Origin of the sequence: Arthrobacter subterraneus (genome assembly GCF_900099735.1) — a bacterium.
GTDB classification, from domain to species: Bacteria; Actinomycetota; Actinomycetes; order Actinomycetales; family Micrococcaceae; genus Arthrobacter_D; species Arthrobacter_D subterraneus.
The window spans coordinates 285,998-400,941 of sequence record NZ_FNDT01000001.1 but is presented as its reverse complement, the minus strand read 5'-3'; the positions used below and the strand labels follow the sequence as shown (position 1 = coordinate 400,941).

The following is a 114,944-nucleotide window of genomic DNA, read 5'->3' as shown; positions in this document are numbered from 1 at the left end:
GCTCGGCGAACTGGTGGGCGGCGGGTTCGCCGAGTGGATTGGGGAGGGCTGGACCGCGCTCTGGGGAGGCATTGTGTGCATGCTGCTGGTGCTCCTGCTTGCCCGCCTCCAGCCGCGCTTCGGCCAGTACGATTCCCGTACCCCGGAGCCCTGATCCCGGTATTTTGACCCGGCTACCTGCCGAGCAGCCGGTCGTTCAGGCCCTGTGCCCGGCGGTAGTAGTCAGCCAGCTGCAGTTCCGCCGCTGCCTCCGGATCAAGAACGACGACGGCGTGCTGATGCAGCTGCAGCACGGAGGCAGGGCAGAACGCGCTCACCGGTCCCTCCACCATCGCGCGGACGGCGGCTGCCTTGTTGGCGCCCAGCGCGACGAGCACGGCCTGCCCCGCGTCGCGGATGGTTCCGAGCCCCTGGGTCAGACACAGCTGCGGAACCTCGCCGCCGGGAAAGAACCGCGCGTTGTCGGACCGGGTGATCCCGGCCAGGGTCTTGACCCTGGTCCGGGAGTTAAGCGACGACGTCGGCTCTTCGTTTCCCACGGCATGGTGCGCTCGGTGCTCCACCTGGCGTCCTTCAACGAGGATATGCGCGCGGCCGGATTTGTGCCGAGCACCCGGGTCATCGCGGCCGAGCTGGGGGAACCGCCGGAGTCTGCCGTGCGCCACCTGCAGTTGCCTGCGGAGGAGCAGGCCTACCGGCTGCAGCGGCTGCGTCTGGCCAATGGTGCGCCCGTCAGCGTTGACGAGTCCTGGCTGCCGCCCGCAGTGCTGCCCGGGATCCTTGACGAGGACCTGACGGGTTCGCTGTACCGGGTCCTGTCGGCGTCCGGGCATCCGGTCCGCAAGGTGGAGCAGACGGTGCAGGCTTCAGCGGCGTCCGTTGAAACGGCCCGGCTGCTCGACGTCGCCCCCGGCGCCCCGGTACTGCTGTTCCACCGCCGGTCATTCACCGGGCCGGAGGAAGCGAGCCGCCCGATCGAATACTCAATTTCGGCCTACCGGGCAGACCGCTACCAGATCTCGATGACCCTCGCCCAATAGGACCCCCGCGAACCGTTGCGCCGGCCCCGGACCGAGACATACTGGGACCATGGACAAGCTCACCAGCACACAGATTCTCGAAGCAGGGCTCGACGACTGGCGCCAGCTGGCCCAGGGCATCCACGCCCGCTTCCGCACCGGCAGCTTCACCAAGGGGCTGCGGTTCCTGACGGCCGTCACGGAAGCCGCGGAAGCGGCCAACCACCACCCGGACGTCACCCTCACCTACCCGCACGTGGACCTGTTGCTCATCAGCCACGACGTCGGAGCGCTGACTTCCCGGGACGTGGACCTCGCCCGGACCATCAGTTCAATCGCCGCCGAGCACGGCTTGAAGCCGCAGCCCGGGGCGCTCGCCGAGGTGGACCTTGCGCTCGACACCGCGGCACCGGCCGCCGCAGGCCCGTTTTGGGCCGCGCTGCTCACCGGGGACGCCAGCAATGTCCGCGGGGAGGACGTCGTCGATCCTTCCGGCCGCGTGCCGCTCCTCTGGTTCCAGGAGACCGACAGCCATGAAACCCCGCGGCAGAGGTTCCACCTCGATGTGTGGGTGCCGCATGACGTGGCGGGGGAGCGCATTGCCGCTGCCGTGGCTGCCGGGGGCGTCGTCGTCGACGATTCGCAGGCGCCGTCCTTCACCGTCCTGGCCGACGGCGAGGGCAACCGGGCGTGTGTGTGCACGGCCTTGGAGCGCTAGTTTCCCGGAACAGTCCAGGCCGCAGCGCCGTTGTACCGGTAGGTAAGTCAACAAGGAGAACAGGTGCACAACCACTTCAACGGGGCCAAGACGGCCTTGCTTTTCGGGTCCCTCATGGGGATCTTCCTCATCTTCGGCGCGGTCATCGCCTCGGCCACGCGCAGCTCGGCGTTCCTGTGGATTTTCGCGCTGATCGGCGTCGGCTCCATCGCCTACAGCTACTGGAACAGCGACAAGCTCGCCATCCGAAGCATGAAGGCGGTTCCGGTGACGGAACAGCAGGCTCCGGCGATGTACCGGATCGTGCGGGAGCTGAGCACCAAGGCCGGCAAGCCGATGCCCCGCCTGTACGTCTCGCCCACGATGGCGCCGAACGCCTTCGCCACCGGCCGCAACCCCGAGAACGCCGCCGTGTGCTGTACGCAGGGCATTCTGCAGATCCTGAACGAGCGGGAGCTGCGGGGCGTGTTGGGGCACGAGCTGATGCACGTCTACAACCGTGACATCCTGACCGGTTCGGTGGCGGCCGCCGTCGCCGGCGTCATCACGTCGGTGGCGCAGATGTTCGCCTTCACCGGCATGATGGGCGGGAACCGGAACTCGGGCGGGAACCCGATCGCGGCGCTGCTCCTGGCGTTCCTCGCCCCGCTGGCCGCCGGACTCATCCAGATGGCAATCGGCCGGACCCGCGAATACGACGCTGACGAGGACGGCGCCCGCCTCACCGGCGACCCGCTGGCGCTCGCCTCCGCCCTGCGGAAGCTCGAGCGAGGTACCCAGCAGGCGCCGTTGCCGCAGAGCCAGCAGCTGGTGAACACCTCACACCTGATGATTGCGAACCCGTTCCGCGGCGGCGGGGTGCAGAAGCTGTTCGCGTCGCACCCGCCGATGGAACAGCGGATCGCCCGCCTTGAGGGTATGGCGGGCGGCCGGCCCAGCTGATTCCGGCCTCTCCAGGCGGACGGTCCCACTGACGTCGGCAGTTCAGTGGGAAAGAGCTGCTCATTCCCACTGAGACGAGCAGTTCGTTGGGATATTCGTTCGTCTGACATCGAGAACGACGACGGCGGCGCCCCCTCTGAAGGGGAGCGCCGCCGTCGCTGTCTGGTTGGCTTGAACGCCTAACGCATGTTCACGAACTGGAGGTCAGCCTCGTCGAAGTTCTTTAGCAGCGCCATGGTGGCCTGCAGGTCGTCCCGGGACTTCGAGCTGACGCGCAGCTCGTCACCCTGGATCTGGGACTTGACGCCCTTGGGCGCTTCGTCGCGGATGAGCTTGTTGATCTTCTTGGCGACATCCTGGGCGATGCCCTCCTTGATGGAGGTCTCCAGGCGGAACTCCTTGCCGGAGGCGTAGGGCTCTCCGGTGTCCAGGGACTTCAGCGAGATGCCGCGCTTGATCATCTTCGACTGCAGCACGTCCAGGACCGCGAGGACGCGCTCCTCGGAGTTCGCCTTCATGAGGATCTTTTCGCCGCTGAAGTCGACCTCGGCGCCGACTCCCTTGAAGTCGTACCGCTGGGCGATCTCCTTCTGGGCCTGGTTCAGCGCGTTGGCGACTTCCTGCTTGTCGACCTTGCTCACAACATCGAATGTGGATTCGCTGGCCACCGTTGCCTCCTTCTGGTTGGTAGTTTTCCTGCTCCTACCCTAATTCACGGGCTCTCCGACAGGGCAGCTTCATCTGCAGGTGAAACGGGTCCCGAAGGCCGGATTCCAGACCGCCCGGGCACGATTCGATTATGTGCGGGATGTTCTGTAAAGTTATTTTGCCTGCGGACGGCGATCCGCGGGTGGTCTCTTCACGAGACGTTCGGCAGATTACCCGAGCGGCCAAAGGGGGCTGACTGTAAATCAGCTGGCACAGCCTACGGGGGTTCGAATCCCTCATCTGCCACTCGCCACGAAGGCCCGTACTACCCGGAAAACCAGGGGAGTGCGGGCCTTTCGCTTTTGCCTGCCCGGCCGCGCATCACTGCGGCGGGGGTGCGCCGGGTTGTACCAAGCGGCCTCGCGCAGAGCGAACACGGCGCGACATCCGGGCGGAAACTCGTTAGCGTGAAGATATGGCAACTATTGACATCACCGAGGCAACCTTCCCCGAGACCATCGAATCGAACGACATTGTGTTCGTCGATTTCTGGGCCGAATGGTGTGGCCCGTGCAAGCAGTTTGCTCCCGTGTATGACGCCGTTTCCCAGCAGCACGAGGACGTCACCTTCGCAAAGGTGGACACCGAAGCCGAGCAGTCGCTCGCCGCGGCAGCAGGCATCACCTCGATCCCCACGCTGATGGCGTTCCGCGAGAAGGTTCTCGTCTTCTCCCAGCCGGGCGCGCTGAATAACAACCAGTTCACCGAACTGGTGGACGCCGTCAAGGCCCTGGACATGAAGGAAGTCCATGCACAGGTCGCCGAGCAGCAGGCCAAGGCCTCCGCTGAAGGCGCACAGCCGCAGGCATAACAAGGCTTCGCAAAGGCCCCGGCTCCCGTCACTATCGGGAGCCGGGGCCTTTGTGCGCCGAAAGCGGGCCGCAGGATGGGCCGGATTTCCCATGTTCTGAAGCGCCTAGTCAGGCAGCCAGGCGATTCCATGGGAGGAGGGCTGTACAAACTGTGCTACAAAACGCATGAAGTCGGGGAAACCGGTACGGGGGACCGGGGTACTACCGCCGCCGGTGATCCTCCGGAGAGAGCCGTGGACCGTACGCCTGCTTCCGGAACCCGCTCGCGTAGAGCATCCGCACCACGCGCTGGCGCTGCCCTGCCCAGGGCGTGAGCAACTCCAGCATCCCGGCGTCATCGGTGCGCTTACCAGTAAGGGCCGCTCCCACAAAGGCTGCCAGGTGAAAATCCCCCACCGAAATCGAATCCGGGCAGCCGTGCGTCCGCTGCAGCACCTCCGCTGCAGTCCACGCGCCGATGCCGGGGATCGAACACAGCCCCGCGTGGACACCGGCCGCATTCATACCGTCCAGCCGCTCCAGCCCGGAGGCGGCGCCGGCAGCCCGCAGGGCAGCCGCGGACCGCTTTGAATCCACTCCGGCCCGGTGCCATTCCCAGGAGGGAACCCGCCGCCACTGCGCAGCCGTCGGCGGCAGCCGCAGTTCGACCGGAGCGTCCGGCGCGGCCGGCGCGGGATCCCCGAAGCGTGCCACCAGGTAACGCCACGCTCGCTTCGCCTCCAGTCCCGTCACCTTCTGCTCCAGAATCACGCGCACGACGGCGTCGAGCATCCTTCCCGTTGCCGGCAGCCTGAGGCCCGGCTGCAGATAGCGACCCTTGCGGGCAAGCTCGGGCAGCCCGGAGGCAAAGGCAGGCGCGTCGAAGCCCGACCAGTCATCCAGCAGCCCCACCAGGCGGGGCACGGACACCAGGGCGGCCGCAGCTCCCGGCCCCCAGGCCGTGGCCTGTACGGAGCACTGCCGCAGACCGCCCCGCTGCGTCAGCCGAAGTGTCACTGCACCGTCCTCATTACGGAAGGCCATCCACACTGCGCCGTCCCGGAAAACCACGGTCGGGTCCCTCGGGCCGCACTGGAGCGGGCTCACGGACGCCTGGAGTGAATAGGCGCCCTCCGGCTCCAGAACGGCCGACAGCGCGGCCGGTGCGGTGGCGGTGAGGGTCATGCCGTTAATGCTCGCACGGACCGGTGACAGTCCCGGCGTCGGGAAGTGTCAGTGCGTACCGGTAACTTGTTAACCATGAAGTTTGCCAACTCCGTCGTGGATCTCATCGGTAACACCCCGCTCATCAAGCTCAACAAGGTGACGGAGGGGATCGCTGCTACGGTCCTGGTCAAGGTGGAGTACGTGAACCCGGGCGGTTCGGTCAAGGACCGCATTGCGGTCAAGATCATCGACGCGGCGGAGAAAGAGGGCAAGCTCAAGCCCGGCGGCACCATCATCGAACCCACGTCGGGGAACACCGGCGTCGGCCTGGCGCTCGTTGCCCAGCAGCGCGGCTACAAGTGCATCTTCGTGGTTCCGGACAAGGTGGGTGTGGACAAGCGCAACGTCCTTGCCGCGTACGGCGCTGAGGTGGTGGTAACCCCTACCGCCGTGGCTCCGGACAGCCCGCAGTCCTACTACGGCGTCTCAGACCGCCTGACGCGGGAAATTACGGGCGCCTTCAAGCCGGACCAGTTCTCCAACCCCAACGGACCGGCCAGCCACTATGAGAGCACCGGCCCGGAAATCTGGCGGGACACGGATGGCCGGATCACCCACTTCGTTGCCGGCGTCGGCACCGGCGGCACCATCAGCGGCACGGGCCGCTACCTGAAGGACATCTCGAAGGACCGGGAGACCGGCCGGGTCCGGATCATCGGAGCGGACCCCGAGGGCTCGGTCTACTCCGGCGGCACCGGACGCCCGTACTTCGTTGAGGGCGTCGGCGAGGACATGTGGCCGGACGCCTATGATCCGTCGGTTCCTGACGAGATCATCCCGGTGAATGACGCCGAGAGCTTCGCCATGACCCGCAGGCTGGCCCGGGAGGAAGGCCTCCTGGTGGGCGGTTCCTCGGGCATGGCCGTCGTGGCCGCGCTGCGGGCGGCGAAGAATCTCACAGAGGATGACGTCGTCGTCGTGCTTCTCCCGGACAGCGGCCGGGGCTATCTCGGCAAGATCTTCAACGATGACTGGATGAAGTCCTACGGGTTCATGGACAGCGGTGACGAGGCAACGGTCGGCGAGGTGCTCCGCTCCAAGAACGGGGCGCTGCCGGACCTGGTGCACACCCATCCCAATGAGACTGTCCGGGATGTCATCATGATCATGAATGAGTTCGGCGTCTCCAACATCCCCGTCCTGTCCCAGGAGCCTCCGGTAGTGATGGGGGAGGTCCTCGGATCCGTCGACGAACGCCTGCTTACCGAGAAGATCTTCCACGGCACGGCCAAGCTCACCGACAAGATCTCCGAGCATATGGGCGCAACGATGCCGATCATCGGTTCGCTGGAATCCGTGACCACCGCACGCGAGCGGCTGCAGGACAGCGATACCCTCATGGTGACGTTCGTCGGGGCACCCGTGGGAATACTTACGCGCCATGACCTGCTGACGTACCTGAGCAGCTAAACCTAACAAGGAGAGCAACCAGTGACTTCAGGAAACGGCTTCAACACCCGCGCGGTCCACGCCGGCCAGGCACCGGACCCCACCACGGGAGCGGTCATCCCGCCGCTGTACCAGACCACAACCTTCGCCCAGGACGGCATCGGCCAACTGCGCAACGGCTACGAGTACGGGCGTGGCACCAACCCCACCCGCGATTCCCTGCAGGCGCAGCTCGCAGCCCTCGAAGGTGCAGAGCACGCGTTCAGCTTTTCCTCCGGCCTGGCCGCTGAGGACGCGCTGATCCGTGCGGCGCTGCGGCCGGGCGACCACATCGTGCTGGGCAACGATGCCTACGGCGGAACCTACCGGCTGATCAACAGGGTGCTCGGTGACTGGGGCATCACCAACTCCGCCGTCGACATGTCCGACCTCGACGCCGTGGAGAAGGCTGTTGCCTCCGGAAACACCCGGATGGTCTGGGTGGAAACGCCGTCCAACCCGATGATGAAGATCACCGACATTGCAGCGATCGCCGGGGTCGCGAAGCAGGCCGGCGCGGTTCTGGTCGTGGACAACACGTTCGCCACGCCGTACCTGCAGCAGCCGCTCTCCTTTGGTGCCGACGTGGTGGTGCACTCGACCACCAAATACATTGGCGGTCACTCGGATGCCAGCGGCGGCGCCGTTGTCCTCAACGACGCAGAGCTCGCCGAAAAGATCGGCTTCATCCAGTTCGCGGTCGGCGCCGTGTCCGCGCCGATGGAGGCGTGGCTGACCACCCGCGGGCTGAAGACCCTGGGCGTGCGCATGGACCGGCACAGCTCCAATGCGCTGGCCATTGCCCAGTGGCTCACCACCCGTGAAGAAGTGGAGCAGGTCTACTACCCGGGCCTGGCGGACCACCCGGGCCACGAGCTCGCCGCCCGCCAGATGCGCGGCTTCGGCGGCATGATCTCCGTCTCCTTCAAGGGCGGGGAGCAGGCCGCCCGGACGGTCGCGGAGTCCACCGAGCTGTTTACGCTCGCGGAGTCCCTCGGCGGCATCGAGTCGCTGATGAACTACCCGTCGGAGATGACGCACGCCTCGGTGAAGGGAACCGAACTCGCCGTCCCGGAAAACCTGGTGCGGCTTTCGGTGGGTATCGAGGACGTCGAGGATCTCATCGAGGACCTCGACAAGGCGTTCGCACGGCTCTAAGGAGCGTCAGCGCTTCCGGAACGGACTGACCGTCCGGCTGGCCAGCCGAACCCACTTGTTCTGCGGTCTGGGACTGATCTGCTGAAACCAGGCCGTGGAGGTGGGGACCCACATCAGCAGCACGCCGAGCAGCATCACGGCGGACACCACAGACAGCCCCGGTGTCCGCCGGACCAGGATCGGGATGCCCACCACAAAACCTATCGTGGTCAAAAGTTCCCGCGCGCCGCGCTTCCCCCGGCGCAGCCCAAGCACCAGGACCAGCTGGATGACAGCGAGCGCACCGAGCAGCACGCCGAGGCCGATCAGCCCCGCCCGGTCAATCTCCTGTGCGCCCGCGGAGATCAGGAAGGATCCTCCGGCGATCAGGAAGAGGACGCTGACCAGTACCTCCACGGCGATCGCCGCGCGGATGGTTAGCGGTTTCGGAGGAAGCGCGGGACGGGGCTGACGTGCCATCTCAGCCCCGGGGGGCCACGACGCCGGTGCGTGCGTCGTCGTCGTACCGGTAGACCTCTTTACCGCCGATCCACACCTTCAGGGCCCGCTGCATCACATCCAGCGGATCACCGCTCCAGAGGACGACGTCGGCGTCCTTCCCGGGTTCCAGGGAACCGATGCGGTTCGCCAGTCCCAGCACCTTCGCAGGATTGATGGTGATGGAGCGCAGCGCAACCACGGGGTCCAGCCCTTCCTTCACCGCGAGGGTGGCCTGGTGGACCAGGAAGTGGATCGGAATGACCGGGTGGTCGGTGATGATGGAGATTTCGACGCCGGCCGCCGCCAGCTTGCCCGGATTGGCAATCGAGCGTCCGCGCAGTTCCACCTTCGACTTCGTGGTGAACAGTGGGCCGATCAGCACGGGTACGCCGCGCTCCGCCAGCACATCGGCCAGCAGGTGCGCCTCCGTGCCGTGGTCAAGCACAAGCTCATACCCGAACTCGTCCGCGATGCGCAGGGCGGTGGCGATGTCATCGGCGCGGTGGGCGTGCTGGCGCCAGGGGATCTCGCGGCGCAGCACCATCGCCAGGGCCTCGAGCTTCGGGTCGCGGGCGTTCTCGTCCGCCTTGCCCAGATAGTTCTGGGCGTCCATGAAGGCCTTGCGGATCACCATGGCGGTGCCGAGCCGCGTGGAGGGTGTCTGTTTCTTCTCGCCGTACACGCGTTTGGGGTTCTCGCCGAGGGCGGACTTCAACCCGCTGGGGGAGCGCAGCACCATCTCCTCGATGTAGCGGCCGTGGGTGTGGATGGCCACGGCCAGTCCGCCGATCGGGTTGCCGGACCCGGGGTTGACGTTGACCGAGGTGACGCCACCGGCGAGGGCGTCGTCGAACCCGGGGTCAAACGGATTGACCGCGTCCAGTGCCCGAACGCCCGCCGTGACAGGGTCGGTCATCTCGTTGGTGTCGTCCCCGGCCCAGCCCTCGCCTTCCTCATGGGTGCCCAGGTGCACATGCGCGTCCACGAAGCCCGGAAGAAGCCACTTTCCGGCGGCATCGACGACGTCGGCCCCCTCCGGAGCAGTCACGTCCGCTCCCAGCGCGGAAATGGTCCCGTTCTCGATGACGACGGTTCCGTCGAAGGGTTCGCCTTCGATCGGTACGACGTGGGCGTTGATGATTGCTGTCACAGTCATGGATATAGACCTTTCGCCGGTGGTGGGGGTCACAGTCAAACTTACCGTCTGCCTACACTGATTCGATGATGCAACGATCTGCCCTGATTACCGGTGCGGGACGCTCCGCGGGAGTCGGCGCCGGAATTGCCCGGGCACTTGCGGCGGAAGGCTGGGACCTCGCGCTTTCCTACTGGCACCCCTATGACCAGCGGGTCAATTCCACCGAGGACCCGTACGCCGAGCTGCGGGACCTCGCGGCGGAACTCGAGGCGATCGGATCCCGGGTGATGCTCCTTCCCGCGGACCTTGAACAGCCCGGGACGCCCGATGTCCTCATCCGGAACGCCGCGGAACTCGGGCCCCTCTCCGGGCTGGTGCTCTCGCACGCGGAGAGCGTTGACTCGTCTATCCTCGACACGACCGTCGAGAGCTTCGACCGGCACTTCGCCGTGAACGTCCGCGCTGCCTGGCAGCTCATCCGCGCCTTTGCGCAGCAGTGCCCCGACGACGGCGGCGCTATCGTCGCGCTGACCAGCGACCACACCGTGCACAACCTTCCCTACGGTGCTTCCAAAGGTGCCCTTGACCGGATTGTCATCGCGGCTGCGCGCGAGCTGGGGGAGCGGAAGATCAGTTCCAACGTGCTGAATCCGGGCCCGGTGGACACCGGCTGGATGACCGACGGGGTGCGGGAGGCGCTTACGGCCCAACAGCCGACCGGAAGGCTGGGGACGCCAGCCGACGTCGCCGCCGTCGTGGCGTTCCTCCTGTCATCCCCCGGGCGGTGGATCAGCGGACAATTGATCAAGGCCGACGGCGGGTTCTCAGCGTCCTGACTTCGTCCGGCATACGATTCCTGTATGACCGCCGGAATTCTCCTCGCCGTGTGCCGAGTCCACGCCCTTCTGCCGACCCGGGACTCCACCGGTGTGACGGCAATCGACAAGCGCCCGGCGGAGGGACCGGTGAAGGTCCACCCGCTCGGGCTCACCGGTGACATCCAGGCAAGCCGCAAACACCACGGCGGCCCGTCCAAGGCTCTGTACGCCTACTCCCAGGAGGACGCCGATTTCTGGTCGGCTGAACTGGGCCGGGACATGGCGCCGGGCAGGTTCGGCGAGAACCTCCGGGTTGCCGGGATCGAGGCCACACAGGCCGTGATCGGCGAGCAGTGGCGCATTGGCGAGGTGCTCCTCGAAGTCACCGAACCGCGCACGCCCTGCATGAACTTCGCACGCTATCTCGGCGAGCCCGACTGGGTGAAGCGCTTCACTGCGGAAGGCAGGGTCGGCACGTACCTGAGCGTGCGCAGGGGAGGGCAGATCAAGGCGGGGGACGCCGTCGTCGTCGTGCACCGGCCGGAGCACGGGGTGACCATCGGCCAGCTTTTCGCGGGCCTGACGGTGGAGCAGGCGGGGCGGCTGCAGGATGCGTACGACGGCGGTGCGCAGCTCACTCCGGACGTCCGCCGGGCCCTCGCAAGGGCCCGGCAGGTGCCCGCCTGACCCAGGCAGGCACCTTTGCATGTGCTCAGCGGCGACTGAACTTCAGCGCCGGCTGAACCGCGTCCTCAGCGGACGGAGCCGGGCTTCGACCGGCGGCGGGGGAGCCAGGGCCGGGGACGCGTGTCGATTTCGCTCGGCAGGGCCGTCTCGATGCGGTCGTCCACCTGGTCACCGAAATGCTCGCTGAAGTTCTCCGACAGCTGCACGGTGACGCTTTCACCGATCTCACGCTCGAGTTCCTCACGGCGCTGCCGCCGCTCGGCACGCACCAGCAGCTGATGCTCGGCGTTCAGGGCTTTGTAGAGCGAAATGCACATCCCGATGATGACCACGCTGATCGGCAGTGCCGTGAGGATGGACCCGGTCTGCAGGGCGGCCAGACCGCCGGCCAGCAGCAGGGCGATAGCGAGGGCGCCTTCCAGCGCGGCCCAGAGTACGCGGCTCCACTTCGGAGGATCGGTCAGGCCGCCCGAGGCGAGCATGTCCACCACCAGCGAACCGGAGTCGGAGGAGGTGATGAAGAAGATGGCCACCAGTGCCACGGCGATGACGGAGAGCACTCCGCCCAGGGGCAGCCCTTCCAGAAGGTTGAACAGCACCTCTTCGGACACGATGCCCTCTTCAGGATCGAACAATCCGCCGTTGCCGTCCGCAAACGCGCGGTCGATCGCCGTCCCGCCCATCACCGCGAACCAGATGAAGCTCACCATCGACGGGACGAGCAGAACGCCCAGGACAAACTCGCGGACGGTGCGGCCGCGGGAGATGCGCGCGATGAACAGACCCACGAACGGCGCCCAGGACATCCACCAGCCCCAGTAGAAGACGGTCCAGAAGCCCTGCCATTCCCGGCCCGCCTCGCCGGCGAACGCGCTTGAGTCGAAGGACAGGCCGATGACGTTCTGAAGGTAGCCGCCAACGGACTGCACGAACTCACGGAACAGGAAGAGGGTGGGACCGAGCAGCAGCACGGAGACCAGGAAGACGGCGGCCATTCCGAGGTTGATGTTCGACAGCCACTTGATGCCCTTGCCGATCCCGCTGACGACGGACAGGATCGCAATGAAGGTAATCACGATGATGAGGCCCACCAGCAGCGCGTCGGTGGATTCACCGAAAGCCCCGAGGTGCACCAGGCCCGCAGCGATCTGCTGTACGCCGAGGCCCAGTGAGGTGGCTACGCCGAAAACAGTTCCCACAATCGCGATGATGTCGATCACATCACCGGCGCGGCCCTTCACCCGGTCACCGAGCAACGGTTCCAGGGCCCACCGGATGGACACCGGCCGCCCCTTGCGGTGGATCGCGTAGGCGAGCGAGAGCCCCACGACGGCGTAGATCGCCCAGGCGTGGAAACCCCAGTGCAGGTAGGTCTGGGTCATTGCGGCGTTGGCGAGTTCGCGGGCATCGCCCTCGACGCCGGGCTTGGGGTTGACGAAGAATGTCAGCGGCTCAGCGGCCCCCCAGAAAACCAGGCCGATCCCCATGCCGGCGGCAAACAGCATGGCAAACCAGGAAAGCAGTTTGAACTCCGGTTCGCCGTCATCCTTGCCCAGCTTGATATCTCCGAAGCGGCTGACGCCCATCCAGACGGCGAAGACCACAAAGCCCGCCACAGCCAGCAGATAGTACGGACCGAATACAGAGACGACGCCGGTCTGGGCGGCGGACAGCACTTCGCCGGTTGGTTCCGGGAGAATGATGGCGGTCAGGGCGGCAGCCAGGATGATGATGAGCGCGGGCCAGAAGATGCGCGGCGCAGGGATGAAACCGTGGGTCGCCGTTCCCCCTGGGGCGCCCTTCGAACTCTTGGAGGTCTTGTTTTCAGGAGGTGCACTCATGAGTGTTCCTTCGGTTGGGGGTTGCGGACGGTTTGGTCCATGCTGTCAGCGGTCAGGGGCGTAAATCAAGAAATGCCGGGGGCGTCCTGGGGCTGTGCGCAGGCTCACGTGCTGATTGGCGCCCCGCGGCACAGGCTGCGGAGCCCGGTAGGGTACACTGGAAACATCCCCCACACCGGTTTTCCCTTGATTCCTGCCCTGTAGAGGCATGGATTGGTTGTGTTGGGGCCCGCTGCGAATAGGCAAGCGGGCAGATTCATTCAGGGAGTGCCGGTCTCAGAGCATTGCTCTTCACCGCTGTGATAGCGGCCGGAGAAGGAATGCACGGTCCAGCCGCGGGATTGAAACAGCACTGGATCCCTGTTCATACGGCTCATCTCAGCCGTCCGGCTCCCTAGCGAAGGTCAACTTCCCCATGCCTGAAAACCTGCCCGCAGACACCCTCGAATCCGAGACCCCCGACATCACGTTCGCCGACTTCAACCTCGACGGGCGCGTGCTTGCCGCACTGTCCGACGTCGGCTACGAAAAGCCCTCTCCCATCCAGGCAGCCACCATTCCGGCCCTGCTGGAAGGGCGCGACGTCGTCGGGCTGGCCCAGACCGGTACCGGCAAGACCGCCGCGTTCGCCATTCCTGCTCTCTCAAAGATGGCCGAGCTCGCCGATCTGAACGGTCCCGCGAAGTTCACCCAGGTCCTGGTCCTCGCACCGACCCGTGAACTCGCGCTCCAGGTCGCGGAGGCGTTTGCCTCCTACGCCAAGCATATCGACAACTTCACCGTGCTGCCGGTCTACGGCGGATCCGCCTACGGCCCGCAGCTGGCAGGCCTGCGCCGCGGCGCGCAGGTCGTGGTCGGTACCCCGGGACGCGTGATCGACCACCTGTCAAAGGGATCGCTCGACCTGTCCAACCTGCAGTACCTCGTGCTCGATGAGGCAGACGAGATGCTGCGCATGGGCTTCGCCGACGACGTGGAGCAGATTCTCGCAGGAACCCCGGAGGACAAGCAGGTTGCGCTGTTCTCGGCGACCATGCCGAGCGCCATCCGCCGGATCGCGCAGAAGTACCTGAACAACCCGCAGGAAATCACGGTCAAGTCCAAGACCACCACCGGCGCCAACACCCGGCAGCGGTTCCTGCAGGTAATGGGCCCGCACAAGCTCGACGCGATGACCCGCATCCTTGAGGTCGAGGACTTCGACGGAATCATCGCCTTCGTGCGCACCAAGATGGCCACTGAAGACCTGGCGGACAAGTTGCGTTCCCGGGGCTTCCAGGCTGCCGCCATCAACGGTGACATCCCGCAGCAGCAGCGTGAGCGCACCATCGAGGCGCTGCGCGACGGCAAGATCGACATCCTTGTGGCCACGGACGTCGCAGCCCGCGGCCTCGATGTCGAGCGGATCTCCCTCGTGGTCAACTACGACATCCCGCATGACACCGAGTCCTACGTGCACCGCATCGGCCGCACCGGCCGTGCCGGCCGCTCGGGTGACGCGATCCTCTTCATCACGCCGCGTGAGAAGTACCTGCTGCGTTCCATTGAGAAGGCAACGCGCCAGCCGGTCGAGCAGATGCACCTGCCCTCCACCGAGACGGTCAACGAACTGCGCCTGAACAAGTTCGCTGAGCGCATCACGGAAACCCTCGCCACCGAGGATGTCTCGATCTTCCGCGACCTGATCTCCAACTACGAGAACGAGCACAACGTTCCGGCCGCCGAGATTGCCGCTGCACTTGCCGTGATGGCGCAGGGCGGCAACCCGATCCTGGTCAAGGACCTCCCGCAGGCTCCGGTCGGCCAGAAGGAGCGCGCAGGCGGACGGAAGGACGCGTTCGGGTCCCGCGGGCCCACGCGCACCCTCACCGAGGGAAATGCCACCTACCGCATCGCCGTCGGCCGTCGCCAGCGCGTGATGCCCGGCTCCATTGTCGGTGCCATTGCCAACGAGGGCGGACTGTCGTCGTCGCAGATCGGCGGGATTGACATCCGCGCGGACCACACCCTGGTTGAGCTCCCCGCAGAGCTCTCCAAGGACCAGTGGCGCGCGCTGTCCAAGACCCGCATCGGCGGCGAACTGATCCACCTCGAACTTGACAAGGGCCGCAAGCCCAACCGCGAGCGCCCTGCCGGAGACTTCAAGAAACCGCACCGCAAGGGCGGCGAAGGCTTCCGCAGCGACCGCGGGCACGACGGCGGCTACCGCGCGGAGCGTTCGCACGATGACTCCCGTGGGGGAGACTTCCGTCACGACCGCTCGGCTGCCTCGGATGACCGCAAGCCGCGCCACAAGAAGGGTGCCGGCGCCGGTACCGGGCGCCGCGAGAAGTGGTGATTGCAGGCGCTCTCTAGTGCCATGAAACGACGCCGGCGTTCCGCAGTTGCGGGAGGCCGGCGTCGTCGTTTCCGGGGTCGGGAAAGCAAGCGGAAAGCGCCCCGGAAGCCGATTTTTCAGCACGCGTTTTAGCTGGTAAAGTTTTCTGCTGTTGCCCCCCTAGCTCAGTGGTAGAGCGCGTTCTTGGTAAGAACGAGGTCACCGGATCGATTCCGGTGGGGGGCTCTCAAATGGGAGGCCCGCTGCAGATCGTAAGATTGAATGCGGGCAGTCTCATTTGTGGCGGTGTAGCTCAGCTGGTTAGAGCGCACGACTCATAATCGTGAGGTCGCGGGATCGAGTCCCGCCACCGCTACAGGTAGCAGGCCGGCGGCTCATTCAGGAGCTGCCGGCCTGTTGTTTTTCTCCGGGTATAGCTGCCCGGGGACGGGCTGGCAGCGGGATCTGATCAGCCTCCTTATAGTATGGTCGCGAGGCATCCCGACAGGACAGGAACCATGACTGACAACGATTCAGCCTGGGGACCGGGCGAGAACCCGGAGGATTTTCCAACCCGCGCAAGCAGGCGCCGCTCGGGCCGCGAGCCCGGCACCGGACCCATTTCCGAGGTTCCCCGGTTTGCCGACCGGTTGTCACCGGCTCCGCAGGCGCCGCCCGTGCAGCAGGAGAGCGCAGCCGAGGACACCGTCCAGCGCCAGGTGCTCGATATCCGGTTCGACGAATCAGCCCACGGCATCCGCACCATGTCGGTTCCCGTAGTCCTTCCCGAGCAGGCACCGGCCGCCGAGCTGCCGCAGATGCCCGTATCCGCCCCGTCCAGAGCATCATCCGCCCCGTCCAGCGCATCGGAGGACAGGATGCAGCCCGAAACCCGAACCGGTACAACGACGGCCGTTGCCTCTGCATCCACCGCACCCGCCGACCCGCCGCGGCAGGCCCGCCGGCAGGAGACAGCGGGAGGCCGGCGTCGGTCCTTCCTGGCCCCGGACAACGGCACCGTGCCCGCTGAGACCGGGTTCCGGGGGCTGCTGTCCCGGATAGGGATCCGGGTGGGGCCCTCGAAGAAGGAGCTGACCACGCGCGCGCACACCCGTGCCGTCAGCCAGCACTGGCCCGGCCCACGCACCGTGTCCGTGGTGAACGGCAAGGGCGGCGCCAACAAGACGCCCACCACTGTGATGCTCGCCGCCGTCTTCGCCCGGAACGGCGGGGGACCGGTACTCGCCTGGGACAACAATGAAACCCGCGGCACCCTGGGATGGCGTACCGAACAGGGCCCGCACAACTCCTCGGTGATGGACCTCCTGCCGGAGACCAACCAGTTGCTGGCGCCGTCGGCGCAGTCGGCGCTGCTCGCCCGGTACGTGCACCACCAGACCGAAGACAAGTATGACGTCCTGCGGTCGAAGCCGGACGTGCTCGCCTCGGAACAGAAAGTCACCGCAGACGATTTCGATGCCCTCCACGAGGTGGCGTCCAAGTACTTCCGCCTGAACTTCGTCGACTCCGGTAACGACGAAACCGCGGAACGCTGGCTGCGGATGATCCACCACACAGACCAGCTGGTCATCGCCACCACCACTCTCGAGGAGCACGCGGAGGCTGGAGCCCTGCTGCTCGAGGCGCTGCGCGCACGGGGCGGGAAGTACGCGGAACTGTCACAGAACGCCGTCGTCATTGTCAGCCAGTCCGACAAGAACGGAACCGCCGCACAGGCACAGCACATCGCGGACGGTTTTACGCAGCTTGCCCGCAGTGCCGTCACCATCCCGTATGACGTCGCGCTGCTGAAGGGGCGGATCCGGTGGGGTGCGCTGAAGCCGGCCACCCAGGCCGCCTGGCTGGCGGCGGCTGCCGCAGTGGCGGACGGACTCTAGATAGTCAGGTTGCTTAGCAGTTTCGTTGTTCCTACGCTGGAGTAGTACGCAACGGAATGGAGGAAGCATGACTACGCACGATATTTCCGGAAAGAAAGTGGCCTTCCTGCTCACGGACGGTGTGGAACAGGTTGAGCTCACCAGCCCCTGGGAAGCGGTGAAGGGTGCCGGCGGAGTGCCGACGCTGGTTGCTCCCAGCGAGGGCACCGTCCAGGGCTTCAACGGCACCGACAAGGCGGATACGTTCCCGGTGGACCTGACCCTTGACCAGGCGAAGGCCGGGGACTTTGATGCGCTGGTCCTGCCGGGCGGCGTGGTCAACGCCGATCATCTGCGGGTGGACAAGGACGCACAGGCCTTTGCCCGGGGTTTCTTTGAACAGCACAAGCCCGTGGCTGCAATCTGCCACGCCCCCTGGCTGCTCATCGAAGCCGGTGTGGTCAGCGGCCGGTCGATGACCTCCTACCACACGCTCGAAACGGACCTCCGGAACGCCGGTGCCGAATGGACCGATGATGAGGTGGTCGTGGATGCGGGCTTCGTGACCAGCCGCAACCCCGATGACCTGCCGGCCTTCAACGACAAGGTTCTCGAGGAGATCGCCGAGGGGCCGCACGAGGGCCAGACGGCCTGACCCCCCCGGTTGGAAGTTTTTGTCGCCTATCTGCCCTTATGAGCCGGTTTCAGCAGCAGATAGGCGACAAAAACTTTAATCACGACGGCGGCCGCCTCCCTGCGGTGTGACGTTTTTCTCCTCAACATATTGGGAGCTCCCCTCCAGGTTCGGTTAGGCTTACCTTTGTTCAGTACGCCTGCGGCCCTCGCCGCTACCACCAGGAGTCCCCACCATGCCCCGACCCAAGCTCCTTGCTGCCTGCACCGCGATCATGGTGCCCGCGCTGGCCCTCTCGGGCTGCGGTGTCCTTGGCATCGGAAAGGCTCCAGCGGACCTGCAGATCTACACGGCCCGCCACTATGACCTCGAGGGCGCGTTCGGCCAGTTCACCGAAGAAACCGGGATCTCCGTCGAGTTCATCACCGGCGACGACGCCGAACTGCTCGAGCGCCTCAAGGCCGAGGGCAGCGACACCCCCGCGGACGTCTTCATGACCGTGGACGCCGGAAACCTCTGGAACGCCGCACGCCAGGACGTACTCGCCCCGACAAGCTCCGCAGCATTGGACGAGGCCGTACCCGAAGACCTGCGGGATCCCGAGGGGCAGTGGTACGGGCTCGCCATGCGGGCACGCACCCTCACCTACAACCCGGACAATGTGGACCCGGCCGAGTTCGACGCCGAGGAGAGCTACGCCGGCCTGGCGGATCCCAAGTGGAACGGCCGGCTGTGCATGCGCGACGCCACCTCCTCCTACACCCAGTCCCTGGTGGCGAGCCTCATCGACCTGCACGGCCGGGACCGGGCGCTGGAAATCGTTGAAGGCTGGATGGCCAATAACGTGGACATCATGAGCAATGACGTCCTGCTCCTGGAAGCCATCGACGCCGGCGCCTGCGACGTCGGAATCAACAACCACTACTATCTCGCCCGCACGCTGGAAGAGAACCCGGACCTCTCCGTGGATCTGTACTGGGCCAGCCAGGAGGGCGCCGGCACCCACGTGAACATTTCCGGTGCTGGAATCGTCGCCGATTCCGACAACGCGGCGCAGGCCCAGCAGCTCATCGAATGGCTGGCGACCACGGGGCAGAACGCCTTCGTCGACGCAAACCACGAGTTCCCCGTGAACCCGGCCGCCGAACCTGAGCCCGTCATCGCGGAGTTCGGCGAGTTCGAGCGCATGCCGCTGAACGCCGAGGCGTACGGCGACCTCAATGCGGAAGCGATCGACGTCCTCGCAGAGGCCGGCTACAAGTGAGTGAAACGGCTGTCCTGGTAGATGCGGGTGTATCCGGCCCGCGCCGGCGCCTGCTGACCGGGAACGGCCGTCCGATGTGGTCGGCCGCCGTGCTGCTGGCCGCAGCCCTGGTGGTCACGCCCGTGGCCGCGGTCGTGATTGATGGCCTCGGCAGCCTGAACTCGGGCAGCCTCCCGCAGGACATCGGTCCGATGATCGTGACCACCGTGCTCCTGATGGGCGGTGTAGGCCTCAGCACCCTCCTGATCGGCGGAGGACTTGCCTGGCTGGTGACGGCGCATGACTTCCCCCTGCGGAACCTGCTTTCGTGGGCCCTTGTGCTGCCCCTTGCCATGCCCGCGTACATCCTCGGCTTCGTGTTCCTCTCCACCTTCGACGTCGGCGGTCCGGTACAGGGCATGCTGCGCACCGTGCTCGGTCCCGGCGCCTGGCTCCCCGATGTGCGGACCCTTGCCGGCGCCGTGGTGGTGATGTCACTGACCCTCTACCCCTACGTGTACCTCCTGGCGCGTTCGGCGCTCGTCGAGCAGAGCGCAACAACGTACGACGCCGCCCGCACCCTTGGTGCCGGACGTTCACGCGCGCTGTGGCGGGTGGTAGTTCCCATGGCCCGCCCATCACTCGCCGCGGCCCTCGCCCTGGTTATGATGGAGACCCTGACGGACTTCGCGACGGTGCAGTACTTCAACGTGCAGACGGTCTCCGTGGGCGTCTACCTCGTCTGGAAGGGCAGCTTCGACTTCCACGCCGCAACCCAGCTGTCGGTGCTGGTGCTCGTGTTCGCTGTTGCCGTGCTCGCCGGTGAACGTCTCCTGCGCGGCCGGTCCCGGTTCCACCAGAAGGCCGGCCGGGGCGAGGGACTCAAGTCCAGAAGACTCACCGGCTGGCGCGGGTGGGCGGCGGCACTGGCCTGCCTCAGCGTCCTTGGAGCCGGTTTCATCCTCCCGGTCGCCCAGCTGGCCGGCTGGGCTGTGGGCGAGGCCGCCGGCGGTTCGGAACCGCTGCTTGACCCCCGTTTTGTCGAGTATCTCGTGAACAGCGTGACCGTTGCGTCACTGGCCGCGCTGGTGTGCGCCGCGCTCGCGCTCACCATCGGGCACGCCCAGCGCCTCGGCGGCGGGCCGCTGGTGGCCGTCGCCGCACAGGCAACCACCTTCGGCTATGCCGTCCCCGGTGCGGTGATCGGCATCGGCGTGCTCATTGCTTTTGCCCGGGTGGATGAATGGCTGGAACTTGCCGGCGTCCCCGGGGGTACGGGTCTGCTGGTGACCGGCTCTGTTGCGGGCATTCTCTGTGCCTACGTGGTGCGCTTCATCGCTCCGGCCCACCAGGCCGTTGATGCGAGCTTCGCGAAGATCTCACCGGCGCTGACGTTCTCCGCGCTCAGCCTCGGGTCCACCCCGCGCCGGCTCCTGACCCGCGTCCACCTCCCGCTGGCCCGGCGCGGTGCTGCGGTGGCACTGGTGCTGGTGGCGATTGACGCGGTCAAGGAACTGCCGATCGTCCTGCTCCTGCGGCCGTTCGGTTTCACCACCATCTCCGTCTGGGTCTACGAGCTCGCCCGGGAGAATTTCTGGGAAAAGGCGGCGCTGCCCGCCCTGGGTATCGTCGCCGTCGCCGTGATTCCGGTGTACTTCCTGTTCCGCCGGTCCGCCGGGCTCAAGGCCGGGGCGGTGACTCATGACCAGTGACTTCAACGGCACCCGCCCGCCCGCTTTGACGCTGGCCGGGGTAAGCCGCCGCTACGGAGGGGTCCACGCAGCCACGTCGCTGGACCTGACAGTCACCCCCGGCGAAATGGTTACCGTGATCGGACCATCCGGATGCGGAAAATCGACGATGCTCCGCATGATCGCCGGCCTCGAACGCCCGGACTCCGGCATCATCACGATCGCCGGGGAGGTGGTCGCGGACCGCCGTCGCTACCAGGAACCCGAGCGCCGCCGCGTCGGCCTGGTCTTCCAGGAACACGCACTGTTTCCCAACCTGACCGTCGCGAAGAACGTCGCCTTCGGGCTGAACCGGCTGCCCTCCCGGGAGCGGCAGAAACGCGTCGCTGAGGTCCTGGAACTGGTCCGGCTCGGCCATCTGGCCGCCCGCTACCCACACGAACTGTCCGGCGGCGAGCAGCAGCGGGTAGCCCTGGCGCGCGCCCTGGCGCCCCGCCCCGCCGTCGTCCTCCTGGATGAACCTTTCTCCAGCCTCGACGAGACCCTCCGCGGGAGGGTCCGCGCGGACATCGTGGCGGTGCTCCAGGAAACCGGCACCACCAGCCTGCTGGTCACCCACGACCAGACGGAAGCGCTGTCCGTGGGGGACCGGGTAGTGGTGATGCGGGACGGCGCCATCGAGCAGGCCGACACCCCGGAGAAGGTCTTCGAACAGCCCTCGACCCGCTTTGTGGCTTCCTTCATGGGGGATGCGGATTTCCTGCCGGCGAATGTCCACAACGCGCTGCTGACCTGCGAAATCGGGGTGGTCTCCACGGTGCCGGGGTGGGCCAACTGCGACGTCAACGTCGACGTGGTGCTCAGGCCCCACGAAGTTGCACTCGCCCATGATCCGGCCGCAACGGCACGGGTCATCTCCCAGGAGTACCGCGGCGCCTTTGTGCTGCACTACATCCGTCTGGCCTCCGGCCGCACCCTGCGATCCTGGCAGCCGCATCACATCCGCTACGCGCCCGGCACCCCGGTCAATGTGACCGTCGCGGCCGGAACATCCCCGACGCTGCTGGTCGATGACCGCGCCGTCACCGAGCCGCCTGTCGGCACCGCCGGCCGCCCCACCCAGCCGCCGGCGCCGTCCCCCATCACCGTACTGAGGTAATCCCGTGTCGATCATCACCACCAGCAGGCCGCTGGATGCCCCGCCCCGGTCCGTCGGTTTTGCCGCAACGCTGGCGCGCTTCAACGATGCCCCGGCCATCGTCACCGAGACCGAAACGATCAGTTACCGGCAACTGGCCCAGCGCATGGAAGCGGTCGCGGACCGTCTTGGCACCGAACGGCGGCTGGTCCTGCTGAGCGCAACCAACGACGTCGACTGCCTCGTCGCGTACCTGGCAGCGCTGTCCGGCGGCCACCCGGTGATTCTGGTGCCGGGAGACAAACCGTCCGCGCCCGAAGCGATCCGAGCTGCTTTCGACCCCGACGTCATTCTGGCGGCAGGGGACGGCAACGGGCGGCCGCACATCCGGGAAATCCGTCCGATCAGCGCGCATGACCTGCATCCCGATCTCGCCCTCCTCCTGAGCACCTCCGGCTCGACGGGCTCACCGAAGCTGGTGCGGCTCTCTCACCAGAACCTGGAAGCGAACGCGGCGTCCATCGCCGAATACCTGCGGATCTCGTCGCAGGACCGGGCGGTCACCACGCTGCCGCTGTCCTACTGCTACGGATTGTCAGTCATCAACAGCCACCTGCTCACCGGTGCGTCGGTGGTACTCACCGACCTGTCCGTGGTGGACCCCTGCTTCTGGGAGCTGTTCCGCAGCACGGAAGCCACCACCTTCGCCGCCGTGCCCTACACCTTCGACCTGCTCGAGCGCGTGGGGTTTGCGGACATGGAACTGCCGCACCTGCGCTACGTGACGCAGGCGGGCGGTCGGCTGGCACCGGAACAGGTGCGGCGGTACGCCGAACTCGGCCGCAGGCGCGGCTGGGACCTGTTCGTCATGTATGGCCAGACGGAGGCCACCGCGCGGATGGCCTACCTGCCGCCGGGCCTGGCCGCCGAGCAACCCGCCCGGATCGGCGTTCCCGTCCCGGGTGGGGCCTTCCGGATCGACCCGGTGGACGGGCTCGACGACGGCGAACTCGTCTACACCGGTCCCAACGTCATGCTGGGGTACGCAGAGAAGCCGGAGGACCTCGGCTCCGGCCGCACCGTCCATGAGCTGCGGACCGGCGACCTGGCACGCCGCCATGCCGACGGCCTGTATGAAGTGGTGGGGCGGCGCAGCCGGTTCGTCAAGATCGCCGGCCTGCGCGTGGACCTCGGCCGCGTAGAGCAGATTCTGGCGGATTTCGGTGTGCAGGCAGTGTGCGCCGGCACGGATGAGCGGCTGGTCGTTGCAGTCCAGGGCGACCACGATCCCGGCCTGCTCAGGAAGGTGCTGGCTCCGGAACTGGGGATGCCCCGCGGGGCACTTCACATGTATGCCGTGGACCAGATCCCACGGCTCAGCAACGGCAAACCGGATTACCAGGCGGTGCTGGTCCTCGGGGAGCCCGACCCCGTTCCGCGGGATGTCGCCGGCCGGGCTGAAGGACCGCAGGACGTCCGCACCATCCTGGCCGAACAGCTGGAGATTCCGGCGGTCGGCGACGACAGCACCTTTGTCTCCCTGGGCGGGGACTCGCTCTCCTATGTGGCCACCTCGGTGCGCCTCGAGAAGGCCCTCGGTGCGCTTCCGCCCGACTGGCATCTCCGGTCCGTCGCCGAACTCGAAGCAGGGGCTTCCGTGCGACGGCGGCGACGGCGGTTTGTTGCGCCCGTCGAAACGAGCATTGTGCTCCGCGCCGTGGCGATCATCCTCATTATCAGCACTCACATCGGCCTGTTCCACTGGGAAGGGACCGCGCACGTCCTGATGGCGGCGGCCGGTTACAACTTTGCGCGCTTCCAGCTACAGGGGGAACGGGTACAGCGGTTACGGCGCCAGATGACCAGTATTGGTCGCATTGTTCTGCCGAGTATGGCGCTGATCGCGGTGGGCTACGTCATCACCGACCACTACAGCATTGCGAATATTTTCCTGCTGAACGCCATCCTCGGCCCCCAGGAGGTCACTCCGGAATGGCACTTCTGGTTTGTTGAGGTCCTGGTCTACCTCCTGGTCTTTGCCGTCGCGTTGCTGGCGATTCCGCAGGTCTCACAGTTGGAGCGTCGGTTCCCCTTCGGATTCCCGCTGGGCCTTGCCGCCCTCGGACTCCTGACCCGTTTCAACATCGTTGACCTCGACCTCCCGAATACGGCCCCCGCGCTCTGGCTCTTCGCCCTCGGCTGGGCCGTTGCGCGGGCGAGGACCGCTGCCCACCGCGTGCTGATCACCGTCGTCGTGCTGGCTTGCGTCCCCGGCTTCTTCTTCGGCGACCTGCTGCGCGAAATGACGCTCCTGACCGGGATGCTGCTGCTGGTGTGGCTGCGCACCCTGCCCGTACCGCGCGGTCTGCAGCGGATCACAGCGGTGCTGGCCAGTGCATCACTGTACATTTACCTCACGCACTGGCTGGTCTTTCCTCACCTGGAAAGCATGCACCCCGGGGTGGCCGTCGGAGCCTCCCTCGTTGCCGGCGTACTGTACTGGGCGGTGGTCATGCGCGTGCCGGGCCTGGTCCGCCGCTGCACAGCGTGGCGCCGCCGGGAGGCCGCCCTCCCTCTTGACGGTGCCGGGAACCGGCAGAGGCCGGTTCGATAGGGTGGAAGCATGCTGAACACGCCCTGGGACACGGGATCACCGCTCTACCGCAGGCTCGTTATTACGGCGCTGATCCTCACCGGCGTGGGTATCGCGCTCGCGGTCACCGGTGCCATGCTCCAGACGGACCCGCTCGTTTTCGCCGCCCTGCCCATCATCATCGCCGGCATGGCCGCGCACCTTGCGGGCCTTGTGGTCCGCGGTCGGGATGCGCGCCGCCGTTCCCATCCGACGCAGCGCTGAGAGCCGGTTCCGCGACGCTGAGCGGCGCCCCGTATTCCACGGCCGGGTGCCCAAGCCTCCCCTAAGCCGCTACCTGTGTCTGCCAGCCGGGCACCCAGGCCGACCGCCGGGTAACAGGGCAAACCGCTAGGGTTGTAACAGCGTGTCAGCGGCGGACCGGTCATTCGGCGCCCAACAAGAAGGAGTTCCATGACGATCAATCCCGACCTCCAGGGGCGCAGCTATCCCGCCACCGCGGTCTATACCGTTGGACGCGAGAAAATCCGCGAGTTCGCGCATGCTGTGAAGGCCACGCACCCGGCACACTTCGATGCCGAAGCGGCAGCAGCGCTGGGCCACCGTGACGTTGTGGCGCCTCCCACCTTTGCGATCATCGTCGCGCAGCAGGCTGATGCGCAGCTGATCAATGACCCGGAAGCCGGCATCGATTTCACGCGCGTGGTTCACGCCGACCAGCGGTTCACCCATCACCGGCCCATCGTCGCGGGGGACGAACTGGTGGCTGAGCTGCACGTGGACCAGGTCCGCGCGATGGGCGGGGGAGCCATGATTACCACCCGCGCCGAGATTTCCACAGTGGAGGGCGAGAAGACAGCAACAACGACGTCGTCCATCCTGGTACGCGGAGAGGATCAGTAGCCATGGCCATCACACTGACGGACCTTGAGGTAGGCCAGGAGGTCGGCCGCTCGACGATCGAGGTCACCCGGTTGGACCTCGTGAAGTACGCAGGGGCATCCGGCGACTTCAACCCCATTCACTGGAACGAGTCCTTCGCCCGTGGAGTGGATCTACCGGGCGTCATTGCGCACGGTATGTTCACCATGGGGTCGGCCGTCCAGGCGGTGACCGACTGGATCGGCGATCCGACCGCCGTCGTCGATTACCAGACCCGCTTCACCCGTCCGGTTGTCGTCGAGGACACCACTGCCCAGCCCGGGGTTCCCGGCGCAACCGTGGAAGTGACCGGTGTGGTCGGGGCGATTGATACGGACAACTCGACCGCCCGGATCGACCTGACGGTCTCCGCCGGCGGGCAGAAGGTTCTGGTCAAGGCCCAGGCAGTGGTGCGGATCTGGTGACCTCCCTGGCCGACTTCACCACGTCCGCCGTCGGTGGTCCCGCCCGCACACTCGTTGAGGCCCGCACCGAGCCTGAGCTGATCGAAGCGATCCGATCCGCTGACGCCGCAGGCGAACCGCTCCTGCTGCTGGGCGGCGGGTCCAACCTGCTGGTGGCGGACAGCGGCTTCGCCGGTACGGTGATCCGGATTGCCACCACCGGATTCACAGTGAACGACGACGACGCCACCTGCGGAGGCGTGATGGTCACCGCTCAGGCGGGCCAGCCCTGGGACGAGCTCGTCGAATACACCGTGCGCCACGCGTATTCGGGCCTTGAGGCATTGTCGGGGATTCCTGGTTCCACCGGCGCGGTCCCGGTGCAGAACGTGGGCGCGTATGGGGCGGAAGTGTCACAGACCATTGCGATGGTCCGCACCTATGACCGCCAGACGCAGTCCATCCGGTCGCTGGCCAACGCGGACTTGAAGTTCGGCTACCGCGATTCCCTGCTTAAGCGCACCACTGATGCTGGCTCGCCCCGCTTTGTGGTGCTCACGGTGCAGTTCCAGCTGGGGCTCGGCCGGATGAGCGCGCCGGTGCGGTACGCGGAGCTGGCCCGTGAACTCGGCGTTGCAGTCGGGGAGCGGGCGTACGCCACCGATGTGCGCCGCGCCGTCCTGAAGCTGCGCGCGGCCAAGGGTATGGTTCTCGATTCAGCCGACCGTGACACCTACAGCACCGGGTCATTCTTCACCAATCCGGTGGTGGACGCGGCGGACGCTGCGTCCCTGCCTGAGGGAGCCCCGCGCTATCCGATGCCCGGAAGCGCCGTAAAGCTCAGCGCGGCTTGGCTCATTGAGCAGGCAGGGTTCGGCAAGGGATTCGGTCTTGCTGCCGACGCCGGGTTCCGGGCCGCGGGCGGCCGTGCCTCGCTGTCCACGAAGCACACGCTGGCCGTCACCAACCGGGGCGGTGCTTCGGCCGAGGACCTGTTGAGCATCGCGCGGCTGGTAGCGGACGGCGTGGAAGAGCGCTTCGGCATCCGGCTGCATCCGGAACCGCTCCTGATCGGTTGCTCACTGAACTGAACGCCCGAATCCTCGGCTCGCGCTTTGCAGGTGCGCAGGTTTGAGACCGCGCGGCAGGCAGTGGTCGTTGCGAACGAGGCAGTGGTCGGTGCGACGCCGAATGAGTGCACGCCCGGTCAGGGCCAGCGTGATCGCTGCATGGCCCGCTCGCGCTGAACCGGGTGCGCACGGGCCATGCCAGCCTCGGACCGGCCAACTCGCCTTCACGTGGTTGCCCGCCGCCGTGCCTTTTCAGCCGCAGCGCGGGTCTGCATCACTGCGTGGCGGTGCCACCGGCTGTCCACGAGCTCGCGGCTGCATAGCCACTGCACCAGCCGTGAAACCAGGCTGATCTGTGCGAGCCGGTCATGGAAATCTGGCAGTAGCCAGGGCGGGCTCAGGAAACGGGGGAGTGCGTAGACAAGCTGTTCGGCGCCCAGAAGGCGTTCGAAGGCGCCCTCCGGCTCGAACTGACGCTCCAGAGCGAGTAGCGCACCAACGTCCGCGCTGACGGTGGAGTCCCCTTCCTGCTCAAGGAAGAAGCGCAGATGGGCAAGTACCCGCCCGTACCGCTCAACCGTGGCGGGGTGTCTGCCCGCAGCGCTTGCCGAGAAATACCGCCCCAGGACCTGTTCTACCGGAATCTGATTCATGCACCACAGTCTGCCCCGCGCCACTGACATTTTTTAGTACACAGATATTAGGTATCTGCTTAGCTGAAGTCCTTCTCGCTTTCCGGGATAACGAGCGTTTTCAGTGGATGAGGACCGGTGTTCAGTGGATGAGGACCGGTGTTCACGGCCTGGTCCAGCAGACGGTAGAAGAGCAATCCACGGCTCTTGGACGTGCGCCGGTTGAACCGGAAGGTGAACTCGTCGAGGCACGGGATTAGAGCCAGTGCCCGGGAATGGGGAGACAGGAGGTGTCAGAGAGCGGCGATAAGATCCTTCATCTTCTCGATCTCCGCTTCCTGGTCTTCCACGACCTGCTTGGCCAGGGCAACTGCCTCCGGATTGGAGCCGTTGGCCACTTCCTCTTCGGCCATCGCGACGGCGCCTTCCTGGTGCTCGATCATCTGGTCCAGAAACATCCGGGCTGCGTCATCGCTCTGGGCGGCTTCGAGCTTCCCGAGATCATCCGGGCTCATCATGCCTTCCATGGCATGGCCGCCGGACGTTTCCGTCGGCTCGCCCCAGGCCTCGAGCCAGCCGGTCACTTTCTCGATTTCGGGCCCCTGGGCGGCCTTGATTTCTTCGGCCAGCTGCGTGATCTGCGCGTCCAAGCCGTCTTTAGCCAGCATGATCTCGCTCATCTGCACGGCCTGCTCGTGGTGCGGAGTCGTCATCTGCGCGAACATCACATCAGCACTGTTGTGGTCACCGGCAACCCCGGAAGAGGCAGCGGAAGGGGACTGGGACATGGTTTCCACGCCCTGCGTGGTCTCCGCGGCAGTGTCCGATCCGGTGTCGGAGGCGCAGCCTGCCAGGAAAAGGGCGGCTGTGACGGCCGTTGCAGAGAGGGCAGTAAAGCGTTTCATGGTGGTTTCCTTCGAAACGTGGTGCCCGCTTTGTAGCCGGTGCTGGTTTCGAATGCGAACGGACCTGGAGCAAGGCCGTCCCGGTTTCGCGGCGGGGTCGCAGAGCCAAGGGTTGCAATGATGACCACGGTCGAAGCCCGCTGGCGGGTCAGCGGGCTTGGACGGTGGCCATCATACCTTGGTCTTCGTGGTCCAGGATGTGGCAGTGGATCACGGTGCGGCCGGCGAAGTCGTCGAAGGCCACCCGGACTTTCACCTTGCTGCGGGCCGGGACGTTGACGACGTCCTGCCATTTAGGCTCGGTCACGTCGCGGTCGCCGTCCTGGACGATCTGCATGGGCCACACGTGCAAATGGATGGGGTGGTCCATGGGGCTGGAGTTGGTCAGGATCCACTCCTCCACGGTCCCGGCTGCTACCGACTCGTCGAGCCGTTCGGGGTCGAACTCCCGTCCGTTGATGGTGAAGGCCATCCTGGCACCCTGTCCGTTGCCCATTCCCCTGCCCATGTTTCCATTCATGCCCATGGCGAAGTCCAAGGTGCGTGCGGCGATGACCGGCTCGTTCCGCAGATCGCGCAGGGGCCGGCCTTCGGGCACGGGCCCGGGGTCTGCGTCCGCGCTTCCCGAGACGGCCAGGGTGAGCAGTTCGACCGGATCGCCACCGGGTACGTTGGCACCCCTCATGGCCCCGCCCATCATGCCGTTCATGTTGCCGCGGTCCACGGGGGCAGCCGTGAGGGCGGAGGCTCCTTGGCGCGTTTCCACGAGCAGCTCAATGCGGTTGCCAGGGGCGAGAACCACTTCGGTGACGTCCTCGGGGACCGGCAGGCGTCCGAGGTCCCGGCTGAGCAGCCGGACCCCCTGGCCCTCCAGTGCCAGGCGCAGGTACCGGGAGGGGCAGGCGTTGATGATCCGCCACCGCTCCCGTTCTCCGGGGGCGGCGCGCAGTTGCGGGCGGACCTGCCCGTTGACCAGGACGATCTGTCCCTCGCGTCCCATCATCTGCTGCATCTGGTTTACCTCGGCGAGATTGCCGTCGGCGTCGAGGGACAGGTCGGAGACCACCAGCACCCGGTCCCGGGTGACCGGGACCGGGTCGGGGTCTTCCACCACGATGGCCCCGTAGAGGCCGGCGGCGACCTGGTCGGCGACGTGGCCGTGGCGGTGGGGGTGGTACCAGTAGGTACCCGGCGGGTGGTCCCCGGGCAGGCTGAACTCGTAGTCGAAGGACCCGCCGGGGTCAATGCTGACGAAGGGGTTGTCGCTGTTGCCCTGCGGGGAGACGTGCAGTCCGTGCACGTGCAGGTTCGTGGGAGCCTGCAGCCCGTTGCGCATCGTGATCCGGATCGTGTCGCCAGCGTGCACCCGCAGGGTCGGGCCGGGCAGGGAGCCGTTGAACGCCTGAACGGAGGCCTCCCGCCCGCCGACGCGGACCCGTGCCGGCGCGGCGGTCAGGTCCAGTTCCAGTACGCCGCCGCGGCTGGCCAGCACCTGGGGTTCGGCCAGGTCCTCACCCCCGGCGTATCCGGAGCCGGAGCCGGTGCCGGTGGTCAGCCACAGCCCGGCACCGCCGGCAGCCGTAGCACCGGCCCCGACCGCACCCAGTGCCAGCAACTGGCGGCGTGTCAGCTGCCTCACCTGCCCTCCTCATCCAGGATCCGCCGCCGTTCCTGGTATTCCTCCGTGCTGATCTCCCCGCGGGCGTAACGCTCCTCAAGGATCTCCCGGGCCCGGGCATGGCCCGCACCCGTGCGCGGTAATCCCTGCCCATCGGCGGGCGCGTTTCCGCCGGCGTTGCGGGTGAAGGCTTTGACCAGCACCACGGCGAGCGTGACCAGGCCCGCGATCAGCAGAAGCCAGAAGATCCACGCAAGCCCCATCCCGTCCATACCAAAGCCGTTCATCATGAAGGGATTCCTTATCTCTTTTCGTACACGGCCAGGCCGTTCCTGACAGCGGGTTCTTCGAGCCGTGCGGTGCCGGTGGTTCTATGCTTTGATTAACCGGCCGGAGTTCTGCCAGGTTTGCTAGCCGGCGTAGCTGCCGTCGAGCTCGACGACGTCGTTCCCGATCTAACAAGGATACGGTTACCGCCAGCGCCAGCGCCCGCGGTTTGGTTTCGTCGAGAATGCTGCTCTGTTGTTCAAAGGACCCACTGGTGGTGCGGTCTCTAAAATAGCCAAGGGGTAGTGCCGTGAGCTTGGGGTATATCGAATCCTGCTCCCGCTAGGGCGACGGTGTAGTCGACGCAGTCGACGACGTCGCCTTCAGCCCAAAGGCTCGCGAATTCGTCACTCTTCATCGTGTGTTCGCCGATAAGCTGGGCGAGTCGTGCGTCGGTTGGATAGCGCCCGGAGGTGAGTCGGAGATACGGACGTGTGTGCGTGCCAACTCCTCCCAATTGCTGTGTAAGTCTCGTCTAAGCGGGTCTTAGAAGAACGCACGGGGGGACTGACGATCGGTGATGCACATCCAATGGTGCTTCAAACGGGGGTGTGCTCTGAAAGCAACTCGTGACCCGAGCGTTCCAGGGCTCCTGCATTGTTGAGCCTCATCCTCGTGGTGCTGCGGTGGGTTGATTCTTTCGGATTGATCTGTAGAGCAGTTTGCGGAGTTCGTCGAACCACAACACCGCGGATGCCATGCCGATGCAGACTGCCCAGTGCGCCGCGTCCAGGGACGCGGTCCCAAAGGCCTGTTGCAGCAGCGGCAGTTCCACCACGGCCAGCTGAAGGGCAACCGCGAGCACGGCGGCGCCCCACAGCCACTTGTTGACGAAAAGCCGGTGGAACGCGCTGGTTGTGTCCGAACGGGAGTTGAAGGCGTTGAACAGCTGCGCGAGGACCAGCGTGGTGAACCCGGCGGTCCGGGCCACGTCCAGGGAGTCGCTGCCATCGACGAGACCGCCGGGCAGGAAGATGTCGATGGTCAGCAGCGAGGCAATGCCCATGACGAGGCCGACGGCCAATATACCGAGCCACATCCGCCGCCCAAGGACGCGGTCGGTTATCTTCCGCGGCGGGCGGGACATTACGTCGTCTATTTCCGGGTCAAATCCCATGGCCAGCGCGGGCCCGGAGTCGGTGACGAGGTTGATCCACAGGATCTGGGTGGCCAGCAGAGGCAGTGCTACTGCCTCGCCGCCTGCACCTGCCAAACCCAGGGTGCCGGCGAAGACCACGCCGAGGAAAACAGTGAAGACTTCCCCCATATTGGAGGAAAGAAGATAGCGCAGGAATTTTTCGATGTTATCGAAGATGACCCGGCCCTGGCGCACCGCTGAGACAATGGTGGCGAAGTTGTCGTCGCCGAGAATCATCTTCGAAGCTTCCTTGGTCACCTCGGTTCCCGTAATGCCCATGGCAATGCCGATGTCTGCTGACTTCAGGGCCGGGGCGTCATTGACCCCGTCTCCGGTCATGGCAACGACATTGCCCTGTGCCTGCATCGCGTCGATGATCTGAAGCTTGTTGTGAGGGGACACCCGCGCGTAGACGGACGCGGAACCGGCGGCGGCCCGCAGACCCGCGTCGTCGAGTTCATCGAGCCGGGCTCCGGTCACTGCTTTCTCCCCCGGTTGGGAAATACCCAGATCACTGGCAATCCGGGCGGCGGTTACGGGGTGGTCACCGGTGATCATCACCACCCGGATGCCTGCGCGTCGGGCCTCCGCCACGGCAACTGCCGCTTCGGCACGGGGTGGGTCAATAATGCCGGCAACGCCGAGATAGACGAGGGCGTTTTCATCAGCCTCGTCGATCACCTCCGCTTCGTGACGGTCCTGCTCTCCATATCGCCGGTAGGCCACCGCCAGGGTGCGGAAGGCCTGGGCCGACAGGGCCTCGACATCGGCCAGAGCTTTGCGGCGCAGCGTACCGTCCAGCGGGATAATGTCCGTGCCCACCTGCATCCGGGTGCAGCGCCCCAGGAGGACATCGGGGGCGCCCTTGGTGACAAGGGTGAGCTCGCCGAACTCCTTGTGGCGCGCCAGCGCTGACATCAGCTTCCGCTCGGAGGTGAACGGGACTTCGCCCTGCCGTTCGTGCTCTCCGACCCGCTCGGTAACTCCGACCAGCTTCCGGGCAGCAACCAGGAACGCAGCTTCGGTAGGGTCGCCCTGGATTTGCCACTCGCCGCCGTGTTCTGTCAGCTGTGCATTATTGGCGAATGAGCCGCCGGCCAGGACCATGCTGGCCTCTTGCAGCACGATCGGATCGCTGGCCTCATGGTTTCCTTGAAGAACCTGGCCTTCGGGTCGATAGCCGGTGCCGGTGAGCTCGATCTGCCCCGATGCGGTGACGATCCGGCCGATCGTCATCTCGTTCCTGGTCAGCGTTCCGGTCTTGTCAGAGGCAATGACAGAGGCGGAGCCAAGGGTTTCCACCGAGTGGAGGTCCTTCACGACCGCGTTGCGTCTGGCCATCCGCTGGACCCCGATGGCCAGTACGACGGACAGGATGGCAGGGAGCCCCTCGGGCACCGCGGCCACAGCCAGCGAGACTCCCAGCAGCAGCACGGTGACCAGATCCGCCAGCGAGGACACTTCGTTGACCAGCACGATGGTTACCATCACCACAATGGCGATGACTATCACCGTGATACCCAGCAGTTTGCTGACCCCCGCGATTTCCTTCTGAAGGGGAGTCGGTTCGGACTCGGTCCGTTCGAGCATGCCCGCGATGGCACCCACTTCGGTTTCCATGGCCGTCCCGGTGACAACCGCGAGCCCGCGCCCCTGCACGACGGCCGTGCCCTTAAAGACCATGTTCAGGCGGTCCCCCAGCGGCACGTCCCCGCCCAAGGTAGCGGGATCCTTGAAGACCGCTTCGCTCTCACCGGTCAGCGAGGCTTCCGATACGCGCAATGCGGTGGCCGTGATCAGCCGGGCATCAGCCCCGACGGCGTCACCCTCGCCCAGCACCAGGATGTCACCGAGGACCAGTTCCGCGGCGGGAACCGTCTTGAGCTCACCGTCGCGCCACACTGTGGAGGTTGCGGCTGTCATCGATTTCAGGGCGGCCACGGCGTTCTCCGCCTTGTTCTCCTGAACAAGGCCGAGCAGGGCGTTGAGCAAGACCACCGCTGCGATGACCACCGCATCGATGGGCGCACCGGTCGCGCCTTCAACCGCCCAGGCGCCCAGGGAGATGGCGATAGCGACCAGCAGCAGATAGATCAGCGGATCCTGAAACTGGGCCAGGATCTTCCGCCATCTCGGCACCCGCGCGGAAGTGCGGAGCTCGTTGGGTCCGTCCGTCTGCAGCCTGCGTTCTGCTTCAGCTGAATCCAAGCCCGCTGCCGGATCCACCCGGAAGGCAACCAAAGCGTCCGAGGCCGCCCGTAAGTGCCAGGCAGTGGGTTCAACAGGTGCGCGAACGGCATCGAAAAAAACCACGAAGAACTCCTCGAAGAAAGGACGGCCAAGGGACGTCTCTTCGGCTCAGGCTATCAGCCGGCCTGGGCCGTAAGGCCGGACCGCCGGGGGTACACGTGCTGTATGTACGGGTGCAGCGCGGCGGACCCTCCTCGCCGTCAGGGACATTGCCGCCGAGTAATCCGGGTAGGCAAGTTAGGTTCGGTTAACACGTCGGTCTTCGCCTGTCCCTACTCTTCCGTTTTCGTGCTGGTTGAAGCAACTCGACGTGCGCGGGCTGCAAGGGGACTCCCCTGCCTAAATGTGCCTTAGCCGTCGTCTACGGTGATCATGCCGCCCGCGGTTCTGGCTTTGGCCGCGGGTTACCGGCCAGCGGCGCGCAACGATTTAGCTTTTCCGTGCACGGAACCGCATTACCTGGCGCATAAGGCCGGTGCGTACCGATATATCGAGACTTGCCAGCCGCGCTGTGGCTGTCAGTTCTGCAGGCTGCACGAGCCGGTGCGGCGATCGGTCGACGAGGTGAATCAGCTTGGCTGCCGGCGAGGCCGTCAGGTCATAACCGATCAGCATACCGCCAGGTCTTAGTACCCGGGCCGCTTCCGCTATGGCGGCCTGCCAGTTCAGGACGTGATGCAGCATCAAGAAACTAAGCACAAAATCGAACGACGCGCTTTGAAAGGGAAGCGCCGTTGCGTCCGCTTGTTGCACTTTGGGACCCGGTCGCGGAAGGCGACCGCGGGCTTTGGCGAGCATGCCCTCATCGAGGTCTGTGACCGTCAGGCGAATTCCAGGTGTCTGCTGCAACAGCGCCGCAGCCATCGCGCCGCTGCCGGCACCTAGTTCCAGCACATCACCGCTGATGCCGCGGCCTTGAAGTGCCCAGGGCAGGACGACAGATCCCGTGAAGTGATGCCAGGAGGCGCTACGGCAAAACGCCGTTTCAATTCGGGACATCTTCGGCATGAAGTCTCCGGTCTAGAGAGCTGCAGCAAGAGCCTGGAGAGGACGAACATGAGGTCACCGCGTCACGCCATGGAGGGATGGTTGAAACAACCCGCCTAGACGCTGGGGACTGACCATTTGCGACCAAGCCTGCCGCGGTTCCCAACCTAGCAGCATGACAACGTAGGACCAAGACAAGGGACGAGGGCAACCGGTGCGTCGGGGTTCGCGGACCCAGTCCGTGAACCGGTTGGAAAGAGTGGGAAAGGATTCACGAGTGCCTGTCCGGGTCTCCTCGGATTCGTCGACCGTCGGCATGCCTTGCGCCGGAGGCTGTAATGGAATTTTCGACCGGAAAGTACTTTGTCTTGCCTGATCAATTCCCGTGCCTTCGAAGGAGACATAGATTCTTCATCGAACATCCTCGGCCCGATCTGTTCGGGCATCACCTCCACGCCCGAGAACGCGACCGGCAATGCGCCGCGGATCAATGAGGTACCGCGCATAGGGCTGGGTCTACGCGGCCGGAAGCCTGGGTTTACCCTCCGGCCTGCGTCATGCCCGTGTCCATCCAGCACGGGAGCTATGCGTCAAATCCCGCTCCGCCGTGAGGATCATACGGGGCGGGTTGCCTAACGCCTCTATGCCATCGCCTGAGGCCCTGATACCGGCCTCCTCATCCGCTTCCTGACCCGTTGCAGGACCCGGGCCGCAGCTCTTGGGTGCGCTTACGCTGCGGATCCTTGCCGGGGCCTGACGACCAATACGGGGCAGACTGCGTGATGGATGAGGTGCGTGGACACGGAGCCGAGCAGCAGGCCGCTAAACCCGCCGAGTCCTCGTGAACCGACGACGAGCAGGTCCGCGTCCTTAGAAGCGTCGAGGAGGACGGCCGCCGGTGATCCCTGGACCAGCAGCCTGCTGATGGGGACGTCCTCGGCCGGTACGCGTTTCAAAACCCGTGTTTGTTCGTTCTTTGCCGCGGCCTCAAACGACGCCGGATCCCAAATCAGGCCCTCCATCCCCGCCGTTACCGCAGGAGGCTGCCACGCGGTCACCGCCCGGACCTTTCCCCTGCGCAGACGCGCCTCGGACACCGCCCAGCCGAGGGCGGCCCGTGAGCCGTCCGATCCGTCCAAACCGACCACGACCTGAAAACTCTCCCCGTTGTCCACGGACCTGTCCTCCTTCAGCGCCTGCACATGCCTGACCCAGTGTGGCAGATATGGGACGGGCCTGCCATGGTTGTTCAACCAAACGAGAGGACTACAACCAAGCATCAGGGCGCGATCGCGGGGGGCTGCAGGACCGGAAGCGTGCCTGTCGCGGGCTTCTGGCTTTGGCAGAATGGATGCCGGTCAGGCTTCAGCAGGCGAATGCGGAGCCTGACCGGACCCACCCGATCCCAGGAGGCAGACCGATGCTCGTCCTCGTACTCAACTCCGGCTCCTCATCGCTGAAGTACTCGGTGCGCCGACTCGACTCCGGCAACCCGGGAACGGGCGGACAGGAGATCGCCCGGGGCGCCATAGAGCGGATCGGCGAGGACGAGGTCGCCGATCACACCGTGGCCCTCGAACTGGTCGCCGAAGAGCTCGCCGGTTCGCTGGGCAACCGGCAACTCGGCGCCGTCGGGCACCGGGTGGTCCACGGGGGCGGCCGCTTCACCGGTCCCGTCCTGATCGACATCGAGATTACCCGCGCCCTCGAGCTGCTCAACCCGCTGGCCCCGCTGCATAACCCGCCGGCCGTGCTCTGCATCCGCGCGGCCACCCGGGCCTGGCCGAATGTGCCGCAGGTTGCCGTCTTCGACACTTCCTTCCACCGCACGCTGCCCGAACACACCTGGCGCTACGCCCTGCCGGACGGGCTCTACCGGCGGCATGGCATCCGCCGGTACGGTTTCCACGGCATCAGCGTCGAGTATGTGGGCCGGCGTGCCGCCGGGCTGCTGGGCGTGCCGTGGGCGAACTTCGACGGAGTCATCGCCCACCTGGGTAACGGCGCCTCGGCCACTGCAGTGCGCGGCGGTCGAAGCGTGGACACCTCCATGGGCTTCACACCGCTGGAGGGCCTGATGATGGGCACCCGGTCCGGCGACGTGGATCCGGGCGTACTGGTCTTCCTGCTCCGACAGGGCTATTCCGCCGACGAACTGGACAACCTGCTCAACCGGGATTCCGGGCTCAAGGCAGTCGCCGGACACAACGACATGCGCGCCATCACCGACGCCGCAGCCGCCGGGGACGAGGAAGCGGAGCTGGCGCTGGAAATGGCAGCTCACCGGCTGGCCAGGTACATCGGCGGCTACCACGTGGCCTGCGGCGGGGCGAAGGCGGTGGTGCTGACCGGCGGCATAGGGGAGAACTCGGCGCCGTTCCGCGCCAAGGTGCTGGGCAAGCTCGAGCCACTGGGCATCAGAGCCGACCCGGACGCCAATGAAGCCGCTGGCGGAACGGAGGAGGCCCGGTCGGTTTCCGCCCCGGACTCGGCCATCCCGGTGCTGGTGGTGCCCACAGACGAACAGGCGGCGATCGCCGAGGCGACCGCCGCCGTCGTCCGGGCACGTTAAACTTGGCCGGAGGCGGGCAGGACGGACCGCCTGCCTGCGCTCGTTTCTGGAGACGCGCCGTGCCCGGCCAGAGAGTTGCTTCCGGATCAGTGTTTCCCCTCCGGTCCAGGTCCTGCCCGGGCCGGGCCCTGGTCACGATGGGGTGTTGAAGCGGTCTTTGGCATGGACCGTCCTGCCCGGTTCCCGAAGAACGAGGAGAGTGTGCGGTGGGATCTCCAGTATCTGCCCCGCGGTCAGGCCTGATCGGGCTGCCTCCCGGGAGCTGTCCAGGACGAGTTCCCAGCCAGGCGCGTACTGGGCCGGTGGCAGGGTGAACTTCCTCGCCTCGGCACCGGCGTTGAAGTAGAGCAGGAAGTCGGCGTCGGTCATCGTGCTGCCGGTGAGGTCGGAGCAGCGGATGCCGCTGCCGTTCAGATACATTCCCAGCGAAAGGTCGGTACCCCGGGTCCAGTCCGCGGGTGCCATCGGGCTGCCGTCCGGTCTTAGCCATACGACGTCGGGCAATTGCCCGCCGTCCGGTTGGATGACGGGTTCTCCGCTGAAGAACCGGCGCCGGTGGAAGGTGGGATGTGCCGCGCGCAGCCGGCTGACGGCGATGGTGAATTCCAGCAGGACCTCGTCCGCGCTGTCCCAGTTGATCCAGGCCAGTGCGCAGTCCTGGGCGTAGGCGTTGTTGTTGCCGTGCTGGGTCCGTCCTACTTCATCGCCGTGCAGGATCATCGGGACCCCTTGTGAGAGCAGCAGCGTAGCCATGAGGCTGCGTTGGCGCCTGGAGCGCAGCCGCAGGACGGCCGGGTCGTTGGTGGGTCCTTCGATGCCGCCGTTCCAGGACCGGTTATGGGTTTCGCCGTCCCTGTTGTCTTCCCCGTTGGCCTCGTTGTGTTTGTCGTTGTAGGACACAAGGTCGGCCAACGTGAAGCCGTCATGGGCGGTGACGAAGTTGACGGAGGCCCGGGGGCGCCGCCCGGAGTGTTCGTAGAGGTCCGAGGAGCCGGTCAGGCGGGAGGCGAATTCGCCGAGAGTTGACGGTTCGCCGCGCCAGAAATCCCGGATGGTGTCCCGGTATTTTCCGTTCCATTCACTCCAGTTCGGTGGGAAGTTTCCCACCTGGTAGCCGCCGGGTCCCAGGTCCCAGGGTTCGGCAATCAGCTTGACCTGGGAGACGACCGGGTCCTGCTGGACGAGGTCGAAAAAGCTGGAGAGCCGGTCGACGTCGTAGAACTCCCGGGCCAGGGCAGCTGCCAGATCGAAGCGGAAGCCGTCCACGTGCATCTCGGTCACCCAGTACCGCAGGGAATCCATGATGAGCTGCAGGGTATGCGGGGTGCGGACATTGAGCGAGTTTCCGGTCCCCGTGTAGTCCGTATAGAACTCCCGGCGGGTCTCGTCGAGCCGGTAGTAGGAGGCGTTATCGATGCCCCGGAAGGAGAGGGTGGGACCGAGATGGTTGCCTTCGCCGGTGTGGTTGTAGACGACGTCGAGGATGACCTCGATCCCGGCCTGGTGGAGGGTGCGGACCATCGTCTTGAATTCCGTGACCGCGCTGAGCGCGTCCGGTGCGGAGGCATAGCCGTTATGCGGGGCGAGGAACCCGATGGTGTTGTATCCCCAGTAATTCGACAGCCCCCGGTCGATCAGGAACCGGTCATGGATGAATTGCTGGACCGGCATCAATTCGATGGCCGTGACACCGAGCTTTCGCAGATGCGCCACGATTGCCGGATGGGCCACGGCCGCGTAGGTGCCGCGCAGCCGTTCAGGTACCTCGGGGTGAAGCCGGGTCAGGCCCTTCACATGGGCCTCGTAGATCACCGTCTCGTGGTAGGGGGTATTCGGGGCCGTGTCACCCTGCCAGTCGAATACGGGGTCAATGACCATGCCGAGCATCATGTGCGGGAGGGAGTCGGAGTGTTCGCGCCGTTGGGGATCTGCCTGGCCGTATGAAAAAAGCGCGGGATCCCAGTGCAGGCCACCTTCGATGGCCTTGGCGTAGGGATCGAGCAGGAACTTGCTGGGGTTGAAGCGGTGGCCGGCGGATGGCTCATAGGGGCCGTCCACGCGGTATCCGTAACGCTGTCCCGGTCCTATCCCCGGCAGGTAACCGTGCCAGATGTATCCATCGGCTTCGGTCAGCGGCACCCGGGTTTCGGAACCGGACCCGTCCACCAGGCACAGCGTTACAGCGGTACCGAACCGGGTGAACAGGGAGAAATTGGTGCCGCGTCCGTCAAACGTGGCCCCCAGCGGATACGCCGTTCCCGGCCAGAGACGCACTTCTACCATCCTCTTGAGCATCCGGCAGGGGGTTCATGCCCATCCGCCGTTGTCAGCCGTCCGATACTGAGGGCGCTGGCGGCGGGCGACGGGAGGAAGAGTTCCGCGGCGAGGGAAGGGTGCATAACATGATCCTGGGGTAGGGGCGGGCCCCCGGCGGGCAGGCGCATCGCCGGCGGCCCCGGGCGGTTACTTGAGGTAGGAGAAGACGCCCATCATGCCGGCTTCGGCGTGGTAGGAGTTGTGGCAGTGGGTGAGCCATTGGCCGGGGTTGTCGGCGTCGAATTCGAAGACCACCGTCTGTTTGGGTTTGACGATGACGGTGTCCTTGCGGGCACCGTTGCCGGCGAGTTGGAAGGTGTGGCCGTGCAGGTGCATGGGGTGCCACATGTCGGTGTCGTTGACGATCTTGACCTGTACGCGCTCGTCCAGGCGGAGGTCGAAGGCCCCGTCGAGCGGATTGGCCATGTCAAAGCGTCGCCCGTTGATGCCCCAGTCGTATTTCTCCATGGATCCGGTCAGCCGCATCTCGTGGACCCGGTCAGGCGGCTTGGGGGCGAACAGGACGGACTCGTCCGCTTTCAGGCGGCTGCCGTCCGTGACGGTTCCGTCCAGCGCCTTCGGCAGACGGTTGCTTGACGGTGCCGTGCCGATGCCCGTGCTGATCAGCCCGTAGGCATTGCCGTCCTTGCCTTCCGGCAGCGCCAGGACGGGCGTGTAGCCGTCGCGCACCGTGAGCAGGGCATCGATGCGTTCGCCCATGCCGAGCACGACGGCGTCAACGTCCTGCTGCTGGACGGGGAAGCCGTCCGTGTGGGTCAGGGTAATCTTCTGCCCGGGCACGCCGACCCGGTAGGCCGTGTCGCCGGCGGCATTGATGATCCGCAGCCGGACCCTGTTTCCGGGCCTGCTGTCCAGGATCTCGGGATCCTGGGGTGGTTTTCCGTTGAACAGGTGGACCGGGATCTTCACGTCCCCGGCGTCGCCGCCCAGATAGTCGCTGGTGGCGCCCATGAGCATATGCTTCATGCCCATGTCCATCCCGCCCATGTCGCCGTGGTCCATGCCTTCCATGTTGCCGCCGGACATGTCCATGCCCATGGACAGCTCTTCCAGGGCTTCCTCTGGGGTGCCGGTGATGCCATCGAGCCAGTCATCGAGGATGATGACCCACTCCTGGTCGTAGGACAGGGCCTCTTTCGGATCCTCGATGACCAGGGCCCCGTAAAGGGCACGCTCGCGCTGCATATCGAAGTGGGAGTGGTACCAGTAGGTGCCCGGGTGGGCCAGCCGGAACCGGTAGCTGTAGTCCGCTCCGGCGGCGATCGGCTCCTGGGTGAGGCCCTGGACGCCGTCGGCGTCGTTGCGCAGGGCCAGGCCGTGCCAGTGCACGCTGCTGCCTTCGGTGAGTTTGTTCGCCACCGGTATGTCGAGCAGGTCTCCTGTTTTAGCCCGGATCAGCGGGCCGTTCAGGGACCCGTTGTAGCCCAAGGTGGTCAGGGACTTCCCGGTGATTTGCGTGTTGAACGGTGCGGCGGTGAGTTGTTGGGTGACTATCGCCCCGCCGGCGGCGCGGCGGGCTTCGAAGTCTGCGATCAGCGGATCGGTCGGCAGGATCCGGGTGGCTGCGCCGGCCGGGGCCGAAGGATTGGAACAGGCGGCAAGGGCGGCCGCGGTAGCGGTGGCTACGGAGGCTGAGAGGACCGAGCGGCGGGTAAGGAGACGGTTCATGAGGGCTTTCTTTCCACGAGGGACCAAGGTTCAAGAGCTGTTGGCTCGACGCGCCGGGAGGCGGTGGCGTCGAAGCACGTGCCGGACGCACGTCAACGGACACGGGCTAAATATTAAGAGGGCACCGGAGCAAGGCAGCGGCCTGTGACGTATACCAGCCCCGGCCACGGGGGCCGGGGTTATGTACGGCTGATGGACAGCTGGACCAAAGAAGGCGGCCGTTTAAAGGGTAAATTGCCATGAGGCCCCGGCAGGACGGCGGCCGGGTGCGTGACAGCCAGCCGCCCGAGCGTGGACAGCACCAAGAGGACGGCCATGCCCAACAAGGCCAGGGCAAGAAGGCAGATCGCGGCCATGGCTGGCTCGTGGCCGCCTTCGTCGAAGGATATCGCCGGGAAAGCCGTTTCAGTGGCGCCAACTGCCGCGTCCTCAACGTGCGGGACGGCAATTGCCGCGGCACTCTGCGCTGCGGCGGAGGGAAGTGTGTCCGTCCCGCTTAGCGGCTGCGTTGCAGCGGTGACGTGAGCCGTCGTGGCGCCCGGAACGGCAGATCCATGCCCGGCAGGCATGACGTGCATTCCCAGGATCCCCATGATCACTGCGGCCAGCCCCAGAACCGTCAGCAACATGGCGGACGAGGATCTGGCGGTCCGCCCCGTTATCGTGCTGATCATGGACCCGTTCTTTCCGTCCTGTGGGGCTGGTTGTTTACCGGTATTATTCTACAAGGCGTAGCAGTGGTCTCCGGACAGGTTAAACTACTCAGGGACCGACGTTATTCCGGCCGTCTCGCGGCGATCCGCCCCGCCGGTCCCGCCCGTCCAGCAAGGAGCGCCTGTGGTCGTCAGCAGTCACGCCGGCCGGTACCGGGAGATTGCCGAGGTCCTGGCCCGGCATGGACTGGGCTTCCTCGCCGGGATCACGGGGCTTGAGCGGTGGGTCCCGTTCCACCACGGGGTGCTGGGCCATGAGTCCCGCGAGCTGTCCTACACGAATCCGGAACACCTTCGGCTGGCCCTTGAACAGCTCGGCCCGACGTTCATCAAGCTCGGCCAGCTGCTCTCCACGCGTTCGGATCTGCTGCCGCCGGAGTATCTGCAGGAGCTGGCCAAGCTCCAGGACGGGGCACCGCCCGTGCCCGGCGAGACGGTGCGGCGGCTGATACAGCAGGAACTCGGCGCCGGCCCGGAGGAGCTCTTCGCCGAGTTCGAGAGCGAGCCGCTGGCCAGTGCCTCGATCGGACAGGCACACGCTGCCCTGCTCGCCGACGGGACCCGCGTCGTCGTCAAGGTCCGCCGGCCCGGCGTGGTTGCACGCGTCCAGGAGGATCTGGAGATCCTGCAGAATCTGGCCGCCCAGGCGGACCGCCGGTGGGAGGCAGCCGCCGACTACAACCTGGCCGGTTTGGCCGGGGAATTTGCCCGGACCCTGCGCGCCGAACTCGACTATCTGCAGGAAGGGCGTAACGCGGAACGGTTCGCCGGGAATTTCGCCGGGAATCCGGGCGTACACATCCCGCGGGTTTTTTGGGGTACCACCACCTCCCGGGTGCTGACCTTGGAGCGGATCAGCGGGGTCAAGGTCGATGACCTCGAAGGCCTGGACCGGGCCGGGATCGACCGCCGCGCGCTGGCCAACCGCGCGGTCGGCGTCATCGCGCAGATGATCTTCGAGGACGGCTTTTTCCACGCCGACCCGCATCCGGGAAATCTTTTCATCGAAACGGGCGGCCGCATCGGGCTGATCGACTTTGGCATGGTCGGTGAGGTGGACGAGAAGCTGCGGGGGCAACTCGCTGTCCTGCTGGTCGCATTGGCCCGAGCCGACCCGGAGCGGGCCGGCTCGGCCTTGCTGGACCTGTCCGTTGCGAAACGGCCCGTGGACCGTGCACGGCTGCGCGCAGACCTTACCGCGGTCCTGGCCCTTTATCAGGACCGCCAGCTGGCCGAGATTGACATCGCGCCGCTGATCGGCCGGCTGCTCGCGCTGTTGCGCGAGCACCACCTGCAGCTGCCCCGTGAAATCGCGCTGATCCTGAAGATGGTTCTCATGGCAGAAGGCATAGGGGTCCGGCTGGATCCGGCATTCAACCTCACCGAGACGCTCAGCCCCTACGCGCAGCGGCTGGCACTGCACAGCTTTTCGCCCTCCGCCTATGCCAGGCGGTTTGGACAGGCCGGGCTGGATGCCGCTGAACTGGGCGTCGAGCTGCCCGGAAAGCTTCGCCGGATCCTGGACCTCATGGATACCGACGGCTTCGAACTGCATCTGCGTGCGGCGGAACTCGAGCCTCTCATGGAGCGGGCCGAGCGCATCGGCAACCGCCTGGTGGCAGGGCTGATCGCCGCCGCATTCATCAGAGGTGTGGGCGAACTGGTCGTTGCCGACAAGGAAGAGTTTCGCCGGTGGGCGCGGGCGCTCATGGGGGCAGGACTCGGCGCGGGCGCTACGCTGGGTTCCTACCTGGCCTGGACCGCGCGCCGGAAGAAGCGCTGACCCGCCACCTGTCACTGTGACTGCTTCCAGGATCGGAGGGTCAGTGGTGGTAGGACCGTTCCTTGTACGGGGTCGGCCCCGGCCGTCGCGGCATCCGGTGTCCCGCCCAGGTCGAGCATGCCTCTGAGCAGGTCGAGGATTGTTCCGGTGACGGCTCCAAGCGGGGCAGGCCGGGAACCACCAATCGGTGTTCCCTGGTCCGCAGCCAGGGCCCGTTCTTCAGGATCTGCGTATGCGCGCCGGCGCAGGGGAATGGTGGTGAGTGTGCTGACTTCGGCCAGGTTGGTCGTGCCCGTGAAGACGGGACCTGCCGACCAGGCGAGTACCGGGGTGAGCAGGAAGCCGCTGTCGGGATGCGCCAGCGGGGGCAGGGTGCCGAGAATCTGTACGCTGCCCGGGTCCAGTCCGGTTTCCTCGGCGGCCTCGCGCAGCGCTGTGGCGGCCGGCCCGTCGTCGCCGGCTTCGGCGCCGCCGCCGGGAAAGACCAGTTGCCCCGGGTAGTGGGCCAGGTCGGGTGCGCGTTCGGTGAGCAGTACCGCCGGGCCGTGCCGGCTGTCGTCGGTGAGCAGTACAAGCGCCGCCGCGGCCCGCAGGGCGACCTGCGTTGACTGCCACCGGTCCGGTCCGAAGCGGGCCGGCCCGGTCAGCCGGGCCAGCCGGCCGGCCCACACCGGCAGCATCGCGGTTCCGGTACGGCCCGGGTGCGGCCGGGCGGTACCGGTGTCCAGCCATTGCAGCTGTCCGGTCTGCACGTGCAGCAGCGCCACGCCCGGCTCGGCTCCGGGCGGCTGCACGAGCCGGGTCAGCTGCCCGAAGCCGGGGTGGCCGAACAGTGCCCGGGCGGGCCGGCGGGCGGTCGGCTCGGCCGGGCCGGAGAAATCGGCGGGGTTGTTGGCCACCGCCACGAAGGCCTGGCCCGCTCCGACAAGGTTCGCCACGGGGCCACCGAAGGCGGTCATAGTCTCGCTCATTGCCGGTACCAGCAGGAGGTTGGCGCCGGCCTCGGTCAGGGCGTGCACGGCGTGCGGGTTGAGCAGGTCCCGGCAGATCGCCATCACCAGGTGCCATCCGTCGTCGCTGACATGGACGCGTAACTGCGGCCAGCCCGGCGGCTGGATGTCTTCGTTGACCGGCCGGTCGGCAGGGGAATGCTTGTCCTGGGTCAGTGGGGACGGGCAGCCGCGCAGATAGGCGACGGCGGTGTTGCGCCGCCGCGGCGGCCCGTCGTGCCCGTCGTGCCCGTCGTGATGGTAGCTGCCGGCGACCAGCATCCGCGGCCCGTCGGGGCGGCAGGTCCAGCCCTGCAGCCGGGCGGCCAGCGGCTCGGTGACGCACAGTTCGGGAAGCACGACGATGCTCGCGCCGGCGGCAACGGCTGCGCCGATCAGCCGGTCAATTTCCCGGTGCTGGCGTTGTTCGTCCGCGGGGCGGACCGGGAAGGTACGGCCCCGGGTGTCGGCAGGGAACCGGAACTCGGCTAACGTCTGGTTCGGATGGCAGGTTGCCACGATGGTGTCCGGACCGATGAGGCCGCTGAGTGCGCCGGCCAGACCGTAGTCGAAGACGACCTGGAACTGCATGACCCACTCGCCGGCCAGCCGGACGTGGCGGGTCTCGTCCAGGCGGTTGGCCAGCCGCCACGGCGGGGACGTCGGCGGAAGCGTGGTGACCTGCCGTAGATCGGGACTGTCCAGCGGGATAGGATCGCCCACCCCCGGCTGGTAGGGGCTGCGGCGGCGAAAGGACTCGATGAAGCTGCGGAAATAGTGTTCGTCGAGCAGTTCGGCCAGGGCGCGCGCCACCACTACAGCCGGCAGGTCCGGGTCCGGGGCCAGTGCTGCCGCAAGGGCACCGCGGGCCTGCGGGCCGAACACGGCCCCCGGCGCCTGGGCGGGCAGCAGCGGCATCACGCCGGCTGCGATCCGTGCTGCCCGGGCTCGGCAGGCGGGATCCTGTATCCGTTCCTGCAGCACCGGGTGCTCGTCACGGCACAGCTGCAGCAGGTGCGTCAGTGTGACCAGCGGCTCCGGCTCTGCCGCAATGGCCGCCCGGACTGACTCCACGCGTTGGGGCAGCGGCAGCGGCCGGGCCACGCAGGGGGCGCACTCCGTCATCGACGCACTGCCTGGCTGATCATCCGGGACAGCGCCGTGGGGTTCGGCGGTGCCACTGCCCACGTTGTCTGCGCCGGGACCGTTTGCTGAGGGCAGCGCGGCGCCGCTTGTGGTCATCGACCCGGCGTCACAGCATGGATCCGGCACGATGCTCAGGGTTCTGCTGATAACGCGGCAGGCGCAGATTCATGGCAGTTGAGGCTCCAATCTCCCGTCACAGTACGTGCCCGGGCAGAGGCGGTACGAAGAAGCGACGCTGACACTTTCCAGGCCGCTTGTTCCGTTGTAGTGCCTGCGGTCGGGTTGCTTCGGGCTCTTCAGGTGAAGCCGGCTAACGCGTGATGACAACTTTCAAAGCGTTGGTTTCAGATGCCCGGGAGAAGGTGTCGTAGGCGTCCAGGATGTTGTCCAGGGTGAACCGGTGGGTCGCAAATTTCTCCGCGGGGAGCTTCTGCTGGGCCACCAGCTTCAGAAGCATGGGCGTGGTGTTGGCGTTGACGAGCCCCGTGCTGATGTTGATGTTCTGGATCCACAGTTCCTCGAGGTGCAGTTCGACGGGCTTTCCGTGTACGCCGACGTTGGCGACGTTGCCTCCGGGGCGGACGATCCGGGTGGCCATCTCGAACGTCTGGGGGATGCCCACGGCCTCAATGGCAACATCCACGCCCTGGCCATCTGTCAAAGCCAGGACCTGTTCTTTCCAGCCGGAGCCGGAGATGACCGTTTCGGTGGCGCCGAAGGTTCTGGCCTGCTCCAGCCGGTTCTCATCGAGGTCGATGGCGATGATGGCCGCTGCCCCGTAAAGTCCTGCCGTGGCGATTGCTGCCAGTCCTACCGGACCGGCGCCGATCACCGCAACCGTGTCGCCGGGCTTGACCCGGCCGTACTGGACGCCGATTTCAAAACCTGTCGGCAGGATGTCCGAGAGCATGACCGCCTGCTCGTCACTGACCCCTTCGGGGAGCCGGTGCAATGAGTTATCCGCATAAGGCACGCGCACGTATTCGGCCTGGGTGCCGTCGATGAGGTGGCCGAAAATCCAGCCGATGCCGGACTGTCCTTCATCCCCCAGACAGTGCGAGTACAGCCCTGTCCGGCAGTTGGCGCAGTGCCCGCACGATTTGATGCAGGAGATGATGACCCTGTCGCCGACCGTGAGATTGCCGACGGATGCGCCGACGTCCGTGATGGTGCCGACTCCTTCATGGCCGAGGATCCGTCCGGGCTGGACGGCGGGGACATCGCCTTTGAGGATGTGCAGGTCGGTACCGCAGATGGTCGTCGTGTCGATCCGCACGATGGCGTCGGTGGGGTTGACGATTCTTGGGTCAGGTACGTCCTGCCAGGATTTCTGACCCGGTCCGCCGTAAACAAGTGCCTTCACTGTGCCTCCTCGAAGTTGCCACGCGTCAAGCGTTCCGGAAACTAAGCATTTCGACCGCTCTGACAGGTGGAGCCTACCAAGGCGCAGGGCACCCGGGCCAGTGGCTGTTGTGCCGCCTACTGGTCCGGGAGTCATTGGGGCGCTTGGACGCTGCGTTTCCCCGGCGCTGTCAGGAAGACCATGGACAGCACAACCAAGCCCATGCCGGCCATGCTCCAGAAGGTCTGGGGTTCTCCCAGGATGAGTATCGACAGCAGGATGCCGAATACCGGCACCAGGAAGGTCCACGCCGAAAGAGTGTCCAGGCGGCAGTGCTGGACCTCGGTAAACCAGGCGAGGAATGCCGCGGCGGTCCCCACGAGGGACACATACAGGAGAATGGCGACGAACCGTGCACTCCAATTAATGGCCGGGGCGCCCTCGGTCAGCCAGGCTGCCAGCGCCAGTACCACGCCACCGACCACGAAATGCCATCCGATCACCGGCAGGACGTTGGACTTCAGCTGCCGTGAAATAAGTGTTCCGGCGGTGATTGCCAGAGCCGAGGTCAGCGATAGCCATGCCCCGGTGCCCGCGCCACCGGGTGCGGCCACAGCCAGCAGTCCCGCAAAGCCAACACCGACCGCGGCCAGAGTCCTTGGCGAGATCCTTTCCTTGTAGATCCACCAGGCCGGAAGCACGATGAGCAACGGCTGGGCATTGGCCAGGACCGAGGCGGCCCCCGTCGAGAGCCCGACCAGGCCGCCGAACATGGCGCCGAAGGCCACCGACACGTTGACAACGCCCAGCACCGTTATCAGCAGCCAGGTCCGCCGTCCACGCGGCATCGGCGCCCGCCGCAGCCCCGCCACCGCGAGGAGGGCTCCGCCGGCGAGGAGCGCCCGCAACGCGGCGAACCACAGGACCGGCGCGTCCTCCAGTCCTATATTGATGGCCAGGAAACAGGATCCCCAGGCAAAGGTGATCCAGAGCATGCGTAACGGCTTCGGCCGCCGCAAGGGATTTCCCGGTCCGGCCGGTCTCACAGGGACGCCTCCGTCACGGTTACGCATGGGAGCACCGTGGCTGCCGCCGCTGGAACGGAGGCGGGACGAAGGGCGGTCCGAGAGGTTCATGAACGTTCGTGCTCACCTCCTCCGGTCAGGATCATCAGGATACGCGAAGCGGAGCCAGTGACCCGGCGGACCGTCCCGCTGCGGACCGTCCCGCTGCGGGCCGCCCGTAAGGCCGGCCAAGGGGTGGCCGGGGGCGGCAGCGGTGGCTCCGCCCCCGGAGCGCCTGCAGCAAGTACAGCAGCCATTTACGAGAACCCGGAGTGGCTGCCGGAGACTGGCGGCCGCACCGGCCGCTACCGGGTGTCCGGGCCGTGCGGCCGGTTCGGTCCGGGACTGGTTTTGTTCGGCCTCAGCCGCGGTATGAAGGCCGGCACCCGGCGGGCATAGTCGAGGTAATCGTCTCCGAATCCGGCTGTGATGTCCTTTTCTTCGCGTTTGGCCAGCCGGTGGTAGACCACCACGAGGATCGGAAACATGATCAGTGTCAGGATGGTGGGCCACTGCAGCAGGAAGCCGAACATGATGGTCAGGAATCCCAGGTACTGGGGGTGGCGCATACGGGCGTAGATGCCGGTGACCGCCAGCCGGTGTTCCCGCTGGGCCGCATACAGGATCCGCCACGCCTGGTACAGCAGGATGAAGCCGGCGAAGATGAGCACGTTGCTCAGCAGGTGCAGGGGGTTCAGGTGCGGGTCGCCCTGCCAGCCGAAAAGGTCCTGCCACAGGTGACCGGAATTGTGGGTCAGCAGGTTCAGGTCCGGGAACCGGCTGCCCAGCCAGCCGGACAGGAAATAGATGGTCAGCGGGAAGCCGTACATCTCGGTAAACAGGGCGATCACGAAGGCGGAGAACCCGCCGAAGGCCCGCCAGTCCGGTTTCGTCCGGGGTTTGACGAAACTGAACGCGAAGATAATGAAGATTGCCGAGTTCAGGATCACCAGGAACCAGAGGTTGTACCCGTAGTCATCGGGCATCGTCCGTCCTCCCGCCGGTAGTGTTGCCGTGGCCGCCGTGGCCGCCGTGGCCGCCGTGCCCGAACAGGTGCATCCCCAGCATTCCCACCACGAGGACGTAGGGCAGGGCGTCGAGTACGTGCAGCCAGTGGCTGGTCAGCAGGTAGATCACGGCAATGACTATCAGGAAGGCCAGCCCGGCACGCACAGACAGGGCCCGCCTGTCCGGACCTGGCTGCTGCGGAGGCGGCGGGCCGGGCCGGTGGCCGGCCGGGTGTTCGTTATGGTTCACCGGTCGCCGCGCAGGGCGGACACGTTTTCGGCGAGGAAGTCCTGCCGCATGCCCAGGGTTGAGTCGGTGATCTTCATGGAGTCCGCCGCGTCGGGCGCGGTTTCGGTCAGGGCGCGGATGGCGTCGATGGTTTCGGGTACGACGATGGCCTCGTTGTAGACCTGGTAGGTCAGGTAGGCCTCGTCGCCCTGGACCGTGACGAGGTCCTCCCAGACGGCGACTTCCCACATGTCCCCGCGGGGCCGGCCGAGGTCCTTCATCAGTTCGATGGTCGAGTTCAGGGCGACGAGTCCGTCGGCCATCCGGATGAACGCGATGCGCGGCGCGGTGCGCAGGGCCGCGAGGACTTCCTCCCGGCTGGCCGGGCGGGTGAGCTGCAGCGTCCAGTAGTGGTTATGGGTCTGGGTGTGGGCGCCTTTGGCCGCGATGGTCACCAGGTCCAGGCCGGGCAGGACGGTCTGGGCGTCAGGCCCCTGATGGGAAGGGATTTTAGATTCCGGGACCATGGTGTTCATGATCCCGCCCAGGTGCGACTCCCAGGGGTCGGTCGCGCGGCGGATCAGAACGCCGCGGGCCTTGGCCAGCAGCCCGGCGTCCTGCAGCGCGCCAAGGACCCGGACAATGCTGGTGGTATTGCAGGAGACCACGCGGGTCATGTCCCGTCCCAGCGCGCTCTCATAGTTGGCCTGGGCCACGAACGAGTGCCCCGTGGTCTCGTGGGATTCTCCGCCCTGCAGCACAACTTTCACGCCTGCGGCCCGGTAGCGGGGCAGGTTCTCTGCTGCCACGTGTTTGGGTGTCGTGTCGGCAATGACGTCCACCTGCCCCAGGAGGTCCTCCAGTGAGCCCGCGACGGGAAGCCCGGCCTGAAGCATCGCTTGCCGGGCCTCGTCTGTGGACGCGAACAGCGGGAACCTTCCCGCAGCGGACTGGATCCGCCAGTCGGTGACGATGTCGGCGATGCCGATCAGTTCCATGTCCGGCTGCAGTGCGACTGCGTCCGCGACGCGTTTGCCGATGACCCCGTATCCGTTGACGGCCACTCTGGTCTTGCTCATGGGCTTGTCCTTCCTGATTGCGGTTGCGTTGTTGGTTTTGTGGTTGGTGCCGGCCCGGACAGTCCCGGCGTTGACGCTACGGGGAAAGTCTTTTCGTCGCCGCCGGCGAGCAGCGCGTAGTTTCCCGCGACGCCGATGCGGACCGGGGGCGCGGTGCAGGGCTGCAGCCGGATCCGGAGGTGTTCCGGGCCCAGGTGCACGTCGATGCGGTGCCCCCGGTACTGGACCTGGAATCCGGTTGTTCCCAGGTGGGCGGGCAGCCGGGGAGCGAAGGTCAGGGCGTCGGCCTCGATTTGTAGGCCGGCAAAGGAGCGGATAACAATGTCGACCGTCCCGGACATCGCGCCCAGGTGGATTCCCTCACGCGTGGTGCCGCCCTGGGTGTCGTCCAGATCGGCGATCAGGGCTTCGCGGAAGACCTGCCAGGCCCGGGATGCGTCAAACCGGGAGAGCACCGAGGCGTGCACTACGCGGCTGAGCGTGGAACCTTCTGCCGTGCGGGAGAGGTAGTAATTTACCGTGCGTTCCAGGTCCTCTTCGGTGACCGGATAGCCGAGCCGGCGCAGCTGGCCGGTCACGCCGGCGGGCCCGAGAAGATAGAGGAGCATCAGCACGTCGGCCTGTTTGGCCAGTTTGTACCGGTTGGTGTCGTCGTTTTCGGCTTCGAGGATCAAATCCAGGCGCCCGATGTTGCCGTACCTGGCGCGGTAACGCGGCCAGTCCAGTTCGAGCAGGTCCTCGTACCCGTCGAACTGGCTGATGACCCCGTCAGCATGGAAAGCGACGGCGAGCCTGGAACCGAGCCGGGACCAGCGGCTGATCTCCTCCGGACTGATGTGCAGCCGGTCGGCGACATCGTCGCCGGGGTGGCCTGCCAGTTCCCGCAGCACGTCGGCCGCGCGGTCGCAGATCCAGGAGAGCAGGACGTTGGTGTAGGCGTTATCGCGCAGGCCGGTCCCGGGCGCGTCGGGGTAGCCGTCGTGGTACTCGTCCGGTCCCATCACGCCGGCGATGTGGTATCTGTCCCCGGCCGGGTCGAAGGTGGCCAGGGAGGCGAACATCCTGGTCACTTCGATGATCAGTTCCGCCCCGCGGGATGCCAGCCAGTCCCGGTCGCCGGTGGCCTGGAAGTGCTGCCAGGCGTTGTAGGCGACGGCGAGTCCGACGTGGCGCTGGCGGCTGGAGTTATCCGGCATCCACCGGGCCGACCGGGGGTTGTACAGTTGGCGGGGCGTCTCCTCCCGGCCGTCGCTGCCGCTCTGCCAGGGGAAGAGCGCGCCGTTCAGGCCTTCGGCGCGGGCGGCGGACCGCGCGGCGTCCAGCCGCCGCCAGCGGTACTCCAGCAGCGCCCGGCTGACCTCCGGCAGGCGCAGCCCGATCACGGGCAGGACGAACAGTTCGTCCCAGAACACATGTCCGCGGTAGCCTTCCCCGTGCAGGCCCCGGGCCGGCACCCCGGCGTCCAGGACGGCGCTGTGCCCGGAGATGGCCTGCAGCAGGTGGAACACGTGCAGGTTGAGCACCAGCTGTGACTGCCGGTCCGCGTCCAGGGTGATCCCGAACCGGTCCCATAGCCGCCGCCAGGCCGCCTCGTGGTCCTCCAGCAGCGTGCCGAAGCCGGTATCGTGGCGGGACAGCTCCGCCAGGGCTCCAGCCGCGGGAGCGGAGATGGCACCGTCCCGGGAGGTGGCCAGGGCCACGGTCCTGGTCATGGTGACGGGCTGCCCGTCGGCCAGCCGGAGGTCGAACTGCCGCCGGTACCGTGCGTTACCGTTTTCGGCACCGCGGGAGGTGACCGCTGCAGCGCCGTTGAACCCGGTCCGGACGGCGAGGGCGATCCGTATCCGGCTCTGGGTGGTCTCGACCTCGCACAGGACGGTGCTGCTGTCCGTCTCGGTGAACGTGGCGTCCGCCAGGTGCCCCTGGCCGGTGCCGACGTAGGCGCGGACGTTGGTGTTGGCCACCTGGGCGTCGATGCCCGCCCGGACGCTGAGGGTGCCGGTGAAGCCGCGGGCCGTCAGCGTGGTTTCCAGGGCCGCCAGGTGGTGGCGGTGCATGGAGACCAGCCGCCGCTGCACCACGGACAGCTGCCCGCCTTCGGGGCCGGTGAGGGTGGCGCGGCGGGTGAGCACGCCCCGGCGCAGGTCGAGTTCACTTCGTTCTTCCGTGACGTCGAGGTCGCCGGTTGACCACCAGGGCCCGTCACCGATGCGGACGTCGACCGGCAGCCAGTTGGGGACGTTGACCACGTGCTCTTCTTCCAGTTCGCGGCCGTGGATGAGGCCCGCAGTCCGGTTGTAGACCCCGGCCAGGTAGGTCCCCGGATAGTGGATCCCGTCGTCCTTGCGCTCCGGGCGTGCCCCGCGCGTGGCCATGTACCCGTTGCCCAGGGCGGTCAGGGCCTCCCGGTGGCCCTCGTGCGCCGGGTCGAATCCTTCGTAGACCAGCGTCCAGGGATCGGTGCGTGAAGCACCCAGATCCAGCTGGCCGACATCGCCCAGGACGACGTCGGCCCCCGCCAGTTCCAGCTGCTCCCGGTGACCGGTGCGGTCGATGCCGACCACCAGCCCGAAGCCGCCGCGGCGGCCCGCCTGCACGCCGGAGACGGCATCCTCGATGACCGCGGCACACTCCGGCGGCACGCCGAGCCGGCGGGCGGCTTCGAGGAACATCGCCGGATCCGGCTTGCCGGGCAAACCCTGATCCTCGGCGGTCTGGCCGTCGATGATCACGTCGAATGCCGGTTCGAGGCCCGCCGCCTTCAGGAGGGCAGCAGCGTTGCGGCTGGCCGTGACCAGGCCCACGGGAATACCCGCCTCGCGGAGCCGTTCCAGCAGCGCGACAGTCCCGGGATAGGCGCTGACCCCGTCACGGGCCAGTGCCGTGAGGAACAGGTCATTCTTGCGCGACCCCAGTCCGGCAACCGTCCAGGCTTCCGGCCGGTCACCGGGGGAACCTTCGGACAGGTGCAGCCCGCGGGAGGCCAGGAAGGCGCGGATGCCGTCTTCCCGCTTCCGGCCGTCCACATAAAGCCGGTAGTCCGCATCAGCGTCGAACGGTGGGGTGTCCGCTCCTGTGCCGGACCGCGGGTCGGCCAGGACGGAATCGAACAGCTCCTTCCAGGCCGCCGCATGTACGACGGCGGTCCGGGTAACGACTCCGTCCATATCGAAGAGCACAGCATCAAAGGGCAATAGGGTGCGGTGCCCGGAGGCCTGGGACGGGTGTAGTCCGCCGGGATGAACGGGGGACATGCTAAACCGGTTCCTCTCGCGCTTCATCGGCCGGCTGGTTGGCCGGCCCGGGCACGGCGGCCCATTGCCAGTTCCTGATTTCGGGCATGTCCTCGCCGTGGGTCCGGATGTACTGGCGGTGCTCGATCAGCTTGTTTTTCAGCTCCTCGCGCACGTGCGCCGCGATGTCCTTCAGGCGCGGCACCCGGTCGATGACGTCGATGGCCAGGCTGAACCGGTCGATCTCGTTGAGCACGCACATATCGAACGGTGTCGTGGTCGTGCCTTCCTCCTTGTACCCGCGGACGTGGAAGTTGCCGTGGTTGGTGCGCCGGTAGGTGAGCCGGTGGATCAGCCACGGGTAGCCGTGGTAGGCGAAGATGACCGGCTTGTCCGTGGTGAACAGGGCGTCGAACTCACGGTCGGCCAGGCCGTGCGGATTTTCGGCGTCGTCCTGCAGCCGCATCAGGTCCACGACGTTGACCACCCGGATCTTCAGGTCCGGGAAGCGGGAGCGCAGGATGTCCACGGCGGCCAGGGTTTCCATGGTCGGCACGTCCCCGGCGCACCCCATCACCATGTCCGGTTCGGTGCCGGCATCCGTGCTGGCCCAGTCCCAGATGCCGATGCCCTTGGTGCAGTGCACGATGGCGTCGTCCATGTCCAGATACTGCAGCTGCGGCTGCTTGCCGGCCACGATCACGTTGACGTACTGGCGGCTGCGCAGGCAGTGGTCGGCGACGGACAGCAGCGTGTTCGCGTCCGGCGGCAGGTACACGCGGATCACCTCGGACTTCTTGTTGATCACGTGGTCGATGAAGCCCGGATCCTGATGGGAGAAGCCGTTGTGGTCCTGTCGCCAGACGTGGGAGGTCAGCAGATAATTAAGGGAAGCGACCGGCCGGCGCCAGGAGATGCCGTTGGCGGTATCCAGCCACTTGGCGTGCTGGTTGAACATGGAGTCCACGATGTGGATGAAGGCCTCGTAGCAGGAGAAGAGCCCGTGCCGGCCGGTGAGCAGGTAGCCTTCCAGCCAGCCCTGGCAGGTGTGCTCGGAGAGGATCTCCATCACCCGGCCATCACGGGCGAGATGGTCATCCTCCTCGACGGTCCGGGCGTTCCAGGCCCGGTCCGTGGCTTCCAGCACGGCGCCGAGCCGGTTCGAATTGTTCTCATCCGGGGCGAAGACCCTGAAGTTGTCCATGTTGGCGGCCATGACGTCCCGCAGCATTTCACCGAGCACACGGGTGGCCTCCACCGCCCCGGTGCCCGGCTCGGACACCGGCACCGCGTAGTCGCGGAAGTCGGGCATCCGCAGGTCCTTCAGCAGGACACCGCCGTTGGCGTGCGGGCTGGCGCTCATCCGCCGTGCCCCTTCCGGGTGCAGGGCGCGGACCGCTTCGACCGGGGCACCGGAGTCGTCGAAAAGTTCCTCCGGGCGGTAGCTGCGCAGCCAGTCCTCCAGGACCTGCCGGTGGCTCTCGTTTTCCCGTGCGGCGCTGAAGGGCACCTGGTGGGAGCGCCAGGAGCCTTCGACCTTCTGCCCGTCGACTTCGGCCGGTCCCGTCCATCCCTTGGGGGAGCGCAGCACGATCATCGGCCAACGCGGGCGTTCGGTCCGGCCCTCGTCCCGGGCACGGCGGCGGATTTCCCGGATCTCGTCAAGGCAGGCGTCCAGGGTCCGGGCGAAGTCCTGGTGCATCTGGTCCGGGTCTTCGCCCTCAACGTAGTAGGGGGTGTGGCCGTAGCCGCGCAGCAGCCCGTCCAGTTCGTCCCGGTCCATGCGGGCCAGGACCGTGGGATTGGCGATCTTGTAGCCGTTCAGGTGCAGGATCGGCAGCACGGCCCCGTCACGTGCCGGGTTCATGAACTTGTTGGAGTGCCAGCTCGCCGCCAGCGGCCCGGTTTCGGCTTCCCCATCTCCCACAACCGCCGCGACGATCAGGTCCGGGTTGTCGAAGGCCGCCCCGTAGGCGTGGGAGAGGGCATACCCCAGCTCCCCGCCTTCATGGATGGATCCGGGGGTTTCCGGGGCGACGTGGCTGGGAATGCCTCCCGGGAAGGAGAACTGTTTGAACAGCCGTTTCATCCCCGCCAGGTCCTGGGATACATCGGGATAGGTCTCGCTGTAGGTACCTTCAAGCCACCCGGCGGCGACCGGGCCCGGCCCGCCGTGTCCCGGGCCCATGACGTACATCATGTCCAGGTCCCGCTCCATGATGACCCGGTTCAAATGGGCGTAAATGAAGTTCAGTCCCGGAGTGGTGCCCCAATGCCCCAGCAGCCGCGGCTTAACATGCTCCGGCCGCAGCGGTTCCCGCAGCAGCGGGTTGTCCATCAGATAAATCTGCCCCACGGACAGATAGTTTGCCGCCCGCCACCAGGCGTGGATGCGCTGAAGCTGATCGGGTGTCAGTACGCAATCCTTCTCGGACAGTTCCTGAGTGTGGTTCATGGATGTAGCTGCCTTTCGCTTTCGTCATGACGGTCGTAATCTGAACCGCTGTATCTACTTCGCGCCGGTGGGTTGGGGTGCGGGCGCGGCTTCGGCGACCTGGCCCATGGCCTCTCCCGGCTCCGGCAGGTCCAGCCGCTTCAAGAGCAGGGCGTTGACCGCGACGATGACACTGGAACCGGACATCGAAATGGCGGCGATTTCCGGGCTGAGCATGATGCCGAGTGAGGGGTAGAAGACGCCGGCGGCGATCGGCAGAGCGATGACGTTGTAGCCGATGGCCCAGCCCAGGTTCTGGCGCATCTTGCGCACGGTGCCCTTGCCGATGCGCAATGCTGTGGGCACGTCCAGCGGATCAGAGCGCATGAGCACCACGTCTGCGGTTTCGATGGCCACGTCGGTGCCGGCACCGATGGCGATGCCGAGGTCGGCCTGGGCGAGGGCGGGGGCGTCGTTGACGCCGTCGCCGACCATGGCGACCCGTTTACCCGCCTTCTGAAGTTCGGTTACCTTCGCGGATTTATCCTCCGGGAGCACCTCGGCGATGACCGTGTCGATGCCCAGCTGGGCGGCGATGCGCCTGGCGGTGGCCTCGTTGTCGCCGGTGAGCATGACAACCTCGATCCCGGCCTCGTGCAGGGCCGCCACGGCGGGGGCAGCGGTCTCGCGGGCGGCATCGGCCAAGGCGATGACACCGGCGGCCCTGCCGTCCACGGCCACCAACACCGCGGTGCGGCCGGTGGAGGCGAGGGTTTCACGCTGCTCGGCGATGGGGGCAATATCAACGCCTTCGGCAATCATGAGCTTTCGGTTCCCCACCAGGACCCTGCGCCCGTCCACGGTGGCACCGGCACCGTGTCCGGGGACATTCCGGAAGGAACTGGCGTCCAGCGAGGACACGCCCCGGGCCACGGCGTAGTTGACGACGGCGCCGGCCAGGGGGTGCTCGGATTCGCGTTCCACTGCGGCGACGAGGGCCAGAAGTACATCCTCGCCGATGCCGTGGGCGATGAAATCGGTGACTTCCGGTTCGCCCTTGGTCAGGGTGCCGGTCTTGTCAAGAATTACGGTATCGATGCGGGCGGAGGTTTCCAGTGCCGTGGCATTCTTGAACAGCACGCCGCGTTTGGCGCCCAACCCGGTGCCGACCATGATCGCGGTCGGAGTGGCCAGACCGAGGGCGTCAGGGCAAGTGATGACCACCACGGTGATGGCGAACAGGATAGCCTGGGCCACACTGGCGCCGGCGAGCCACCAGGCCAGGAACGTCGCCGAGCCGCCGATCAGGGCGACGAACACGAGCCAGAACGCGGCCCGGTCCGCCAGCCGCTGCCCGGGTGCCTTGGAGTTCTGGGCCTCCTGCACCAGAGCGACGATCTGTGCCAGGGCGGTGTCGGCGCCGACTTTGGTGGCCCGGACACGGAGCGTACCGGTGGTATTCACCGAAGCGCCGATCACCTCAGAGCCGGCGGATTTGGCGACCGGCAGGCTTTCCCCGGTGACCATGGACTCATCGATCTCGGATTCGCCCTCTTCGACGACACCGTCGGTGGGGATCTTCGATCCCGGACGGACCAGCATCAAATCCCCGGGCATCACCTCGGCGGTCGGGACTTCCACCGGTTCCCCGTCGCGAATGACCAGGGCCATCGAGGGTGCGAGTTCGAGCAGCGTACGGACGGCGTCGTTGGCGCCGCCCCGTGCCCGCATTTCAAACCAGTGGCCCAGCAGCACGAAGGTGGCCAGGACGGTGGCCGCTTCGTAGAACACTTCGCCGCCACCGGTCAGCGTGACGATGAGGCTGTAAAGCCAGCCGGCTCCGACGCCGACGGCGACCAGGACCATCATGTCCAGGGTGCGGGCCTTCAACGCCCGGTAGGCGCCGTCAAAGAAGATCCAAGCCGAGTAAAAGATCACCGGCAGGGACAGGATGAGCGCGAAGACGTCGTCGCGCAGGCCGAACGGGGCCGGGACCGTGAAGCCGAGGACGTCGCGCCCGATAGGCGACCAGAGGGTGATGGGTATTGACAGCAGAGCCGCCAGGAGAAAGCGGTTGCGCATGTCACGGATCATGGACTCCATCGACATGCCGTGCCCGCCATGCCCGCCGTGGCCCATGACTTCCTGCGCGTCCCGGACCGCGGCCTTGCCGTGCCCGGCGTGCTCCCCGTGCTCCCCGTGGGAGACCTGAGCTTCCTGAACCGTGATGTTCTCCGTGCCGCCCGGTGCCGCGGGTTCCTTCAGCGCCGTCGTTCCGTGTCCTGAATGGCTTTCGTGCCCTGCATGGTCTTCATGCATGGGGTCGCAGATGTGCTCCGGCACGGATTGGCCGGCGCAGTGGTAGCCGCACTCACGCACCCACCGGGTCAGTTCCGCGACCGAAGTCCGGTCCGGGTCGAAAGTGACGTTGGCGGTCTGGGCCACAGGATTGGTCTCCACGCTGAGCACGCCCGGTCTGCGGGACAGCACGGATTCGCTGACCGACTTGGACGAGGCCCAGTGGACACCGGATACCTCCATGACCGCGGTTTGGGTTTTTTGATTCACGGGTATTTGTTCCTCTCGGAATTGACGTTGCTCAAGCGATGCGGAAGTTCCAGCTCAGCGTGATCGCACGCCGGGAACATGCGGTGGCGGAAGGACCTGATCCGCTGGTGCCCGGCACAATGGATCAGGTCAAAGTTGTCCTAAACGCGGCTGGTGGAAAGCTGAAGAAGGCAGACGGGTTTCGCGTGCGTCTTTGATGTGTCAGCCGTAGCAGCCGGCGGACCCGCCACCATGAAGGTGGGGCTGAAATCGGGTCTGTCTGACAAGGACTCCGTCAACACCGCAGGGGCTATGCCAGTGGAGCACTTGGCTTCCTGGCCGTCGCTGTGTGGGCAATGGCCGGTGGGCGCCAAGCTGTCGGGAAGGACTGAGGCAGAGACGTTCGCCGCAGCGGTGTTGTCATTGGAGAGGCGGTGGCCGTGGTCCGGGGAATCTGAACCCGCCGGCGCGGGCGATTCGAGTTGAGCGCCCCATCCGGAGGCTTCGGACCATTGGCCTGGATTCGTGGGGAAGCCTGTGCTCACGGCGGTAAGAACGGCGAGCAGGGTAAGTGCCGCCAGCCACGCGGACAAGGGGGAGCGAAGGCATCGGCGCCGTGCTCCAGGCATAGTGCTTACCCCCTGATCTTCGATCTGAAAGTCCCGCCGGGGCAAGCCCCAAGTCCGAGCATACATGCGCACTCAGGGCTTTGAGCTTTTGTTTCCAACGATCCGCCGTGCGTCCCGGTCTTTGCCATATGGCGGCAGGAGGCAGGGGGAGGAGGAGGGAATCCGGGGGATGTGTCTTCGCCGGCACTTTCACTGTGACGGGTCAGCCTTGCCGGCCCGCACAGTGCAGGCCGGCGTCAACAGCGGCTACCTGCTTCCGGCGAGCTCATAGCCCGCATTGGCTACCGCGGCGCGGACGGCCTCAGGGGACAACGGTCCTGTGCTGCGAACCGTAATCTTCGAGGTGCCGCCGGGAACCAGCGAGACCTGGACATCACCGACACCGTCGAGCCTGCCGATCTCGCGCGAGACGCCGGAGGCGCAGCCCCCGCAGGTCATGCCGTTAACCAGGTATTCCGACTCTGTGGCGGCAGGGGTTGTGGTCTGGATGATCACTTCGGAGTGCTGGGCCGGGCCGCAGCAGGAGCAGCCTGGCGCGCTGTTGGTGTTCCGGGGGGTTTCCTGGACTGTTGAACCGCACATATCGATCTCCTCAAAGATGGTTGCAAAGCGTGCGGTGGGGCCGATTTTGACCTGAGAGGGCCCTGCCGCACTGCGGGGACCTTCATCGCGTAGGACCCTTCGCGGGGCCGAGACAGCATGTTCCGGTAATCCCAAAGTATACCCACTATGGGTATGCGTCAAGGTCTTTACCATGGGGTATGGCTCACACCCAAGGCAGTATGGTGAACTGTGTCCCCGGGGTCCGCCCGCCGGCTTCCAATGCCAGCCGGAATCATCAGGGCGTGACCTGATGGGGGAGGATTTCCGGAAGACCCGCCATGGGGTCAAAGGGCTTCGTGTGCAGCCGGTACCGGGGAAGGGGCGGGCGGTGCTGGTGCCGTTGCAGGGCGAGTTGGCGGAGGTGACACTCATGGGCGAACCCGGCGGCGTCGTCGACCTGTCGGCAATTCGGAGCAACCGTAAATCGGCCGGGGCGATCAGGCCCCGGCTTCCGGGCTTCTCGAGCAACCACGAGTAGAGGCCGCTCCAGCACTCGGAGCCCAACAGGACCACTGCGAATTCGTGCATCTTCCCTGGCTGCACCAACGTGAGGGCTTCAAACAGTTCGTCCAAAGTTCCAAACCCACCGGGAAGTACCGGGAACGCTGATGAATATCGAACGAACATAAGCTTTCGCGCAAAGAAGTATCTAGAAGTATCTAGAAGTATCTAGAAGTATCTAGAAGTATCTAGAAGTATCTAGAAGTATCTAGAAGTATCTAGAAGTATCTTAAACGTGACGGATACATCGAGGTAGTCGTTTAAGCCTTGCTCGTGGGGAAGCTCTATGCCAAACCTACCGAGGTTCCGCCCGCCTCCTTAGCACCCCTGTTCGCGGCCATGATGCCGGGGCCACCGCCGGTAATGACGGTGAATCCCTGTCCGGCTAATTCTGCTCCCAGCCGTCGTGCCAGGTCATAGTCGGGATCCTCACGCGGCGTACGGGAGGATCCGAAGACCGTGACGGCTTTGCCTATCCGGGCCAACGCATCGAACCCTTCCTCGAATCCAGTCAGGATCCTTGCCATCCGTGCCGGATCGTCGGCAGGGCCGGCCGGTACTGATAGTAGTTCGGTGTCGGTCATTTTCATTCGGACCACAACCTTTCCCCTACAGCGCAACGCACAGGCCCGCACGCTTTAAAGCTCGTCGCGTCATTTTGCCTGCCCGTACCCATTCTCCGGCACACCCGGCTGCCGAAGAACGGCAACTGTTCTTATGCGGGACTCGAGGTGCCGGAATGCCTGGCACCAATTTGCCGGTGGCCTGGCTGACTGTCCTGCCCGGTCCGGGAGTGCCGGACCGGGCAGCAGAATCCACACACGTACACCCTGATGCCAGGGGCAGATCATTGGGGGTACCGCAAGTTCCCTGGAGCTGGCACAGTTGCCCCTTGGGCGCTCAAACGAAGGCAGTCGCCGGCGGCTCCGGCCACGAGGCGGGGCAGGCCTGCCGCACGGTTTACCCACCCGCACCGGGCGGACTGTCGCTGAGCCGCTTTGCTTTTGCAGCAAACCTTTGAAGAGTGGGGGGCATGATGTTCGAACATGACGATCCGATCCTTGAACTCACCGACGACCAGTGCTGGAAGCTGCTGGAAAAGACCCGGCACGGCCGGATTGTCCTGACAGCGGCGGGGGAGACGGACATCTTCCCTATTAACTACCTGGTGCACGACGGAGTGCTGCTCATGCGCAGCGCACCGGGCACGAAGCTCGCGGAGATCACCATCAACGAGAACGTGGTGTTCGAAACGGACGGTATCGGCAGTGACGAAGCGTGGAGCGTCGTCGTGAAGGGAACAGCCAGGGTCCTGCAGTCCGGCGCAGAGATTGCCGAAGCCGAAAGCCTGGGACTGAAAACCTGGGTTCCCACGCTGAAGGACTTCTACATCGAGGTGAAACCGGAGCGCATCAGCGGCCGGCACTTTATCCTGGGCGAACAGCCCGCGCGGTTCTAACGCTTCAGCGCCTTTAGGCAGCGGCATGGACTGTGACCGATCGGAAGCGAATACGCCCGGTTCACACAAGGCGTGATCCATCCGTCTTTCTGCCCCGGAGCCGGCCACAGAGGGGACTGTGGGCCCTCCCCGTCTCGTTCAGACCCTTGGCCTGCAATGACCTGCTGCTGCTCCAGCTCTGATTGGACTAGCGTCCGAAGCGGCGCAGCCGGAGCGAGTTTGTGACGACAAGTACGGAGCTGGCAGCCATGGCGGCACCGGCGATCATTGGGTTCAGCAGTCCTAGCGCGGCGATCGGGATTCCGACCGCGTTGTAGAAGAAGGCCCAGAAGAGGTTTGTCTTGATCGTGGCGAGGGTGCGGCGGGAGAGTTCGATGGCCTGGGCTACCTGTGGCAGGTGATCGCCCATGACCGTCAGGTCGGCTGCTTCGATGGCCACGTCGGTGCCTGATCCCATCGCTATGCCCAGGTCGGCCTGTGCCAGTGCAGCGGCGTCGTTGACGCCGTCGCCGGCCATGGCCACTGTCCTGCCGGAGACCTGGAGGCGGCGGACGTGCTCGACTTTCTCATGCGGTAGGACTTCGGCCAGCACATCGTGCGCGTCGATGCCGACGGCCTTCGCGACCTGCGCCGCGACGGCAGCGTTGTCTCCGGTGAGCAGCATCGGGCGCAGCCCAAGCTCCCGGAACCGGGTCACGGCCGCCTTCGAGCCGTCCTTGATGGTGTCCCTGAGGCTGATGATCCCGGCAGGTGTCCCGTCGACGGCGACCCAGACGGCGGTCGCACCGCCATCCTGCAACTCGGACAGCAGCTCGCGGTGTTCCTGCGTGACGGTGATACCGTGACCGGCCAGCAGGCCTTCGCGTCCTGCCACGACGGTGTGCCCGCTGACAGTGCCGCGGACCCCGCCGCCGGGGGTGCTGGTGAAAGCGCTGACCGCCGGGAGCGGTCCGTGCTGCCCGGCGGCGGCGGTAATGGCGCGGCCGAGCGGGTGCTCGCTGGCGGCTTCGACGGCTCCAGCCAACTGCAGGATCTCATCCTCACCGATGGAGGCCAGCGGGGTGACGGCGGTGACGGCGAGGTTGCCGGTGGTGACGGTGCCGGTCTTGTCCAGCACGATCGTGTCTACCGTGCGGGTGTCTTCGAGGACCTGGGGTCCGCGGATCAGGATGCCGAGCTGGGCTCCGCGTCCGGTGCCGGTGAGCAGCCCCACCGGGGTCGCGAGCCCGAGGGCGCAGGGGCAGGCGATGACGAGCACGGCGACGGCGGAAGTGAAGGCGCCGTTCAGGTCACCGGTGATGACCATCCAGAGGACGAACGTCAGCACGGCGACGGCCAGGACGACGGGCACGAATACGGAGCTGATGCGGTCGGCGAGCCGGGCGATCGGCGCTTTGCCGCTTTGAGCCTGGCTGACGAGGCGGCCCATCTGCGCCAAAGTGGTTTCGCTGCCCACCCTGGTTGCCCTGACGAGCAGGCGGCCGGAGGCGTTGATGGTTGCCCCGGTGACCGGGTCGCCCGGTGTCACGTCCACCGGCACTGATTCTCCCGTGACCAGAGAGACATCGACCGCGCTTTCGCCCTCTGCGACAATGCCGTCGGTCGCGATCTTTTCGCCCGGGCGGACGACGAAGACATCGCCGGCGGCCAGGGATCCGGCCGGGACACGTGTCTCCACCCCGTGACGCAGGACCACGGCCTCTTTCGCCCCGAGGTTCAGCAGTGCCTTGAGGGCGTCTCCGGCCCGCTGCTTGGCGTTGGCTTCCAGGTAGCGGCCGAGCAGCAGGAAGGTTACGACCACGGCGGCGACTTCGAAGTAGAGCGCGTGCGCATCCATGTCCATGCCAGGGTGGGCGGTGAGGTCAGGGTCGGCGAAGAGCTGCCAGGCAGAGAACAGGAACGCGGCGGTGACCCCGAGCGAGACCAGGGTATCCATCGTGGATCCCAGGTGCCGGGCGTTGATGGCCGCAGCCCGGTGGAACGGCCAGGCCGCCCAGCTCACCACCGGAAGCGTCAGGACAAGGGCCAGCCACCCCCAGTTCGGGAACTGGGCTCCCGGGACCATCGAAACAACCACCACGGGAACGGTGAACACCGCGGCTACGATCAGCCGCCGCAGCAGTCCGGCAGCGTGCACATGGACCGGTGTTCCGGCTGCCGCCTGCCCCTCACGGGGACCGCCGGTATCGGGTGCAATGGCACCCCGCTCCGGTACCTCCGGGGCCGAGGCCGTCTTGAGTGTGGCCTTGTAGCCGGTCGCGTTGACCGTCTCGACGATCTGTTGGTCGGTTACCGTCTCCGGGACCGTGACCTGGGCTGACTCAAGCGGAAGGTTGACCGTGGCGCTGACGCCCTCGAGTTTGCCCAGTTTCCGTTCGACGCGGGCCACACAGGAGGCGCAGGTCATGCCTTCGATGTCTAGTTCAACGATGCGTGTGTTCGGCGCTTCTGTCTGCGTCGTGGTTGCCATAATCCTGTTCCGTCGCTGTGGGGTGAGGTGTTCAGGCGCCGTTGGAGACGACGACGTAGCCAGCCTCCGCGACAGCTTCGCTGATTTCCGCCGGCTTCAGCGGCATGCGGGAACTGATCGCCGCGCGGGAGATACCGCCTTTGTTCAATTCCACGTTGACCTCTTCGACACCGTCGAGGGCCGAGAGTTCCTCGGTCACGGCGTCCACGCAGTGTCCGCAGGTCATTCCGGAGATGCTGATGGTAGTTTCCATGGTGATTGTCCTTATCGGTAGCCGGGGAGGCTTCGGCTAGCGCAGCAGGCGGCTGATCGCCTCCGAGGCTTCCCGGACTTTGTCCTGGACTGCGGCAGGGTCCCCGGTGGCCACGGACTCGTTCGCTGCACCCACGACGCAATGCGAAATATGCTCCTCAAGCAGTCCGATGCTCACCGCGTGGAGCGCCTTGGTGACAGCGGAAATCTGCGTGAGAACGTCGACGCAGTACTTGTCGTCCTCAATCATCCGTGCGATACCGCGGACCTGCCCCTCAATCCGGTTGAGCCGGCGTTTGTAGGCGGCCTTGTCGGCGGTGTATCCGTGGATGGCCCCCTCGTCAAGGGGTGTCGAAACTACGCCTTCCATGGCCGGTCCTTTCATCGTTTCCTCCAATATATACCCCTAGGGGGTAATTGGTCAAGGTTTCGCGCTGGCCTATTAAGGTGCTCGGCGCGAGCGGTGGGTCGGCCCCGCAGGCTGAGCGTGCGGGGCATCGTGAGACCGGAGCGGACGGGGAGCGAGCACAGAGCGGTCACGAAGACCATTGCCATCGGCTGCGCCGGGCCCGTCCGGACCTCCAAGAAGTCCATTCCGGGTGAGTTGTGCGACGTGACCGGCTGTCACTGCGATCAGCCCGCAAAGCCATTCGCCTCGCACTCGTGTTCTGGCCAGGCAGGGTAGCGCCGTGCCTGTTGAGCGGAGCGATGAAGGCCGCACAGGCCCTCGCTGCCGTGGTCCACCAGGTCTGCTGCAATAGCAGCGGAGTGTCCATCGCCAAGGCCTGCTGCAACGGGCCGGGATTGAGCGAAAGGTCCTGCCAGTTAGTGGCTGCGGCGTGGGGTGCATGTATGCGATGTCGGTTTCCGGCTGGCTATGAGCCCGGCGGATTGCCTCGCCCGGCATTCGACAACGGGGCAGGCCCGGTCGTCCTGATTCCGCACTTAAGCGTTACGGCCTTGACACAATCAACGCCGTCCACGGGAAGCCCAGGCTGTGACGATGGCCAGGACCGGGCCCAGGAGCGGGACAAGCGATCCGACGAGCATGCCGATCCTGGCCACCGCGCCACGCCGACCCGTACTGCCAAGCACCAGGAGGAAGGAGGCCGAATGCACTACCGCTGAGGCGACGACGATGCCCATGATGGCGTCCCCTACCAGCTCCTCCAATGGATCCTCCTTTGGCGACATCTGTAAAGCTGTAGTGCCCACGCCCGCCGTCTGTCATGCCCACCGGCCCCGGGGTTTGAAAACCCAGCCAGCCGGTTTGAGTTTACGGCATCTGCCTCCCGGCTACGGATGACGCGGCAGCGGTCAGCCAACGTGAAGCCGGGGGATAGCGCGCGGGTTGGCGTTGTTCCGGCTGATGACTTCTCGTACCACGCAGGCCGGTCTTTGTGCGCATTCGGTAACCCTTCAACTGGCTGGCACCCTGCCGGCAACACCATCGTGTTTACGGCGGACAGCCCAAGGCAGCGGGCCCCGGGGCCCGGTATCGCCCTTTGCTGTACGCAGGGGGTGTTGTTAGCGGCCGTGGCCGGGTGGGACGATCCAGTATGGGTGACGAACGAGACGAGGAAGCCGGCTCCCGGCGGCAGCCTGCCACTTCTGCCATACCCCTGATCCTTCCCGAGGCCGACGGTAGCTGGGGCAGCGGGCTGCGGGGACAGATGCGCCGCCGCCGCGATGCCGCAGAGAAACTTCGCCAACACCAGCAGCAGGCCAGGGAAAAAGCCGAAGGGCAGGACAACGACGGGGAATCCGGATGCGCATCCTCCTAAAGCAGCGTCGGCGGCGCGGCTGCTCCGCCCTGACATCGGCTTCGCGGGCGGAAGATGGTGCAGTATCGGTCCGGAAGGCGGATCATGTCTTCTGCTCGGCGCATGCTTAGCTCTGCCTGTTCTGCCGGCCCCGGCAGGGGAACGCCCCGCTTCAGGCGGCGACGAGCTGATCGCACAGATCGTATTCGGCATGGTCCGGCTGATACGGGGCGGGAGTGTAGACAGAAGGTGGCCAATGACGGACTCGGGGTCTACACACAATTATCGTGGCTTTCGCGCACATCGCCTTCGTCGCGTTTTTGCTGGGCAGCACATTGGCCAATATCTTCCGGTTCCCGTGGTTCGTATAGGCAGATGATCCAAAACCTGCCGTTCAGCGCCTGGCAGGAACCGCGGAACTGGTGAGCGCTCAGCTTGCCGTACTTCTGGCATGGGGGGTCTGTCATCATGATTGTCGCCTCCCAGCTCAAGCGCTGGATGATCGGCACCATGCATTACGGCGCCTCAAGGGAACAGTTCGCCTACTACCTCGACGAGTTCACCGTCCGGTTCAACCGGCGCACGTCCAAGAGCCGCGGGCTGCTCTTCTATCGCCTGCTGGACCAGGCTGTGAGTACCGGCCCCCATCCACTGAAAACCCTCGTTATCCCGGAAAACGAGAGGACTTCAGCTAAGCAGATACCTAATACACAGATTCGAAAGGCTGGGCCGGAGGTCTTGGGAGACGCCCGGAGCCGGCGCGCTTACAGGTTGCCGGTCGCGATGAGCAGCATGCGGCGCAGCGGCTCGGCAGCGCCCCACAGCAGCTGATCTCCCACTGTGAACGCGCTGATGTACTCCGGGCCCATCTCGAGCTTCCGGATGCGGCCGACCGGGATTTCCAGCGTTCCGCTGGCAGCCACCGGCGTGAGGCCCTGAAGGGTGGCTTCCTTGGTGTTGGGTACCACCGTTGCCCACTGGTTGTCCTGGTCGATCAGGTTCTCGATTTCAGCGACGGAGAGGTCCTCGGTGAGCTTCAGGGTGAGCGCCTGGGAGTGCGAGCGCATCGCCCCGATCCGCACGCACAACCCGTCGAACGGGATCCGGGTACCCTCGGTGGTGTCCTTGCCGAGGATCTTGTTGGTTTCGGCGCCGGCCTTCCACTCTTCCTTCGACTGCCCGTTGCCGAGGTCTGCGTCGATCCAGGGAATGACCGATCCGGCCAGCGGCACCCCGAACTGGGATGCGTCCATGGCGGGGTTTTTCTGCTGGGCCAGTACGGCGCGGTCGATGTCGAGGATGGCCGATGCCGGGTCCGCGAGATTTCCGGCGACAACGCCGTGAATGGAACCGAACTGGTTCAACAGTTCACGCATGTGGCGGGCTCCGCCGCCGGAAGCCGCCTGGTAGGTCATCGAGGTGCCCCACTCGACGAGGCCGTTCCGGAACAGACCGCCGAGACCCATCAGCATGCAGGAGACGGTGCAGTTCCCGCCGATGAAGTCCCGTACGCCGCGGGACAGGCCGGCGTCGATGACGTCACGGTTCACCGGGTCCAGCACAATGATGGAGCTTTCCTCCATGCGCAGGGTGGATGCAGCGTCGATCCACAGTCCGTCCCACCCGGCGTCGCGCAGCTTGGGGTACACCTCGGAGGTGTACCCGCCGCCCTGGGCGGTGACGATGATCGGCAGCTTGGCGAGGGTCTCGACGTCGTACGCGTCCTGCAGCGGGCCGGCGCCTTCCGCGAACGCCGGAGCGGTTCCACCGGCATTGGAGGTCGAGAAGAAGACCGGGTCGATGAGGCGGAAGTCGCCCTCGTCCTGCATGCGCTGCATCAGGACCGAGCCGACCATTCCGCGCCAGCCGACGAGCCCGACTGAGGGCACGGACGAGGGCAGGTGCGCAGCGGTTGTCATGCTTCCAGTTTAGGGGAGCGGGGCAAACTGCCCACCTCGGTTACATCCTCAGCGAAACTTCCGCCTCAGCCTGGGGAACCGCAGCCGGGCCAGGGTCCAGCGGGAACGACGGCGTGGAGCTCAGTTGGCGGGGCATGCCAGGGTCCAGCGGGAATGACGGCGTGGAGCTCAGTTGGCGGGGCATGCCAGGGTCCAGCGGGGGTGACGGCGTGGAGCTCAGTAGGCGGGGCGCGGAAGCCCGCGTTCTTCGCGCAGTTTGTGCGCGCGCCACTCACGGATGAGGTTCCGCACTGCGTACACCTCGAGCAGGGCCAGGAGCGCCGGGACAATCAGGAACCAGCCGGACTCCGGATCGCCCTCCACGAACAATCCATGAAGCGGCAAATAAAGGAAGACGCCGATCACAGCCCCGATGGCGAGCACGTACACCAGATGCCCCCAGCGCGTGTTGATGCGCGGACCCAGCCCGAGCCGGCCCACACCGTACTCTTCGGGCGTGTAGCTGACGAGTTCCCCGGTGACCGCCCGCATCAGCACGCGCTTCTCACCGGTCAGCCGGATCTGCGCCTCATGTGCCGCCGTCGTTTCGGCGTCACGGGCTTCCCGCTCCGCGTTGTACACCATGGATCAGTCCTGCCGGAGTGTGCGGAGCCGGGCCAGGACGTCCTCGTCGGAAAGCCCCTGTTCGGATTCCACCGAATCGGCTCCGGGGAGCCGGCTCCCCACCGTCCAGGCGCCTGATTCGACCTTGATGAGAAGTTCGCCGGCGTCGGGCGTCTCGCGGTTCCGGACAATGGCACCGCCGTCGGGGTGCTCGGCGCAGTGCGACCGAACGATGAAGAAGTTCGCCTCGGCGCCGGTGATATCGGGCCGCTTGGCCATCGCGAACCAGGTGAGGTGGCTGCGCGGCTGCATCAGGATGTCATAGTCGTCCGACTCGATCGAGAGCACGCTGTCGGAGTAGTCCGGCGCAACGAGGCTGATCTCGATCCGGCGGCGCGCCGTTGTCAGTGCGCGGGTGACCGCGGCTACCGGCCCGGCGACCGAGAGCACCCCGTCCGGCTCGGCGAACGCCAGCCCACGCGCCACCAGTGAGGAGCCTCCCGCAGCAACCAGGCGCGTGTCTCCGATTTCGTCGGCAACCCGGAGCGCCGCGGCGCTCTGCGTGGCCGCGGGACCCGGAGCAAGGTTCAGCAGGGCAGCCACCTCGGCGAATCCGAATCCGATGGCGTCCGGATAGGGAGTGTCGGCCTGCCCGGGTTTGGACACGGTCTCGGTCATCGTGCTGCTCCTTGTGAAATTGACGTCCTAGAAACCAAAGAAATCGCCCACCGCATCGGCGCCGTCGGCAATGGCGCCGCCCACATCGCCGGCGGTGTCGGCGATGGCGCCGCCCACTGCGTTGACGGCATCCTGTACCACCGGAACGTTGTCATAGATGGCGAGGGCACCGCTGGCGACCATAGCCACCGTACCGACCGGCGGCGGCGCAAACGAGGCGATCCCGAGGGCGGTCTTCACGCCTGAGTAGGCGGCCGCGCCCTTGTCTCCCTCGTTCCAGTGGACCACCGTGTCATACAGGTCAAGACCGGTGCCCACCACTCCGAGTCCCTTGCCCAGCCCATCGAAGGCCGCGAACGCACGCGAGCCTTCCGTGAGGTTGAGGGCGGTGTGCCAGTTGCCGTCAAACAGGTCGCTGGAGGTGTTGAAGAACCCGCTGAGCATGTTGGAGCTGCGGAGCCCTGTCCAGGCCGTGGGGTCCAGGAACCCGCCGCGCAGGGCAGGCGTCAGCATGGCCCCGATATCGAACAGGCCGGCACGGATATTGGGGAAGGCCTTGATGAGCTGGTAGATGTCCCAGCCGTCCCGGAAGGGGGAATCCGGTCCCAGGAGCCAGTCCGGTCCCGGAACGTTTGCGTCCTCGCCCGGGGAGTGGGTTTGCCCGGGCCACCCCGCGGGAGTCATCCCCGGACCACCAGGACCTCCAGAACCACCAGGACCACCGGGCCCGTCAGCATCCGAGCTGGTGCGCTCCTGGTCGGCGGCCTGCTCCAGCAGCTCCGACTTTGCCCGGTCAAGGCTCGCCGAAGCGGACAGGATCTGCAGCCGGAGGACGGTATTCCACTGCTGGCGGGTGCGGTCGGCGTCGCTGCCCTTCCAGAACCCGGGATTGTTGATCACGGCCGACACACCGGCTGAAATGTCCAGCAGTGACTGCGCCCCCGTGCCGCAGTGCTGCGCCAGTGAGCGCAGCTGATCCGGGTTGGCCCCCAGCGTCCCAGTCATTGTTCCCCGCGTCTTTCCCCGAATACGATCCCTGTGGTACCTGAGGCTACCCGGCGGAAGGCGCATCCCGCGATGGGGAGGGCTGCCCATGAGCGGGGTCCTGGATCCACAGGCCGATGCGGAACCGCGTGCCGTTGCCGGACGTGGTCCAGCCTCCGGACGGATCGGTTCCCGCGAGGGCCCAGGCGCTTCCCAGAGCGGGCGCGTAGGTGTCGCCCTGCTCGGTGGAATCGATCACCGTGACCAGCGCAGCGTGGGCGTGCGGTGCCGCCTCCGAGTAAATCTGGCCGCCGCCGATGACCCAGATCTCCTCAGCGCCCTCGCTCCGCCGAGCCTCACTGAGCGCGTCCTCGAACGAGCCGACGACGACGGCCCCCGGGAAATCTTCGCGGTTGCGTTGCTGCCTGGTCACCACGATGTTGGTACGGCCGGGGAGCGGGCGGTACTTCTCGGGGAAGGACTCCCAGGTGCGCCGGCCCATGATGACCGGATGTCCCTCGGTGGTCCGTTTGAAATGGGCGAGGTCTTCGGGCAGATGCCACGGCATGGTGCCGTCCCTGCCGATGACGCCGTCCACGGTCTGTGCCCAGATCATGCCGACCAGCGGTGTTCCCACGGCTGCTGCCGGGCTCAGCGGTTCAGTCATACGGCGATCGGGGCCTTGATTGTGGGGTGGTGCCGGTAGTTTTCCACCGTGAAATCCTCGAACTCGTAGTCGAAGATGGTGGGCGGCTTCCGGTTGATCCGGAGCGCCGGGTACGGGTACGGCTCGCGGGACAGCTGCTCGGTGACCTGGTCCAGGTGGCTGTCGTAGATGTGGACGTCCCCGCCGGTCCAGATGAATTCGCCGGGTTCCAGCCCCACCTGCTGCGCCACCATGAGGGTGAGCAGCGCGTAGGAGGCGATGTTGAACGGCACACCCAGAAAGGTGTCCGCGGAGCGCTGGTACAGCTGGCAGGAAAGCCTGCCGTCCGCAACGTAGAACTGGAAGAAGGCGTGGCAGGGCGGCAGCGCCATGTTCTCGATGTCGGCGACATTCCACGCCGAGACGATGTGCCGCCGCGAATCGGGGTTGGTCCTGAGCCCCTCGATGAGCCGCTCGATCTGGTCGATGTGGCCGCCGTCGGGCGTGGGCCAGGAACGCCACTGCACGCCGTAGACGGGACCCAGCTCACCGGACTCGTCCGCCCATTCGTTCCAGATTTTGACCCCGCGTTCCTGGAGCCAGGAAACGTTCGAATCGCCGCGCAGGAACCAGAGCAGTTCCAGTGCCACCGACTTGAAGTGAACCCGCTTGGTGGTGATCAGCGGAAAAGACTCTGCCAGGTCAAACCTGAGCTGGCGTCCGAACACGCTGAGCGTGCCTGTGCCCGTGCGGTCGGACTTCGAGGTGCCGTTGACCAGGACGTCGCGGAGCAGGTCTTCATACGGAGTGGGAACCGGAATAGTCACGACAATCAGTCTAGGACCTGTCGAGGTGTGCGCCCTGAATCAGTCATCGTAGGCCCGGAACTGCTCAACCGAGACAATTTTCCCGGACTTCCTGAGGCTCACCTGGCAGATGATCGCCTCGCCGGGAGAGAGATAAGGGTCCGACGCCGGAAGGAGACTGGCGAGATGGAGCGGCATGTGCGCCCGGAGTTCGTCCAGGATCAGGGGCAGGACCGGCCGGTGGCTGCAGACTGCCACCGAGGCTCGCTTGTCGAACACTTTCTCGATGGTGGCCCGTGCCCGGCCCGGCTTACGGGCGGCGTCCCGCTCGGTGATGGCGTCGACGAGTTTGAGCTTCGCGTTTGAGCGCTTCACGTACGGCATCACCGTCTGAACGCAGCGGTCCCATGGGCTGCTGACAATGCGCTCGGGCGACCACGCCTGCAACAGACGGCTCACGGCCAGCGCCTGGCGGCGCCCGGATGCGGCGAGCGGGCGTTCGCCCTCAGCCCGGGTCCAGGAGGACCTCGGTTTGGCCTTGGCATGACGGACGACGATCAGCGGCCAGGTGTCCAGGTCATCCGACGCGGAGGCTTCCACCAGCGCGGACAACGGCTCCCGGTCGGAGGGGTTGCTCAGCAGCTCGGCCGCACGTTCAGGGGAACACCAGAGGAATGCGTCGACTTCCTTGCCGTCGGGCTTCGGCGTGAGGCCCTCCGCCTTCGCAGCCCAGTAGTGCACCACCTTCAGCCCGGACGCCACCGGGTACTCGATGGACGGGAGCGGGATACCGAGCTTTGCAGTGAATCCGATCTCCTCCTGGACCTCCCGGACGGCGCATTCCGGCGTGGTTTCACCGGCGTCGATCTTGCCCTTGGGCCAGGACCAGTCATCGTAGCGGGGACGGTGGATGAGCAGGACCTCCAGGACGCCCTGCCGCTTGCGCCAGCACAGTGCTCCGGCAGCGACGACGGCGGCGCCGGACTTGCTCTGCTTCCTGTCGACCGCGGTGTCCGGCTGGACCATCACTGGCGGGCCGGCCGCAGACGGCTGCGCGACCGGGATGCGAGCAGCCAGGACTGCACATCGCTCAGGGGGTTGCCGTCGTCGTCCTTGTGGTGGCGGATCCACTCGCCGTCACTGTCCAGGTGCCAGCTTGCCGTGCCGGCGTCGAGGTAGCGGTCCATGAGTGAGATCAGGTACGTGAGGTGTTCGGGAGAGGACAGCTGCACCAGCGCCTCCACCCTGCGGTCCAGGTTGCGGTGCATCATGTCCGCAGAACCGATGAACACGGCGGGATCGCCGGCGTTGGCGAAGGCGAACACCCGGGAGTGTTCAAGGAACCTGCCGAGGACGGAGCGGACGGTGATGTTCTCGCTGAGTCCGGGAACCCCCGGGCGCACCGAACAGATGCCGCGGACAATCACATCGACCCGCACACCGGCCTGCGAGGCACGGTACAGGGCGTCGATGAGCGCTTCATCCACGATCGAGTTCACCTTGATAATCACGCGCGCTTCCAGGCCGGCCTCGCTGTTCGCGATCTCCTGCTCGATGCGTTCGATCAGGCCCGAGCGCACGGACCGCGGCGCCACCAGCAGACGCTTGAATGTCGACTTGGGCGCGTACCCGGAGAGCTGGTTGAACAGGCGGGAGAGGTCCTCGCCCACCTCGTGGTTGGCGGTGAGCAGCCCCAGGTCCTCGTAGTAGCGGGCGGTGCGGGGGTGGTAGTTTCCGGTGCCGATGTGGCAGTAGCGCCGCAGCCCGTCGATCTCCTGGCGCACCACAAGTGAGAGCTTGCAGTGCGTTTTCAGTCCCACGATGCCGTAGACCACGTGAACGCCGGCCTGCTCCAGCTTCCGTGCCCAGGAGATGTTGGCCTGCTCGTCGAAGCGGGCCTTGATCTCCACGAGGGCCAGGACCTGCTTGCCGGCTTCCGCCGCGTCGATGAGGGCGTCCACGATGGGGGAGTCGCCGGAGGTCCGGTACAGGGTCTGCTTGATTGCCTGCACCTTGGGGTCCACGGCGGCCTGCTCGAGGAATGCCTGCACGGAGGTGGAGAACGAGTCATACGGGTGGTGCAGGAGGATGTCCCTGCGCCGCATGGCAGCGAAGACGTTGGCGGCCTTCGAGGTTTCACTCTCATTGAGGTCGCGGCTGGTGTGCGCCACATGCTTGGGGTAGTGGAGGTCGCCGCGGTCGATCCCGGCGATGACGGCGAGTCCGCGCAGGTCCAGCGGCGCGGGCAGATCATAGACCTCCGCATCCTCAACGCCGAGTTCCCGGGACAGCAGCGCCCGGATGCTGGGGTTGATGTCCGTGGTCACCTCGAGGCGGACGGGCGGGCCGAACCGGCGCCGGAGCAGCTCCTTTTCCAGCGCCTGCAGGAGGTTTTCGGCGTCGTCTTCCTCGACCTCGAGATCCTCGTTGCGGGTGACGCGGAAGGTGTGGTGCTCAAGAACTTCCATGCCGGGGAACAGCTGGTCCAGGTGGACCGCGATGACCTCCTCCAGCGGGATGAAACGGGCCGTCCGCCCGGCCACGTTCCCGGCTCGGGGTCCGTCCACGGAGATGAGGCGGGGCAGCTGGTCCGGCACCTTGACGCGTGCAAACAGCTCCTTGTCGCTCACCGGGTTGCGGACGACGACGGCGAGGTTCAGTGAGAGCCCGGAAATGTAGGGGAAGGGGTGGGCCGGATCCACGGCGAGGGGGGTGAGGATCGGAAACACTTTTTCCGCGAACAGCTTGTTCAGTTCGGCCCGCGCCGCCTCGTCGAGCTGGTCCCACGTGGTGAGGTGGATGTTCTCAGCTGTCAGGGCCGGCCTGATCTGTTCCGAGAACACGGCGGCGTGGCGTCGCTGGAGGGCCAGCCCGTCGCTCATGATCGTCTCGAGCTGCTCGATGGGGCTCAGCCCGGCAGCGGAAGGCACGGCGAGCCCGGTGGCGATGCGGCGCTTCAGGCCTGCGACGCGCACCATGAAGAACTCATCGAGGTTCGAGGCAAAAATCGAGAGGAAGTTCACCCGTTCCAGCAGGGCAAGGTCAGGGTCCTCGGCAAGGTCAAGGACGCGGGCGTTGAAGTGCAGCCAGCTCAGTTCGCGGTCAAGGAAACGGTCCGCGGTGATCTCGCCCGAAGGCAGGAGGCTCGGGGCGAACTCCGGGATGTCAATGCGGTCCTGGGTTGCGCGGGCGGGAGCCACTTCGGATGATCCATACCGTGCCGGGACCCGGGCGGCGGTTTCGGCTTCCATGGTGTCTCCTTTTGTGGATTCGGTGCGGCACTCAACCCGCCCTGCGAGGCTGCGGTTGAGGCTCCTTCAACCTTACAAGTTGTCCGGCGTGTTGCCCGGTGCGTACATGACATCGACGTCCCAGCGGGTGAACCCGAGTGACCGGTAGAGCGCAACGGCGGCGGTGTTGTCAGCGTCGACATACAGCATGATGGCCTGCAGCCCGAGGGAGTGCAGATGCTCGATCCCGGCAATGGTCAGCGCCTTGCCCAGGCCCATGCCCTGCGCAGCCGGGGTCACGCCCACCACATAAACCTCCCCGATGGCGGGGTGCTTGCCGCTGCGCGGATGCACCTTGGTCCAGTGGAAGCCAAGGAGCGCACCATCGGATTCCCGCACCGCGAGGATCAGGCCCGCGGGATCGAACCAGTCCTCCGCCATGCGCGCCTGCAGGTCCTCAAGCGTCATGGAGCCCTGCTCGGGGTGGTGCGCAAAGGCGGCAGCGTTCGCTTCAAGCCAGGCCTGCTCGTCCCGGCCCGGTTCAAAGGTGCGTAGCCGTACCCCGTCCGGCACAACGGCGTCGGGCACTGTCGCTTCCAGCGCTGCCCTGGTCTGCCGCATCCGCCACAGTTCCCGTACCGGTGTGAAGCCGGCCTTCACAGCGAGTTCGACGGCGGCGGCATGGTTGCCGTGCGACCAGACCCGCAGCTCGGGAAGGTCGGCGCTCTGCAGCGCGCGTACCAGGCTGGTCCCGACACCCTGGTTCCGGTAGGTGGGACGGACCACCAGCTCGAGGACGCCCGGCTGCCCCGGGCTGCGGGGGAGGCTGACGACGGCGACACCGGCCAGTTCCTCGCCGTCGTCACGGGTGGCATCGCTGCGAGTGCCATTGTTGGGGGTGCCGTGGGTGTGGGCCTCTTGGGTGGCGGCCTGGTTGTTGCTGCGGCGGTGGCCGTCACTGGCGTAGGTGGCGAAGACCAGGAGGGACTCCGGGTGGTGCTGAGAGGTGCGCAGATTGACGAGCGTCTGTTCCGACAGGGGCGGGTTACCGTCCGCGTCCTCCGCTGCGCGGGCGAGGGCCACGATGTCCCCCAGGACCTCGTCTCGCGGGGCTCCGTCGATGGTGAGAATGGGCCAGGTGGGTGCTTCAGCCGTCATGGCAGTAAGCCTAGTGGGCGAGGGCCCCGACGCGAGCGAAGCGAGTGTTGGGAGCGCACTGGGCGCTAGTGGGCGAGGTCCCCGACGCGAGCTGTTTTTGGCGACGCCCGGGAGGTGTTGTAGGCTTTTCAAGCGCTCGAAAGAGGGCAACCGGGGGGATGCGCCAGTGGGGCGCCCTCGATACGTTCGACCCGTATGTCCTCCACCAATCCATAAGGCTCCCTTTCCGCAGCAGCGGGGAGGGAGCCTTTTTGCTATGCCCCGTATGACGGCGAATGTGCCACCGGCGGACGCGGATCCGTGCTGCGGGACTAGAGGCCTCTAGGCCTGCTGGGTGACGGCGGAATCGTCCGGCTGGCGGCTCAGGGTGAACCTGTAGCCCACGTTGCGGACGGTCCCGATGAGCTGCTCATGGTCCGCTCCGAGCTTGGCGCGCAGCCGGCGGACGTGGACATCGACTGTCCGGGTTCCGCCGTAGTAGTCATAGCCCCAGACCTCGTGCAGCAGCTGGTCGCGGGTGAAGACCCGGCCGGGATGCTGCGCAAGGTATTTCAGGAGCTCGAACTCCTTGTAGGTCAGGTTCATCGGTTCGCCGCCCACCCGGGCCGTGTAGCTGGCTTCATCGATGACGACGCCGGAGGCGTGGATCTCACTCGAAACTTCCTCCGCCGCGGTGTTGGCCCGTGCGATCACCAGACGCAGCCGCGCTTCCACCTCGGCCGGCCCCGCAGAGTCGAGAACGACGTCGTCGGCCAGCCAGTTCGCGGCAACCGCCGCCATTCCGCCTTCGGTGAGGACAAGCATCAGCGGTGCGCTGAGGCCGGTGGCGCGCAGCAGTTGCGTGAGGGAGCGGGCTCCGACCAGATCCTTGCGGGCATCGATGATGACCACGTCGCTGGGTTCGGTCTGAAGCAGGGCTGTCGGCTCCGCCGGGAGGATGTGCACCTTGTGGTTGAGCAGTTCAAGCGCGGGCAGGATCTCCACGGACGAGCCCGGGCTGTTTGTCAGCATCAGGATGTGCGGCATATGTCCTCCAGGGATTGGGACGCGCATCATCGGGCGGGGCGCCACGGTAACCGGGCGCCGCGGGCGGCGTGTGTTCCCGCAGACCGGCAGCGGATTCCATTCAGTATACCGGTGTGACCGCCGGCACTGTCGTAACATGGCGCCGCAGGATGCCCGCACCGCGGCAGCAGCCCGAAGAATCGGCCCGGGCCGTGCGCGGCCCGTTTTCGACGCTCCGCGCACGGGTAGTGCAGTATTGCAGGGGTGAGGAACTTGATGGCGGCACTGGTCGCGGTGGTCGCGCTGGCCGCCATCGTGGGCGCGTCCTACCTGTCCCTGCCGGCGACCGCCGTCGTCGTCGGTGTCCTGGTCCTTGCAGCGGCCATCGGGTGGCCCTACGTCCTCGGAGTTCCGGCGCGCAAGAGTCAGTCGACGGCCATCGCGCTCAGCGCGCTCGCGGCATGCGCTGCCGCCTACGTGTCGCCGTCCGGGGCTGCGCTCACCTGGCTTCCCGTGGCGGTTGCGCTCGGTCTTGGCGCGGTTTTCCTCATCCAGCTCCTGCGCGGCACCGGACAGAGCTTCCGCCTCGAATCAACGCTGGGCACCAGTTCCGGCGTCCTGCTGACGGCGCTCGGTGCCGGCTGGATCGCCGCCGAGAACCTCAGCGTGAACGCCGGCACCTCCGGCGTCACACTGGTGACCGGCATCAGCGTCCTGGCCGCGCTCCTCGTTACTCTCCTGCCCTGGCCGGACCGTATGGTCGCCCCGATCGGCGTCCTCCTTGCCGCGCTCGCCGGACCGCTGTGCGCGCTCGTCTTCACCGACGTCGAGGAACTGCCCGCAGCCGTCATCGGCGCGGTATGCGGCGCAGTCATCATGGCTGCCCGCCGCCTGGTGATCAGCCGCGATACTCCGCTCAGCGCACCGGCGCTGATCGCTGTCGGGGCGGCTCCGATCCTCGGGCTCGGCTCGCTCGTCTACTTCCTGGAGAGGCTCCTGCTGAGCTGAAAGCGACCCGCCGACGGTGAAGTCACGGTGGCGTAACCGTCGGAATCACAGCGTTAGGATGGAACCATGTCAATTCTTGCGCTGGAAATCTTCTTCATCTCGCTGCTGGTGATCGCCGGGTTGGGCATGGCCGGTTTCGCGGCGCTCGTCATCGCGCGCCTGTACAAGGGCCAGAAGTAGCGTCCGCTGACCCATGTCCTTTGAGATCCCCACGGACCTGACTCCCGAGCTGGTTCCGCTGTCCTGGCTGCTGGGCACCTGGGAGGGTACCGGCAGGTTGGGCGAGGGCACCGCGGATTCCGAGCACTTCTTCCAGCGGGCCACCTTCACCCAGCACGGACTGCCCTACGTGCAGTACACGGCGGAGAGCTGGCTGACCGATGAAGAGGGCAATACCCTCCGGCCGCTGTCGGTTGAGACCGGATTCTGGGCGCTGGACCGCAAACTGAACGACGCCGACGTCGGGCCCGGTCTTTCCCCCGCTGACATCGTGCCTGCACTCAAGAGCGCCGATGAGGTGGAACAGTTCCGCAATGAGGCGGGCGGATTCAATATCACGGCCACCATCGTTCACCCGGGCGGCATCGCGGAACTGTATTACGGCAGTATCAAGGGCCCGCAGATCCAGCTCACCACGGATCTCGTGATGCGCGGCCAGCACTCCAAGGAGTATTCGGCAGCCACCCGGCTGTTCGGGCTGGTGAACGGCGACCTCTACTGGCGCTGGGACATCGCGGCGGAGGGCAGCTCGCTGGAAGCCCATGCTTCCGCGATCCTCGCCAAGGTCTCCTGAGCCGCACCGGTGTGGAATAGAACTGCACCGGGGCGGAATACCCGTCACCAACAGGAACGTTGCTAACCGTATGAGCTACACAAGCCCCCTGCTTTCCCTGTCCGGCGCCGTTGCTGCCGGCGCACCCGATGAAGGCGTGGCGGCACACTACGGTGATCCGCTGCGTGAACAGCGCGCCCTCGCGCGCGGGGAGGCCGTAGTCGACCTGTCGCACCGCGGCGTGGTCACAGTGTCCGGTCCCGACCGTCTGACTTGGCTCAACACCATTTCCTCCCAACTGCTGCTTGACCTGGCTCCGGGGGAGTCCACCGAGACCCTGCTGCTCACGGTGCAGGGCCGGATCGAGTACAGCCCCAGGGTGGTCGACGACGGCGCCACCACCTGGCTGCTGACCGAAAGCTGGGAAGCCGGCCCGCTTGCGCAGTGGCTGGACCGCATGAAGTTCATGCTCCGCGTGGAGATAACGGACGTCACCGCGGACTGGGCAACGGTCGGTTCGGTGAAGCCGGTCGAGCGGTTCACCGGAAATCTCACCTGGACCGATGCCTGGCCGCACGTGTGTACCGGCGGCTACTCCTACAGCGTTGTGCCGGAAGCTTCCCACCCGGGCACCGACCGGCCCTGGCACGAGTACCTGGTCCCCCGGGCCGATCTTCCGGCAGCAGTCGAGGGTCTCAAGCTCGCGGGAATGATGGCAGCGGAAGCGCTGCGCATTGCCGCCTGGCGTCCGCGCCTCGGCGTCGAGACGGATGAACGCACCATCCCGCATGAACTGGACCTTCTGCGCACCGCTGTCCACCTCACGAAGGGTTGTTACAAGGGCCAGGAAACCATCGCGCGTGTCCACAACCTGGGTCATCCGCCGCGGCGGCTGGTCTTCCTGCAGCTCGACGGCAGCCAGCACACCCTCCCGGAACGCGGCAGCGCCGTCGTCGTCGGTGGACGGACTGTCGGGACACTGACCTCGGTGGGCCAGCACTACGAGATGGGAGCGGTGGGACTCGCCGTCATCAAACGCAGCGTGGATCCTGACGCCGTCCTCGACGTGGTCGACGGCGACGAGCACTACGCCGCCGCACAGGAACTGATCGTCGCCACGGACGCCGGCCAGGTTGTCGGCCGTCCCACTGGACTGCTGAAGGGCGGGCGGGCATGACCGGACAGGAGACCCCGGATACATCGGCGGACGCGGCGATAGCGCTGGCGCACCGTCTGCTGGACGCGGCAAGGGAGGGCGACGGCGCCACGCTTTGCCGGTATCTCGACGCCGGCGTGCCGGCAACCCTGACCAACGCGGCGGGCGACAGCCTCGTGATGCTCGCCGCCTACAACGGGCACTCGTCCGTGGTGGCTGACCTGCTTGCCCGGGGAGCTGACCCCGAAGCCGCGAACGACCGCGGCCAGACCCCGCTGGCAGGGGCAGTCTTCAAGGGATATGCGGACGTAGTAAAGGTACTGCTGGATGCCGGCGCTGACCCTGACGCCGGTACACCCTCGGCGCGGGACGCCGCGGGAATGTTCGGGCGGCCGGACATGCTGGAGCTTTTCCCCTAGCCTGCCTCACCGCTGGGACGTTCCAACGCGACTGAGGTCTGGGTGCCCGCGTAGACAAAGCCCGCCCTGAGTGCTGTCCGCTGCGAGGCAGGATGGTCCGTGCGGGCGCGCCACTGCGGAATGAGACCGGAAGCCATCGATTCCTCCACCGCGACCGCTGCCGCATAGGAACCCAGGCCCCGCCGTCGTTCAGCAGGGGCCGTCAGAACACCGAGCTGCGCCAGGATTCCTTCCGTGATGTCATAACCGGCACCGGCAAGCGGGAACGGAGGTTCGGTGGCCTCATTGACGAGGACGCACTGGTGTTCCAGGGTGCTCAACCCCACCTCGGCGACGTCGTCGGGCGGGCAGAGCCGCTCCAGGGCCAGCGCATGTTCGGGTTCGCTGCTCACCGGCGGTCCATCCTCCGCGAAGGAGGGCAGCGCGTCGCAGAAGTACAGGTTCGCTTCGCCCAGCCCCCGCCCGCCGTACGGGCGGCTCAGCGCCAGCAGGGTTGCCTGACGGGAGAGCTCGACGCCGGTCAGCCCCTTCGCAGCGTCGATCGCCCAGGCCGGACCCACCAGCGCTTCCTGTCCAAAGAGGGAAATGAACGTGAGCACACTGTTGTCCTCGCGGCAGATGCGGTCCCTGTTGCCGGCCATGGCGCCGTCGTCGAGCCCCAGCAGCCTCGACCAGGCGAGCTGGATGATCGAGACGGTGCCGGGCTCGAGCTTCATCCCGAAAGTCATGGGGCAACGTTATCCGCTGGAGGAGACGCCCTCAGCCGAAGAGGATGGCAGCTTCGTCGTAGCGGTGCTGCGGGACCCGCTTCAGGTTGCCCAACGCGGCCTCGAAGCCCACGTGTGCAATCTCGGTGCCGTGGAGGGACACCATGGTGCCCCACAGCCCGTCGATGACGGAGTCGACGGCCGCCATGCCCAGCCGGGTAGCCAGTACCCGGTCAAACGCGGACGGAACCCCGCCGCGCTGGATGTGGCCGAGGATGGTGGCGCGGGTTTCGATGCCGGTGCGGGCCTCGATCTCCGGCGCCAGCTGGTCGGCGATGCCGCCCAGACGCGGCCTGCCGAAAGTGTCCAGTCCCCGCTCGGAGTGGGCCTGTTCCAGGTGTGACGGGACAAAGCCTTCAGCGACAACAACCAGGGGTGCGCGGCCGCGGTCCCGTGCGTCGGTTACCCATTCACAGATCTGCTCGATGGAGGTTTGCTGCTCGGGGATGAGGATGGCGTGCGCGCCTGAGGCCATGCCCGCGTGCAGTGCGATCCAGCCGACGTGACGGCCCATGACCTCGGCGACCATGCAGCGGGAGTGCGATTCACCGGTGGTCCGGAGCCGGTCGATGGCCTCGGTGGCGATCTGCACGGCCGTGTCGAAACCGAACGTGTAGTCGGTGGCGTCCAGGTCATTGTCAACGGTTTTCGGCACGCCGACAATCTTCAGGCCGGCGTCGGTCAGGCGCTTCGCCGCCGCGAGCGTGCCTTCGCCTCCGATGGCGATCATTGCGTCGATGCCGAGCCTGTCGAGGTTGGCCTTGATCGCGTCGGGGCCGCCGTTGCCGTCAAACGGGTTGGTGCGGGACGTACCCAGGATAGTGCCGCCCTGCTTGGAAATTCCCCGGACCGCATGGCGGGGCAGATCGATGATGTCGCCGTCGACGACGCCTCGCCATCCGTCACGGAACCCCACGAATTCGAGGTTGTCGGTCTTGATGCCCTTCAGCACTGCTCCGCGGATCACCGCGTTGAGCCCGGGGCAGTCGCCTCCGCTGGTGAGGATTCCGATCTTCATCTAAGGAGTTTTCCAATCAATCGTGGACGGGTGATTTGGCCAGGCGCCTCCTTGAGCCCCGTATGATTCTAGACACACTGAACCGCCGCGGCGGTTTGTGAAGCCTCCGCGGCGGAACCGGTGCCGGCCGGGTCAGCGGTTCGAGATGAGGCTCTCCAGCGCGATTGTTCCGTCGGTCTTCGGGAGCAGCAGCCAGAACACCACGTACAGCGGGGGCCCGATGACGGGCAGCAGGAAGCTGAGCAGTATCCCGATCCGCACCAGGCCGACGGACCACCCGAACTTCAGGGCGATTCCGGAGGCGATCCCGCCGAACCACCCTCCGGGTGCGCGCTTGATGGGGGACGAGCGGAGAGCGTTGAAGAAGGGTTCCATTGGTCCATGCTTTCGTATTCGGTGGGGGATGTCACGGAAACGGGGGGTCCGCTCAGGGACGGCGGTTCATCGAGAGGATTCCGCCGACGATGAGGGCGGCACCGGTGCCGATCAGCAGCACCATGAAGACCAGCACAGGGTCCAGCACCAGCCCGGTCAGCTCGCCCGCCAGGACCAGCAGGCCAATCACCATGGCGAGGCCTCCCCAGATGATGGTGCCTGCACGGGGGCGGGCGTCGTCGTCGTTCCGGTTCGGATAGAGGGTGCTCATGGTTACTGCCCGCTTTCGGTGTCGAGGAGCGCGTCTTCGGTGGTGGCGATGGTGATGTGGCTGGCCACGCCGCGTACGTCGAGGATGATGCGGGGGCCCTCCGCATCCTCGTTCAGGTGAAGGGTGCGCGGTTGCCAGACGCCGCCGATGCTGGTGGTGTCCGCGGCGCTCACAAGGTCGGTGGAGCTCAGTGCCAGGCGCGAGCGGACATCCACCGGCACGTTGTCCGGGACCAGGATGTTGACGTTCCCGGCCGCTGCGCTGACCGGGATGACCACGTCCCTGCTGAGGTCCGTGAGCCCTGTCAGGTCAACCCGGCCCTGGCCGGCGAAGACGGTGTATCCCTCGGGAGCCGGGCTGGCCGCGGTCATCGACCACCGGCCCTGGTCCGCGAGAACCCAGTTGCCTGTGAGCGGGGATGCGGATGAGAGCATGGTCGCCGCGATCGCGACGGCCGCCAGGAATCCCAGAGCGCCGGAGCTTCGCCCGCGGATGCCCAGAAGGACAATTCCGAGACCCAGGACGACGACGCCGGTCGCCAGTGCAACGGGGATGACGCTGCCGCCGAGGGTGAGCACCCCGACATAGTCCAGCACCAGTACCAGCGCCGCCAGGAGCAGGGCGCCGCCGAGGAAGATGGCGATGTCCGATCCTACGGGTCGCGGTATTGCCGGTTTGGGGTTCACTGGTGGGCGAACGGGAGCGGTGTACGGCCGGGTCGGGTAGGTCACGGGTGGAAAAGCGTCGGTGGGTGCGGTGCCGCCGGAAGCGCTGCCGCCCGAGGGGTTGCTAGTGGGAGGGGCGCCTGCAGTCGCGCTACCGGTGGAGTAGGTGTCCAGCGGAAGTGTGCCGGGAACGGCGTCGTTCCGGTTCCTGCTGGAGTTGGAGATCCAGTAGACAATGAACACCGCCACGCCGATCCAGAACAGGCTCCAGATGAATCCTCCGAAACCGCCGGTATTGCCGAACATCGGTGTGTTGGGCCGCCAGAGGCCGAGGAGTGAAGCCACCAGGGCGCCGGTCATACCTGAGGTCCAGCTGCCGCGGGCCGCGGATTCGGCGTGGATGCGTCCGTCGGGCTCGGGGAGCAGCGCCCACGCCAGGCCGTACACGAGCAGTCCGATTCCGCCGAAGATCGCAAGCACGACGAACAGACCGCGGACCAGGACCACATCCAGGCCGGTCCGGGCGGAGATCCCGGTCGCAACGCCACCGATCCAGCGGTCCTGACCGCGGGTGATCCGCAGACTGCGGACCCAGCCGAAGAAGCCGGCGCCCGGGCCCGCGGGTCCGTCAGCGGAGGAAGGGTGCGGGGCGCCGTCGGCGTCATGGGGTGGGGGAGGAGGGTTCTCTTGCGGGTTCATATCCTCAATGATGGTTTCAGACCGCCGCGCCAACCATCGGGGCTGACCCTGAACCTCCCCTGAGCTATGGCGGGATTCCCCTGAAAACCGGTAACGGCAGGCCCTGACCGTGCTTGGATTGACCCATGAGACCCCCGCTGCTCCGCTCGAGTGATGCCCTGATCGCGGGCGTCTGTGCGGGCCTGGCCGTCCACCTCGGGATCTCCCGGCGCGCTGCCCGGATCGGGATGGTGGCGCTGGCGCTGGTGGGGGGTGCCGGCGTCGTGCTCTATGGCTGGCTGTGGCTGTTGGTTCCAACGGCGGAAGAACGACGCCGCGGCGCAGCGACTCCCGCCGGGCTCCGCCTCGGGGCGCCGGTTCTCGCAGGGCCGACGCCGCGACCCGCCCTGGGCGCCGCAGGCAACCGTGAGGTGATGATCGGCGTCGGGCTCCTGGTGGTTGCGGCGGCGTTCGTTGCCCAGCAGCTCGGCGTCAACGTCCAGTGGGGCTGGCTGGTGCCGGTTGCGGCCGTAGCGCTGGGCGCCGTCCTGGCCTGGTCGCAGCTCGACGAAGCCCGCCGTGCCCGGCTGATGGACCACGCGGGCGCCACCCGCGCCGAGGGCGTGGCCCGGCTCGCTGCAGGTCTGGTGCTGGTCATGGTGGGGCTGCTCATTCTCGTGTCGGGCTCGCTGTCCTGGGAGTTCACCTGGCCGGTTCTCCTCGCCACCGCGGCGGTCCTGGGCGGAGTAGGCCTGGTGCTAGCGCCGTGGGGCGTGAAGTTCTGGAAGGACCTCGAAGCCGAGCGGGCCGCCCGGGTCCGTGAAACCCAGCGCGCGGAATTCGCCGCCCACCTGCACGACTCGGTGCTGCAGACGCTCGCGCTGATCCAGAACCGCGCAGCCTCCGAACAGGACGTGGTCCGCCTCGCACGCGCCCAGGAACGCGAGCTGCGGCGCTGGCTCTACGCCGATGCCGCCGAGCGCACCGGTAACCTCGCGGACCGCATCAAGGCCGTCGCGGCGGAAGTGGAGGAGGCCTACGGGCATCCCGTCGACGTCGTGTCCGTGGGAGACACGCCGATGACACCGCGGCAGGATGCGCTGGTTCAGGCAACACGGGAGGCGATCTTCAATGCGGCAAAGCACGCCGGCGGGATCGTCTCCGTCTATCTTGAGGCAGGGGAGAGAGTGTCGCAGGTGTTTGTGCGGGACCGCGGACCCGGGTTCGACCTGGCGGCGGTGCCGGCAGACCGGCTGGGCATCCGCGAGTCCGTCATCAACCGGATGCAGCGCGACGGCGGCACTGCGCAGATCCGCAGCTCGCACGCGGGGACGGAAGTCCACCTGACCATGCCGGAAGAGGAAGCGGGAACTGTCCATGACTGAGCCGATCACCGTCGTCGTTGTGGATGACCACGCCATTTTCCGCTCCGGCCTCAGGGCCGATCTGGACGGCCGGGTCCGCGTGGTCGGCGAGGCCGCCACGGTCGAGGAAGCCATCGCCGTCATCCGCGAGCAGCGGCCGCAGGTTGTCCTCCTTGACGTGCACCTGCCCGGCGGGCGGGGCGGCGGCGGGGCCGAGGTGATCGCAGGGTGCGCCGATACCCGCCAAACCACCCGCTTCCTCGCGCTCAGCGTCTCCGACTCGGCTGAAGACGTGGTGACCGTCATCCGGGCCGGTGCCCGCGGCTATGTCACCAAGACCATCACCGGCGCTGACATCTCCGACGCGGTGCTGCGTGTGGCCTCGGGTGACGCGGTGTTTTCTCCGCGGTTGGCCGGGTTTGTCCTTGACGCGTTCGGAACCGCGGCCGTTGCTGCGGCAGAGAGCGAGCTGGACCGGCTTTCAGCTCGGGAGCTCGAGGTGATGCGGCTGATCGCCCGCGGCTACTCCTACAAGGAGGTGGCGAAGGAGCTGTTCATTTCCATCAAGACCGTGGAAACCCACGTCTCGGCCGTCCTGCGGAAGCTGCAGCTCTCCTCGCGGCATGAGCTCACCAGGTGGGCAGCGGAGTGCCGCTTGCTCTGACGTGCTTGGGCGGCGGGTGCACGAACCGGCGGCCACCGCGGGCCCTGCCCGCTCCGCGATGCCCAACCACTCCGGGGCATCGCGGTGGCCGCCGGTTCGCGCGTGTTTACCAGTCGCCGTCGTTTAGCGCGCTGTGGCGAGAAATTCTTGCAGCCGGCCTACGCCTTCCGCGAGGTCCTCATCGCCGAGGGCATAGGAGAGGCGCAGGAACCCGCTCGGCCCGAACGCCTCACCGGGAACCACGGCAACCTCAACCTTGTCCAGAATCAGGGCAGCCAGCTCGGCCGATGTGGCCGGCCGCGCGCCCGCGAGCTCCCTGCCCAGCAGCTCCCGCACATCCGCGTAGGCGTAGAAGGCGCCGTGGGGAGTAGGGCACTGGACCCCCTCGATGCGGTTCAACCCGGAAACCATCGCACGACGACGGCGGTCGAAGGACTTCTTCATCTCCTCTACCGCTGTGAGCGGCCCGGACACGGCGGCCAGGGCCGCCATCTGCGAAACATTTGCCACGTTGGAGGTGGCGTGGGACTGCAGGTTGGTGGCGGCCTTCACCACGTCTTTCGGGCCGATCATCCAGCCGACCCGCCATCCGGTCATCGCATAGGTCTTGGCAACGCCGTTGAGGACTACCACGCGGTCGCCCAGCGAGGGCGCCGCCGTCGCAATGGAAGTGAATGGGACGTCGTCGTACGTGAGGTGTTCATAGATCTCATCGGTGACCACCCACAGGCCGTGGCCGGCCGCCCACTCGCCGATCTCGCGAACCTGCTCCGGTGAGTACACGGCACCCGTGGGGTTCGACGGCGAGACGAAGAGGAGGATCTTGGTTCGAGCGGTCCGTGCGGCTTCCAGCTGCTCGACGGTGGCGAGGTAGGCCTGCTCCGGGCCGGCGAAGACCTCCACCGGGACGCCGCCCGCCAGCCTGATCGCCTCCGGATAGGTGGTCCAGTAGGGGGTGGGAACCAGTACCTCGTCGCCCGGATCGAGCAGCGTGGCGAAGGATTCATACACGGCCTGCTTGCCGCCGTTTGTTACCAGCACCTGGGCGGCATCGACCTGGTAACCGGAATCGCGCAGTGTCTTCTCCGCAATCGCCTGCTTGAGCTCCGGGAGCCCACCGGCGGGGGAGTAACGGTGAAACCGGGGCTGCCGTGCGGCCTCGACGGCTGCGTCCACGATGTAACCGGGCGTGGGGAAGTCCGGTTCACCGGCGCCGAAACCGATGACCGGCCGGCCTGCCGCCTTGAGCGCCTTTGCCTTGGCATCGACGGCGAGCGTTGCGGATTCAGCGATGGCGGCAATTCGCTGGGACACGCGTCCGTTGGAGTGCTGGGACAGGGCGTCAGCGGCAGTCATGGTCTTCCCGTCAGTTGAGGTGATTCGAGTTGGTCCAGTGGAGTGTTTCTCCAGCTTAGGGCTTCACCGCTCAACTCAGCCCGCCGCGACGCGTCGGACCGGCACCAACGTCCCCGCAGAAAGCAACCGGGCTGCCCGGTTCGACGTTGCGTCCCGGATTGCGTAGACTAGTTCCTCGGTGTTGAAGTCGCCATGATGGTCCATGCCTGCACTGCGGTATTTCACGGCAGCGCAGGGACAAAGGATCGGCGGAAAGCTTCACTCCAAAGGGTAGTGGCGCAATTGGTAGCGCAGCGGTCTCCAAAACCGCAGGTTGCAGGTTCGAGTCCTGTCTGCCCTGCGCATCACCGTCATGGAAAGCATGCGGCAGTGCGGCGTCGAACGCTCTATGAGTGATGGGTCAGTGCGGCCAGCTCAGGTACCTACAAGATTGGTGAGGTTGAAGGTGACCGATACGGCTGCGAGCAGCTCCAAGGGAAACCCCGCCGGCAAGCAGAACCCCAAGCGGGGATTTTTCGGCCGAATCATCCTTTTTGTACGGCAGGTCGTCGCTGAACTGCGCAAGGTGGTTGTACCCACCCGCAAGGAACTGATCCGGTTCACCATCACAGTCATGGTGTTCGTGATCATCATGATGCTCATCGTGACCGGGTTGGACTTCCTGTTCGGTACCGGCGCGGTGTGGCTCTTTGGCGGCGACAGCTAGTTTCTGTCCTCCAGGGGCAGTATCGAGCAAGCACAGCAATCCAGAAAGCAGGCAGCTAGGTGTCCGAGCAAGAACTCGAACGACAGATCACCACCGACGAGGAAGATCTGGGTACCGAGGATCAGGTAACGGCAACAGGCGCGGAAGACGCACCTGTTGATGCCGCTGTGCCCGCGGACAGCGAGGATTCCACTGCCGAGGAAGCAGCGGATTCCACCGACGAGGCTGCCGAAAAGTCCCCGGACGTGGACGCGGACAGCACCACCGGCGAGGTTTCAGAAGAGGAGCCTGCTGAGCCCGAGGTCGATCCCGTGGCCGAGTTCCAGGCAAAGCTGCGTCGCCAGGAGGGTGACTGGTACGTCATCCACTCCTACGCCGGCTATGAGAACCGGGTAAAGGCCAACCTGGAAACGCGCATCCAGACCCTGGACATGGAAGATTACATCTTCGAGATCCAGGTGCCCATGGAAGAAGTCGTGGAGATCAAGAACACCACCCGCAAGATCGTCAACCGGGTGCGCATTCCCGGCTACGTGCTGGTGCGGATGGACCTCACCGATGAATCGTGGGGCGCGGTTCGCCACACCCCCGGCGTGACCGGGTTCGTCGGGAACGCCCACGACCCAGTGCCGCTGAGCCTCAAAGAGGTCTTCTCCATGCTGGAGCACACCATCGTCAAGAGCGGTGCCGAGGCAGGCAAGCCTGCGCGCACGCAGACCACTCCCACCATGGTGAACTTCGAGGTCGGAGAATCCGTGACCGTGAACGAGGGTCCGTTCGAGACCCTCCCGGCCACCATCTCCGAGATCAAGCCCGAATCCCAGCAGCTGGTGGTCCTGGTGTCGATCTTCGAGCGCGAGACCCCGGTCACCCTGTCGTTCAACCAGGTCACCAAGATCCAATAGACTTCGTCCTCGTCGGGTTCGCTTTGGCCCGTCAGGACGGCCGGCCGCCACGCCATGGCGGTCACCATCCCCGGGACGCTCCTGTCCCGAGGAACGAAATGTAAGAAAAGGACCCTTTCATGGCCCCCAAGAAGAAGGTCACCGGCCTCATCAAGCTGCAGATCAACGCAGGCGCCGCCAACCCGGCTCCTCCGATCGGTCCCGCGCTTGGTCAGCACGGTGTCAACATCATGGAATTCTGCAAGGCGTACAACGCCGCGACAGAATCCCAGCGCGGGAATGTTATCCCCGTTGAAATCACGGTGTACGAGGATCGCTCGTTCACCTTCGTCACCAAGACCCCGCCGGCCGCCGAGCTGATCAAGAAGGCTGCAGGCGTTCAGAAGGGTTCGGCTACCCCGCACACCGTCAAGGTTGCGAAGCTGACCCAGGCGCAGGTCGAGGAAATCGCCACCATGAAAATGGAAGATCTGAACGCCAATGACGTTCAGGCAGCAGCGAAGATCATTGCCGGCACCGCCCGGTCGATGGGCATCACCGTCGACTAACGAGGAGTTTACGTACGGTGGAGCCGAGGAACGAGGATCCGCCGGGAGTAAGCCCCGCAAGTTAGTCGACAATGGAGCACCGTCGACTGACAGTCGATTGACACCAAACCAAATAACGACACCACGCCTTCGGCGTCGGATGTCTGTGGCAGGGCCGAGCGCGGTCCGCAGACCACAACTGCATAAGGAGAAAGAAGCAGATGGCAAAGCGCAGCAAAGCATATGAGGCAGCTGCCGCCAAGATCGACGCGAACAAGCTGTACGCGCCGGTCGAGGCAGTGAACCTGGCGAAGGAAACCAACCCTTCCTCGTTTGACGCAACCGTTGAGGTGGCTTTCCGCCTTGGCGTTGACCCCCGCAAGGCAGACCAGATGGTGCGCGGCACCGTCAACCTGCCTCACGGCACCGGCAAGACCAAGCGCGTCCTGGTCTTCGCGACCGGTGAGAAGGCCGAGGCAGCCATTGCCGCCGGAGCGGACTTCGTCGGCTCCGACGACATGATCGAGAAGGTAGCCGGCGGCTGGGTCGATTTCGACGCAGCGGTTGCCACCCCGGACCTCATGGGCAAGGTAGGCCGCCTCGGTAAGGTACTGGGTCCGCGTAACCTGATGCCGAACCCGAAGACCGGCACCGTGACCCCGGACGTCACCAAAGCGGTCACCGATATCAAGGGTGGAAAGATCGACTTCCGTGTCGACAAGCACTCCAACCTTCACTTCATCATCGGCAAGGTGTCCTTCGACGAGCGCAAGCTGGCCGAGAACTACGCGATTGCGCTGGAGGAAGTGCTTCGCCTGAAGCCGTCCGCCTCCAAGGGCCGCTACATCCAGAAGGCAACGGTCACCACCACCTTCGGACCGAGCATCCCGGTAGATCCCAACGTCACCAAGGTTCTGGCTGACGCGTAAGGAACTGGTTGAGCGGAAGGGCCGGTGCAGCGATTGCTGCACCGGCCCTTCCGCATTCCCAGAAGAGACCACCGGTCAGTGATTGACATTGCTCAATCACTGACTCATGATTCTTGATATGACCGCCACCGACCTGCGCATCCGGCCCTATCCGCTACCGCGGTCGCTGGACGTTCCCGAAGCCCGACCCTTTCTTGCTGCTTCTGACCTGAGCAACCTCATCGAACGTGAGATCTGGGACCATGACGATCACTGCGTCGCCGCCCGGACGCGGTTCGAAAGCTTCAGGCCGAACGGCTATGAGGACCGGACCATTTTTCTTGCCTGCGAGAACGATGAGGTGGTGGGAAAAGCTGTAGCCGATGTGCCGCTCACCGATAACCTCCAGACCTGCTACGCCGAAGTCATCGTGCATCCTGAGCGGCGTCGCCGGGGGATCGGCTCCGCGCTCTATGCAGCGGTGGAGGAACACGCGCGCACGCGGGGCAGGTCTGTAGTGATGGGGTGGGCGGACCACCGCACGGGGTTCGATACCGCCGGTGGCGTACTCACGCCGGCCACCCGCGCCGGATCCTTCCCCGCCGCGTCCCTGCCCGCCGTCTTCGCTGCCGCTCAGGGTTTTTCCCTGGCGCAGGTGGAGCGATGCAGCGTCTTGCCCGTCGGCTGGGACCCGCACCGGCTCGCGGTGCTTGGCGCGGATGCGGCCAGCGCGGCCGGTCCTGACTACGCCCTGGTGAACTGGGTTGACCGCTGTCCGGAGGATGTGCTGGAACAGTACGCGTACCTTCGGCAGAAGATGAGCACTGATGTGCCGGTGGGGGAGCTGGACTGGGAAGAGGAGTCCTGGGACGGCACCAGGGTCCGTGAAGGGGAGGAGCGCCTTGCCCGCGGCGGAGGCAGTAGCCTCGTGCGGGCTGTGCTGCACCGGCCCAGCGGGCAGTTGGTCGGTCACACCATCCTTCAGAGGCGGGCCGAAAAGCCCGGGATCGTGTATCAGGAGGACACCCTTGTGCTGTCGGACCACCGGGGGCACAGGCTGGGAATGTGGCTGAAGGTTGCCAACCTGCTCGACGTCGTCGTGGTCTGGCCGGAAGCCGAGCGCATCTACACCTGGAACGCGGAGGAGAACCGGCACATGCTCGACGTCAATATTGAGCTGGGCTTCACTCCGGCGGGCTACACGGCCGCCTGGCAAAAGAAGCTGGAGGCCGTGTGAAGCGCGGCCGCAGGGGTCCCGATTTTGCCCCTGCGGCCCCTTCCCGTAGGCTTGTAGCACCAAAGACCGTCGGTCGATGGACATCCGCAGCCAGTTGATCCGTTCAACTGCCTGCCGTCCATCTGAAAGTTCCCGTTCAGGGCGGCCAGCGCAGGTGAACAGAGCTCGTCCTTCCCCAGAAATATGTCTGGTCAGGTCTCGCCCCGTGCATCTGCGCGGGGCGTTTTTTATTGGACCGATCACCGGCACCTATTCCCCGGAAGGAGGGTTATGGCAACGCCAACAAAGGTTTCGGCCGTGGATGAGATCACTACCGATTTCAAGGAATCCACTGCTGCTGTCCTAACCGAATACCGTGGGCTCTCCGTTGCACAGCTCAAGGAACTGCGCCGTTCACTCGGCGCCGAGACCAAATACGCTGTCGTCAAGAACACCCTGACTGGCATTGCAGCCAAGGAAGCCGGCATCGACGCGTTCGAAGGCCAGCTTGCCGGACCTACTGCAATCGCCTTCATCAAGGGTGACGCCGTTGCTGCGGCAAAGAGCCTGACGGATTTCGCGAAGACCAACCCACAGCTCGTCATCAAGACCGGTTACTTCGAGGGCAAGGCCCTCGACGCTTCGGCGGTAGTCGCTCTTGCTGCTCTTGAGTCGCGTGAGTTCCAGCTGGCCCGTGTGGCAGGTGTCCTCAAGGCACCGATGTCCGCACTTGCCCGCACCGTCGATGCCCTGCGCATCAAGTTGGAGGAGAACGGGGACGCTGCACCCGCGGCAGCCACCGAAGCTCCCGCGGCAGAGGAAGCACCCGCAGCTGCGGATGCCGCTCCTGCCGAGGCTGCCGAAGAAGCAGCTGCCCCCGAAGAGAAGTAATTCTCACCCACCACACTCCGGTGCCGCGCGCACCACATCAGGAAGGATGCTTTAGCCATGGCAAAGCTCACCAACGAAGAGCTCATTGAAGCCTTCAAGGAACTGTCCATCATCGAACTCTCGGACTTCGTGAAGCTGTTCGAGGAGACCTTCGACGTCACCGCTGCTGCTGTTGCAGTTGCAGGCCCCGCCGGTGGCGGCGCAGGCGAAGCTGCAGAGGAAGAGAAGGATTCCTTCGACGTCGTTCTCGAAGCTGCCGGTGACAAGAAGATCGCCGTCATCAAGGAAGTTCGTGCCCTCACCTCGCTGGGCCTGAAGGAAGCCAAGGACGTTGTCGACAGCGCCCCCAAGGCTGTCCTCGAAGGCGCCAACAAGGAAACGGCAGAGAAGGCCAAGGAGGCCCTCGAGGCCGCCGGCGCCACCGTCTCCCTCAAGTAGGTTCTTCCGAACCGACGCAAAAAGCCCCGGAACCGTTTGGTTCCGGGGCTTTTTTGCGTTCTTATCAGTTGCGGTAGAGGAGCAGTGCTTCTCCCTGCCCGCCGCCGCCGCACAGGGAGACGGCAGCCTTTCCGTTGCCCCTGCGCTGCAGTTCCATGGCAGCGTGCAGGGCCAGGCGGGCACCGGAGGCACCGATTGGGTGGCCGAGAGCTATTGCACCGCCGTGGATGTTGCACTTCTCCAACGGCAGCCCCAGGTCCTTCAGCGACTGGCAGGCAACCGACCCGAAGGCTTCGTTGATCTCCACGAAGTCGAGGTCCTCCGTGGACCAGCCGGCCCGTTCGAGGGCCTGTTCGATGGCCCGTGAGGGCTGCGAGTGGAGCGTGTTGTCGGGTCCGGCCACCTGACCGGGACGCCCGACGACGGCCAGCACCTCCCACCCCCTGGCCTCCGCGTTCTGCCGGCTGGTGAGCACCAGGGCGGCCGCGCCGTCCGACAGGGGAGAGGAGTTGCCTGCGGTGATGGTGCCGTCCTTCGCGAACGCCGGCTTCAGCCCCGCGAGGGTCTCGACGCTGGTGTTGGGCCGTACGCCCTCGTCCGTGGACACCACCACGTCGTCGCCCTTCCGCTGGGGGACGCGCACCGGAACAATCTCGTCCTTGAAGACGCCGGCCTCCGTCGCCGCCGCCGCACGCTGGTGCGACGCCGCCGCAACCTCGTCCTGGGATGTACGGTCGATCGCGAGGCCGGTGTTGCCGCGCTCCGTCGAGGCACCCATGGACTCCTCGTCGAAAGCGTCGGTGAGGCCGTCATGGGCCACCGAATCCACGGCCGGCATGGTCCCGTAGGTCCAGCCCTGGCGTGCTCCGGGCAGCAGGTGCGGCCCGCGGGTCATGGATTCCTGGCCCCCGGCGACGACGACGGCGGCCTCGCCGCTGCGGATCAGGCGCGCCGCGTCGATGACTGCGGTGAGGCCGGAGAGGCAGACCTTGTTGAGGGTGACGGTCGGCACGTTCCAGCCGATGCCCGCCTTGATGGAGGTCTGCCGGGCCGGGTTCTGCCCGCACCCTGCCTGCACCACGTGGCCCATGATCACGGCGTCAACATCGGCGGCCGCCACCCCGGACCGCTCAAGGGCTCCGGTCACGGCAAAAGCGCCGAGTTCAACAGCGGTGAAGGCTGCCAGCTGCCCGTTCAGCCGGCCCTGCGGCGTGCGTGCCCCACCTACTATGACAACGTCCTGGGGGGTCTGCTCGAGGCTGTTCATGGGAAGGTTCGCTCGCTTTCTTCATTGAATCGCATGGAGCCAGATGCTGCCCATGCCTCCTGGTTCAAGGTTACCGGAGCGGCCTGAAATTTCAGCTAACGGGTATTCACTGAAACTCCTTCGCGGCGGGCACGTCAGGATCGGCGGGCTCCGATCCCGTATACCACATCCGGTTGGACATTGTCGCTACCCTGACGTACAGTAGATATTTGCGTCTTCCCTCATAACCTCAGCCTTCATATAGCGGTGGGCTTTGCCACGCATTCGTCATTTAACGGATAGTCCCGTCGGTTCCGCCATGGGCAGTTTCCGGTGAGCGATGCGGGCGTCAGGTTGGCACCATTCCGGTGCGGGGAGTGATCGTAAGAACACGCCTGTTGGTCTGTGGAAGGATCCCTCTTGGTCGCCCCGAGCACCTCACTAAATGCAACCGCTACCAGCCAGGTCGACGCCGATGGCGCCGCACCTCGGCTTTCATTCGCAAAGATTCACGAACCGCTGGACGTTCCCAATCTGCTCGCCCTGCAGACAGACAGCTTCGACTGGCTGGTCGGCAACGAGCGCTGGAAGGCACGCGTAGAAGAGGCACTGGCTCAGAACCTGCCCGGCGTGGCCACAACCTCCGGTTTGGCTGACATCTTCGAAGAGATCTCTCCGATTGAAGACTTCCAGGGCACCATGTCCCTGAGCTTCTCGGAGCCGGAATTCGCTGACCCGAAGTACACCATGGCCGAGTGCAAGGACCGTGACGCAACGTACGCGGCTCCGCTGTACGTCAAGGCCGAGTTCATGAACAACAACACGGGCGAGATCAAGCAGCAGACCGTGTTCATGGGTGACTTCCCGCTGATGACGGAGAAGGGTACTTTCGTGATCAACGGCACCGAGCGTGTCGTTGTCTCCCAGTTGGTCCGTTCACCCGGCGCCTACTTCGAGCGCACCGCGGACAAGACCAGTGACAAGGACATCTTCAGCGCGAAGATCATCCCGTCGCGCGGTGCCTGGTTCGAGCTCGAGATCGACAAGCGCGATCAGGTCGGCGTACGCCTTGACCGCAAGCGCAAGCAGTCCGTCACCGTCCTCCTGAAGGCGCTCGGCTGGACCGAGGGCCAGATCCTCGAGACCTTCGGCGAGTATGACTCCATCCGCGCCACCCTTGAAAAGGACGCCACGGAGACCCAGGAAGACGCCTTGCTGGACATCTACCGGAAGCTCCGCCCGGGAGAGCCGCCCACGGTCGAGGCCGCCAAGACGCTGCTCGACAACCTGTACTTCAACTCGAAGCGCTATGACCTGGCGAAGGTCGGCCGCTACAAGATCAACCGCAAGCTTGGCATCGACAAGAACCTCGGCGATGCTGACGCCTCGGTCCTGAACATCGATGACATCGTTGCCATGATCAAGTTCCTGGTTGCGCTCCACGCCGGTGAAACCACCCTGACGGGCAGGCGCGACGGCGAAGACGTCGAGTTGCGCGTTGAGGTCGATGACATCGACCACTTCGGCAACCGCCGCATCCGCGCCGTCGGCGAACTCATCGAGAACCAGGTCCGCACCGGCCTGTCCCGGATGGAGCGCGTTGTCCGTGAGCGGATGACCACCCAGGACGTCGAGGCGATCACGCCGCAGACCCTGATCAACATCCGTCCGGTTGTCGCTGCCATCAAGGAGTTCTTCGGAACCTCACAGCTGTCGCAGTTCATGGACCAGAACAACCCGCTCGCCGGCCTGACGCACAAGCGCCGCCTGTCCGCGCTGGGCCCGGGCGGTCTCTCCCGTGACCGCGCCGGCATGGAAGTCCGTGACGTCCACCCGTCGCACTACGGCCGCATGTGCCCCATCGAAACCCCTGAAGGCCCGAACATCGGCCTCATCGGTTCGCTGGCATCCTACGGCCGGATCAACACGTTCGGCTTCATCGAGACTCCTTACCGCAAGGTGGAGAACGGCATTGTCACCGACCAGATCGACTACCTCACGGCAGACGACGAGGTTGAGCGGCTGATCGCCCAGGCAAACGCGCCGCTCGATGCCAACGGCAAGTTCGTTGAGGACATGGTCCTGGTCCGTACCCGTGGTGGTTCCGGTGAGCCTGTTCTCGTTGTTGCAGCCGACGTTGAGTACATGGACGTCTCCCCGCGCCAGATGGTGTCGGTTGCGACCGCACTGATTCCGTTCCTGGAGCACGACGACGCCAACCGCGCACTGATGGGCGCCAACATGCAGCGGCAGGCTGTGCCGCTGCTGCGTTCAGAGCGCCCGCTTGTCGGCACCGGCATGGAGAAGTACGCCGCTGTCGACGCCGGTGACGCAGTGACCGCGAACAAGGCCGGTGTGGTTTCCGAGGTTTCGGCTGACCTGGTGGCAGTGCTGAACGACGACGGCACCGAGACCAACTACCCGATCATGAAGTTCGCGCGCTCCAACCAGGGCAACGCCTACAACCAGCGCGTGCTGGTGGCTGAAGGCGACCGCGTCGAATACAACAGCATCATTGCCGACGGCCCGTCCACCGATCAGGGTGAACTGGCTCTGGGCAAGAACATGCTCGTTGCGTTCATGTCCTGGGAAGGCCACAACTTCGAGGACGCGATCATCCTGTCGCAGCGCATCGTCTCCGATGATGTCCTGACGTCGATTCACATCGAAGAGCACGAGGTCGACGCCCGCGACACCAAGCTTGGTGCCGAGGAAATCACCCGGGACATCCCGAATGTCTCCGAAGAGGTACTTGGCGCACTCGACGAGCGCGGCATCATCCACATCGGTGCCGAGGTTGAAGCCGGGGACATCCTGGTCGGCCGTGTCACCCCCAAGGGTGAAACGGAACTGACCCCTGAAGAGCGCCTGCTGCGCGCCATCTTCGGTGAGAAGAGCCGCGAGGTCCGCGACACGTCCCTGAAGGTTCCCCACGGCGAGTCGGGCACCGTCATCGGCGTGCGCATCTTCGACCGCGACAACGACGACGAACTGCCCCCGGGCGTCAACCAGCTCGTCCGCGTCTATGTTGCCCAGAAGCGCAAGATCACGGACGGCGACAAGCTCGCCGGCCGTCACGGCAACAAGGGTGTCATCTCCAAGATCCTGCCGATCGAGGACATGCCGTTCCTTGAGGACGGCACGCCGGTTGACATCGTCCTGAACCCGCTGGGTGTTCCGGGCCGTATGAACGTCGGACAGGTACTCGAAATCCACCTCGGGTGGGCAGCCAAGCAGGGCTGGAAGATCGAGGGCGAGCCCGAGTGGCTCAAGAACCTCCCGGAGCTTCCCCGCGAGATTGCTACCACCACCGTTGCAACCCCCGTGTTCGACGGCGCAACCGAGGATGAGATCGTCGGCCTGCTCGGTGCCACGAACGTCACCCGTGACGGACAGCGCCTTATCGGCGAGTCCGGCAAGGCGCGGCTGTTCGACGGCCGCTCCGGCGAGCCGTTCCCGGACCCGATCTCCGTGGGCTACATGTACATCCTGAAGCTCCACCACCTGGTGGACGACAAGATCCACGCCCGCTCCACCGGCCCGTACTCGATGATCACGCAGCAGCCGCTGGGTGGTAAGGCACAGTTCGGCGGACAGCGCTTCGGCGAGATGGAAGTGTGGGCCCTCGAGGCCTACGGTGCGGCGTACACGCTGCAGGAACTCCTGACCATCAAGTCGGATGATATCCACGGACGCGTCAAGGTGTACGAGGCAATCGTCAAGGGCGAGAACATCCCCGAGCCGGGTGTTCCGGAATCCTTCAAGGTTCTGATCAAGGAAATGCAGTCGCTGTGCCTGAATGTGGAAGTCCTTTCCACCGACGGAACCACGATTGAGATGCGTGACTCGGATGAAGAAGTCTTCCGGGCCGCGGAAGAACTGGGCATCGACCTCTCACGGGCCGAGCCGAGTTCTGTCGAAGAGGTTTAGGTTCTGATGCACCGGGCCGGCGTTCTGCTGTGAACGCCGGTCCGGAGCGCAGCCGATCACCTCGAACCGCACCCAAGACTTTGTGAATTTAGAGAAGAGAGACAGGGACCATATGTCCAGCGAATCCTCATTCGGCCTCATGCGAATCGGCCTGGCCACCGCGGAAGAGATCCGCGGATGGTCGTACGGCGAAGTGAAGAAGCCGGAAACCATCAACTACCGCACGCTCAAGCCCGAGAAGGACGGACTCTTCTGCGAGAAGATCTTCGGCCCTTCCCGTGACTGGGAATGCTACTGCGGCAAGTACAAGCGCGTGCGCTTCAAGGGCATCATCTGTGAGCGGTGTGGCGTTGAGGTCACCCGCGCAAAGGTACGCCGCGAGCGTATGGGCCACATCGAGCTCGCCGCTCCCGTGACGCACATCTGGTACTTCAAGGGCGTCCCGTCGCGTCTTGGCTACCTGCTTGACCTCGCGCCGAAAGACCTCGAGAAGGTCATCTACTTCGCCGCCTACATGATCACCTCGGTTGACGAGGAGAACCGCCACGCCGAACTGCCGAACCTCCAGGCTGAGCACGACCTTGAGAAGAGGCAGCTGGTTGACCAGCGCGACTCCGACATCGCCGCAATTGCCCGCGATCTTGAGGACGAGCTTGCCCGCCTTGAGGGTGAAGGCGCCAAGGCTGCGGACAAGAAGAAGGCCCGCGACTCGGCTGACCGCCAGATGGCCAACCTGCGCAAGCGCGCAGACGCCGAGATCGAGCGCCTCGAGCAGGTCTGGGACCGGTTCAAGAACCTCAAGGTCGCTGACCTGGAGGGCGACGAGGGTCTGTACCGCGAGCTGCGTGACCGCTACGGCCTGTACTTCGAAGGCTCCATGGGAGCCGAGGCAATCAAGAAGCGCCTCGAGAACTTCGACATGCAGGCAGAGGCTGACCTCCTGCGCGACATCATCCAGAACGGCAAGGGCCAGCGGAAGACCCGCGCCCTGAAGCGACTGAAGGTTGTCAACGCGTTCCTGACCACCACCAACAGCCCGCTGGGCATGGTGCTCGACGCCGTACCGGTGATCCCGCCGGAACTGCGCCCGATGGTTCAGCTGGACGGTGGCCGCTTCGCGACCTCCGACCTCAATGACCTGTACCGCCGTGTGATCAACCGCAACAACCGCCTGAAGCGCCTGCTCGATCTCGGGGCTCCCGAGATCATCGTGAACAATGAAAAGCGCATGCTCCAGGAAGCTGTTGACTCCCTGTTCGACAACGGCCGCCGCGGCCGTCCGGTCACCGGACCGGGCAACCGGCCGCTGAAGTCGCTCTCCGACATGCTCAAGGGCAAGCAGGGACGCTTCCGCCAGAACCTGCTGGGAAAGCGCGTCGACTACTCGGGCCGCTCGGTCATCGTCGTCGGCCCGCAGCTGAAGCTGCACCAGTGTGGTCTGCCCAAGCAGATGGCACTGGAGCTCTTCAAGCCGTTCGTGATGAAGCGCCTGGTCGACCTCAACCATGCGCAGAACATCAAGAGCGCCAAGCGCATGGTCGAGCGCTACCGTCCGCAGGTGTGGGATGTCCTCGAAGAGATCATCACCGAGCACCCTGTGCTGCTGAACCGTGCACCTACCCTGCACCGCCTCGGCATCCAGGCGTTCGAACCGCAGCTGGTTGAAGGCAAGGCACTTCAGCTTCACCCGCTGGTCTGTGGTGCGTTCAACGCTGACTTCGACGGCGACCAGATGGCAGTGCACCTGCCGCTGAGCCCGGAGGCCCAGGCTGAGGCACGCATCCTGATGCTGTCCTCGAACAACATCCTGAAGCCCTCGGACGGACGTCCGGTGACCCTGCCTTCACAGGACATGATCATCGGCCTGCACCACCTCACCACCAAGCGTGAGGGTTCGGCAGGGGAGGGGCGCGTCTTCTCGAGCCCCGCCGAGGCGATCATGGCGTTCGATGCTGGTGTTCTGCACCTGAACTCGGTCGTCAAGATCCGCGTTCCGAACTTCGTTCCGGGTCCGGACTCCGCAGCCCCTGAGGGCTGGGAAGAGGGCACTCCGGCGCTGATCGAAACCTCACTCGGACAGGTCATCTTCAACGACACGCTGCCCGAGGACTACCCCTGGGTGGAGCAGGTTGCAGACAAGGGCCAGCTCTCCACGATCGTCAACGACCTCGCAGAGCGCTACCCGAAGGTTGTTACCGCCGCAACGCTGGATAACCTGAAGGACGCCGGCTTCTACTGGGCAACCCGCTCGGGCGTCACCGTGGCAATCTCCGACATCTCGGCTCCGATCAACAAGGCCGGCATCATGGAGGGCTACGAGACGCAGGCCGCCAAGGTTCAGGCGCAGTTCGACAAGGGCCTCATCGCTGATGAGGAGCGCCGCCAGGAACTGATCGACATCTGGAACAAGGCAACCAACGAGGTCGCCGAGTCCATGCGCGGCGCCATGCCGAAGGACAACACCATCAACCGCATGGTGTCCTCCGGTGCGCGTGGTAACTGGCTGCAGGTACGTCAGATCGCGGGTATCCGTGGTCTGGTGGCAAACCCCAAGGGCGAGATCATCCCGCGTCCGATCAAGTCCTCTTACCGTGAGGGCCTCTCGGTCCTGGAGTACTTCATCGCGACCCACGGTGCACGTAAGGGTCTTGCTGATACCGCACTGCGTACCGCGAACTCGGGTTACCTGACCCGCCGTCTCGTGGACGTGTCCCAGGACGTCATTGTCCGCGAGGACGACTGCGGCACCGAGCGCGGACTCAACGTCACGATCGCCGTTCCGAACCACGACGGCGAGCTGGTCCTGCACGAGGAAGTCGAGAACTCGGCGTACGCACGCACGCTGGCAACCGACGTCGTTGATTCCAACGGCGAGGTGCTGGCACCGGGCGGCTCCGACGTCGGCGACGTACTGATCAACAAGCTGTTCGCGGCAGGGGTGACGGACATCAAGGTCCGCTCGGTCCTGACCTGTGAGTCCAGCGTTGGAACCTGTGCACTGTGCTACGGGCGTTCGCTGGCCACCGGCAAGACCGTGGACATCGGCGAGGCAGTCGGCATCATTGCTGCGCAGTCGATCGGTGAGCCGGGTACCCAGCTGACCATGCGTACCTTCCACACCGGTGGTGTTGCCTCGGCCGAGGACATCACCCAGGGTCTGCCCCGTATCCAGGAGCTGTTCGAAGCCCGTACCCCCAAGGGTGTGGCGCCGATCTCCGAGGTTGCGGGACGGGTCACCATCGAGGACGCGGAAAAGCAGCTGCGCCTCGTGGTCACTCCCGACGACGGCTCCGAAGAGATCGCCTACCCGGTCCTGCGGCGTGCGCGCCTGCTGGTCTCCGACGGCGATCACGTCGAGGTCGGCCAGCAGCTGGTCTTCGGTGCGGTGGATCCCAAGCAGATCCTCCGCATCCTCGGCCCGCGCAAGGCGCAGGAGTTCCTGGTGGACGAGGTCCAGCGCGTGTACCGCAGCCAGGGCGTAGGCATCCACGACAAGCACGTGGAGGTCATCGTCCGGCAGATGCTGCGCCGGGTCACCGTCATCGAGTCCGGCGATTCCGACCTGCTCCCCGGTGAGCTCGCGGAGCGTCGCCGTTTCGAGGACGAGAACCGCCGCGTGGTATCCGAGGGCAAGAAGCCGGCGTCCGGCCGTCCCGAGCTCATGGGTATCACCAAGGCGTCGCTCGCCACGGAGTCCTGGCTGTCGGCAGCTTCCTTCCAGGAGACCACGCGTGTCCTCACGCAGGCCGCCATGGAAGGCAAGAGCGACCCGCTGCTCGGCCTCAAGGAGAACGTGATCATCGGTAAGCTCATCCCGGCCGGAACCGGCCTGGACCGCTACACGAAGATCACGGTGGAGCCCACCGAGGAAGCCAAGGCCAACCTGTTCACCGGTCCGAGCGCGTTCAGTGACTTCGACTACGCAGGCGTCGACGGCGGACTCAGCCCCGAGTTCCATGCCATCCCGCTGGATGACTACGACATGGGGTCAAGCGACTTCCGTTAGGAGCCGCAAACACCCGGTTGACTGAAGGGGCCCGGATCACAGTTTCGCGCTGTGGTCGGGCCCCTTTTACCATGCCGTCAAAGCCTCGGCGCGGAATCTGTTAGACTTGTCGGGAATTGTTTGTGTGGCAGTGGATTGGCGTCTCTTCGGGCGTATCTCCGTGTTGTAGGGAACTTGTACAACGAATGCCACATTTTTGCACGCCTACGGTCGTTTACCTTGCGTCCCGTGTAGGCACGCCAAACGACTGACAAGCTCTGCTCGTTGCTGACCGGCCTTGCGCCGGCCGGCAGAATGCGGAGTCAGCAGAGATCTGATCTCAAGACAACATACGGAGAACTGAGAAGTGCCTACCATTAACCAGCTGGTCCGTAAGGGCCGGTCACCTAAGGTCTCCAAGACCAAGGCGCCCGCACTCAAGGGCAGCCCCATGAAGCGCGGTGTCTGCACCCGTGTCTACACCACCACCCCGAAGAAGCCGAACTCGGCTCTGCGTAAGGTCGCCCGTGTCCGCCTCAACGGTGGCATCGAAGTAACCGCCTACATCCCGGGTGTGGGACACAACCTCCAGGAGCACTCCATTGTGCTCGTGCGCGGCGGTCGTGTGAAGGACCTCCCCGGTGTGCGTTACAAGATTGTCCGTGGCGCACTGGACACCCAGGGCGTAAAGAACCGCAAGCAGGCTCGCAGCCGCTACGGCGCAAAGATGGAGAAGAAGTAATATGCCTCGTAAGGGCCCGGCCCCCAAGCGGCCGCTCGTTGTAGATCCCGTCTACGGTTCGCCCCTGGTCACCCAGCTGATCAACAAGGTGCTCGTCGACGGCAAGAAGTCCACCGCGGAGCGCATCGTCTACGGTGCCCTCGAAGGTGCACGCGCCAAAACCGGCGGAGACCCGGTTGCAGCACTCAAGAAGGCCATGGACAACGTCAAGCCCACCCTTGAGGTTCGCTCCCGCCGCGTCGGCGGCGCCACCTACCAGGTTCCCGTCGAGGTCAAGCCGGGCCGCTCCACGGCCCTCGCGCTCCGCTGGCTGGTTGGTTACTCCAAGGCCCGCCGTGAGAAGACCATGACCGAGCGTCTCCAGAACGAGATCCTCGACGCGTCAAACGGTCTGGGTGCCGCTGTGAAGCGCCGCGAAGACACGCACAAGATGGCCGAGTCCAACAAGGCCTTCGCTCACTACCGCTGGTAATCGCGCTGCCGGTCCCGCGCCCAACAGCGGCGGGACCGGCGGTCCAGCAGAACTCCATCTTAGAAAAAGGGAGACACCGTGGCACAGGACGTGCTTACCGACCTCAACAAGGTCCGCAATATCGGCATCATGGCCCACATCGATGCCGGCAAGACCACTACTACCGAGCGCATCCTGTTCTACACGGGTGTCAACCACAAGATCGGCGAAACGCACGACGGCGCTTCGACGACCGACTGGATGGAACAGGAAAAAGAGCGCGGCATCACCATCACCAGTGCCGCGGTGACCTGCTTCTGGGAACAGAACCAGATCAACATCATTGACACCCCCGGCCACGTGGACTTCACAGTTGAGGTTGAGCGCTCCCTGCGCGTCCTCGACGGCGCAGTTGCCGTGTTCGACGGCAAGGAGGGCGTTGAGCCCCAGTCGGAGACCGTCTGGCGCCAGGCCGACAAGTATGAGGTGCCCCGCATCTGCTTCGTCAACAAGATGGACAAGCTGGGCGCTGACTTCTACTTCACCGTTGACACGATCATCAGCCGCCTCGGTGCCAAGCCGCTCGTCATGCAGCTGCCGATCGGTGCCGAGAATGACTTCATCGGCGTCGTCGACCTTCTGTACATGCGTGCGCTGGTGTGGCCCGGCGACTCCAAGGGTGACGTCACCATGGGAGCCAAGTACGAGATCCAGGAGATCCCGGCTGACCTGCAGGCCAAGGCTGAGGAATACCGCGCAGCCCTGGTTGAGGCCGTTGCCGAGTCCTCTGACGAGCTGATGAACAAGTACCTCGAGGGCGAAGAGCCCACCATCGAGGAACTCAAGGCCGGCATCCGGAAGATGACCATCAACTCGGAGATCTACCCGGTTCTCTGTGGCTCTGCCTTCAAGAACCGCGGCGTGCAGCCCATGCTTGATGCCGTCATCGACTACCTGCCCTCGCCGCTGGACGTCCCGCCCATGGTCGGACATGATCCGCGTGATGAGGAAGCAGCGCTGACGCGCAAGCCCAGCACGGAAGAGCCTTTCTCGGCGCTGGCGTTCAAGGTGGCAACCCACCCGTTCTTCGGTCAGCTGACGTTCATCCGGGTGTACTCCGGACACGTCACTGCAGGCACGCAGGTTGTGAACTCCACCAAGGGCAAGAAGGAGCGCATCGGAAAGCTCTTCCAGATGCACGCCAACAAGGAAATCCCCGTTGACGAGGCCTTCGCGGGTCACATCTACGCGGCTATCGGCCTGAAGGACACCACCACCGGTGACACCCTCTCCGATTCCGCCAACCAGATTGTCCTCGAGTCGATGAGCTTCCCGGAGCCCGTCATCTCGGTTGCGATCGAACCGAAGACCAAGGGCGACCAGGAGAAGCTTTCAACTGCTATCCAGAAGCTCTCGGCTGAGGACCCCACCTTCCAGGTGTCGCTCAATGAAGACACCGGGCAGACGATCATCGCCGGCATGGGCGAGCTCCACCTGGATATCCTCGTGGACCGCATGCGCCGCGAGTTCAAGGTCGAGGCAAACGTCGGCAAGCCGCAGGTTGCGTACCGCGAAACCATTCGCGGAACGGTCCAGAAGCACGATTACACCCACAAGAAGCAGACGGGTGGATCGGGTCAGTTCGCAAAGATCCAGATCATGATCGAGCCGATGGACACCTCCGAGGGCGAGCTCTACGCCTTCGAGAACAAGGTCACCGGCGGCCGTGTCCCGCGCGAGTACATCCCCAGTGTCGACGCCGGCATCCAGGATGCGCTCAACGACGGCATCCTGGCCGGATACCCGGTGGTCGGCATCAAGGCAACGCTGCTTGACGGCGCTTACCACGATGTTGACTCCTCCGAAATGGCCTTCAAGATCGCCGGTCGCATGGCGTTCAAGGAGGCAGCCCGCATGGCGAAGCCCGTGCTGCTCGAACCACTGATGGAGGTGGAGGTCCGCACGCCCGAGGAGTACATGGGTGATGTCATCGGCGACCTCAACTCCCGCCGTGGCCAGATGCAGTCCATGGAGGACGCCAGCGGTGTGAAGGTCATCCGTGCGCATGTGCCGCTTTCCGGCATGTTCGGCTACATCGGCGACCTGCGCTCCAAGACCCAGGGCCGCGCTGTCTACTCAATGCAGTTCGACAGCTACTCGGAGGTCCCGAAGGCAGTAGCCGACGAGATCATCCAGAAGACCCGCGGAGAGTAACCCCGGCTTGTCCGGACAGTAATTTCACCAAAATAAAAGCCCCCAGTAGACTTGCATGAGTTTCAGCCGCGAAAAGCGTGGCTGGGGAGTAAGTCTTCTAAAAACGTTCTAGGAGGAACCCGTGGCGAAGGCAAAGTTCGAGCGGACTAAGCCGCACGTTAACATCGGCACCATTGGTCACGTTGACCATGGAAAGACCACGTTGACGGCTGCCATTTCCAAGGTGCTGTACGACAAGTACCCCACCCTCAACGAAGCACGTGACTTCGCGTCAATCGACTCGGCCCCCGAGGAGAAGCAGCGCGGCATCACCATCAACATCTCGCACGTTGAGTACCAGACCGAGAAGCGTCACTACGCACACGTTGACGCTCCCGGTCACGCTGACTACATCAAGAACATGATCACCGGTGCGGCACAGATGGATGGCGCCATCCTCGTTGTTGCTGCTACCGATGGCCCCATGGCCCAGACCCGCGAGCACGTTCTGCTTGCCCGCCAGGTTGGTGTTCCCTACCTGCTGGTTGCGCTGAACAAGTCCGACATGGTTGACGACGAGGAACTTCTGGACCTCGTTGAAATGGAAGTCCGTGAGCTGCTCAGCTCGCAGGGCTTCGACGGTGACGACGCCCCTGTGGTTCGCGTCTCCGGCCTCAAGGCACTGGAAGGCGACCCGGAGTGGGTCAAGTCCGTTGAGGACCTGATGGACGCCGTTGACAACAACGTTCCTGACCCGGTTCGCGACAAGGACAAGCCGTTCCTCATGCCTGTCGAGGACGTCTTCACCATCACCGGCCGCGGAACCGTTGTGACGGGCCGCGCCGAGCGTGGAACCCTCGCCATCAACTCCGAGGTCGAGATCGTCGGCATCCGTCCGGTCCAGAAGACCACGGTTACCGGTATCGAGATGTTCCACAAGCAGCTCGACGAGGCCTGGGCCGGCGAGAACTGTGGTCTGCTGCTCCGCGGTATCAAGCGCGAAGACGTAGAGCGTGGCCAGGTTATCGTCAAGCCGGGTTCGATCACCCCGCACACCGACTTCGAGGCCAACGTCTACATCCTGGCCAAGGACGAGGGCGGCCGTCACAACCCGTTCTACTCCAACTACCGTCCGCAGTTCTACTTCCGCACCACGGACGTGACCGGTGTCATCACCCTCCCCGAGGGCACCGAAATGGTCATGCCCGGCGACAACACTGAGATGACCGTTGAGCTCATCCAGCCGATCGCTATGGAAGAGGGCCTCGGCTTCGCGATCCGCGAAGGCGGCCGCACCGTTGGATCAGGTCGCGTTACCAAGATCATCAAGTAGTAGCCTCACCGCTACCGCTGGTCAGGAAGCCCCGCTGCATGAGTGCAGCGGGGCTTCTGCCTTTCTGCCGTAAAGTTGGGGCGGTGCAGATCTACTCGAGCTCCCCGTTCCAGCGCACCTGGCAGGTTCTCATCGACCTCTTTGCGATCGCCGCCATCGCTGTTGCCTGGTTCTTCTCCCGCGCAACCTTTGACGCCATTTCAAACCTGGCGGTCTTCGGCCGCGGGATGGAGGATGCCGGAAGCCAGTTCCAAAGCACCATGACCGACGCCGCCGAGGGTATCGGGGGAGTGCCGCTCATCGGTGACCAGGCCAGCGCGCCGTTCCTGAGCGCTGCAGAAGCGGGTGGAATCCTCATCACGGCCGGCCAGGACCAGCAGGATTCAGTGGCGCAAGCCGCGGCAGTCATAGGCTGGGCCATCCTGCTGCTGCCGATCCTCATCCTCATCCCGATGTGGCTGATTCCGCGCGTCCGGTTCGTCGTCCGGTCCACACGGACGCGTCGCCTGCAGCGGGAAGACGGCGGCAGGGAACTCCTGGCGCTGCGCGCGCTTGTCCTCGCGAATCCTTCCCAGTTGCGGAAGGTGTCCCCGGATCCTGTCCGCGCCTGGCGGGAGGGTGACCCGGCGGCCGTGGACGGCCTGGCGCGGCTGGCACTGAAACATGCCGGTGTGAAAGCCGGCTAGTGCTTCCCGGCGTGTCGGCGGGCGGATCGGCGGGAGAACAGCGCCGGATTAGCAATGCGCCGGATCTTCTGGCAGACTAGTTGAGTTGTTCAAGCGCCTGTTCGCGCGGTTTGAGCTGTAGTCCCGGTCAGGATAATGCCTGATGCAGGGTCGCAGCCTCCGCGGAAGCCGGCCCAAATATAACCCACCCCAATCCAATAGCTCGGATTACTGCGGGATGCTTCTGCTTTTCTCTGTGGAAGATACGCGACACGCCCGAGCGCGGGGGTCGGAGCCTCGGCAGGGTGAGGAACCCGGAACTATCCGGATTCAGCCTGTTGGAGGAGCGCCACAGCAACGGGCGCACGTACGTACGGACCAAGGAGCGTCACCGCATGGTGGCGTTCTTACTGAAGAGAGAGAGTCGAGACGCCATGGCGGGACAAAAGATCCGCATCCGGCTGAAGTCGTATGACCACGAGGTCATTGACGTTTCAGCTCGGAAGATCGTTGAGACGGTGACGCGCGCAGGCGCAACGGTAGTCGGCCCCGTGCCGCTGCCCACGGAAAAGAACGTGTACTGCGTTATCCGGTCGCCGCACAAGTACAAGGACAGCCGCGAGCACTTTGAAATGCGCACGCACAAGCGTCTTATCGACATCATTGACCCCACGCCCAAGGCCGTCGACTCGCTCATGCGCCTCGACCTCCCCGCGGACGTGAACATCGAGATCAAGCTGTAAGGGAGAGAAGATAACTATGTCTACTTCGCTTACGCGCCAGGTCAAGGGCCTGCTGGCTACCAAGCTCGGCATGACCCAGGTCTGGGATGAAAACAACCGCCTCGTACCGGTGACCGTCCTGCAGGCTGACTCCAACGTCATCACGCAGCTGCGCACCGCGGACGCTGACGGCTACAGCGCCGTCCAGATCGGCTTCGGCCAGATCGATCCCCGCAAGGTCACCAAGCCGCTCGCAGGCCACTTCGAGAAGGCCGGCGTCACGCCGCGCCGCCACGTCGTTGAGCTCCGTACGTCCGACGTCGACTCCTACGCCCTCGGCCAGGAACTCTCCGTCGAGCTGTTCGAAGCCGGCCAGCAGGTCGACGTCATCGGCAAGACCAAGGGCAAGGGCTTCGCCGGTGTCATGAAGCGTCACGGCTTCCACGGCGTCGGTGCGTCCCACGGTGCCCACAAGAACCACCGCAAGCCCGGCTCGATCGGTGGCGCATCCACCCCCAGCCGCGTCTTCAAGGGTATGAAAATGGCAGGCCGCATGGGTGCCGTTCGTCAGACCACGCTGAACCTCACGGTTCATGCCGTGGACGTTGAGAAGTCGCTGCTGCTGATCAAGGGCGCCGTCCCCGGCGCCCGCGGCCAGGTCGTCCTCGTACGCACCGCCGTGAAGGGAGCATAGTCATGGCTACCGATACTGCTGCCAAGACCGTAAACGTTGATCTCCCCGCCGAGATCTTCGACGTACAGACAAACGTTCCGCTGCTGCACCAGGTCGTCGTGGCCCAGCTTGCTGCCGCCCGTCAGGGTACGCACAAGACCAAGACACGCGCCGAGGTCAGCGGAGCCGGACGCAAGCCGTTCAAGCAGAAGGGCACCGGCCGTGCACGCCAGGGCTCGATCCGCGCGCCGCACATGACCGGTGGTGGCATCGTCCACGGTCCCACCCCGCGTGACTACAGCCAGCGCACCCCCAAGAAGATGAAGGCAGCCGCACTGCGCGGTGCCCTCTCCGACCGGGCACGCAACGGACGCATTCACGTCATCGAGTCGCTGGTAGGAAATGAGAAGCCGTCCACCAAGGCAGCCATCGCTGCCCTGCGCGGCATCTCGGAGCGGCCCAACCTGCTGTTCGTCATCGAGCGTTCAAACGACGTGGCCGCACTCTCCGTGCGCAACCTCGCCGACATCCACACCCTGTACGTGGACCAGCTGAACACTTACGACGTTCTTGTTTCGGACGACGTGATCTTCACGAAGGCCGCCTACGACGCTTTTGTTGGAGCGGCTCAGGCCGCCGGCATTACAACTGAGGAGGACGCCAAGTGAGTGGCTCCATCACCAAGGATCCTCGCGACGTCGTCATTGCACCCGTCGTGTCGGAAAAGAGCTACGGCCTGATCGACGAAGGCAAATACACCTTCCTGGTCGACCCGCGCTCCAACAAGACCGAGATCAAGCTGGCCGTGGAGAAGATTTTCTCCGTCAAGGTCGACTCGATCAACACCATCAACCGTGCAGGGAAGCGCAAGCGCACCCGCTTTGGATGGGGGCAGCGCAAGAACACCAAGCGCGCAATCGTCACCCTCAAAGAAGGCACGATCGACATCTTCGGCGGTCCGCTCAGCTAGGGCGGAGACCACTTTAACGAGGAACTGAAAAATGGCTATCCGCAAATACAAGCCGACAACCCCGGGCCGTCGCGGCTCGAGCGTTGCCGACTTCGCAGAAATCACACGGTCGACGCCGGAGAAATCCCTGGTGCGTCCGCTCCCCAAAAAGGGCGGCCGTAACAACACCGGCAAGATCACCACCCGTCACAAGGGTGGTGGACACAAGCGTCAGTACCGTCTCATCGACTTCCGTCGCCACGACAAGGACGGCGTCAACGCACGCGTTGCAGAGATCGAATATGATCCCAACCGCACCGCGCGCATTGCGCTCCTGCACTACGTGGACGGCACGAAGCGCTACATCATCGCGCCGAACAAGCTGAAGCAGGGCGACAACGTTGAGGCCGGCCCCGGTGCCGACATCAAGCCCGGCAACAACCTGCCGATGCGCAACATCCCCGTGGGTACCGTTATCCACGCTGTGGAGCTGCGTCCCGGCGGCGGTGCCAAGATGGCCCGCTCGGCCGGCGCTTCGGTCCAGCTGGTCGCCAAGGAAGGCCGCTTCGCGCAGCTTCGCCTGCCGTCCGGTGAAATCCGCAACGTTGACGTGCGCTGCCGCGCCACGATCGGCGAGGTCGGCAACGCCGAGCAGTCGAACATCAACTGGGGCAAGGCAGGCCGCATGCGCTGGAAGGGCGTTCGCCCGACCGTCCGTGGTGTTGCAATGAACCCTGTTGATCACCCGCATGGTGGTGGTGAAGGCAAGACCTCCGGTGGACGTCACCCGGTCAACCCGAACGGTAAGGCCGAAGGCCGTACCCGCCGTCCCAACAAAGAAAGCGACTCGCTCATTGTGCGTCGCCGTCGTTCCGGCAAGAACAAGCGATAGGAGCCTGGAAACATGCCACGCAGCCTGAAGAAAGGCCCCTTCGTCGATCAGCACCTGTTCGTCAAGGTGGACCGCGAGAACGAGAAGGGCACCAAGAACGTCATCAAGACGTGGTCCCGCCGTTCCATGATCATCCCGGACATGCTCGGCCACACGATTGCCGTGCACGACGGGCGCAAGCACATTCCGGTGTTTGTCACCGAGTCGATGGTCGGGCACAAGCTCGGCGAATTCGCTCCGACGCGGACATTCCGCGGCCATGTGAAGGACGACCGCAAGGGCAAGCGCCGCTAAGGCGCCTGTTTCTACGGCTAAGACGAGAGAAGGAAAGCAATGGAAGCCAAGGCTATTGCGCGTCATCTGCGCGTAACGCCTATGAAGGCCCGGCGCGTCGTCAACCTTGTTCGTGGTAAGCAAGCGAATGAGGCTCTGGCAATCCTGAAGTTTGCCCCCCAGGCAGCTTCGGAGCCGGTATTCAAGGTAGTTCAGTCGGCAGTTGCCAACGCCCGTGTCCTCGCGGACCGCGACGGCGTTGCATTCGACGAAGGCGACCTCATCATCAGCGAAGCATACGTCGATGAAGGTCCCACGATGAAGCGGTTCCAGCCGCGTGCCCAGGGCCGCGCCTACCGCATCAACAAGCGGACCAGCCACGTCACTGTTGTTGTCGCTACCCCTGAGAAAGTGGAGGACCGCTAAGTGGGACAGAAAGTAAACCCGCACGGGTTCCGACTCGGCATCACCACTGACCACAGGTCACACTGGTTTGCTGACAGCAACAAGCCGGGCCAGCGCTACAAGGACTTTGTCCGCGAGGACATCAAGATCCGCCAGCTCATGTCCACGGGCATGGACCGCGCAGGCATCGCCAAGGTTGAGATCGAGCGCACCCGCGACCGCGTCCGTGTGGATATCCACACTGCGCGTCCGGGCATCGTGATCGGCCGCCGCGGCGCCGAAGCGGACCGCATCCGCGGCGAGCTGGAGAAGCTCACCGGCAAGCAGGTCCAGCTGAACATCCTCGAGGTCAAGAACCCCGAGATCGAAGCGCAGCTGGTTGCCCAGGGCATTGCTGAGCAGCTCTCTTCGCGTGTGGCATTCCGCCGCGCCATGAAGAAGGCCATGCAGTCGGCACAGCGTGCCGGTGCCAAGGGTATCCGCGTACAGTGCTCAGGCCGCCTCGGCGGTGCTGAAATGAGCCGTTCGGAGTTCTACCGCGAAGGCCGTGTGCCCCTGCACACCCTGCGTGCGAACATCGACTACGGCTTCTTCGAAGCCAAGACCACCTTCGGCCGCATCGGTGTGAAGGTCTGGATCTACAAGGGCGACATCACCGCCAAGGAACTGGCTGCCCAGGCAGCTGCCGCGCCGTCGCGTGGCCGTGGCGGGGACCGCCCCGGACGCGGCCCGGCCGGCCCGGACCGCGGTGACCGCCGTCGTCGTAGTGCCGATCGCGGTGCCGGTCAGGGTGAGGCTAACGCCGCTCCCGCCGAGTCCGCACCGGCTGAGTCCGCTGCTGCAGCGGAAGGAGGACAGGCTTAAATGCTTATCCCACGTCGAGTGAAATTCCGTAAGCAGCACCACCCGGGTCGCTCGGGCGCTGCCACCGGCGGCACGCAGGTCAGCTTCGGTGAGTGGGGTATCCAGGCTCTGAGCCCGGCATACGTCACCAACCGTCAGATTGAATCTGCGCGTATCGCCATGACCCGTCACATCAAGCGTGGCGGAAAGGTGTGGATCAACATCTACCCTGACCGTCCGCTGACCAAGAAGCCTGCCGAAACCCGTATGGGTTCCGGTAAGGGTTCGCCCGAGTGGTGGGTCGCCAACGTCAAGCCCGGCCGTGTTCTCTTTGAGCTCTCCGGTGTCAATGAAGAGGTAGCTCGCGAGGCCCTGCGCCTGGCGATCCACAAGCTGCCGTTGAAGGCACGCATCGTGCGTCGTGAGGGTGGTGAATAGTCATGGCACTCGGTTCAAAGGAACTGGCAACCGACCAGCTGGATGGGTTCGATAGGGACCGTCTGGTGGAGGAACTCGCCAAGGCTAAGGAAGAGCTGTTCAACCTGCGCTTCCAGTCGGCCACCGGTCAGCTTGAAAACCACGGCCGCCTGCGCGCTGTAAAGCGGGATATTGCTCGCATCTACACCGTGCTGCGCGAGCGTGAGCTGGGAATTCGGCCCGACGTCGTTGCCCCGGTTGAAGAAGCAAAGACGGAAAAGGCCGGCAAGAAATCCAAGAAGGCCTCCACGAAGGACGAAGAGTCCGTGGAAACACAGGCTTCTGAGGAGGATGCCAAATGAGTGAAGAGAAGAACGAGGCTACCGTACTGGAGTCCTCAAAGCGCGGTTACCGCAAGACCCGCCGCGGCTACGTCGTCTCCGACAAAATGGAGAAGACGATCGTCGTTGAGGTGGAGGACCGCGTCAAGCACGGCCTCTACGGCAAGGTCATCCGCCGCAGCTCGAAGGTCAAGGCCCATGATGAGCAGAACACCGCCGGTGTCGGCGACATGGTCCTGATCAGCGAAACCCGGCCGCTGTCCGCTACCAAGCGGTGGCGCCTGGTGGAGGTCATCGAGAAGGCCAAGTAGGCCCTCTCGAGCACCAACAGCCTGCGGTCCCTCGTTCTTCTGAACGGGGGACCGTTCGCATGTCCGGAAGATTTGCGCAGGTGTGGCGACTTTCCACTGTGCTGGGTCGCCACACCTGCGCGAATCTTCGCTGTGGGATCCGTGCTAAGATATTGAGTTTGTGTGGCGCCTTCGCGCCCGCATCATGAAACCTCGTAAACAATCGTGCTCCGGCATAGTACTTCCCTGCGCATCCCGCGCCTGGGAGGCAAATGCCTTGGGCACGGGCGTTTAGGCCCTCCACTGGCAAAATCCAGGTGGGTCCAGAGACACCCCGATCAACCGTTCCGCAAGGCTCATTCCGTAGGCAGGATTTCGGTCTGAGAACCAGCGCGACGCAAGGAGTAAATAGTGATTCAGCAGGAGTCGCGACTCAAGGTCGCCGACAACACGGGTGCTAAGGAAATCCTTACCATTCGTGTTCTCGGCGGATCCGGACGTCGCTACGCAGGAATTGGTGACGTCATTGTCGCCACCGTCAAGGACGCTATCCCCGGTGGGAACGTCAAGAAGGGCGATGTGGTCAAGGCCGTCATCGTCCGCACCAAGAAGGAACGCCGCCGTGCGGATGGTTCCTACATCAAGTTCGACGAGAACGCTGCCGTGATCCTCAAGGGTGACGGCGATCCTCGTGGTACCCGCATCTTCGGTCCGGTCGGTCGCGAACTCCGCGACAAGCGCTTCATGAAGATCATTTCACTGGCCCCGGAGGTGCTGTAGTCATGGCTCAGACCCGTTCGAAGCTGAAGATCAAGAAGGGTGACCTCGTTCAGGTCATCACCGGCGCCAAGCAGGAGCGCGGCGGAGACCGCGGCAAGCAGGGCAAGGTCCTCAAGGTATTCCCTGAGAGCAACCGTGTACTGGTCGAGGGCATCAACCGC

Annotated in this window: 108 protein-coding genes, 4 tRNA genes and 2 pseudogenes (2 of these 114 running past the window's edge); 63 read left to right on the top strand and 51 right to left on the bottom strand. The window is 65.5% G+C overall.

Going from position 1 to position 114,944, the window contains the following annotated elements; translation table 11 throughout:
• Positions 1–154 carry the 3' portion of an MFS transporter gene (locus tag BLS52_RS01860; RefSeq protein ID WP_090584266.1) on the top strand. 1,118 nt of this gene lie to the left of the window's left edge, so 154 of the gene's 1,272 nt are visible here — the last part of the coding sequence; its start codon lies beyond the left edge, outside the window; its stop codon occupies positions 152–154.
• 19 nt (positions 155–173) lie between these two features.
• Here BLS52_RS01860 and BLS52_RS01855 read toward each other — a convergent pair whose 3' ends face one another.
• Positions 174–563, bottom strand: a complete 390-nt coding sequence (locus BLS52_RS01855) for a sugar phosphate isomerase family (RefSeq protein ID WP_175460056.1) — start codon at positions 561–563, stop codon at positions 174–176.
• On the opposite strand from BLS52_RS01855, the gene BLS52_RS01850 reads away from it, so the two are divergent.
• From BLS52_RS01850 to htpX, 3 genes are all read left to right on the top strand, one after another.
• Positions 555–1,040 carry a GntR family transcriptional regulator gene (locus BLS52_RS01850; RefSeq protein WP_175460055.1) on the top strand — a complete coding sequence of 162 codons (486 nt, stop codon included), beginning with the start codon at positions 555–557 and terminating at the stop codon, positions 1,038–1,040. The two genes, BLS52_RS01855 and BLS52_RS01850, sit on opposite strands and share 9 nt — an antisense overlap.
• Before the next feature lie 49 nt (positions 1,041–1,089).
• The gene (locus tag BLS52_RS01845; protein ID WP_090584264.1) at positions 1,090–1,737 is read left to right on the top strand and encodes a 4a-hydroxytetrahydrobiopterin dehydratase; all 648 of its coding nucleotides are present in this window, start codon (positions 1,090–1,092) and stop codon (positions 1,735–1,737) included.
• Between the two features lie 63 nt (positions 1,738–1,800).
• Entirely contained in the window at positions 1,801–2,679 is an 879-nt protein-coding gene (gene htpX, locus BLS52_RS01840; RefSeq protein ID WP_090584263.1) for a zinc metalloprotease HtpX, read from the top strand.
• A 179-nt stretch (positions 2,680–2,858) separates the two neighbouring features.
• Here the strand turns inward: htpX and BLS52_RS01835 are convergent, their stop codons facing one another.
• The gene (locus BLS52_RS01835; RefSeq protein WP_026545712.1) at positions 2,859–3,347 is read right to left on the bottom strand and encodes a YajQ family cyclic di-GMP-binding protein; all 489 of its coding nucleotides are present in this window, start codon (positions 3,345–3,347) and stop codon (positions 2,859–2,861) included.
• 204 nt (positions 3,348–3,551) lie between these two features.
• Here BLS52_RS01835 and BLS52_RS01830 point away from each other — a divergent pair.
• A tRNA-Tyr gene (locus tag BLS52_RS01830) sits at positions 3,552–3,633 on the top strand.
• A 169-nt stretch (positions 3,634–3,802) separates the two neighbouring features.
• Entirely contained in the window at positions 3,803–4,198 is a 396-nt protein-coding gene (gene trxA, locus BLS52_RS01825; protein WP_026545711.1) for a thioredoxin, read from the top strand.
• A 202-nt stretch (positions 4,199–4,400) separates the two neighbouring features.
• Here the strand turns inward: trxA and BLS52_RS01820 are convergent, their stop codons facing one another.
• A complete protein-coding gene (locus tag BLS52_RS01820; RefSeq protein WP_090584262.1) occupies positions 4,401–5,363 on the bottom strand; it encodes a DNA-3-methyladenine glycosylase family protein in 963 nt (320 codons plus the stop codon).
• A 75-nt stretch (positions 5,364–5,438) separates the two neighbouring features.
• Here BLS52_RS01820 and BLS52_RS01815 point away from each other — a divergent pair, with 75 nt between their 5' ends.
• Positions 5,439–6,815, top strand: a complete 1,377-nt coding sequence (locus tag BLS52_RS01815) for a cystathionine beta-synthase (RefSeq protein WP_026545710.1) — start codon at positions 5,439–5,441, stop codon at positions 6,813–6,815.
• Positions 6,816–6,836: 21 nt separating this feature from the next.
• Positions 6,837–7,991 carry a cystathionine gamma-synthase gene (locus tag BLS52_RS01810; RefSeq protein WP_090584261.1) on the top strand — a complete coding sequence of 385 codons (1,155 nt, stop codon included), beginning with the start codon at positions 6,837–6,839 and terminating at the stop codon, positions 7,989–7,991.
• Between the two features lie 6 nt (positions 7,992–7,997).
• On the opposite strand, the gene BLS52_RS01805 is transcribed toward BLS52_RS01810, so the two are convergent.
• Positions 7,998–8,450, bottom strand: coding sequence for a hypothetical protein (locus tag BLS52_RS01805; protein ID WP_035779238.1), 453 nt, complete (start codon positions 8,448–8,450; stop codon positions 7,998–8,000).
• A 1-nt stretch (position 8,451) separates the two neighbouring features.
• Entirely contained in the window at positions 8,452–9,627 is a 1,176-nt protein-coding gene (locus BLS52_RS01800) for an amidohydrolase (protein WP_090584260.1), read from the bottom strand.
• Positions 9,628–9,692: 65 nt separating this feature from the next.
• On the opposite strand from BLS52_RS01800, the gene BLS52_RS01795 reads away from it, so the two are divergent.
• Together BLS52_RS01795 and BLS52_RS01790 are read left to right on the top strand one after the other, a co-directional pair.
• Positions 9,693–10,445, top strand: coding sequence for an SDR family oxidoreductase (locus tag BLS52_RS01795; RefSeq protein WP_090584259.1), 753 nt, complete (start codon positions 9,693–9,695; stop codon positions 10,443–10,445).
• Positions 10,446–10,469: 24 nt separating this feature from the next.
• A complete protein-coding gene (locus BLS52_RS01790; RefSeq protein WP_090584258.1) occupies positions 10,470–11,114 on the top strand; it encodes an MOSC domain-containing protein in 645 nt (214 codons plus the stop codon).
• A gap of 65 nt (positions 11,115–11,179) precedes the next feature.
• Here the strand turns inward: BLS52_RS01790 and BLS52_RS01785 are convergent, their stop codons facing one another.
• Entirely contained in the window at positions 11,180–12,955 is a 1,776-nt protein-coding gene (locus BLS52_RS01785) for a BCCT family transporter (RefSeq protein WP_084033817.1), read from the bottom strand.
• Positions 12,956–13,370: 415 nt separating this feature from the next.
• Here BLS52_RS01785 and BLS52_RS01780 point away from each other — a divergent pair, with 415 nt between their 5' ends.
• From BLS52_RS01780 to BLS52_RS01720, 13 genes are all read left to right on the top strand, one after another.
• Complete coding sequence (locus BLS52_RS01780) at positions 13,371–15,293, top strand: DEAD/DEAH box helicase (RefSeq protein ID WP_051470787.1); 1,923 nt, start codon at positions 13,371–13,373, stop codon at positions 15,291–15,293.
• Between the two features lie 153 nt (positions 15,294–15,446).
• Positions 15,447–15,518: transfer RNA gene (locus BLS52_RS01775), tRNA-Thr, on the top strand.
• 56 nt (positions 15,519–15,574) lie between these two features.
• Positions 15,575–15,648 (top strand) — tRNA-Met (locus BLS52_RS01770).
• Positions 15,649–15,790: 142 nt separating this feature from the next.
• On the top strand, positions 15,791–17,170 hold the full coding sequence (locus BLS52_RS01765) for a MinD/ParA family ATP-binding protein (RefSeq protein ID WP_026545705.1): 1,380 nt from the start codon (positions 15,791–15,793) through the stop codon (positions 17,168–17,170).
• Between the two features lie 67 nt (positions 17,171–17,237).
• Entirely contained in the window at positions 17,238–17,804 is a 567-nt protein-coding gene (locus BLS52_RS01760) for a type 1 glutamine amidotransferase domain-containing protein (protein WP_090584257.1), read from the top strand.
• 214 nt (positions 17,805–18,018) lie between these two features.
• On the top strand, positions 18,019–19,047 hold the full coding sequence (locus BLS52_RS01755) for an extracellular solute-binding protein (protein WP_026545703.1): 1,029 nt from the start codon (positions 18,019–18,021) through the stop codon (positions 19,045–19,047).
• The gene (locus tag BLS52_RS01750) at positions 19,044–20,738 is read left to right on the top strand and encodes an ABC transporter permease (RefSeq protein WP_090584256.1); all 1,695 of its coding nucleotides are present in this window, start codon (positions 19,044–19,046) and stop codon (positions 20,736–20,738) included. The genes BLS52_RS01755 and BLS52_RS01750 overlap by 4 nt, the downstream gene beginning before the upstream one ends.
• The gene (locus BLS52_RS01745) at positions 20,728–21,876 is read left to right on the top strand and encodes an ABC transporter ATP-binding protein (RefSeq protein ID WP_026545702.1); all 1,149 of its coding nucleotides are present in this window, start codon (positions 20,728–20,730) and stop codon (positions 21,874–21,876) included. Before BLS52_RS01750 ends, BLS52_RS01745 begins: the two co-directional genes overlap by 11 nt.
• A gap of 4 nt (positions 21,877–21,880) precedes the next feature.
• On the top strand, positions 21,881–24,469 hold the full coding sequence (locus BLS52_RS01740; protein WP_245702648.1) for an AMP-binding protein: 2,589 nt from the start codon (positions 21,881–21,883) through the stop codon (positions 24,467–24,469).
• Positions 24,470–24,478: 9 nt separating this feature from the next.
• Positions 24,479–24,712 carry a hypothetical protein gene (locus BLS52_RS01735; RefSeq protein WP_026545701.1) on the top strand — a complete coding sequence of 78 codons (234 nt, stop codon included), beginning with the start codon at positions 24,479–24,481 and terminating at the stop codon, positions 24,710–24,712.
• A 189-nt stretch (positions 24,713–24,901) separates the two neighbouring features.
• Positions 24,902–25,351 (top strand): FAS1-like dehydratase domain-containing protein, encoded by a 450-nt coding sequence (locus BLS52_RS01730; RefSeq protein WP_026545700.1) that lies wholly within the window; start codon positions 24,902–24,904, stop codon positions 25,349–25,351.
• Positions 25,352–25,353: 2 nt separating this feature from the next.
• Positions 25,354–25,794 carry a MaoC family dehydratase gene (locus BLS52_RS01725; RefSeq protein WP_090584255.1) on the top strand — a complete coding sequence of 147 codons (441 nt, stop codon included), beginning with the start codon at positions 25,354–25,356 and terminating at the stop codon, positions 25,792–25,794.
• Positions 25,791–26,864, top strand: coding sequence for a UDP-N-acetylmuramate dehydrogenase (locus BLS52_RS01720; RefSeq protein ID WP_090584254.1), 1,074 nt, complete (start codon positions 25,791–25,793; stop codon positions 26,862–26,864). The genes BLS52_RS01725 and BLS52_RS01720 overlap by 4 nt, the downstream gene beginning before the upstream one ends.
• 203 nt (positions 26,865–27,067) lie before the next feature.
• On the opposite strand, the gene BLS52_RS01715 is transcribed toward BLS52_RS01720, so the two are convergent.
• The 8 genes from BLS52_RS01715 to BLS52_RS01685 all read right to left on the bottom strand — a co-directional run bounded on the left by BLS52_RS01715 (position 27,068) and on the right by BLS52_RS01685 (position 35,875).
• On the bottom strand, positions 27,068–27,496 hold the full coding sequence (locus BLS52_RS01715) for a hypothetical protein (RefSeq protein WP_090584253.1): 429 nt from the start codon (positions 27,494–27,496) through the stop codon (positions 27,068–27,070).
• 272 nt (positions 27,497–27,768) lie between these two features.
• Positions 27,769–28,380: a DUF305 domain-containing protein gene (locus BLS52_RS01710; RefSeq protein ID WP_090584252.1), complete on the bottom strand. Its 612-nt coding sequence runs from the start codon at positions 28,378–28,380 to the stop codon at positions 27,769–27,771.
• A 148-nt stretch (positions 28,381–28,528) separates the two neighbouring features.
• Positions 28,529–30,019 carry a multicopper oxidase family protein gene (locus BLS52_RS01705; RefSeq protein ID WP_090584251.1) on the bottom strand — a complete coding sequence of 497 codons (1,491 nt, stop codon included), beginning with the start codon at positions 30,017–30,019 and terminating at the stop codon, positions 28,529–28,531.
• On the bottom strand, positions 30,016–30,288 hold the full coding sequence (locus BLS52_RS01700) for an SHOCT domain-containing protein (RefSeq protein WP_071416358.1): 273 nt from the start codon (positions 30,286–30,288) through the stop codon (positions 30,016–30,018). The genes BLS52_RS01705 and BLS52_RS01700 overlap by 4 nt, the downstream gene beginning before the upstream one ends.
• Positions 30,289–30,551: 263 nt before the next feature.
• The gene (locus BLS52_RS19105; RefSeq protein WP_217636714.1) at positions 30,552–30,782 is read right to left on the bottom strand and encodes an MmyB family transcriptional regulator; all 231 of its coding nucleotides are present in this window, start codon (positions 30,780–30,782) and stop codon (positions 30,552–30,554) included.
• 150 nt (positions 30,783–30,932) lie between these two features.
• Positions 30,933–33,776 carry a cation-translocating P-type ATPase gene (locus BLS52_RS01695; RefSeq protein WP_090584250.1) on the bottom strand — a complete coding sequence of 948 codons (2,844 nt, stop codon included), beginning with the start codon at positions 33,774–33,776 and terminating at the stop codon, positions 30,933–30,935.
• A gap of 366 nt (positions 33,777–34,142) precedes the next feature.
• Positions 34,143–34,721, bottom strand: a complete 579-nt coding sequence (locus BLS52_RS01690; protein ID WP_090584249.1) for a class I SAM-dependent methyltransferase — start codon at positions 34,719–34,721, stop codon at positions 34,143–34,145.
• Between the two features lie 707 nt (positions 34,722–35,428).
• Positions 35,429–35,875, bottom strand: coding sequence for a universal stress protein (locus BLS52_RS01685; RefSeq protein WP_090584495.1), 447 nt, complete (start codon positions 35,873–35,875; stop codon positions 35,429–35,431).
• A 245-nt stretch (positions 35,876–36,120) separates the two neighbouring features.
• Between BLS52_RS01685 and BLS52_RS01680 the strand changes: the two genes are divergently transcribed.
• Complete coding sequence (locus tag BLS52_RS01680; protein WP_071416361.1) at positions 36,121–37,272, top strand: acetate/propionate family kinase; 1,152 nt, start codon at positions 36,121–36,123, stop codon at positions 37,270–37,272.
• 132 nt (positions 37,273–37,404) lie between these two features.
• On the opposite strand, the gene glgX is transcribed toward BLS52_RS01680, so the two are convergent.
• From glgX to BLS52_RS01665, 3 genes are all read right to left on the bottom strand, one after another.
• A complete protein-coding gene (gene glgX / locus BLS52_RS01675) occupies positions 37,405–39,546 on the bottom strand; it encodes a glycogen debranching protein GlgX (protein ID WP_084798164.1) in 2,142 nt (713 codons plus the stop codon).
• 189 nt (positions 39,547–39,735) lie between these two features.
• A complete protein-coding gene (locus tag BLS52_RS01670; protein ID WP_071416363.1) occupies positions 39,736–41,277 on the bottom strand; it encodes a multicopper oxidase family protein in 1,542 nt (513 codons plus the stop codon).
• A gap of 179 nt (positions 41,278–41,456) precedes the next feature.
• Positions 41,457–41,951, bottom strand: coding sequence for a DUF6153 family protein (locus BLS52_RS01665; RefSeq protein ID WP_071416364.1), 495 nt, complete (start codon positions 41,949–41,951; stop codon positions 41,457–41,459).
• 163 nt (positions 41,952–42,114) lie between these two features.
• Here BLS52_RS01665 and BLS52_RS01660 point away from each other — a divergent pair, with 163 nt between their 5' ends.
• A complete protein-coding gene (locus BLS52_RS01660; RefSeq protein WP_071416365.1) occupies positions 42,115–43,773 on the top strand; it encodes an ABC1 kinase family protein in 1,659 nt (552 codons plus the stop codon).
• Between the two features lie 11 nt (positions 43,774–43,784).
• Here BLS52_RS01660 and BLS52_RS18755 read toward each other — a convergent pair whose 3' ends face one another.
• From BLS52_RS18755 to BLS52_RS01610, 10 genes are all read right to left on the bottom strand, one after another.
• A complete protein-coding gene (locus BLS52_RS18755) occupies positions 43,785–46,004 on the bottom strand; it encodes an NUDIX domain-containing protein (RefSeq protein ID WP_245702647.1) in 2,220 nt (739 codons plus the stop codon).
• Between the two features lie 214 nt (positions 46,005–46,218).
• Positions 46,219–47,271 carry a zinc-dependent alcohol dehydrogenase family protein gene (locus BLS52_RS01650; RefSeq protein WP_071416367.1) on the bottom strand — a complete coding sequence of 351 codons (1,053 nt, stop codon included), beginning with the start codon at positions 47,269–47,271 and terminating at the stop codon, positions 46,219–46,221.
• A gap of 131 nt (positions 47,272–47,402) precedes the next feature.
• On the bottom strand, positions 47,403–48,245 hold the full coding sequence (locus BLS52_RS01645; RefSeq protein ID WP_197521562.1) for a DMT family transporter: 843 nt from the start codon (positions 48,243–48,245) through the stop codon (positions 47,403–47,405).
• Positions 48,246–48,619: 374 nt separating this feature from the next.
• A complete protein-coding gene (locus tag BLS52_RS01640) occupies positions 48,620–49,300 on the bottom strand; it encodes a methyltransferase family protein (protein ID WP_071416368.1) in 681 nt (226 codons plus the stop codon).
• The gene (locus BLS52_RS01635) at positions 49,290–49,487 is read right to left on the bottom strand and encodes a DUF2933 domain-containing protein (RefSeq protein WP_217636713.1); all 198 of its coding nucleotides are present in this window, start codon (positions 49,485–49,487) and stop codon (positions 49,290–49,292) included. Before BLS52_RS01635 ends, BLS52_RS01640 begins: the two co-directional genes overlap by 11 nt.
• Before the next feature lie 80 nt (positions 49,488–49,567).
• Entirely contained in the window at positions 49,568–50,629 is a 1,062-nt protein-coding gene (locus BLS52_RS01630; protein ID WP_071416369.1) for a type II glyceraldehyde-3-phosphate dehydrogenase, read from the bottom strand.
• On the bottom strand, positions 50,626–53,883 hold the full coding sequence (locus BLS52_RS01625; RefSeq protein WP_090584248.1) for a beta-phosphoglucomutase family hydrolase: 3,258 nt from the start codon (positions 53,881–53,883) through the stop codon (positions 50,626–50,628). The genes BLS52_RS01630 and BLS52_RS01625 overlap by 4 nt, the downstream gene beginning before the upstream one ends.
• A gap of 1 nt (position 53,884) precedes the next feature.
• A complete protein-coding gene (locus tag BLS52_RS01620) occupies positions 53,885–56,317 on the bottom strand; it encodes a phosphoketolase family protein (protein ID WP_071416370.1) in 2,433 nt (810 codons plus the stop codon).
• A 54-nt stretch (positions 56,318–56,371) separates the two neighbouring features.
• Entirely contained in the window at positions 56,372–58,864 is a 2,493-nt protein-coding gene (locus tag BLS52_RS01615; protein WP_231942015.1) for a heavy metal translocating P-type ATPase, read from the bottom strand.
• Positions 58,865–59,718: 854 nt separating this feature from the next.
• Complete coding sequence (locus BLS52_RS01610; protein WP_071416372.1) at positions 59,719–60,054, bottom strand: heavy-metal-associated domain-containing protein; 336 nt, start codon at positions 60,052–60,054, stop codon at positions 59,719–59,721.
• A gap of 319 nt (positions 60,055–60,373) precedes the next feature.
• Here BLS52_RS01610 and BLS52_RS19100 point away from each other — a divergent pair, with 319 nt between their 5' ends.
• On the top strand, positions 60,374–60,553 hold the full coding sequence (locus BLS52_RS19100; RefSeq protein ID WP_217636718.1) for a hypothetical protein: 180 nt from the start codon (positions 60,374–60,376) through the stop codon (positions 60,551–60,553).
• Here the strand turns inward: BLS52_RS19100 and BLS52_RS19095 are convergent.
• Positions 60,532–60,702: pseudogene (locus BLS52_RS19095) on the bottom strand (LOG family protein); the annotation flags it as partial. The gene BLS52_RS19100 and the pseudogene BLS52_RS19095 sit on opposite strands and share 22 nt — an antisense overlap.
• Positions 60,703–60,860: 158 nt before the next feature.
• Entirely contained in the window at positions 60,861–61,166 is a 306-nt protein-coding gene (locus BLS52_RS19090; RefSeq protein WP_156783986.1) for an LOG family protein, read from the bottom strand.
• 443 nt (positions 61,167–61,609) lie between these two features.
• Between BLS52_RS19090 and BLS52_RS01600 the strand changes: the two genes are divergently transcribed.
• Positions 61,610–62,035: a pyridoxamine 5'-phosphate oxidase family protein gene (locus BLS52_RS01600; RefSeq protein ID WP_071416375.1), complete on the top strand. Its 426-nt coding sequence runs from the start codon at positions 61,610–61,612 to the stop codon at positions 62,033–62,035.
• 187 nt (positions 62,036–62,222) lie between these two features.
• Here BLS52_RS01600 and BLS52_RS01595 read toward each other — a convergent pair whose 3' ends face one another.
• The 4 genes from BLS52_RS01595 to BLS52_RS01580 form a co-directional block, all read right to left on the bottom strand.
• A complete protein-coding gene (locus BLS52_RS01595) occupies positions 62,223–64,505 on the bottom strand; it encodes a heavy metal translocating P-type ATPase (protein ID WP_071416376.1) in 2,283 nt (760 codons plus the stop codon).
• Between the two features lie 31 nt (positions 64,506–64,536).
• Entirely contained in the window at positions 64,537–64,758 is a 222-nt protein-coding gene (locus BLS52_RS01590) for a heavy-metal-associated domain-containing protein (RefSeq protein ID WP_071416377.1), read from the bottom strand.
• 36 nt (positions 64,759–64,794) lie between these two features.
• The gene (locus BLS52_RS01585; protein ID WP_139186211.1) at positions 64,795–65,127 is read right to left on the bottom strand and encodes a metal-sensitive transcriptional regulator; all 333 of its coding nucleotides are present in this window, start codon (positions 65,125–65,127) and stop codon (positions 64,795–64,797) included.
• A gap of 599 nt (positions 65,128–65,726) precedes the next feature.
• Positions 65,727–65,930 (bottom strand): hypothetical protein, encoded by a 204-nt coding sequence (locus tag BLS52_RS01580; RefSeq protein WP_071416379.1) that lies wholly within the window; start codon positions 65,928–65,930, stop codon positions 65,727–65,729.
• A gap of 386 nt (positions 65,931–66,316) precedes the next feature.
• Between BLS52_RS01580 and BLS52_RS01575 the strand changes: the two genes are divergently transcribed.
• Positions 66,317–66,541, top strand: coding sequence for a hypothetical protein (locus tag BLS52_RS01575; protein WP_071416380.1), 225 nt, complete (start codon positions 66,317–66,319; stop codon positions 66,539–66,541).
• Positions 66,542–66,792: 251 nt separating this feature from the next.
• On the opposite strand, the gene BLS52_RS18245 is transcribed toward BLS52_RS01575, so the two are convergent.
• The gene (locus BLS52_RS18245; protein WP_071416381.1) at positions 66,793–67,032 is read right to left on the bottom strand and encodes a hypothetical protein; all 240 of its coding nucleotides are present in this window, start codon (positions 67,030–67,032) and stop codon (positions 66,793–66,795) included.
• Here BLS52_RS18245 and BLS52_RS19085 point away from each other — a divergent pair.
• Positions 66,995–67,165: pseudogene (locus BLS52_RS19085) on the top strand (IS1595 family transposase); the annotation flags it as partial. The gene BLS52_RS18245 and the pseudogene BLS52_RS19085 sit on opposite strands and share 38 nt — an antisense overlap.
• 119 nt (positions 67,166–67,284) lie before the next feature.
• Here the strand turns inward: BLS52_RS19085 and asd are convergent.
• From asd to BLS52_RS01520, 10 genes are all read right to left on the bottom strand, one after another.
• Entirely contained in the window at positions 67,285–68,439 is a 1,155-nt protein-coding gene (gene asd, locus BLS52_RS01565) for an aspartate-semialdehyde dehydrogenase (protein ID WP_090584247.1), read from the bottom strand.
• Between the two features lie 216 nt (positions 68,440–68,655).
• Positions 68,656–69,063, bottom strand: coding sequence for a hypothetical protein (locus BLS52_RS01560; RefSeq protein ID WP_090584246.1), 408 nt, complete (start codon positions 69,061–69,063; stop codon positions 68,656–68,658).
• Between the two features lie 3 nt (positions 69,064–69,066).
• Positions 69,067–69,720, bottom strand: coding sequence for a hypothetical protein (locus BLS52_RS01555; RefSeq protein ID WP_090584245.1), 654 nt, complete (start codon positions 69,718–69,720; stop codon positions 69,067–69,069).
• Positions 69,721–69,747: 27 nt separating this feature from the next.
• The gene (locus BLS52_RS01550; protein WP_090584244.1) at positions 69,748–70,725 is read right to left on the bottom strand and encodes a hypothetical protein; all 978 of its coding nucleotides are present in this window, start codon (positions 70,723–70,725) and stop codon (positions 69,748–69,750) included.
• Between the two features lie 46 nt (positions 70,726–70,771).
• Positions 70,772–71,371 (bottom strand): dihydrofolate reductase, encoded by a 600-nt coding sequence (locus BLS52_RS01545; protein ID WP_090584243.1) that lies wholly within the window; start codon positions 71,369–71,371, stop codon positions 70,772–70,774.
• Positions 71,368–72,171, bottom strand: coding sequence for a thymidylate synthase (locus BLS52_RS01540; RefSeq protein WP_090584493.1), 804 nt, complete (start codon positions 72,169–72,171; stop codon positions 71,368–71,370). Before BLS52_RS01540 ends, BLS52_RS01545 begins: the two co-directional genes overlap by 4 nt.
• A 45-nt stretch (positions 72,172–72,216) precedes the next feature.
• Positions 72,217–73,182, bottom strand: a complete 966-nt coding sequence (locus tag BLS52_RS01535; RefSeq protein WP_090584242.1) for an NUDIX hydrolase — start codon at positions 73,180–73,182, stop codon at positions 72,217–72,219.
• Positions 73,182–75,407, bottom strand: a complete 2,226-nt coding sequence (locus tag BLS52_RS01530; RefSeq protein ID WP_090584241.1) for an RNA degradosome polyphosphate kinase — start codon at positions 75,405–75,407, stop codon at positions 73,182–73,184. The genes BLS52_RS01535 and BLS52_RS01530 overlap by 1 nt, the downstream gene beginning before the upstream one ends.
• A gap of 72 nt (positions 75,408–75,479) precedes the next feature.
• On the bottom strand, positions 75,480–76,544 hold the full coding sequence (gene mshD, locus BLS52_RS01525; RefSeq protein ID WP_090584240.1) for a mycothiol synthase: 1,065 nt from the start codon (positions 76,542–76,544) through the stop codon (positions 75,480–75,482).
• Positions 76,545–76,865: 321 nt separating this feature from the next.
• Complete coding sequence (locus BLS52_RS01520; protein WP_026545689.1) at positions 76,866–77,570, bottom strand: winged helix-turn-helix transcriptional regulator; 705 nt, start codon at positions 77,568–77,570, stop codon at positions 76,866–76,868.
• 255 nt (positions 77,571–77,825) lie between these two features.
• Here BLS52_RS01520 and BLS52_RS01515 point away from each other — a divergent pair, with 255 nt between their 5' ends.
• From BLS52_RS01515 to BLS52_RS01500, 4 genes are all read left to right on the top strand, one after another.
• Positions 77,826–78,557, top strand: a complete 732-nt coding sequence (locus BLS52_RS01515) for a hypothetical protein (protein ID WP_090584239.1) — start codon at positions 77,826–77,828, stop codon at positions 78,555–78,557.
• A 193-nt stretch (positions 78,558–78,750) separates the two neighbouring features.
• On the top strand, positions 78,751–79,350 hold the full coding sequence (locus BLS52_RS01510) for a nitrobindin family protein (protein ID WP_026545687.1): 600 nt from the start codon (positions 78,751–78,753) through the stop codon (positions 79,348–79,350).
• A 70-nt stretch (positions 79,351–79,420) separates the two neighbouring features.
• A complete protein-coding gene (gene ygfZ / locus BLS52_RS01505) occupies positions 79,421–80,506 on the top strand; it encodes a CAF17-like 4Fe-4S cluster assembly/insertion protein YgfZ (protein WP_090584238.1) in 1,086 nt (361 codons plus the stop codon).
• Positions 80,503–80,904 (top strand): ankyrin repeat domain-containing protein, encoded by a 402-nt coding sequence (locus tag BLS52_RS01500; RefSeq protein ID WP_090584237.1) that lies wholly within the window; start codon positions 80,503–80,505, stop codon positions 80,902–80,904. Before ygfZ ends, BLS52_RS01500 begins: the two co-directional genes overlap by 4 nt.
• On the opposite strand, the gene BLS52_RS01495 is transcribed toward BLS52_RS01500, so the two are convergent.
• The 5 genes from BLS52_RS01495 to BLS52_RS01475 form a co-directional block, all read right to left on the bottom strand.
• Positions 80,901–81,632: a GNAT family N-acetyltransferase gene (locus tag BLS52_RS01495; protein WP_245702646.1), complete on the bottom strand. Its 732-nt coding sequence runs from the start codon at positions 81,630–81,632 to the stop codon at positions 80,901–80,903. The two genes, BLS52_RS01500 and BLS52_RS01495, sit on opposite strands and share 4 nt — an antisense overlap.
• Positions 81,633–81,663: 31 nt before the next feature.
• Complete coding sequence (locus BLS52_RS01490) at positions 81,664–82,689, bottom strand: 6-phosphofructokinase (protein WP_090584236.1); 1,026 nt, start codon at positions 82,687–82,689, stop codon at positions 81,664–81,666.
• A 132-nt stretch (positions 82,690–82,821) separates the two neighbouring features.
• On the bottom strand, positions 82,822–83,064 hold the full coding sequence (locus BLS52_RS01485) for a PspC domain-containing protein (protein WP_090584235.1): 243 nt from the start codon (positions 83,062–83,064) through the stop codon (positions 82,822–82,824).
• Positions 83,065–83,116: 52 nt separating this feature from the next.
• Positions 83,117–83,335 (bottom strand): hypothetical protein, encoded by a 219-nt coding sequence (locus BLS52_RS01480; protein ID WP_090584234.1) that lies wholly within the window; start codon positions 83,333–83,335, stop codon positions 83,117–83,119.
• A 2-nt stretch (positions 83,336–83,337) separates the two neighbouring features.
• On the bottom strand, positions 83,338–84,699 hold the full coding sequence (locus BLS52_RS01475) for a PspC domain-containing protein (protein WP_090584233.1): 1,362 nt from the start codon (positions 84,697–84,699) through the stop codon (positions 83,338–83,340).
• A 125-nt stretch (positions 84,700–84,824) separates the two neighbouring features.
• On the opposite strand from BLS52_RS01475, the gene BLS52_RS01470 reads away from it, so the two are divergent.
• Entirely contained in the window at positions 84,825–86,063 is a 1,239-nt protein-coding gene (locus tag BLS52_RS01470) for an ATP-binding protein (protein WP_090584232.1), read from the top strand.
• Entirely contained in the window at positions 86,056–86,706 is a 651-nt protein-coding gene (locus BLS52_RS01465) for a LuxR C-terminal-related transcriptional regulator (RefSeq protein ID WP_090584231.1), read from the top strand. Before BLS52_RS01470 ends, BLS52_RS01465 begins: the two co-directional genes overlap by 8 nt.
• Positions 86,707–86,829: 123 nt before the next feature.
• On the opposite strand, the gene BLS52_RS01460 is transcribed toward BLS52_RS01465, so the two are convergent.
• Positions 86,830–88,062, bottom strand: a complete 1,233-nt coding sequence (locus BLS52_RS01460; protein ID WP_090584230.1) for a pyridoxal phosphate-dependent aminotransferase — start codon at positions 88,060–88,062, stop codon at positions 86,830–86,832.
• Positions 88,063–88,329: 267 nt separating this feature from the next.
• Here BLS52_RS01460 and BLS52_RS01455 point away from each other — a divergent pair.
• The 8 genes from BLS52_RS01455 to rplL all read left to right on the top strand — a co-directional run bounded on the left by BLS52_RS01455 (position 88,330) and on the right by rplL (position 93,653).
• Positions 88,330–88,402: transfer RNA gene (locus BLS52_RS01455), tRNA-Trp, on the top strand.
• Between the two features lie 105 nt (positions 88,403–88,507).
• The gene (gene secE, locus BLS52_RS01450) at positions 88,508–88,768 is read left to right on the top strand and encodes a preprotein translocase subunit SecE (protein WP_026545677.1); all 261 of its coding nucleotides are present in this window, start codon (positions 88,508–88,510) and stop codon (positions 88,766–88,768) included.
• A gap of 59 nt (positions 88,769–88,827) precedes the next feature.
• Positions 88,828–89,673 (top strand): transcription termination/antitermination protein NusG, encoded by an 846-nt coding sequence (gene nusG / locus BLS52_RS01445; protein WP_090584229.1) that lies wholly within the window; start codon positions 88,828–88,830, stop codon positions 89,671–89,673.
• 119 nt (positions 89,674–89,792) lie between these two features.
• A complete protein-coding gene (rplK, locus tag BLS52_RS01440) occupies positions 89,793–90,221 on the top strand; it encodes a 50S ribosomal protein L11 (protein ID WP_026545675.1) in 429 nt (142 codons plus the stop codon).
• A gap of 200 nt (positions 90,222–90,421) precedes the next feature.
• Complete coding sequence (gene rplA, locus BLS52_RS01435; protein ID WP_090584228.1) at positions 90,422–91,129, top strand: 50S ribosomal protein L1; 708 nt, start codon at positions 90,422–90,424, stop codon at positions 91,127–91,129.
• 118 nt (positions 91,130–91,247) lie between these two features.
• Entirely contained in the window at positions 91,248–92,345 is a 1,098-nt protein-coding gene (locus BLS52_RS01430) for a GNAT family N-acetyltransferase (RefSeq protein ID WP_175460053.1), read from the top strand.
• Positions 92,346–92,615: 270 nt separating this feature from the next.
• Entirely contained in the window at positions 92,616–93,215 is a 600-nt protein-coding gene (gene rplJ, locus BLS52_RS01425; RefSeq protein WP_026545673.1) for a 50S ribosomal protein L10, read from the top strand.
• 57 nt (positions 93,216–93,272) lie between these two features.
• On the top strand, positions 93,273–93,653 hold the full coding sequence (gene rplL, locus BLS52_RS01420) for a 50S ribosomal protein L7/L12 (RefSeq protein ID WP_026545672.1): 381 nt from the start codon (positions 93,273–93,275) through the stop codon (positions 93,651–93,653).
• Positions 93,654–93,717: 64 nt separating this feature from the next.
• Here rplL and BLS52_RS01415 read toward each other — a convergent pair whose 3' ends face one another.
• Complete coding sequence (locus BLS52_RS01415; protein ID WP_090584226.1) at positions 93,718–94,920, bottom strand: acetyl-CoA C-acetyltransferase; 1,203 nt, start codon at positions 94,918–94,920, stop codon at positions 93,718–93,720.
• A gap of 399 nt (positions 94,921–95,319) precedes the next feature.
• On the opposite strand from BLS52_RS01415, the gene rpoB reads away from it, so the two are divergent.
• The 20 genes from rpoB to rplX form a co-directional block, all read left to right on the top strand.
• Positions 95,320–98,829 carry a DNA-directed RNA polymerase subunit beta gene (gene rpoB, locus BLS52_RS01410; protein WP_026545670.1) on the top strand — a complete coding sequence of 1,170 codons (3,510 nt, stop codon included), beginning with the start codon at positions 95,320–95,322 and terminating at the stop codon, positions 98,827–98,829.
• 112 nt (positions 98,830–98,941) lie between these two features.
• Complete coding sequence (locus tag BLS52_RS01405; RefSeq protein WP_090584225.1) at positions 98,942–102,835, top strand: DNA-directed RNA polymerase subunit beta'; 3,894 nt, start codon at positions 98,942–98,944, stop codon at positions 102,833–102,835.
• 346 nt (positions 102,836–103,181) lie between these two features.
• Positions 103,182–103,556, top strand: a complete 375-nt coding sequence (gene rpsL, locus BLS52_RS01400) for a 30S ribosomal protein S12 (RefSeq protein WP_026545668.1) — start codon at positions 103,182–103,184, stop codon at positions 103,554–103,556.
• Between the two features lies 1 nt (position 103,557).
• Complete coding sequence (gene rpsG / locus BLS52_RS01395) at positions 103,558–104,028, top strand: 30S ribosomal protein S7 (protein ID WP_026545667.1); 471 nt, start codon at positions 103,558–103,560, stop codon at positions 104,026–104,028.
• A gap of 78 nt (positions 104,029–104,106) precedes the next feature.
• Positions 104,107–106,221: an elongation factor G gene (fusA, locus tag BLS52_RS01390; protein WP_026545666.1), complete on the top strand. Its 2,115-nt coding sequence runs from the start codon at positions 104,107–104,109 to the stop codon at positions 106,219–106,221.
• A gap of 121 nt (positions 106,222–106,342) precedes the next feature.
• Positions 106,343–107,533, top strand: coding sequence for an elongation factor Tu (gene tuf, locus BLS52_RS01385; protein ID WP_026545665.1), 1,191 nt, complete (start codon positions 106,343–106,345; stop codon positions 107,531–107,533).
• An 83-nt stretch (positions 107,534–107,616) separates the two neighbouring features.
• Complete coding sequence (locus BLS52_RS01380; protein WP_026545664.1) at positions 107,617–108,219, top strand: hypothetical protein; 603 nt, start codon at positions 107,617–107,619, stop codon at positions 108,217–108,219.
• Between the two features lie 413 nt (positions 108,220–108,632).
• On the top strand, positions 108,633–108,941 hold the full coding sequence (gene rpsJ / locus BLS52_RS01375) for a 30S ribosomal protein S10 (RefSeq protein ID WP_003803825.1): 309 nt from the start codon (positions 108,633–108,635) through the stop codon (positions 108,939–108,941).
• Between the two features lie 16 nt (positions 108,942–108,957).
• Positions 108,958–109,614: a 50S ribosomal protein L3 gene (rplC, locus tag BLS52_RS01370; protein ID WP_026545663.1), complete on the top strand. Its 657-nt coding sequence runs from the start codon at positions 108,958–108,960 to the stop codon at positions 109,612–109,614.
• Between the two features lie 2 nt (positions 109,615–109,616).
• A complete protein-coding gene (rplD, locus tag BLS52_RS01365; RefSeq protein WP_035779226.1) occupies positions 109,617–110,261 on the top strand; it encodes a 50S ribosomal protein L4 in 645 nt (214 codons plus the stop codon).
• Positions 110,258–110,563: a 50S ribosomal protein L23 gene (rplW, locus tag BLS52_RS01360; protein WP_026545661.1), complete on the top strand. Its 306-nt coding sequence runs from the start codon at positions 110,258–110,260 to the stop codon at positions 110,561–110,563. The genes rplD and rplW overlap by 4 nt, the downstream gene beginning before the upstream one ends.
• 31 nt (positions 110,564–110,594) lie before the next feature.
• Positions 110,595–111,434: a 50S ribosomal protein L2 gene (rplB, locus tag BLS52_RS01355; protein ID WP_026545660.1), complete on the top strand. Its 840-nt coding sequence runs from the start codon at positions 110,595–110,597 to the stop codon at positions 111,432–111,434.
• Positions 111,435–111,446: 12 nt separating this feature from the next.
• A complete protein-coding gene (gene rpsS, locus BLS52_RS01350; protein ID WP_011692805.1) occupies positions 111,447–111,728 on the top strand; it encodes a 30S ribosomal protein S19 in 282 nt (93 codons plus the stop codon).
• 39 nt (positions 111,729–111,767) lie between these two features.
• On the top strand, positions 111,768–112,133 hold the full coding sequence (gene rplV / locus BLS52_RS01345; protein ID WP_026545659.1) for a 50S ribosomal protein L22: 366 nt from the start codon (positions 111,768–111,770) through the stop codon (positions 112,131–112,133).
• Positions 112,134–112,976, top strand: a complete 843-nt coding sequence (gene rpsC, locus BLS52_RS01340) for a 30S ribosomal protein S3 (RefSeq protein WP_026545658.1) — start codon at positions 112,134–112,136, stop codon at positions 112,974–112,976. It begins immediately after the preceding gene.
• Positions 112,977–113,393, top strand: a complete 417-nt coding sequence (rplP, locus tag BLS52_RS01335) for a 50S ribosomal protein L16 (RefSeq protein ID WP_026545657.1) — start codon at positions 112,977–112,979, stop codon at positions 113,391–113,393.
• Positions 113,394–113,395: 2 nt separating this feature from the next.
• Complete coding sequence (gene rpmC, locus BLS52_RS18965) at positions 113,396–113,734, top strand: 50S ribosomal protein L29 (RefSeq protein WP_026545656.1); 339 nt, start codon at positions 113,396–113,398, stop codon at positions 113,732–113,734.
• Entirely contained in the window at positions 113,731–114,024 is a 294-nt protein-coding gene (rpsQ, locus tag BLS52_RS01325) for a 30S ribosomal protein S17 (RefSeq protein ID WP_026545655.1), read from the top strand. Before rpmC ends, rpsQ begins: the two co-directional genes overlap by 4 nt.
• Positions 114,025–114,414: 390 nt before the next feature.
• A complete protein-coding gene (gene rplN / locus BLS52_RS01320) occupies positions 114,415–114,783 on the top strand; it encodes a 50S ribosomal protein L14 (RefSeq protein WP_026545654.1) in 369 nt (122 codons plus the stop codon).
• Positions 114,784–114,785: 2 nt separating this feature from the next.
• A protein-coding gene (gene rplX, locus BLS52_RS01315) for a 50S ribosomal protein L24 (RefSeq protein WP_026545653.1) crosses the window boundary here: on the top strand, positions 114,786–114,944 show its start. 219 nt of this gene lie beyond the right edge of the window; 159 of the gene's 378 nt are visible here — the first part of the coding sequence; it begins with the start codon at positions 114,786–114,788; its stop codon lies beyond the right edge, outside the window.

Bases quoted from the DNA above. Each gene is read 5' to 3' on its own strand.
- rplK (WP_026545675.1), top strand. From the start codon at position 89,793: ATGGCCCCCAAGAAGAAGGTCACCGGCCTCATCAAGCTGCAGATCAAC.
- BLS52_RS01495 (WP_245702646.1), bottom strand. From the start codon at position 81,632: ATGACTTTCGGGATGAAGCTCGAGCCCGGCACCGTCTCGATCATCCAG.
- BLS52_RS01490 (WP_090584236.1), bottom strand. From the start codon at position 82,689: ATGAAGATCGGAATCCTCACCAGCGGAGGCGACTGCCCCGGGCTCAAC.
- ygfZ (WP_090584238.1), top strand. From the start codon at position 79,421: ATGAGCTACACAAGCCCCCTGCTTTCCCTGTCCGGCGCCGTTGCTGCC.
- rplJ (WP_026545673.1), top strand. From the start codon at position 92,616: ATGGCAACGCCAACAAAGGTTTCGGCCGTGGATGAGATCACTACCGAT.
- BLS52_RS01815 (WP_026545710.1), top strand. From the start codon at position 5,439: ATGAAGTTTGCCAACTCCGTCGTGGATCTCATCGGTAACACCCCGCTC.
- rpsG (WP_026545667.1), top strand. From the start codon at position 103,558: ATGCCTCGTAAGGGCCCGGCCCCCAAGCGGCCGCTCGTTGTAGATCCC.
- BLS52_RS01595 (WP_071416376.1), bottom strand. From the start codon at position 64,505: ATGGCAACCACGACGCAGACAGAAGCGCCGAACACACGCATCGTTGAA.
- rplV (WP_026545659.1), top strand. From the start codon at position 111,768: ATGGAAGCCAAGGCTATTGCGCGTCATCTGCGCGTAACGCCTATGAAG.
- BLS52_RS01715 (WP_090584253.1), bottom strand. From the start codon at position 27,496: ATGAATCAGATTCCGGTAGAACAGGTCCTGGGGCGGTATTTCTCGGCA.
- BLS52_RS01550 (WP_090584244.1), bottom strand. From the start codon at position 70,725: ATGACTGGGACGCTGGGGGCCAACCCGGATCAGCTGCGCTCACTGGCG.
- BLS52_RS01785 (WP_084033817.1), bottom strand. From the start codon at position 12,955: ATGAGTGCACCTCCTGAAAACAAGACCTCCAAGAGTTCGAAGGGCGCC.
- rplC (WP_026545663.1), top strand. From the start codon at position 108,958: ATGTCTACTTCGCTTACGCGCCAGGTCAAGGGCCTGCTGGCTACCAAG.
- BLS52_RS01630 (WP_071416369.1), bottom strand. From the start codon at position 50,629: ATGAGCAAGACCAGAGTGGCCGTCAACGGATACGGGGTCATCGGCAAA.
- BLS52_RS01745 (WP_026545702.1), top strand. From the start codon at position 20,728: ATGACCAGTGACTTCAACGGCACCCGCCCGCCCGCTTTGACGCTGGCC.
- BLS52_RS01530 (WP_090584241.1), bottom strand. From the start codon at position 75,407: ATGGAAGCCGAAACCGCCGCCCGGGTCCCGGCACGGTATGGATCATCC.
- rpmC (WP_026545656.1), top strand. From the start codon at position 113,396: ATGGCACTCGGTTCAAAGGAACTGGCAACCGACCAGCTGGATGGGTTC.
- BLS52_RS18245 (WP_071416381.1), bottom strand. From the start codon at position 67,032: ATGGTGCCGATCATCCAGCGCTTGAGCTGGGAGGCGACAATCATGATG.
- BLS52_RS01790 (WP_090584258.1), top strand. From the start codon at position 10,470: ATGACCGCCGGAATTCTCCTCGCCGTGTGCCGAGTCCACGCCCTTCTG.
- BLS52_RS01545 (WP_090584243.1), bottom strand. From the start codon at position 71,371: ATGACTGAACCGCTGAGCCCGGCAGCAGCCGTGGGAACACCGCTGGTC.
- BLS52_RS01765 (WP_026545705.1), top strand. From the start codon at position 15,791: ATGACTGACAACGATTCAGCCTGGGGACCGGGCGAGAACCCGGAGGAT.
- BLS52_RS01800 (WP_090584260.1), bottom strand. From the start codon at position 9,627: ATGACTGTGACAGCAATCATCAACGCCCACGTCGTACCGATCGAAGGC.
- BLS52_RS01680 (WP_071416361.1), top strand. From the start codon at position 36,121: ATGCTCGTCCTCGTACTCAACTCCGGCTCCTCATCGCTGAAGTACTCG.
- BLS52_RS01730 (WP_026545700.1), top strand. From the start codon at position 24,902: ATGACGATCAATCCCGACCTCCAGGGGCGCAGCTATCCCGCCACCGCG.
- BLS52_RS01430 (WP_175460053.1), top strand. From the start codon at position 91,248: ATGACCGCCACCGACCTGCGCATCCGGCCCTATCCGCTACCGCGGTCG.
- BLS52_RS01415 (WP_090584226.1), bottom strand. From the start codon at position 94,920: ATGAACAGCCTCGAGCAGACCCCCCAGGACGTTGTCATAGTAGGTGGG.
- BLS52_RS01780 (WP_051470787.1), top strand. From the start codon at position 13,371: ATGCCTGAAAACCTGCCCGCAGACACCCTCGAATCCGAGACCCCCGAC.
- rplB (WP_026545660.1), top strand. From the start codon at position 110,595: ATGGCTATCCGCAAATACAAGCCGACAACCCCGGGCCGTCGCGGCTCG.
- BLS52_RS01485 (WP_090584235.1), bottom strand. From the start codon at position 83,064: ATGGAACCCTTCTTCAACGCTCTCCGCTCGTCCCCCATCAAGCGCGCA.
- asd (WP_090584247.1), bottom strand. From the start codon at position 68,439: ATGACAACCGCTGCGCACCTGCCCTCGTCCGTGCCCTCAGTCGGGCTC.
- BLS52_RS01795 (WP_090584259.1), top strand. From the start codon at position 9,693: ATGATGCAACGATCTGCCCTGATTACCGGTGCGGGACGCTCCGCGGGA.
- rpsJ (WP_003803825.1), top strand. From the start codon at position 108,633: ATGGCGGGACAAAAGATCCGCATCCGGCTGAAGTCGTATGACCACGAG.
- BLS52_RS01590 (WP_071416377.1), bottom strand. From the start codon at position 64,758: ATGGAAACTACCATCAGCATCTCCGGAATGACCTGCGGACACTGCGTG.
- BLS52_RS01755 (WP_026545703.1), top strand. From the start codon at position 18,019: ATGCCCCGACCCAAGCTCCTTGCTGCCTGCACCGCGATCATGGTGCCC.
- trxA (WP_026545711.1), top strand. From the start codon at position 3,803: ATGGCAACTATTGACATCACCGAGGCAACCTTCCCCGAGACCATCGAA.
- BLS52_RS01465 (WP_090584231.1), top strand. From the start codon at position 86,056: ATGACTGAGCCGATCACCGTCGTCGTTGTGGATGACCACGCCATTTTC.
- BLS52_RS01725 (WP_090584255.1), top strand. From the start codon at position 25,354: ATGGCCATCACACTGACGGACCTTGAGGTAGGCCAGGAGGTCGGCCGC.
- rpsQ (WP_026545655.1), top strand. From the start codon at position 113,731: ATGAGTGAAGAGAAGAACGAGGCTACCGTACTGGAGTCCTCAAAGCGC.
- BLS52_RS01560 (WP_090584246.1), bottom strand. From the start codon at position 69,063: ATGGTGTACAACGCGGAGCGGGAAGCCCGTGACGCCGAAACGACGGCG.
- BLS52_RS01805 (WP_035779238.1), bottom strand. From the start codon at position 8,450: ATGGCACGTCAGCCCCGTCCCGCGCTTCCTCCGAAACCGCTAACCATC.
- rpsS (WP_011692805.1), top strand. From the start codon at position 111,447: ATGCCACGCAGCCTGAAGAAAGGCCCCTTCGTCGATCAGCACCTGTTC.
- BLS52_RS01710 (WP_090584252.1), bottom strand. From the start codon at position 28,380: ATGAAACGCTTTACTGCCCTCTCTGCAACGGCCGTCACAGCCGCCCTT.
- rplL (WP_026545672.1), top strand. From the start codon at position 93,273: ATGGCAAAGCTCACCAACGAAGAGCTCATTGAAGCCTTCAAGGAACTG.
- BLS52_RS01665 (WP_071416364.1), bottom strand. From the start codon at position 41,951: ATGATCAGCACGATAACGGGGCGGACCGCCAGATCCTCGTCCGCCATG.
- BLS52_RS01690 (WP_090584249.1), bottom strand. From the start codon at position 34,721: ATGCCGAAGATGTCCCGAATTGAAACGGCGTTTTGCCGTAGCGCCTCC.
- BLS52_RS01520 (WP_026545689.1), bottom strand. From the start codon at position 77,570: ATGCCGCACATCCTGATGCTGACAAACAGCCCGGGCTCGTCCGTGGAG.
- BLS52_RS01610 (WP_071416372.1), bottom strand. From the start codon at position 60,054: ATGTGCGGTTCAACAGTCCAGGAAACCCCCCGGAACACCAACAGCGCG.
- BLS52_RS01460 (WP_090584230.1), bottom strand. From the start codon at position 88,062: ATGACTGCCGCTGACGCCCTGTCCCAGCACTCCAACGGACGCGTGTCC.
- BLS52_RS01845 (WP_090584264.1), top strand. From the start codon at position 1,090: ATGGACAAGCTCACCAGCACACAGATTCTCGAAGCAGGGCTCGACGAC.
- BLS52_RS01535 (WP_090584242.1), bottom strand. From the start codon at position 73,182: ATGGTCCAGCCGGACACCGCGGTCGACAGGAAGCAGAGCAAGTCCGGC.
- rplA (WP_090584228.1), top strand. From the start codon at position 90,422: ATGGCAAAGCGCAGCAAAGCATATGAGGCAGCTGCCGCCAAGATCGAC.
- BLS52_RS19090 (WP_156783986.1), bottom strand. From the start codon at position 61,166: ATGAAAATGACCGACACCGAACTACTATCAGTACCGGCCGGCCCTGCC.
- BLS52_RS01480 (WP_090584234.1), bottom strand. From the start codon at position 83,335: ATGAGCACCCTCTATCCGAACCGGAACGACGACGACGCCCGCCCCCGT.
- BLS52_RS01575 (WP_071416380.1), top strand. From the start codon at position 66,317: ATGGGTGACGAACGAGACGAGGAAGCCGGCTCCCGGCGGCAGCCTGCC.
- BLS52_RS01820 (WP_090584262.1), bottom strand. From the start codon at position 5,363: ATGACCCTCACCGCCACCGCACCGGCCGCGCTGTCGGCCGTTCTGGAG.
- BLS52_RS01500 (WP_090584237.1), top strand. From the start codon at position 80,503: ATGACCGGACAGGAGACCCCGGATACATCGGCGGACGCGGCGATAGCG.
- BLS52_RS01620 (WP_071416370.1), bottom strand. From the start codon at position 56,317: ATGAACCACACTCAGGAACTGTCCGAGAAGGATTGCGTACTGACACCC.
- BLS52_RS01735 (WP_026545701.1), top strand. From the start codon at position 24,479: ATGCTGAACACGCCCTGGGACACGGGATCACCGCTCTACCGCAGGCTC.
- rplP (WP_026545657.1), top strand. From the start codon at position 112,977: ATGCTTATCCCACGTCGAGTGAAATTCCGTAAGCAGCACCACCCGGGT.
- BLS52_RS01645 (WP_197521562.1), bottom strand. From the start codon at position 48,245: ATGCTCTGGATCACCTTTGCCTGGGGATCCTGTTTCCTGGCCATCAAT.
- BLS52_RS01700 (WP_071416358.1), bottom strand. From the start codon at position 30,288: ATGATGAACGGCTTTGGTATGGACGGGATGGGGCTTGCGTGGATCTTC.
- mshD (WP_090584240.1), bottom strand. From the start codon at position 76,544: ATGACGGCTGAAGCACCCACCTGGCCCATTCTCACCATCGACGGAGCC.
- BLS52_RS01625 (WP_090584248.1), bottom strand. From the start codon at position 53,883: ATGTCCCCCGTTCATCCCGGCGGACTACACCCGTCCCAGGCCTCCGGG.
- BLS52_RS01470 (WP_090584232.1), top strand. From the start codon at position 84,825: ATGAGACCCCCGCTGCTCCGCTCGAGTGATGCCCTGATCGCGGGCGTC.
- BLS52_RS01670 (WP_071416363.1), bottom strand. From the start codon at position 41,277: ATGAACCGTCTCCTTACCCGCCGCTCGGTCCTCTCAGCCTCCGTAGCC.
- BLS52_RS01475 (WP_090584233.1), bottom strand. From the start codon at position 84,699: ATGAACCCGCAAGAGAACCCTCCTCCCCCACCCCATGACGCCGACGGC.
- rplD (WP_035779226.1), top strand. From the start codon at position 109,617: ATGGCTACCGATACTGCTGCCAAGACCGTAAACGTTGATCTCCCCGCC.
- BLS52_RS01640 (WP_071416368.1), bottom strand. From the start codon at position 49,300: ATGCCCGATGACTACGGGTACAACCTCTGGTTCCTGGTGATCCTGAAC.
- BLS52_RS01510 (WP_026545687.1), top strand. From the start codon at position 78,751: ATGTCCTTTGAGATCCCCACGGACCTGACTCCCGAGCTGGTTCCGCTG.
- BLS52_RS01760 (WP_090584257.1), top strand. From the start codon at position 17,238: ATGACTACGCACGATATTTCCGGAAAGAAAGTGGCCTTCCTGCTCACG.
- BLS52_RS01585 (WP_139186211.1), bottom strand. From the start codon at position 65,127: ATGGAAGGCGTAGTTTCGACACCCCTTGACGAGGGGGCCATCCACGGA.
- BLS52_RS18755 (WP_245702647.1), bottom strand. From the start codon at position 46,004: ATGACCACAAGCGGCGCCGCGCTGCCCTCAGCAAACGGTCCCGGCGCA.
- BLS52_RS01405 (WP_090584225.1), top strand. From the start codon at position 98,942: ATGTCCAGCGAATCCTCATTCGGCCTCATGCGAATCGGCCTGGCCACC.
- BLS52_RS01555 (WP_090584245.1), bottom strand. From the start codon at position 69,720: ATGACCGAGACCGTGTCCAAACCCGGGCAGGCCGACACTCCCTATCCG.
- BLS52_RS01600 (WP_071416375.1), top strand. From the start codon at position 61,610: ATGATGTTCGAACATGACGATCCGATCCTTGAACTCACCGACGACCAG.
- BLS52_RS01515 (WP_090584239.1), top strand. From the start codon at position 77,826: ATGGCGGCACTGGTCGCGGTGGTCGCGCTGGCCGCCATCGTGGGCGCG.